The organism is Psychrobacter proteolyticus (assembly GCF_039762275.1).
GTDB classification, from domain to species: domain Bacteria; phylum Pseudomonadota; class Gammaproteobacteria; order Pseudomonadales; family Moraxellaceae; genus Psychrobacter; species Psychrobacter proteolyticus_C.
In genome coordinates this window covers 230,685-346,027 of sequence record NZ_JBDLOB010000002.1, presented here as the reverse complement: position 1 = coordinate 346,027, position 115,343 = coordinate 230,685, and the positions used below count along the sequence as shown (strand labels likewise).

Sequence of the window (115,343 nt, the reverse complement as noted above, 5' to 3'; positions counted from 1 at the left end):
AGATATTAGAGCCAATGATATTGCCGAGCGCCATATCATGCTCGCCTTTACGGGCGGCTGACAAGCTCGATACCAGTTCAGGTAATGAGGTCCCAACGGCGACAATCGTTAGACCAATGATAAGCTCACTAAGCCCCCATAGCGTTGCCAACTCGACAGCACCCCAAACGATAGCACGTGAGCTGGCTACTAGCATCAGCATACCGATAATTAAACTGACAAGACCACGTGTTACACTTGGTTCTAGCTTTTCTAAGCTCTCTGAGTTATTTAAGTTCTCTAAGTTATTTGAGTGCTCTGAGTCAGCACTAGCCACGACTATATCGTCTTCATGCTCATGATAGCCTTCGCGTATACTCATTATGATCTGTAGCCCTAAAACGGCGACCAACAAAATCAACAATACGATACCATCAGCTTGGCTCAATGTCCCATCACGTAGCTGCCAAGCGGCGATGACTGTAATCAGTAGCAGCAAGGGCAAGTCGCGCTTTACAATGCCTCTACGGATGATAATAGGGCTAATCAATACGGTTGCACCGAGTACCAATGCGATGTTGATGATATTTGAGCCATAAGCGTTACCTAGAGCCAGCTCAGGGCTGCCTTCTATCGCTGCTAGTACTGATACCACCATTTCAGGTGCTGACGTGCCTATACCCAATATTAAGACACCAATTAAGAAGCTAGGCACACTAAACTTCTTTGCTAGTGCTGTCGCCCCATCAATAAAGACATCGGCACTCCAAACTAAAATTGCTAACCCAATCAGTATTGCAAGCGCGGCCAACCACATCAGTATGTTTCCTTGTATATGATGAAAAATGTGAATTTGATAAATAAGAATGGCATAAAAAAAGCTGAATCGAAATGAAGATTCAGCTTTCATAGTAGCATGGTGGTTTTTGGTAATAATAACAATTAATTCAACGATTTAGTCTTAAAATTGTTCTTGATTTACCCAAAACTCCATTATCCTGTCATATTAAGCAACTTGTACAGGAATAATGTTTGCCGTGTCTTTTACGGTGTTGTCTTCGTTGCAATAGACCAGTTTTGGCTGATACGTTGACGCTTCAACTTCATCAAAATGTGCATATGCACAAATGATAACGATATCGCCCAAATCTGCCATATGTGCAGCAGCACCATTCAATGAGATAATACCAGAGCCTGCTTCAGCACGGATAGCATAGGTGCGAAAGCGCTTACCGTTGGTCACGTTGTAGATATCAATAGATTCATTTTCGCGTAGACCAGCAAGATCTAATAGATCGCCGTCGATACCGCAAGAGCCTTCGTAATGAAGCTCGGCATGGGTAACACGGGCACGGTGTAATTTGCATTTAAGCATATTAAGTAGCATAGGTTGGTTCCTTGGCGTAACTGATATTAATTAACTAAATCAAAAGGTTAATGGGGATGAAACTGCCAAAATAAAAGGTCATTATCATTGAACGACTATATTACTCTGGTAATTTAAAGCCATTAATTTGTGAACGTGCTTTTTCGACATCACCATTTAACAATAATGGGAGCGCTTCAAAAGCAGCTGTCAGCGCGCTATCAATCGCAATCTGCTCATCGGGAGATGCTTTAGAGAGAACGTGTCCACTAACTTTAGACTTGTGACCAGGATGGCCGATACCCACACGCAGGCGATGAAAATCATTGCCAATATGCGGCGTGATATCACGTAGGCCGTTGTGACCACCATGTCCACCGTCTGTTTTGAGTTTGATACTACCAGCTGGAATATCGAGCTCATCATGAGCAATCAACAATTCATCATTTTTGATGCCATAGAAATTTACCATAGGCACCACTGACTGACCAGATTTATTCATAAACGTCAGCGGCATAAGTAAACGCACATCAGACCCATGAATCTGCCCACGCCCTGTCACTCCATGGAATTTCTTATCAGGGGAGAGCGTGATATTAAACTGCTGAGCCAAATGATGGACAAACCAAAATCCTGCATTATGACGCGTAAACATATACTGCTGACCAGGATTACCAAGACCGACAATAAGCTTTATGGCCATAAAAACACCCTGCTTGAATTTGATAAATAGGGGTAAGGATTGAAGTACTGATAGCCAGTTTATTTTCAAACCTTACTTACAAAAACAGCAGGAGATTTTAATCACCTGCTGTCTTATTGACTAAACGAATGTATCACTAACCAGCACAAAATAATGTACTAGTTAGAAATAGTATATTACTCGCTGTCTTTGTTTTCTTCAGTACCGTCGTTTTGCTCAGTTGCTGGTACTTCATCAGCATCAACGTCAGCATCAGCATCAACTTCTTCTACTGTTGGTGGCTGCATGTTAACGATAGTACGGTCATGGCCGTCTTCTAGCTCAAGCTCATGAATAACAACGCCTTCAGGAAGTTTGATGTCTGATAGACGGAACAAATCACCGATTTCCATGCCAGACACATCTACTTCTAGGTATTCAGGAAGTTGTGATGGTAAGCAGATAACTTCGATATCAGATACTAGAGTAGATAGTACACCAGCAGCAGCAGTACCAGGCGCATCTTCACGACCAGTGAAATGAACAGGAACGTTCATGTGGATTTTCTGACCTTTTACAATGCGCTGGAAATCAGCATGCATTGGGAAGCCTTTAGCTGGATGGCGCTGCAAGTCTTTAATAACTGCTTGATGCTCTTCACCGTCAACGTTGATAGTCAAGATGTGTGAGAAAAACGCTTCGAATTCTAGTGATTTTACTAGTTCGTTAAGCTTGATAGAGATAGCTGTTGGCTCTTCGTTACCACCATAGATGATAGCAGGAACTAGGTTCTGCTTACGTAGGCGGCGGCTCGCACCTTTACCTTGTAGTTCAGCAGCACGATCAACGGCGTTTAGTTCAAAATGATTAATGCTCATGGATATAATCCTATAAAAAAAATGATGAAGTGTCTGGTCATAAAAAAGTGGATTTGCGACCAATCCACTAATACGTGATGATAGCTAATATTATCGTTACGAATAAAACTCGTAATGTCTAAGCTTAGCCATTTGCTTATAGCAGCGCTCGCTATGATAATTACCATAACGATGGTTGCTGTTAAGCATGATCAGCACTTTTGATAGTGCTAGCCTAATAAAAACAACGAAAAGGTCAGCACAGGCGCGCATTATACGTGATTCTGTAGCAATAATAAAGACCTACGCAAAACGCCTACACAAAACAAAGCGCCAAGTAAGGATACTTGACGCTCTGTTTTTTAACTATTTAAGATGTCTTACTACAATCATTGCTACTAAGAATTACTGCAATAGCTGTTTTAAAAATAACTGTATCAGATTAAGCGTCAAACATCGCGCTAATAGATTCTTCGTTATTAATACGGCGTAAGCTTTCAGCAAGCATCGGTGCGATGCTGACTTGACGGATTTTGCTACAAGCTTTGGCTTCAGCAGATAGTGGAATCGTATCGGTCACAACCACTTCATCCAATGCAGATTCGCTGATGTTTTTCAGTGCGTTACCTGATAGGACAGGGTGCGTGATATAAGCTAAAACGCGACGAGCACCATTTTCTTTCAATGCTTCGGCAGCTTTACACAATGTACCTGCAGTATCGACCATATCATCAACGATAACGCAATCACGGTCACGAACATCACCGATGATATGCATTACTTGTGACTCATTGGCACGAGCACGGCGCTTATCAATAATTGCCATGTCGGTATCGCCCAGCTGCTTGGCCATCGCACGTGCACGAACCACGCCGCCTACATCAGGTGAAACAACCATGATGTTGTCATAGTCTTGCTTTTGTAGATCGTTTAGCAATACAGGTGTGCCGTAAATGTTGTCTACAGGGATGTCAAAGAAACCCTGAATCTGATCTGAGTGCAAATCAACAGTCATTACGCGATCGATACTGACGATGTTTAGCATGTCAGCGACCACTTTAGCCGAGATAGGTACACGAGCTGAGCGTGGACGACGATCCTGACGAGCATAACCAAAATACGGCATGACAGCTGTGATACGGCCAGCACTAGAGCGACGCAAGGCGTCAGCCATCATCATGATTTCCATCAAGTTGTCGTTGGTCGGTGCACAAGTAGGCTGCATGATAAACACATCTTTACCACGTACGTGTTCTTTGATTTCCACGGCAATTTCGCCATCAGAAAAACGCGTGATGTCAGCTTTACCAAGAGGTATGTGAAGATGATCGGCTACGGTTTTTGCTAATTCTGGGTGGGCATTACCCGTAAAAATCGCCAAATAAGGCATGACAGAAGTCCTATTGATTGACTCAAGCAGCGACCGCTAAGCAGTGTCAAACTGCTCAAATTAAGAAAAGAGTGTTGAAGGTGTTGAAGTATACTATTACAGTAAAAAATGGCAGGGGTAGCTGGACTCGAACCAACGGATGTCAGGATCAAAACCTGATGCCTTACCAACTTGGCTATACCCCTGTAATGTCTAGGCTATGAACAACCGATATTTAATAGCGACTAAGTAGTCGTTCTTAATATGGTGTCATTACCTGTCAGTTATCTAAAAAACGGATAAACCGTTTAAAACATAACTTTTCCCTAGCGGTGTCCATTGCGAACTATACCGAAACTGGGATAACGTTGTCAATGGCAATAAGATAAGTGGCTGTCTATAAACCGCTTATACTCGATGTATCTCTAACGCTTCGTACTAAAAAATGGCAGGGGTAGCTGGACTCGAACCAACGGATGTCAGGATCAAAACCTGATGCCTTACCAACTTGGCTATACCCCTATTGTGGCGACCTATTATAAGTAAATTTTCAGATTTTGCAAGTCATTTGCGGCTTTTTCTGCTATTTATTCATCATAGGTTACTGCTGGCGCTATTTTAGCAAATTAAAATCAGCAATCCTACCGTTGTCATTATTTAGATGATAAGAAATCTAAAGGTTGTATGTGCTATTTTAAGTTTCCAACGATATATGCCGCACAAGGCGCATCTGCAATCCACTTCGCCACAAGTTTTTTGTTAGTAGCCACACTCGCATCTAGAGGTAAAAACACGGCACTACCAGAGCCAGTCATTCGTGCTGTGCTCAATGCTTGCGCTTCTAACCCCTGTAGATAACCTAAGGCATCTGCAACAGCAGGAGCAAGGCTTGTGACCACTGGAGTAAAGACATTGTGATAGGGCGCAGTGAGCGTTTGTACATAGTCAGCGTATTGGTTTTGGATAGTTGCAACCGATAGGGGCGCGATATCTCGCTGTAGTTTGGGATGTGCAAACAGTTTGGCAGTATTTACATGAGCGTTAGGCGTCAGTACTAAATATTGCTGGTCAGGCAACTCAATCGTAGTCAGTTCTTCACCAATACCCATCGCAATAGCGTCTTGGCCAAAGATAAATATAGGTACATCCGCACCCACAGTCGCGCCAATCTTTATGAGCTCATCACAAGTAAAATTAAGCTGCCAAATTTCATTGAGCACTAGTATAGTCGTTGCTGCGTTAGATGAGCCACCACCCAACCCTGCGCCCATTGGCAAATGCTTATCTAAAGTGATATGCACTTTTGCTAGTTGGTCAGGTAAAGTGTTTGACTGTATGGCAAATGCTAGCAGTGCGCGTGCTGCTTTGAAAATTAAATTGTCTTCTATATTAATAGTGATAGCCTCTGCACCATCCAATATCAGTAGCTGATGACAGAGTTGATTAGCACTTAATTCACTAGCTATAGTAGAAATAACAGCATCGTTGCTGACCGAAAAATGCAAATAATCGCCCCAGACGAGCAGGCGAAATACCGTTTGCAAATTATGATAGCCATCGGCTCGTTTACTCGTGATGTGCAAAAACAGATTGAGTTTTGCAGGTGACAAACGGGTAATCGTAGAAACAGATGGTTCGGCTATATTTTCAGTCATATTTTTTTATCATAAGGTGCAGTTATAAACAGCTATCTTAATTAGCAATGATAGTTTTTAACGTAGTTCATATCATCAACCAGTGATGGATTAATGATTGATCGTCATTACAACTTTGTTGCCTTGTGGCTGTACTGCACTAATTTTACTAGGTAGCTTATCCGTACCTTTATAAGTAAAGCTGGCTGTCCACTCACCATTGACTGAGCTAACTAAGCGGCTCTGATCATCCAGTTGTGGCGCACTATCTGAAGGTGCTGGGCGACCAGAAATCCAATAAGGCATTTGTGAAATTGGTGCTTGCCAACCAGTGGCTTTCTTTAGCAAGGTTTCGGGATCGTTAGCGGTCAATGTACCTGTCTTTTCGCTGACTAGAGTAGCGGTCTGACCATTGTATTCAATGTTGGTTTTACCAATACCAAGTGCGCCAATCAGCTCAATGGCAAATCGGTCGTTTTGCTGACCCCATGCATAAAATGCACTACCACCTTGAGTACCTGTAGAATCACTCGCAGGCGTCGTTACCCCAATTTTACCCGTGATATTAAAACTCTCTAGCTTTTTTGGTTGCTCAGCGTTTTGACCTTGTACAGTCGTCGTCGGTTGGTTGGTCGCGTTGGCCGTTTTTAATGACTGGCAACCAGAGGTAATGATCATCGCTGCAGTTATAGCAGTAAACAGAGCCAATTTATTTGGTTTATAAGAAGTAATTGATGCTGACATAATAGTTTCTCAAAATGGAAAGATGAACAAAGATATTAGCTTAAGCGTTATTTGTTGCTCGGTTATGCACGGCTGTTAGCTTCTTATAACGACCTTGTAATTTATAAATGCTTCGGTTTTATAAGAACTTTATCAATTATCATATCTCTATCATTGCAAAGCCCAAAAAACATATCCAAAATCAGCGCTATTAATACAGCTGTATGCGGTCATTGATATTGTGCTGTCCAAATGAGAAGCGCTGCTGCAAGTCGGCGAGTAATGCTTCAACTTTGTCATTGTTACCTAAGCCTTGATAGGCGCGCAATAACAGCGTGCCTGAGCGCAGAGTTGGCAGCACATCATAAGGTGTCTGTAGATAGTCGATGACCTGCTGATAGTTCTCTTTGGCCAATGCATTGCCTGCCAAGACATTTAAGGCTTGCAGATGTAGGTCGTTATCATAACGTGGATCATCATAGCGAATCTGGATAATTGCAGTAGCTAGTGCCAGACCTTGCTCTGAGCTGCGCTCATTTGCCAGTAGTAACTGTGCATAGCTCAACTGATAGGATAAGTTGCTAGGATCTAAAGCCTGCAAGTGATTCAGCAAAGTACGCTTAACGACATAGTCTTCTTTATCATCTAACAGCTGAGCCCGTGCAAAGAGTAGCATTTCATTATCAGGATATTTACGAGCGGCACGAGTTAGTAGACGCAGTGCTTCATCAGATTCGTTTTGTTGCCACAAGATATCGGCCTGCATGACAAAAGTATCAGGCGCGAATACTGTGAAGTCTTTGCGCAGCTTCTCTAACGTCGCGATTGCCCCATCGACGTCGTTATCGAGTAACTCAAACGCCACTACCTTTCTACGCGCTTCTAATACCAAATCCTCTTGCATGACACCATTGAGGTAGTATTTGGCTTGCTCAAACAACTGCTGACGCTCAGCACTGATACCCAGATAATAATAGGCTTGATCAAGATAAGCTGGACTCTTAGCAAGCATATTGAGTAGCTCATCGGCACTAGCGTACTCTTCAGTATCTAGGCTTACTAAAGCTGCGAGCAGAGTAATCTCAGAATCATCATTGAAACGGCTATGCGCCTCAAGCAGTAACTTCCACGCTTGTTCGCTTTTCTTTAAATCTAATAGATAGCGAATCTCATATAGATATAGGCTTTTGCTATCAGGATTGCGTAAACGAGCTTGACTGACATAATTGATGACAGTCTCTGCGGTCACGATCTTGCGCAATATATCCGCTTTTAACGTGATAAAAGGCACGTAGTCTGGCTGACGCTCTAGCGCTCGATTGATATGAACGATAGCCACTTCAGGTTCGTTAAACTGATAGAGTAAACCCGCTTTTAATACCGACAATGAGGCGTTTTGCTCACTATCCAGTGGTTGTAATGCAGCAAGAAGCTCACGTTTGTCATCATCATTATTTGGATAAATACCTATGAGAATTTCGCTTAAGTCTGCGCGTGGGTCATAGCGCAAGATGCGGTTTAAAGTTTCGCCCGCTAATATATAGTCGTGGGCACGTAAGGCCAAATGCGCGACATAAAACCAAGCAGGTACGTGGTCAGGATTTTGGTCCTGCCATGTCTTGGCAAACTGTAATGAGTCTTCAACCCTTTCGTTACGCAAAGACAGGCTAAGCGCTCTCTCAAACACCGCTGTCGCATCTTCTTTAAAAGACTGTTGCTTATAAATAGAGACCGCGCGTCGTTTGTCATCGCGATCGGCAGCAAACTCGGCATCCAGTAGAGCGTATAAGCTTGGTTCACTAAGCTCAGGCTGCCATAAGCTGGCTGGCGCTAGGCCATTAATGTTTTTTACGTTTTCTATGGTGAGCGTATCTTCATTATAAGGTGTATCAATCGCAGGACTATTATCATTTACTTTATTGCCATTTAGCTTATTGTTAGCTGCCTTATTATCGGTAGCAACGGTTACTTTAGGAATCTTTGCTTCTAGCAATACATCGGGATGGCTAGCATGGACAGGGGCTGCCAAACACAGGCACACAGCTAGAGACAACGCTAGCTTATACCGTTGACACAGGCGCTCAATAGCGACATGCAATAAAGCACGGAAGCTAGAGTATTCGCTATAGGGATGTGGTGACAGAAGTAATGACCCAAAAAAAATCATAGATAGCCGTATTCGCCCATGGTTTACCTACACAGATAAGGCAAGTTTGTTTTAATCATTTTAAGTTAGATATTGGCAATATGTACCCATGACAAGCATTATAAGAGTAGACCGATGAGATAAACAATAGCATCCGTGTTACTCAGATATTGGCAGATCTGGCTGTATGAGTATGCTACTAGTATCGAGTACGTTGCCAAAGAACGATACTGAAGATGATTAAATATAGATATGTCTGTCGAACTGAATATTATAGAAATATAACAAGTTAAGATAGAGTAGGCGAATGATTTAACATTATATTATTGACCATAAGTCAAAACCCAGCTATTGATTTTATAAATCGTATGAGTAGTTGATTTGTTACATTTGCGACCAGATACAGAGATATGGTTATCATAGATGGGTGAGTGTTAATTAAAGCCCGCAATAATGATATAATAGGCGGTTTTTAGGGTCTTCCTTTTTAGCGCTGTCGTCAAAAACTGTCTTTTAAAAATAATAAGATAGCGTAAGGGGCAACTGAGCGTCATGTTTATGGTCTATCGATAATGAGATTAGTGGTCATTGGGGTCAATCACAAAACTGCACCAGTCGCTCTGCGAGAGCGCTTGGCGCTTGTGGGTGACGATGTAAATGTCGCGCTCAAACAAATAGAAGCCTTTACTGATGGTAGCGTGATCGTCTCTACTTGTAACCGCACCGAAATCTATGCGCTAGTGCCGCACATTTCAACGTCGCAGCCCGCTAATAGCCAATTATCTGACTCACAATTATCTGATGTGCAGGATATCAAAGCTGCTGGCCAATCATCATCCAATAATACTTTTAGTAGTAGCATGAATATCTCGTCTGCTGCGATTAGTGCGCACATTACCAAAATCAAAACGTGGTTGGCTGACTTCAAGCAACTACCACTCGTTGATATTGATCCTTATCTCTATGTACATCGTGATACTCATGCATTGACTCATTGGTTAAGAGTGGCGGCTGGTCTCGACTCTATGATATTGGGTGAGCCGCAGATTCTCGGTCAAATTAAAAACTCTGTGCATCTGGCTCAAGACCAAAAAGTACTCAGTAATCAGCTCGGCTGGATCATCGATCAAGTATTCGCTGCCGCCAAACGAGTGCGTAACGAGACGCAGGTTGGCGCACAGGCCGTATCGCTTAGCTTTGCCGCCGCCAAATTGGTCACACAAATATTTGATGATTTACCAAGTCGTACTCTACTGGTCGTTGCGGCAGGCGAGATGAATCGCTTAGTTGCCACCCATATCGCAGGGCTAGGGGTCGGACGAGTCATTATCTGTAACCGTAATCCCGAACGTGCAGAAGCATTAGCGGCTGAACTACGTGGCCCTAATCGCCGCGTAGACGTTAGACCCTTACAAGAATTACCGCAAGTATTGGCAGAAGCCGATATCGTTAGCAGTTGTAGTGGTAGTATGGATTTGTTGATTGATAAGACAATGACTATACAAGCGTTAAAACGTCGCCGTTATCAGCCAATGCTTATGATAGATCTGGCCGTACCGCGCGATATCGATTCGACCATTAGCCGCATTGATGATGTTTATCTGTACTCTGTCGATGACTTGCAGCATGTGATTGCAGGTAATATCGAGCAGCGTCGCCAAGCCGCAGTGGATGCTGAACTGTTAGTCAGTCAATTGGTGGTCGAGATAGACCGTCGCTTTCAAGTTCGCCAAGTTGGCAAAGATATTCAGCAATACCGTGCGTGTACTCAAGGTCAAGTGGATAAGCTGCTGTATGAATCTATTGCTAAGCTGCAACAAGACGATGTTAGTCCAGAAGATATCATCACTGAGCTATCACGACGTCTGACTCAAACATTGACCCATGCACCATCGAAACTGATGCGCAAAGCCGCCCGCGAAGGCGATAGTGATTTGCTAGACTTCGTAGTGTCAGGACTACAAGATGCTCATCGAGGGCATTGATGCTTTCATCGTGGCTTTATAAATCAAAACTTATCAATCAATACCTATCAATAAATGCTCAATAGCGCAAGTCATATCGTTGCCTGAGCGTATCGTTGTCAACCTTCAGTATCAGTGCTAATATCAAGCTCTCATGGATGGCTTAGGTCAAGATATGTGCTGGTGTTTGCTCGTAATATGACTATAAATATATTAACTTCACGTTAGTAGATCTCATCAGTGTTCGTTGTTTTTTGTTCTTTTAAAGACAATTCATCTCTAGACAGCGCAAGACCTCACCATCAAATAATAGCACTTGATTATAATGCTATCTAATCCATGTCGCATATTATCTAACCATACACTAGGAGTGTTCAATGCCTGCATTACGTCAAGATATCGATCCAAACGGCTTATTAGAGTATTCAGTGGTTTACACCGATCGCGCGCTGAACCATATGTCAAAAGCCTTTCAGCAAGTGATGAACGACCTATCTAGTGACCTAAAATCTGTGTATAACGCTGACGCAGTGGTGATCGTTCCTGGTTCTGGTACTTATGGTATGGAAGCAGTCGCTCGCCAGTTGGCAAATGATGAGGACTGCCTAATCATTCGTAATGGCTGGTTCAGCTATCGTTGGACGCAAATCCTAGAAAAAGGCAAAATCGCCAAATCATCTACAGTCCTTACGGCCAATCGTGCCGATGATAGTGAGTCGCCAAAACCGTTTGCTCCAGTCGATATCGACGTTGCCGTAGCCAAAATCAAAGAAGAAAAACCAGCAGTTGTATTTGCCCCGCATGTCGAAACCTCTTCAGGCATCATCTTATCAGATGACTATATCAAAGCGTTGAGCGAGGCTGTGCATAGCGTTGGCGGATTATTAGTCATTGACTGCATCGCCTCAGGCTGCGTATGGTTAGATATGAAAGCATTGGGTATCGATGTACTGATTAGCGCACCGCAAAAAGGCTGGAGCAGTACGCCGGGCGCTGGCTTGGTCATGCTAAGCGATGCTGCTGTCAAAAAAGTGGACAGTACTGAGTCTGATAGTTTTAGTATCGACCTAAAGCAATGGCTAAACATCATGCGTGCTTACGAAAATGGCGGTCATGCTTACCATGCGACTATGCCGACAGACAGCTTACGTCAGTTCCGTGATGCTGTGAATGAAGCCAAAGCAATCGGTTTTGATAAATTGTGTGACGCGCAGTGGACACTTGGCAAACGTATCCGCGAAGTACTAGAATCCAAAGGCGTTGAGAGCGTTGCTGCTGAAGGTTTTAAAGCACCTGGCGTTGTCGTTTCTTATACTGATCGTGATGACATGCATAAAGGTAGTGCGTTTGCTGAAATCGGGGTACAAATCGCGGCTGGCGTACCATTAAAAGTAGGCGAGCCTGATAACTTTAAGACTTTCCGTTTGGGTCTATTTGGCTTGGACAAATTAACTGATATCGATGGCACAGTAGAGCGTTTTGAAACGGCACTTGATAAAGTGCTGAGCCTGTAAAAATTGTCATTATGAGGGCTGATAAAGATAGTAATGTGATAGCTTATTAAGTCTTTTTCATTGCCCTTTTTAAAGCCTTCGCAATACAATCTTTGCAGTTATAAAAAATACTGAACTATTAGCATTATGCTAGGTTCAGTATTTTTTTACCTTTTTATTATATTTTATAATATAATGTATTTTTATAAATTAATATTCAAGCACGCATTTAATAAACTTAATTAGGTAGTCCGTTATGAGCATACAAATAGACTGGCAAGCATTTACGCCGATCTCCTTAGTTGGAGGTCTGATGCTAGGCGTAGCGACGGTTATCTTACTGCTAGGTATCGGTCGTATAGCAGGTATTAGTGGTATTTTTTCAAGCCTACTAAGGCCCAAGCGTGTAGAGATGTGGCAGGTGCTATTTATACTGGGTTTGGTCATCTCACCACTGCTATATCAGTTGGCAGGACCATTACCTGAGGTAGCTATCAGTACTTCCGTGCCATTATTGATTGGTGCAGGATTACTGGTCGGTTTTGGCACGCGTTTAGGTTCAGGATGCACGAGTGGGCATGGTATCTGCGGTAATGCACGGCTGTCTCCAAGGTCATTGGCAGCGACCGTCACCTTTATGCTGTTTGGGATTGTGACCGTTTATATCGGTCGTCACGTACTAAGCCTGCTATAGCGAATTCATGGCAGATTGCCAGATGAAGACTGATGATCGGGCTCATACGCGAACGACATATGATGGTTAATAAAAAATAATAATAGCGAGATATGACGATGCTAAAAAATATAATCGGATTGCTAGCAGGACTGCTGTTTGGACTCGGACTACTGGTATCAGGTATGACCGATCCTGTGAAAGTACAAGGGTTTTTGGACGTATTTGGCGCATGGGATATCTCCCTTGCTCTGGTGATGGGCGGTGGCCTGATAGTGGCGTTTTTCGGTGTGCGATTAGCAAAGCGTCAACAGATCAGCTGGATTGGTACATCAATTGATATGCCGAGCAAAACCGTCATTAATAAAAAATTGCTTATCGGTGCGATGTTGTTCGGTATCGGCTGGGGGCTGGTTGGTATCTGTCCAGGACCAGGAATTGTATTGCTCGGTACTGGTCAATGGCAAGCCTATGTCTTTATTCCTGCCATGATTATAGGAATGCTGGTTTATCAGTGGCTTGAGCCTAAGCTTGGCTAATATCGTTAGTTCTCTATAAATTGGATACGGTGTCAGCCTCGCTTAGTCTACTATTTGTAGTACTTTCACTTGGCTTCCTTGTTTCCAAATTATATTGAACCAACTATAATATAAATAGGCTAGCACTCGAAAAAAGGTCAGTCACTTATACGTGATTGACCTTTTTTATGAATATTAATTTGTGACAGGATTTAATATATTGTCAGATCATTTAGCACTGGCAGTTACTTTCGGCGTTTCGTGTGCCAATGACTTAGCCGCTTGGCGTAGCTCAAATTTTTGCACTTTACCGGTACTGGTCTTTGGTATTTCGGCAAAGACAATATATTTTGGCACTTTAAAGCCTGCTAGATGCTGACTGCAATGCTCCATCACCGTATCACGTTGCAAGGTGCTACCGGCGTGAATCTCGATAAAGGCAACGGGTACTTCGCCCCATTTATCATGTGGCGCGGCGACGACGGCACAGCTCTCAATCGCAGGTAGTTTATACAAGACGTTTTCTACCTCGATACTAGAGATGTTCTCACCGCCTGAGATGATGATATCTTTTAGTCTGTCCATGATTTTGATATAACCATCAGGGTATTTAACGCCCAAATCGCCTGTGCGGAACCAGCCATCAGCGAATGCCTCTTCGGTAGCCTTGCGGCTTTTTAGATAGCCTTTCATCACCATATTGCCACGTAGCGCCAGCTCACCCATTTCTGCTCCATCAGCGGCCACTGGCTCAGTCGTGCCTTGTTTAAATACCTCAAACCCTGCCATCAAGTGAGAAGTCATACCTTGACGTGATTTCTTTTGAGCACGTGTCGCCACATCAAGCTCATCCCATTCTTCCTGCTCAGCACAAACCGTCACTGGCCCATATACTTCAGTGAGACCGTAGACATGCGAGATATGAAACCCCATTGCTTCCATCGCAGCCAGCATGGTTTCAGACGGCGGTGCACCAGCGACCCAGCCTTTGACCGTATGGGTAATAGCGTCTTTATACTCAGGTTTACCGCCAGCAATCATATTGTGCACGACTGGCGCAGAGCAATAATGGCTAACTTGATGCTTGGCAATCAGCTGCAATATCAAATCAGCATCAATTTTTCGCAAGCATACATTGACCCCAGCACGCTCGGCGATGGTCCACGGAAAGCACCAGCCGTTGCAGTGAAACAGCGGCAGCGTCCATAGATACATCGGGTGTTTGGGCATGTCCCAATCTAAAATATTAGAAATAGCATTGAGAGTTGCGCCGCGATGGTGATAGACCACGCCTTTGGGCTTGCCTGTCGTCCCAGAGGTATAATTGAGCGCAATGGCGTCCCACTCATCTTTCGGCATCTCCCAATTATCCAAACTGTCTGAACTGGCTACTAATGCTTCATAACTCATGTGGCCAAAGCGCTCGACATCGATAGCTTTGTCCGTTGAATGAATAACGATTAAGTCTGGAAAAGTCTCATCGATAATCTCAGCGTGCTCAGCAAATTCGCTATCTAAAATTAAAACCTTTGCTTCGGAATGCTGCAAACAAAAGGTAAGTGCATTGATATCAAGGCGCGTGTTCAAAGTACAGAGGACGCCGCCTGACATCGGCACACCAAAGGCGCATTCGACCGTCGCTGGCGTGTTCGGTAGCATCACGGCTACAGTGTCGTTTTTATCAATACCCAACTTGCGCAGGCCATCAGCCAGTTGGCGACAGCGAGTATAAGTCTGTTGCCATGTCTGAGTGAGATTGTTGTGTTCTAGGTCGTCATAAATGATGGCAGTCTTATTAGGATAAACTTGCGCGCTGCGAATGATGAAATCGATAGGGGTAAGTGGTTGATGGTTGGCGGCGTTCTTGCCGAGACCTGTATGGAAATCTGTCATGATGATAGTCCTTTATCGTATTTCTATAATGCGTCAGTACATTAACGTCAGTATATTATTTAGTACAGTAATCTAGCATAGAAGTTATAGGTATAAGTCGATATTTAGCGATTTATATCTTAGTCTAATCTCTAAGTGATATTAAGCTAACGGTATATAATCTACCTCAAAATTTGGCTGGGTTTTGTGGTGTTTGCTTAACCATATGCCACAGTACCGCCTGATACACCGTCCCGCTCGTTATAGCAATTAATATAGTGCTCACTCATCAGTCGCTTGTCTGCATAGCTGACAATAATCGCGGTGTGTTACGATATCGATGATGCTAAACCCCTTAGCCCGATTAATTCTAAAAAGCCGTTTTTAAGAAGTAGCCTCATAAACTATTCATAAGGAAAATGATATGTCTGCCAGCCATAGTGCCAATACGATCCAAACCGCTAGCACCAATGAACACTATCCGCATTTATTTGAGCCGCTAGATTTGGGCTTTACTACGCTAAAAAACCGTATGGTTATGGGCTCAATGCATACTGGGCTTGAAGACCGTTTTTATAATTATGGCAAGCTGGCGGCGTATTTTGCAGAACGTGCCAAGGGCGGCGTGGCAATGATGATTACTGGCGGTATCTCGCCTAACCGCGAAGGTTGGTTGTTGCCTGCTGGCGGAACGATGAATACTAAAGCTGACGTTATCAACCACCAGCGCGTCACCCGTGCTGTGCATAAGCATGACAGTAAAATCATCATGCAGATATTGCACAGTGGTCGCTATGGCTATCATCCATTTGCCGTATCATCTAGCCCGATTAAATCTCCAATCTCACCGTTTAAACCACGCAAGATGAGCATCAAAAATATCGAGCAGACGGTAAAAGACTATGCTCGCTCAGCCAAACTTGCCAAGCAAGCAGGCTATGATGGCGTCGAAATCATGGGCTCTGAAGGTTATCTACTCAACCAGTTTTTATCAAGCCATGTGAATAAGCGTAAAGACATTTATGGTGGCGATATTCATGGACGTATGAAGTTCGCTGTCGACGTGGTCAAAGCGGTACGTGAGGCGACTGGCGAAGACTTTATTATTCTATTCCGCTTATCAGTGATTGACTTGGTCAAAGACGGTAACGTCATGGATGAAGTCATTACCGTGGCAAAAGCGCTAGAAGAAGCGGGCGTAACCATTATGAACACTGGTATCGGCTGGCATGAAGCGCGTGTCCCGACTATCGTGACTAGCGTACCACGTGCCGCTTTTGTTGATTTCACCGCTGAAATCAAAAAGCATATTAGTATCCCGATGATGGCAGCCAACCGTATCAACATGCCAGAGACAGCAGAAGAAATCGTTGCGACTGGTCAAGCTGACATGATTCAGATGGCGCGTCCATTCTTGGCTGATGCGCATTGGGTCAATAAAGCCAAAAATGGTCAGACAGATCGCATTAATACCTGTATCGCTTGTAACCAAGCCTGCCTCGACCATACGTTTGAAAACAAACGCTCGACTTGTTTGGTCAATCCGCAAGCCTGTTATGAGACTGAACTGGTCTATAAGAAAACCAAAAAACCGAAAAAAGTCGCCGTAATCGGTGGCGGTGTTGCTGGTATGTCAGCGGCACATGTGGCGGCCTTACGTGGTCATGACGTGACTCTATTTGAAGCTAAAGACGTGCTTGGCGGACAGTTCAACTACGCTAAAGTCATCCCTGGTAAAGAAGAGTTCTTTGAGACTATCCGATACTATATCAATGAGCTTGAACATCTAGGTGTTGAGATTAAACTGAACACCAAAGTCGATAAAGACATGCTTGAAAAAGCTAAGTTCCATCATGTCATCGTGGCAACGGGTGTCGTACCGAGAAGTCTAGAAGGTAAGCTCGAAGGGGCTGAGCTGCCACAAGTCATGAGCTATGCTGAGCTGCTGTCTGGCGAAAAAGCAGTGGGTAACACAGTCGCGGTCATCGGTGCTGGTGGTATCGGCTTTGATGTCAGTGAATATCTGACGGCTAATCATGGTAAGTCGCTGGATGAAATTGGCCCTGATGGACTAAAAGATCCAAGCTATCGCCCTGAGCCACAGTCTATCAGCGAATGGCGTGAAGAGTGGGGCGTGACCAATGATACCGACTATCAAAGTGATGGTGGTCTGGTCAGACCAGCAGCGATTAAACCAATTCGCCAAGTTTATCTCATGCAGCGTAGCAAAGGCCGTCTGGGCAGTGGTCTAAACAAAACCTCAGGCTGGGTACATCGTGCGCATATCAAATCTCACGGCGTGATCCAAGTCGCAGGCGTGCAATATGACAAAATCACCAACGAAGGTATCTGGGTAACTAACCCACAAGGTCAAAGCCAGTTATTACGTGTCGATAGCGTCGTGGTCTGTGCTGGTCAAGAGTCTGTGGTAGAGCTGATGCCAAACGTTGGTGATGCACCAGACGCGCAATATCACCTAATCGGCGGTGCTAAACTAGCAGCTGAACTAGATGCCAAACGTGCGATTCGTGATGGCGCTGAAGTCGCCGCTCAGATCTAAAATCTTTAGCATGAATGTTAAATAATGGACGGCGAGGGGATATCTCTTGCCGTCTTTTTTTATTTAGAATGAAAGTTTGACTTATTAAATTGGATATTCAGTTCAGCTTATGTTTATTTTGAGAGAGTAGAGTGATTTTGTTCACTTACTCACGCTCTAATACTATACCGTCAAAATATCCTCGCATACCACAAAGCAGTCTTCTATATTGATCATCCATATCTCTTAATAGTAACTGAGTCTGGCCTTTATAAGTTGCTGGGTATAAACGCAGCTCAACAGTTTTATTTGGCTGATCATCATTGATGACCCAATGATTTTCTGACCATATGGCTTTACTCTCTCCCAAATCGCAGGTATGAGCATTGGTAAAAATCAAAGCGCCATCGATAATGGAAAGATAAGGTTTATTAGCGACACTATGAATCGATACCGTGTTTTTTGCCTCTCCTGTATCTTCCTAGCGCTGAGTACCTGAATTATATATTGAGATTTGAGAGGTTTGAGAAAACTTACCAAAGGCACTTTTACTCGGTAAATCAGAAGGACTCAACTCATTTGAAAAATTCCAAGCCACACCGTAACTGCTTTGTTCTTCGATATATTCTTTATACTCGCGTATCAGACATTCTTCACTTTTACAGGTATTACGCTGAAACCTAAGCCATGTGCGTTGATTAGCAATGAACCTATCTTTAAAAGCTTTGCTGTCTTCATAGTCAGGAGCAGCACTAAAATTGCTTCTATATTTTTTTGCCATTGAGTCATCAAGCTTAGAAAGATCAGGACTTTCGCAAACGGTTTTTTCTACCCACGTAGCAGCCTTATTGCAATCAAAACTTGCTGAATTTGCATAAGTGGAAAGTAGGCAAATGCCTAAAATACCGATTGTAGTGATGCATAACTTTTTCATATTACCCTCATTTTTTAGAGCTTGATTGTATTTTAAGAAAGCTATAACTGTGATATACGTGTCATCATCACTATCTGCAAAAAACGAATCAGTCCATCCATCCTAGCCCAACTAACCAGCCTCACTCACCTACCAACTGCCAATATTTTCCATCGAAATCCAAGGCTCAATAGGCTCTAAGGCTTCGCCATTTTGTAGCAGCTCAATTGAGATATTATTAGGGTCTTTAACAAAAGCCATATGGCCATCTCTAGGCGGTCTTAATATCTCGATCCCTGCCTGTATAAAGGTGTCGCACTGTGCGTATATGTTGTCGACTCTAAAGGCAAAGTGCCCAAAATTATCGCCATTGGTATATTCTCTTTCATCCCAGTTGTGTGTCACCTCAATTTCAGGTGCACCCTCATGCGTTGCTAAAAAATATAAGCTGAATCTGCCTGATTCAGAATCTCTCTTTCTTAGCAGTTGTAAGCCCATAAGGTCACAATAGAAAAATAACGTTTCTTCTAGTTTGTTGGTTCTGATCATTGCATGTAAGTACTTCATGAAAATACCTTAATATTGATTATTCATAAAAAATGAAGTAATGGCAGGGTGCTTTTTATGCATCATTAATATACAAAATCTAAAATGGCGTACGTGTGATATCAATACCATTAACTATATACAGCGCATTTGTGTCAGTAACTTTTTACCAAGCAGTGCAAGCGGCACACTTTGCAATACTTGCTATATTAAATCCGACGTCGCAAAATCTAACCTTCCATCTCACCAACTAACCACTGCTCAAAATCACTAACTTGCGCTGCCAATTCAGGTTGCGCTTTTGCTAGTTCATCGAGCTTGTTTTTAATCTCAGGCTTATTATATTTAACGCCAGTCAATGTGTCTTTCAGCAGATCAATAAGCTCAACATTTAGCGCGTCAGAGAAGATGACAACCTCGGTGATCATCGCCTGCTTCACATCCATATGCACATCCATCATGCCCCAATCAAATCGCGTCTCGATATGATGAGTGAACTCAGGCGTTTTACCAAAGCGCCAATCCCAGTCTGCCATCTGTTGATAGTAAGCGTTTAGAGTGGGCTGCTTAGCAAGGCTGGCTTCATCTAATTGCTCAACCTGTGCAGTCTCTCCATGATATTCACAAAACGCTTCGATAATCGCCTCAGACAGTATCTCGTGATTGATAGCCTCATTAAAATCTACCAAGTTTGCCACGCGAGCGCGCACAGATTTGATGCCTTTTGCTTTTAGCTTTAATGGATGCGGGTTTAGATAGTCGCCAAGCTTTTGCATATTGGCATTGACCAGCAATGTGCCATGATGAAAGCTGCGATCGGCTGCATGTCTAAATGCGCTGCCCGATATTTTGCGGTCACCGACCTGCATGTCATTACGGCCAGACAGCGTGGCGTCTATGCCGAGTTTCTTAAGCGCATTGATGATGACGGTGAAGTTTGCTTCTTGATCATAAGCATCACTGGGCGATAAAAAGGTAAAGTTGGTATTACCCAAATCGTGAAACACAGCGCCGCCGCCACTCTGACGCCGCGCTAAAAATACATCGTCTGCTTCCATCTTATCGGTTTTGCACTCTACCCATGGATTTTGTGAGCGTCCAATAACCACAGTCTCAGAGTTACGCCATAAAAATAGGGTATGAGAGTCGGGATTGAGCGTATTAAATATCCAATCTTCGGTGGCAAGATTAAACCAAGGATTGGTCACAGCAGATTTTAGGATGCGCAGTTTCATGTATTTGACTCGTTAATAAACTGGGTTGGTGAGCAGGTTTTATAAATAGGTAGCCCCATTCTTACCGATGCAGGGTTGTAATTCAATGGCTGTCTAACAGGGAGGTTGATTTTATCAGTGGCTTTGACAGTGGTGAAGACGTTGAGCATATAGAAACAACGGCGAGAAAATTTCATAGAGGATGGTGCTAAGGTTGATGCTTCAGTTTTTAGCAGGCGGCAATAAAGCCAAGCAAAACGCTCAGCTTTATTGCACTATAAATTGCCAGAGTATTTTGTTCTATTTAGCACAAATCTCCCACTGCGATTTTGTACTAAGATAACATTGCATAACCGCTTTACCAGACTGCGCATAGGCATCACTGACGATACGCTGATTGGTTGGCAGACGATATCTGATGATCGCTGGCTCGTCATTGACGGTGGTCGTCCATCCAGTCACTTCATTACGGTCATTATAGTTTGCACTGGTAGAGGTTGCCATTTTGCCAAATCCCGGCAGATTATAGGAGACCTGTCTAAAACTATAACTCATCGCTGCACCCTCAGCGCCCTCATACTGACAGTTTAGCTTTTTTTGCAGTTTATCTTGCTTATAAACATAGCAAGTGGTCTCATCTGAGAACTGACCAACCCCGCAAAAACCTGCCGTTGCAACTGATATCATACCGACAAATAAGGCTATCCTTTTCATAATCATTCCTCAATAATTTATAAATCCTACTAATGATGTTTGCCATATATTTTTTGTATTGCCAAATACTAACCAATACCTCGTAGATAGTAGAAAAATAGTAAACAAATATCAACTAATATATTTTAAGTAAAACTTGAACTGATGTATTGAAGCTACTTTTGACATCAGTATTATTAAGAGTAGCTGACGTAGAACAGGGTTATGAGAAGGATTTACTATGATCGTGAATCTGTTTCTATAGATATTGAACTGATCGTTTACTTAAGGATGACTTTGGAGTTCTTTAGTATGTGAATAGAAAGGCGCTGGAATAGGCTAAAGTATAAGAAATATAGGATAAGCGCTGCTTGCTATATGGTGCTTACTAAAAGGGATTTGTCCAAATTTACAGATTATTAAAAAGGTGAAAACCTTAAAACTGTGCTAAAAAAATTAATAAATAGATAAAAACTCACTATAAATTCTATAAAAAATTACCTATCAAACAATTAAAAAGTTATCATCATGAGTTTTCAATCACATGATAATTTTTACAACGCATCAGACGCTTATGACCGACACGAGTTGGTAAACGCAGTCTAAGCGCTTAATAGGATTACCCAATGACCAACCGTGACCTCATCATCTTTGTGACGCTCTCTTTTATGTGGTCACTCTCTTTCGTCTTTTATCGTATCGGCGTGCCTGAGTTTGGCTCATTGGCATTTGCCAGTTTGCGTGTGATATTCGCCGGATTGGTCATGTTGGTCTTTGTATTGCTCAATAAGAGAAACAGAGTAGGCATTAAGGAGCATTGGAAAATGCTAGCGCTCGTCGGCTTGTTTTCAGCAGCGCTACCTTTTGTGTTGTTCTCGTTTTCCGCGCAGTCAGTGAACGCAGGCGTGCTAGCCGTGCTAAATGCTTCTGTGCCGATGATGAGTGGTTTTATCGCTAGAGTCTTCTTTAAAGATAGGCTATCGAAAAAACAAGCACTTGGTTTGGTCATCGGAGTGATTGGGGTAATCATATTGATGAGCGAAAGCTTATTTGGTGGTGGGGAGTCGGGCAAAGGGTTGGTCGAAGGCATACTGCCGATGGGTTACGCGCTACTAGCCTGTGTAGGTTATGCGCTTGGGGCCAACATCACCAAAAACTATCTGTATGAAGTATCGCCAGTCGCTATCACCGCAGGCTCGCTCATTATTGGTAGTATTATTATGCTGCCTGTAGCTTTTAATGAGTTCCCATATGGTAAAGATATCAGCATAAAGGCGTGGGTATCAGTGATCTGTATCGGTGTATTTTCGACCGCCATTGCGCTTATCTTTATGAATCAGCTGATTAAAAATATTGGGCCGACGCGCGCCACCAGTATTACCTTGGTCATTCCGATTTTTGCTATTATTTTAGGGTATCTACTACTTGGTGAAGCCCTAAATATCCAAGCCATCATCGGTTCAGTAGTGATATTGTTTGGCACGTATTTGTCACTTGAGCTGTCTGTCAAAAAGATGCTACAACCAAAGAATTCCACGCGGGCGACGAGAGTTTAAGCTACGGTAAACTGTCTTCGTAGCCTTTAATTATAAAGATTCAAATATCTAAATATTGGTGTTTCTGTTTGTAAATATTGCTTGGAATAATGGCATTTGCCCCCTATAAAGAACTCGGCTTATGAGTAGTGTACTTCGCAAATTATAGAACGACAGCTAAGTGCTACCTACTAATATAAGTGCTATTTATTACCAATAATAGTAAACCTGATAGTAAGGTTTAAAACAATAAACAGGGCTTTTTATGGCACATGATAATTTATTTGAAACCGTCAAAATGGGTACCCAAACCCTAAAAAATCGCATCATTATGGCACCGTTGACGCGTCTGCGTTCGGTTGAGCCAAGTGACGTACCAACAGCACTTGCAAGCGAATATTATTCACAGCGCGCAGGTTCTGGCTTGGTCATCACTGAGGCAACGCAAGTATCTTTCCAAGCGAAAGGCTATGCTGGCGCGCCAGGCGTTCATACTAAAGACCAAATCACTGCGTGGAAAACCATCGTAGATAATGTCCATGCTAAAGGTGGCAAAATCGTCGTACAGCTATGGCACACAGGTCTAGTCTCTCATGAGAGCGTACAGCCAGACGGCAAAGCGCCTATCTCTGCTTCTAACGTTGATGTTGGTGTACGTACCTCACTACGTGACAGCGACAACCAAGCCATTCGTGTAGATGCAACGCCGCCACGTCCAGCCACGCTTGAAGAAATCAAACAAGTTATCGCTGACTTTGGTCAAGCAACTAAGAACGCTAAAGAAGCGGGCTTTGATGGGGTAGAGATTCATGGTGCCCACGGTTATCTATTGCATCAGTTCTGGGTTGAGCAAACTAACCAACGTGATGATGAATACGGCGGTAGCCGCGAAAACCGTGCGCGCTTGACGCTTGACGTTATCGATGCATGCGTAGATGCTTGGGATGCAGATCATGTTGGTATTCGTATTTCACCACTGGGTACGTTCAACAATGTAGAAGCTGGATATAACGAAGACGAAAATATCTGGATGATTGAGCAGATTAACAAACGCGGTATCATGTATCTGCATCTGTCAGAGCCAGATTGGGCAGGTGGCACGCCGTATAGCGAAGACTTCCGTAAGCGTGTGCGTGCTGCTTTTGATCAAATGATTATCGCAGCTGGTGGCTATACTGCCGAAAAAGCAGAGCAAAATGTAAAAGCAGGTTATATCGATGCAGTCGCCTTTGGCCGCGACTATATTGCCAACCCTGATTTGGCTGAGCGCATTCAAAAAGGCGCCCCGCTTAATGAGCAGCATCCAGAGTCTTTCTATGGTGGCGGTGCTGAAGGTTATACCGACTATCCATTTTTAGACCAAGCGTAATAGTTAGATTTTTAGCTAAATAACGCAGCATAAGAAGCCGCTTAACTAGCAATAGTTGAGCGGCTTTTTTTACGCTTAGACTTTAATTATTTGCCGAAAATGCCTATTTGATAATCACGAAAGGTCTGGCGTAGTTCTTCTTGAGTATTCATGACAAAAGGACCGTGACCTGCGACTGGTTCACCGATTGGCTCGCCGCTTAGCAGTAGCAATTTGATAGGTGTGTCTTCATCGGTAGTTGCAGGGTAGGTCAATTCAATAGTATCAGTGGCAGGTAATGATGAATGTTCAGATTTAGTGCTTACATGATTTCGAATAGGCGCTGAAAATTCTATCAAACTACCTGCGCTGACAGCTGTACCGTTGACCAGTACTTGACCTTCTTGTACCAGCAGTAGGGTGTTATGCGTTTTCGGTACTTGTAGCGTGGTTGTACCTGCTGTATGTAGCTCGATATCCCACATATTGACTGGCGTAAAGGTCGTTGCTGCTCCCGTTATTCCATGCCAGTCACCGGCAATAATGGCAGCTTGACCGATGACAGTTTGCTCATCGCTATTGTCTATCAGATCGACGATAGGCATATCAGCACGTTTGATAGACTGATATTTGGGGTCGGTCAGTTTGTGGGCGCTTGGCAGGTTGACCCATAACTGCACCATACTAAATATACCGCCACGTTGCCCAAAGGCTTCAGAGTGGAACTCTTCGTGCAGAATGCCGCGACCAGCAGTCATCCACTGTACATCACCTTCTAAGATATCGCCGCGCCCACCTGTCGAGTCTGCATGGCTAATCTCACCTGAATAAGCGATGGTTACGGTCTCAAAACCTTTGTGTGGGTGCAGTCCAACACCATGTGGTTGCAGCTTATAATCAGGATTGGGTGAAAAAGTCGTAGGTTTACCGTAGTCAAACAATAAAAAGGGATCGGTATGGCTGTAGTTAAAATCAGGATTATTATCGAGATGGTTGATTAGGGTTTTTACAAAAAAACCGTCGCCTACCCAATGCGGTTTTTTATCACCATGAATATGCTTGATTGGACGCATGGATTACCTCATAAGTCTAAATGGCATTGCTATCAATAGGATGAATGCCTTACGTTAATTCTACTATGAAAATAGACTTATGTTGTGTTTATTCTCATCACTCTCTAATACTACTGTCTAAAACCACTCAACTATCATCAAACATACTGTCAGCCATTATCTGAGTACTGATCAATTATCCACATGCTGACAGTCATTAAAGCTATCATTATCGCTATAAATAGTGAAGCCATTAAGGTGATTAAACGACTTCACCACTGACAAAACCACTGGCCCAAGCCCATTGGAAGTTATAACCGCCAAGCCAGCCTGTCACGTCGAGCACCTCACCGATAAAGTATAAGCCATCTTGTAAGTTACTTTGCATCGTTTTGGAAGATACCTCGTCGGTTGTAACGCCGCCGCGTGTGACTTCAGCGGTACGGTAGCCTTCTGTACCAGAGGGCTTGAGCTGCCAGCCATTGAGCGTAGCCCCAAGTTCTGTAAGGCGCTCGTCTCTGATGTTGGCAAGTTCTATATCTTTGATATCTTCCCACAGATGCGTCTGTAACGCTGCCAATAGCTTCTTGGGTAGCGCATTGTCCGTGTTTTCTGCCAATACGGTACGAATCAGTTGGCGTGGATGTGAACTTTTACGAGTTAGTAAAAGTTCAGTGACGTCTATCTCAGGCAACAGATTGATACTGATGGTTTCACCAGTCTGCCAATAGTTGGATAGCTGTAGCATGGCAGGGCCAGAGAGACCGCGATGGGTAAATAGGACGGGCAATTTAAAAGAGATACGCTCGTTACTGGCAATAACTGGCAGACTGATACCAGCCAAGGCGCGGATAAGCTCGCCTGTTTTATCAGTGAAGGTAAACGGCACAAGACTGGCGTCAGTAGGCACGAGAGTATGCCCAAACTGCTGCGCCAACTCATAGCCGATACCACTTGCCCCCATTGTCGGGATAGACAGGCCACCAGTAGCGACCACCAAAGATTCACAGCTATAGCGTGTTTGCGCGGACTGAGTGCCGCTCGCGATGTCTTTTTTACCAAGCTTTTTACTCGTCGTTAAATAAAAGCGTTCGCCGTTATCATGAGCAGCAGTTTTAACATGATCAATTTGAGCATTAAGCTTTACTTGTACGCCTACGGCTGTGCATTCATCTAGAAGCATAGACAAGATATCTTGTGCCGAGTCATCACAGAACAGCTGACCATGTTCGCGTTCATGGTAGGCAATTTTATGCGACTCTACCATGCCGATAAACTCCCAACTCGGGTAACGACTCAGCGCTGATTTGCAGAAGTGGGGATTGGCACCGATAAAATGCTCAGGCTCCACAAAGTAATTGGTAAAGTTACAGCGACCACCACCCGACATCAAAATCTTTTTGCCAGCTTTATTGGCATGATCCAATACCAATACGCGGCGGCCGCGGCGACCAGCAGTCAGTGCGCAATATAATCCTGAAGCACCAGCACCGATGATAATGACGTCATAGTGGTTATCAGTAGATTTTTTGGCTGACGATGGATTGCCTACTGACGAATTGCTTGGCTTAACTGACTTTGCTTGTTTTGGCATTTGACTCATGATGATGACTTATAGAATAGGTTTGGATAGACGATATAAAGTAGCTAATTATACCATGCCAATAATGGCGATGTTTTTAGGTGAGTAATATAAATAGCTTTTGTCGCTTGCTATAAATCATTGAATAACTTTGATTTTTCTATAGACAATAATTCGTAGTTGGTATAATGTGAATACATGAATATTATTCGCTACTACTGCTGCCATGTTGATTACTTACTAAAACGCTAGTCGTTTTGATATGAAGAAAATGAATTTCTTTACAAGTAGTTGATGAAAAAGTCAGTCGATTGAACCGCTTATTCAAACATTGTCACGGATGATAATGTTAAGACAAAAGGGACTTTATGGATATCCTACAACTGCTCATTAGCGGGATTGCTAATGGTTGTATATATGGGCTGTTAGCGCTGGGTTTTGTACTCATTTACAAAGCCTCAGAAGCGGTCAATTTCGCCCAAGGCGACATGCTTATGCTCGGTGCCTTTTTAGGCATATCTTTCATCAATGCCGATCAGGCAAATCTTCCTTTCTTATTAGGCATCACCTTTGCTTCTGTCATCATGGGTGCATTTGGCTACTTACTTGATCGCTTTATCCTACGTGGTATTTTTGGTCAGCCGCAATTTGCGATGGTTATCCTTACCATCTCGCTTGGTTTCCTAATGCGCTTCGTCGCTGGTGTCATCTGGGGACATAGCCCAGTCTCACTACAGACGCCGTTTTCAGGCAAGATGTTGGCATTAGGCTCGCTAAGTATCGCTTATGTTGACATCATTATCATCATATCTACTATCGCATTAACCTCTATTTTATACTTCTTTTTTGCCCACACACGGCTTGGTATTGCGATGCAAGCCAGTAGTCAAAACCAAATGGCAGCCTACTATATGGGTATTCCTGTCAAGCGGGTCAACGGTATCGTTTGGGCATTGTCAGGGGTGGTTGCCGCACTTGCCGGCATACTATTTGCGGCCAAAGGTGCTATCGAGCCCTCTGTCGGATTACTATTCGGTATCAAGGCCTTCGCCGCTGCGGTAATCGGTGGCTTAGGCTCCTTGCCCGGTGCGCTGGCAGGCGGGTTGCTAGTAGGGGTGATAGAGCCCTTTGCTGGGCGTTATCTACCGCTAGGTCTTAGTCAAATTGCGCCTTATGTGGTTATGCTAATCGTACTAATCGTACGTCCGGGCGGTATTTTTTCTCAGGTCAAACAGAAAAAAGTATAGAAGCTTTGATCCAAGGCAGCTTTGATTCAAGGATGACAAAGCGGCCTCCAAATCTTTTCAAGGATGAGTACTGCCCATGAAAGCTCAGTTTAAACACAGCTATGATCAAGATATCAATATCTTCGATGACAAAAGCCAACTCATAAAGTATGGCGTGCTTCTCTTGCTACTACTAATGGCGCCTTGGTTGTTGAGCAACTATTACATCAGTGAGCTTAGCGCCATATTGATTTGGTCTATCTCTGGATTGGGTCTGATGCTCTTGACCGGGCACACCGGACAGGTCAGCTTAGGTCATGCCGCCTTTATGGCGATAGGGGCATTTAGCCATATGGCACTGATGGCTCGAGGGTGGAATTTTTTCCCTGCTTTGATTGCCTGCGCACTCATCACTGGGGTTATCGGCGCTATCATTGCCAGACCTATCCTACGAACTAGTGGTATCTATTTAGCCATCGCAACCTTAGCGCTTAGTATTATCGTCGAGGACATCGCTATCGTGGCTGAGCCTATTACTGGCGGCATCTCTGGTACCTTTGCTTCTCCCATTAACCTCTTTGGCTACACCATCGATCGTTATATCACGCCAAAAGCATTTTATTACTTATGCCTCGCGCTCGTGGTGCTAGTTACCTTAGGGTATATCAACTTACTCAGAAGTGGCACAGGACGATCATTCTTAGCCATCAGAGACAGCGAAGTATCCGCCCGCGCGCTTGGCGTCAATGTACCGCAAGCCAAAACACTAGCGTTCAGCATATCTTGCGCGATTACCGCTGTTGGCGGCGCTATGTACGGACATTTTGTGCAAGCGGTCAATTATGAGAGTTTCACCGTTATCATCTCTATCACCATCCTGCTGCAAATCGTCATCGGCGGTTTGGGCTCCATACATGGTGCGTTTTTTGGTGCTGTCGTCGTTGTCTTATTGCCACAAGTGATTGCTATCTTAGGCGATATGGTTGGTCAAGGTGCGGGCTCTAGTATCACCAGTATTCCTGGTATTGATACGGCGCTGTTTGCCTTAGTCATTGTCATCATGATCATCTATGAGCCACGCGGTATATACGGTATTTGGATAAAGATACGGACTTGGTTTCAGATGTTTCCGTTATATCGAAAAGGACTGTTTCGCCGTTCTAAAACTTATCTTAAAACGGAGCGTATGCGATGAGCTTATTAAAAGTTGACTCTTTATCTATCGCATTTGGCGGTGTAAAAGCCGTTGATGATATTAGTTTTGAGGTAAACGAGGGCGAGGTATTTACTATCGTAGGACCTAATGGGGCTGGTAAATCAACGATTTTTAACTTAATCAGTCGCTTGTACGAGCCGCTTAGTGGTCGTATTACCTTTGATGGTACTGATATTACCAAGCTACCTGCTCACGATATCGCAAAATTGGGTATTGCCCGTACGTTTCAAAACATTGAGTTATTTGATCACTCAAGCGTGCTTCAAAACCTGCTTATCGGTCGACATTCACAGCGTAATACGTCATGGATACAGGACTTATTGTTTTTGCCAAAGGTCCGCCGTAGCGAGCGTGAGCATCGTTTGCAAGTTGAAAAAATTATAGATTTTTTAGAGTTAGCGCCTTATCGAGATAAGCTGATAGCAGGTCTGCCTTATGGTATTAGAAAAGTGGTCGAGATTGCTCGCGCATTAGCGGCTAACCCAAAGCTTATTTTGCTCGATGAGCCGGCCTCTGGTCTCAGCGTAGAGGAGACGTCCGAGATGGCATGGTGGATCGAAGATATGCAAAAAGATCTTGGCTTGACTATCTTGATGGTAGAGCATGACATGAGTCTTGTAAATCGGGTGTCAGATCGAGTATTGGCCGTCGCTGAAGGTAAGTTTTTGGCTCAGGGCACGGCAGCTGAGGTGCAAGCCAATCCACAGGTTATTGAAGCCTATCTTGGACAGGAGAGTGTGTAATGTCAGCTATTAAAAAATCACTATCCTCTGCCGCACCGGCTACTGAAATGAATTTGGTCGACTCTGAAGTAAAGAACAACGTACTTGAAGTGCGAAATCTAGAATCCGCTTATGGTCCAGTGATGGCATTGAGAGGCGTGAGTCTAGAGGTGCCCGAAGGTAAAGTGGTCACGATTTTGGGCGCGAATGGTGCGGGCAAGACGACGCTAATGAAAACCATCTCGGGAGTTATCAATCCTCGCAAGGGCGCAGTGTGGTTCCATGGTGAACGCATCGATGGCACTGAGCCTGATCGTTTGGTCAAAAAAGGACTGTCACACGTGCCCGAGGGACGCGAGGTGTTTCCCTTTTTGAATGTCGCCGAAAACTTAGCGATGGGCGCTTATACTCGGCGTGACAAGTCTGAGATACAGCGTGATGTCGAGATGATATATGAGTATTTTCCTATTCTAAAAGATCGCCGTACACAAGCAGCGGGCACGATGTCTGGTGGTCAGCAGCAAATGCTCGCTATCGGTCGCGGGCTAATGTCACGACCCTCTCTTATGCTACTCGATGAGCCGTCTCTTGGACTGTCTCCATTATTGGTACAAGAGATATTTGCCATTATTCGACGATTAAATAAAGAGCAAGGCGTGACGATTCTACTGGTTGAACAAAACGCAAGAGTTGCTTTGGCAGCAGCGGATTACGGTTATGTGTTAGAAACAGGGCGTATTGTCATGGCAGGCTCAGCGGACAAACTCATGCACTCTGATGATATTAAAGAGTTCTATTTGGGACAAACCAAAGATAACACTGCGGAAGCCACTCGGTGGAAACGCAAAAAGACTTGGCGATAATAATCATGACGACCTCCATTGATATTGATGTTAATACTGAAAACAATACTTCACTTTCTCCTGAGGATGCTATGGATACTACGATCACGGAGGTCACAGCTGCCGCGCCAGTATCGTCTAAAGACCATTCTGAAAATCATGCTGACAAGACTGGTCAACAGATACACAATGCGCCTTTCGATCATCCACCCCAAATCCTAGAAGGGTGCGATACGCTGAGCAAACTTTGGCGACAGGTTTGCTTGAGCCGAGGTGATAGGATTGCGCATCGCGAAAAGAGCTTTGGTATCTGGCAGAGTTATAGTTGGCTAGACTATTATCATCATAGCTGCGATATCAGCATGGCACTCGTCGAGCTTGGCCTGAGTAAAGGCGATACTGTCTCTATCTTGAGTGAAGACAATAAAGAATGGCTTTATTTTGATATGGGTGTCTGCGGCGTAGGCGGGATACCCAATGGTGTCTATACGACAGACAGTCCCGAGCAGCTTGCTTATATCCTAAATGACAGCCACTCAAAGTTTCTGATTGTAGAAAACGATGAGCAATTGCATAAGTTTTTAGAGATTCGTGAACAGACGCCTAATGTCAAAAAAGTCATTGTCCTTGACCGTAAAGGCTTGCGTAGCCTAGAGGATGATCAGGTTGTTTTCCTCGATGAGCTATATACGATTGGTCGAAGTGTTGATAACGCAAGAGAGCGTTTTAGCGATTATATTGATCAAGGTACGCCTAATGACATACGTACTTTAATCTATACCTCTGGCACGACAGGTAACCCAAAAGGTGCGATTTTAACGCACGCCAATGTCCTCTTTGAGCTAAAAACAAGTATAGATATCCTCCCTATATTGCCCACTGATGAGCAGCTGTGTTTTCTGCCTTTATGCCATGTACTCGAACGTTTAACGTCAGTAGATCTGCCTATCCATCGAGGCTGTATCGTTAACTTTGCCGAGAGTACAGAGACGGTATTTGAGAATATGAAAGAAGTCTCACCTGATACCTTTACCGCTGTGCCCAGACTGTGGGAAAAAATGTACGCCTCCATCAGTAATATGCGTAGCGACGCCAGTGCACTCAATGGCTGGGCATTTGATCAAGCCATAAAAGCAGGTCATGACTATGCTGATATCGTGATGGCAGGCAATACGCCCACGACAGGTCAACGACTGCGTTACGAGTTTTGGAACCAACTGGTGCTATATAAAATTCGTGACCTAATAGGTATGAGTAATATTCGCCGTGCCACTACTGGTGCCGCGCCCATCTCGCTAGATATTATCCGCTGGTTTCATGCGATAGGGGTGCCTATCTATGAAGGCTATGGCATGACCGAAAGTGCGGGCGTGATATCGGTCAATACGCCTGAAGCGCAGATGGCCGGCAGCGTAGGTAAGGCACTACCAGACTCTGAAGTCCGTATCGCCGACAATGGGGAGATACTCGTAAAAGGGGCTAACGTGTTTGCAGGCTACTGGAATAAGCCAGAAAAAACCGCTGAGGACTTACGTGATGGCTGGCTACATACGGGCGATGTCGGCGAGATAAGAGATGGTTATATATTTATCACAGGTCGTATCAAGGACATTATTATCACCGCAGGCGGCAAAAACGTCACACCAGCTGCGATTGAAAGCAAACTTAAATTTTCACCTTATATCTCAGACGCGGTCGTCATTGGCGATAAGCGGAAGTATTTGACTTGTCTGATCATGATAGATCAAGAAAACGTCGAAAAATATGCACAAGACAATCAAGTGATGTTTTCTGATTTTCGCTCGTTGTGTCACGCGCCAGAAGTCATCGCCTTGATAGATGAGGTCGTACAGTCTGCTAATGAGACCCTAGCTCAGGTAGAAACCATAAAGCAATTCAGGCTTATAGATGTGCTGCTCAGTCCTGAAGATGATGAATTGACCGCGACGATGAAACTGAAAAGAAACTTGGTTGAGAAAAAGCATCACGCTCTCATCGACTCCATGTACTGATCTAGCTCTTTATCACAGTTTAGCTTAGTACCGTTCAGCTTTTTTGAAATCGTCTCAACCTCGAAAGTATTAATCTCAAGAGCATCAAACTAACAGCGACTGAGTCGCAAGGAGAAAGGCAATGAAATGGACATTCAAGACCACGCTACTAGCACTCACGGTCGGTACGATGGGTTTAGTAGGGTGTAGTGATCCAGAAACGACCGCAGCGACGGGCACTGATACTGAGGCTGCTACATCTACTTCTACAAGTGATATGCCAGTACAAGGCGTGACCGATACTGAGATTATCTTAGGCGGTGCGAATGATTTATCTGGGCCGTTCGCTGGATTTGGTAATCCTGCCGTCGCCGCAGCCAATATGTATTTTGATGAGGTGAATGCGGCAGGCGGTGTCAATGGTCGAAAGATTCGTTACATTGTCGAGGACCATTCTTATCAAGTACCAAAGGCCGTACAGTCTGCGAACAAACTGGTCAGCCGCGATAAAGTGTTTGCCATGCTGATGTCGCTAGGCACACCGCACAACTTAGCGAGCTTCCCTATTATGGATCGTGCCAACGTTCCTAGTATCATGCCGCTCACTTTTGCTCGGGCGATGCAAGAGGAAGGGGATTTCAATCGTCGTTATACCGCTGGTAGTACCTATTATGATTCAATAAAGCTAGGTATGGAGTACCTTATTGCCGAAAACAAAGTTAGTAATTTATGTGTCATGTATATCCCATCAGATTATGGTGAAGAGACCAATGAGGCGGCTAAGGATATCAGCGATAACAATCCTAACGTCACTTTAGTTCAGTCCAGCTCACATCGTCCTGATGAAACAGACTTTGCTGGGGCAATGGCCAAGTTAAAAGACGCTAAATGTGAGCTTATTGCTTTATCTCTAACCATTCGCGGTGCTATTACAGCGGTTGGTACGGCAAATGCTATGGGCTGGAGTGATGTGAAGTTTATCGCTCCTGTAACTGGTTTCCATCCTGCAGTTGCAGCTGCACCAGGCGGCGCAAGTGAAGGCTTATATTCTGTGTCTTACTATAATGATTTGGCACTAAGAGCGAATGAACCTGAGACTAAAGCTTGGGTTGAGAAGTTCGAAAAAGCAACAGGAGAGGAAGTATCAGCAGGTGCTATTCTTGGTTATCTAGCCGCTAAAGTGACCGTTGATGGTCTAACCGCAGCAGGTCCTGACTTAAATGCCGACACTTTCAACAAGGGTCTAGAGACCGTCAGCTTTGTCGATGGCGTTACAGGATCTACGGTTGCCATCACGCCTGAGAGCCATGTCGCGATTAATGATATCTATTTGTCGCAAGTACAAAATGGTCAATGGAAAACAGTAACGCAGCTTAAATAATACATCCTAGATGTTTAGTGAATTTTCGATAGCAGCAAGCCATACATAAGTATGGCTTGTATCGTTTATACGCTTTGGGTTTAGTAATAATTTTATTTTATATTTTAATTGTTTTACGATTATTTATAAGTGCAAGCTCCTTCTTAATACAAAATAAGCCATAAGTCATAGATAATAAAAATTGACTGGAATAATGAGTCAATTTCCTTATAGCGACTAGATTATTTGTGCCTAAACATACAGATGTACAGTGAAATTGTTATGTTTGGCTTTTGATGTCTTGCAACCGTCACGCTTATTTGTCAAACTAACGATGAGTGTCACACATTATGGAAGATGACTCTTATCGCTTACATGGGGCGCGTCATAGACGTTTATCCGTGTAGGTCATAATAATTAAAAGGGACCCAATACTATGACTCAGAAATCATTTCCTATCTCAGCCGAGTTTATGGCTGCTGCCAATACCACACCTGATAAGTACCTTACAGACTACCAGCAATCTATCGAATCAGCCGAAGCAATTGATGCTTTTTGGGCGAAGCGTGCTGAGCTAATCGACTGGATAAAAAAACCAACCAAGGTCAGTAACGTCAATTATGACTTAGATGATTTTCGCATCAAATGGTTTGAAGATGGTGAGCTAAACATTTCAGTCAACTGTCTCGACCGTCACCTCGAAGAAAACCCATACAAGCCTGCTATCATTTGGGAGGGTGATCACCCTTCATTGCACAAAATCATTTCTTTTAAAGAGTTGCATGAAGCTGTCTGCCGCTTGGGTAATTCATTGCGCAAGCTTGGCGTTGTAAAAGGTGACCGCGTAACGCTATATATGCCGATGATACCGGAAGCTATGGTAGCGATGCTGGCATGTGCGCGTATCGGTGCGGTGCATTCAGTGGTGTTTGGTGGTTTTTCTGCCGAGAGTCTGGGCAATCGCTTGATAGACAGTCGCTCAAAAGTTGTTATTACCGCTGATGAGGGTTTACGTGGCGGCAAGCACACACCGCTCAAAGCCAATGTCGATCACGCACTCGACATGGATGGCACTGAGAGTGTCGAAAAAGTCATCGTCGTTCATCGTACGGGTAACTCTATACCGATGAGTGGCCGCCGTGATGTTTGGTATCATAATTTGGTCGATGGTCAATCAGAGATCTGCGAGCCTGAAGTCATGAACGCCGAAGACCCGCTATTCTTATTATATACGTCTGGCTCTACTGGTAAGCCAAAAGGTGTCGTGCATACTACAGGCGGCTATATTACCTATGCTATTTCAACGTTCCGTGATGTTTTTGATATCAAAGAAGATGACGTCTACTGGTGTACGGCAGATGTGGGCTGGATTACTGGGCACACGTATTCAACATATGCACCATTGGCCAATGGTACGACAACGGTAATGTTCGAAGGTGTGCCAGAGCATCCAACATGGGCGCGCATCGGTCATATTATCGATAAGCATGACGTGACTATTTTATACACTGCACCGACAGCCATTCGCGCGATGATGAAAGAGGGCGATGCTTTTGTTCGAGAATCGGATCGTTCTAGTTTGCGTCTGCTAGGGTCGGTCGGTGAGCCGATCAATCCAGAAGCGTGGGACTGGTACTACAATGTCGTCGGTGATGGTAAATGTCCTATCGTTGATACATGGTGGCAGACCGAGACAGGCGGCATCTTAATGGCACCAATACCAGGTACGGTCGATCTCAAACCGGGCGCGGCCATGACACCACTATATGGTGTCAAACCAGAAATTGTTGATGGCGATGGTGCGATTTTAGAAGGCCCTGCAGAAGGCAATTTGGTGATCAGTAGCGGCTGGCCAGGGCAGATGCGTACCATCTACAATGACCATCCACGTTTCTTAAAGACTTACTTTAGCGATTATCCAGGTCATTATTTCACAGGTGATGGTGCTCAGCGTGATGAAGATGGGCATTACTGGATTACTGGTCGTGTTGACGATGTACTCAACGTGGCAGGGCATCGCTTGGGCACAGCAGAGATTGAAAGCGCCGTGGTTGCGCATCCTGCAACTGCTGAAGCTGCGATTGTCGGTATGCCGCATGAGATACGCGGTACAGGTATCTGTGCATTTATCATTCTAAAGTCGGGTGAAGAAAAAACTGACGATCTAAAAGCAGAATTAAAACGCCATGTGCGTGCTGAGATTGGACCAATTGCGACTTTAGATGCCATCTATATGGTTGATGCATTGCCAAAAACGCGCTCAGGAAAAATCATGCGCCGTATCTTGCGTAATCTTGCAGCAGGTCAATATGTAGGACTAGGCGACCTGTCTACGCTTGCCGATAGCTCAGTGATTAATGACTTGGTTGAAGAAGTCAAAGCGGGCCGTGGAGAGTAAGTCAGCCTGATAACAAACCTGCAGTATTAAGGATAGTGATTCAATACTAGCCATTAATATTCATATATTAAAGCTAAATAAAAGCCATGTTATCGAGAATAGCATGGCTTTTTTACGTATACGATATTGATATTGGCGCATTTTGAAGGTTCAATAATGCTAATAAAACAATATTATTACTATATTAATTGGTGAGACACTCGGTACTTACTAGGTTAGATACTTAATATAGTAGCGACTCATAAATACTTTATAAGGTCTATTGTCATCATGACTGATCATGCTTCGTGCTCAACTGTTCTATCTGCCCCAAAAATCGCCATCATCGGTGGCGGCCTAACGGGATTGCTTATCGCAACACTATTAGAGCGTGCTTCAAACCAGACAGGATCGTCATCTAACACCCCGCAAATCACTATCTTTGAAAAATCACGCAGTGTAGGCCGTTTAGCGACCCGCTATCGCAGCGATAGTAAAACTGATAAAAACTGGCAATGGTCATTCGGTGCACAGTTTTTTACTGCGAAAACTGCTGATTTTCAACAGTTTATCGCGCCTTGGTTAGATACAGGGTTGCTGAAGCCGTGGTGTGCTGAAGTGATTGAGTTAACCCCGGCAGATGACAATGAGCAGTCGCCTAATATCCAAAGCAAAGAGCAATGGGACGCTGTGCATGCCCGTTACATCAGCACACCGAAAATGACCAGTTGGGGCCGTGAATTGGCCGCTGCGCTTAATCACACGACCATAGTATTTAAGACCCGTGTCGCACCGCTCACTCAGTATTTGCACCATCAAAACCCGCAGCAGTTTCAGCATCAAACTTTTAATCAAAACAGCAAGAAAACTGAGCTACTTGACGAAACTGGAGCCAGTCTCGGTTGTTTTGATTGGGTGATCTGCACAGCGCCAAATGGTCAGGCGGTAGAGCTGATGGCGGATAGCGGCTTTAGTCAACAAGACAAAATTACTAAGCCGCAAATGCAAGCCTGCTATACGCTAATGCTTGGCTGGGATGATGTACAAAAGCTACCTGAGACATTAAAGGGTCAGCTAGCACCGCAATGGGATGTTGCTTATTTAAATAGCGCTATTCTTGATAGGATATTTATTGAGCATCAAAAACCTGCTCATGGTGAACTACTACCAAGTGTCACCATTCATGCACGTAATGACTGGTCAGAAGCCCACGTCGATGATGATATAGAGATAGTCAAAGAACTATTATTACAGGTGGCAAAACAAGCATTAAATTGGAATGAAGACAGCGCACCTAGCCAGACAGATTGTCATCGTTGGCGCTATGCAGCTACTATCGTAAATCAGGATACTGAAGAGCTAGGCATCTTAATCGATGCAACCAAGCAATGGATCGTCAGTGGAGACTGGTGTGCAAAAGGTAATATTGAGAGCTGCTATCGGGTGGCGCAGCAAACCGTTAAGGCAATCATGCAAACGCAGTAAGCGTGATATCCATGCTCATTATTTTACATTGTTTAAAACTGAGGCTTATTTTAAAGCTAGTGTTTAAGCGATATTTGGGAAGTATAAAAACTCGATATTTAGCAAAATGTAAGCAAAAAAAGGCCCACAGAGGGGGTGCTTTCGGCATTATCAGACATTCTCTAATGTTATCAAAACCCTATGTATTATATGGGTTACATGCTAATATCTATTATCTAGTGTTATCACAACTGACCACCATTTAGTTACATTATTGGTGGTCAAAGTGGTGGTCAAGTTCTCATCTATATAGATAGTAAAGGCGTGTAATAATGGCAGCGTTAACAACTGATACTCAAATAAAGAAAGCTATCAAAGAAGCGCAAGGGCAAAAGCGTGTCTATCACACTATTGGTGGGTATCAAGGTTTAAGGCTACGTATGAGGGGTGGTTGTATCGAGTTTCAGCACCGCTACACGCACCCAATGACTGGCAAACGCAAGGAGATGACGCTCGGACAATACCCCGCATTGTCACTTGAGCAGGCAAGACGAATGCACAACGACAATATGAGCATGCTTGCCAATAGGATGGACCCAATCTCGCAGCGCGATAATGAACGAACCAAACAAGCCACTGCTATCAATAACACCTTCCAAGCCGTAGCTGATGACTGGCTATATGAGCAAACCAGCAACCCTGACCACCAACCAGCACCCAGTACCTTAACAAACATCAACAGCTACCTAAAACCGTTGGTAACAGCGTTCGGTAAATTCCCCGTTAGTGAGATCACAAGCCAGCAAGTGCTAGCCTTATGCCGCGACATACAGAAAACTCATGTGCATAAAGGTAACCGTGTTAAGCATATGGGGCAGCGTATCTTTGCCCATGCCGTACTAAAGGGCTTTATTGAGTATAACCCCGTGACCCAACTTTCAGGTGCCAAAGCATTGAAGGCCACACGCACCAAGCACCATGCGTCACTGACAGACCCCAAGGACTTTGCTGTCTTACTAAGAGATATCGATCAGCTGAGTGATAAGCATGCCTATAACAAAACAATACTCAAGTTATTAACGCTGACCTTTGCCCGTGTAGGTGATATATGCGCGATGCGATGGGCAGATATTGACCTGAACGCTAAGCAATGGGTTTTTACACCTCAAAAAGGACAGAGGCGTGAGGACATGGTGGAGAGTTTGGTTGTACCACTGGCGCCGCAAGCAATAGCAGTCATAGAGCAAATGCAGTCACTAACGGGTGGCTATGAGTATGTTTTCTATAACGGCAACCGTAAGAAAGGCCAATATCATGATCCGCAAGCAATCAATAAAGTATTAAACGATCCATCTATGAATAGCGGTGGCATTGGTGCCAACTACGAGGGTAGAGGTTACAAAGAAGTGCACACGCCCCATGGATTCCGTGCCAGCGCAAAAACCATGCTGATGGAAAGACTAGGTTATGACGAGCTACTGACAGAGATACAGCTAGGGCACCAAATGCTTAACAAGTACGGCAAAGCGTATAACCGTATGCAAGCCGTACCTGAACGAACGCGCATGATGACTGAATGGGCAAACTATTTAGATAATATTAAGGCTGGCAAGATTGACAACGTCATTCACACTAGCTTTAAACAACAAGCACAAAAGCTGGGTTAATGCTCAGCTAAACACTTTGCAAGGCTAGGACTAATTACCCGAACGGCAGCTATTCACACCCTTATGCTGTCACTGCCTTGCTCCTATTTTTGCTTAAGGGTGTAGGGGTGTGATATGAGCGTATTAGATGATGAAGTATTTCAAGGGAAAAAATATATTCTCGCAGTTGATTTTATAAATCTAGCTGCTAGCACTACAAAAGATTATATAGATGATATAGCTTCCTACCTTGTCTTAAATAATTTTGATAAAGAAGTATCGTCTTATTTAATGGATAAATATTCGCGTGTCACTCGAGTTGAACATAGCCAATCTCATGATTATGATGTTAATACTAGAAATTTTTTAGAGAATTGCCACTCAAAGGTAATTCTTAGTAAGAGTATTTCACTCCGCTTAATAAATGATTTAAAAGGGGACTTCTATTACTCCTATGAAGAGTTAGAGTCCATAGGGTGTATCAAAAAACTAAAGCTAGAACTGACTGCTGAAGCAGCTAGAGTAGTTAGGGACAAGGTAAGAAAATATGATGAGAATGAGATACATTTTATTTATCGAAAGCCTATAGATAAACCTGAAGAGCCTAATGCATGGCAGTTAAATTACTTCAAGTTAGAAAGGTTTGATATTAAAACCGCGGCTTGCTTACTTGCTGGTATAGAAGTGCGCCTTATAGATGAGCATGAAGGCGAAAGTTTATTCGCGGAAGTATTCGCTGATTATATTAGCTATAAACTGATGTTTGAGTTAGCTATAGATAACAACGAGGTCAGTTTCGATGATGATCTTATTACATCTGAAGATTTACAGAAATATCTCTTCAGGATTGGTTATGTTCTTAAGGGTTTCAATGACTGGTTAAGAATTGAGCCAGCAAAACCTTTGGTAGATGTTCAATTACCTGTTATAGATTCTAGCTTGCCAAAAACACCAAAAGTAGACCATGATGAGTTTACGGAAAAATATGAAGTGCTTAAGAAGAAGCATGAAAGCTTAAATAAGGAATTTGATAAAATCAAGAAGCAGCTTATGGATGCTACGGTTGAGCTGGATGACAATACTGCCGCAAGTTATCAGACAACTATAGGTATATTATTGGAGATAATGAAAGCGCCAAAAGGAACAGAAGACAAACCAGCATTTCCTAGCGAAGCTGCCATCATTGGGTTAGCTACTGAAGAAGCAATATTCCGTCAAGGTAAAACATCTTTAGAAAATCGCTTTGGGGTAGCAAAAGAGGCGCTGGCCAATGAAAGAAAAAAACCGCATAACCTCAAGAGAAGTTCGAACCCACGTTAGTGTGTCATGATTCTAGTTGCTGTACATACTGGAGCGACTCATCAGTTATTAAGATGTGAAGCAATGAGCAAACTAATTTTACATCCGTATTTTTTTGGATCTTTGTATGATTGATTTCGGCGTAGAAGTGCAGGAATTGCTGACAGCATGGGGTAACTGGGTGTTGGCAGAAGGCAACGGTTTAGGGTATTCAAGTCCGATGGCTAGTCTAATGCGTGGACATGTTGTAGAGAAAAGCAAAATACGTTCCGCTATGTTTCTCACTGATGACGAAGCACTAAAAGTAGAAAGACTAGTAACCATTCTATGCGAATGTAAACCCTTAGAAGGCAAGATTTTAAAGCTAAAATATATTGACCGTATGAGTACCAATGGCATAGCAGAGTATTACCTAACGCCGCTCAAGTATGGTAAGGATAGCGTTAACAAAGTAAGCTCGCATACCGCTGTACAACATATAGCACGTGCTGAGGGATTTATCGCAGGTTTAATAGTTGGACAAACAAGGTTAAGCCACTGACACTACACTGCCAACAATAAAGCGGCCATACTTTAATAAGTGTGGCTTTTTTAATGCCAAGTGAATAACTAGGCATAAACTTGCATCCCAATTAGGGCATAGCTTCACCCTAGTTAGGATGCCCATAATACAGGCTTGAGCCATACTGATAACCTCAATCAACGTTAGTTTCAATCTGAAAACTTGAGCTAACAACATTAAGAGAGGTTCAAACATGGCGGCGATCAAAAAAGAACTAGTCATAAATCTAATCAGAGCTTATGAGAAAAAAGGCATGGGTGGTCAAGAGATTATGATTAAGTTGCTAAAGCGCAAAGATGGCCTAGGTAAAAACATGCAAGCTCTTGTTGACAGTTATGTCGATGACGGCTCAGCCACACCACTAGAGGACGCGGGTAAATTCTTTGGCATCGATGCAGGTCGAGCACCTAACAGTCGTGAGGTTGGAACGTCAAGCCAAAACGCGTCAATAGGTGACAAACTAAGCTCGTATGGGACAAGTGCTGCAATGGGCTTGGCTGATGCTGGCGCAGGTATCGTGCAGATGAACAAACAGTTCGCAGACAAAGCTAACACAGTCGCTAATAGCGTACTTGGAACTAATCTAGATACCAATGCAGCAGGTCGTTACAACAAAGAGTATGAGCAAGCAAATTTAGCCACTGACGGTGCGCGTTCGGTCGCAGGTCGTAGCGGTGGTGATTGGGTGCGTGGCGGTACTGAGATTGCAGCGACATTGCCAATCTATGCAGCAGGTCGAGGCGCAACACTTGGCGCTCGAATGGCTGACCAAGGCGTGAGAGGTGCAGCAGTGGGTGCAGCTCAATACGCAGACGACACAGACGACAGACTGCTAAATATGGGCATAGGCGCAGCAGGTGGTGCAATCGGTCAAGGTGTTGGTGAGAAAGTCGGTAGCGCAATCGGCAAGGGCGTAACAAAAGCAGTTAATGCCAGACGCGGTAATCTTGCACCAGCTTACAAGGAGATTGACGACCTCGGCAAGCAGTTTGATGTAAAAACGTCGGTGGGTGATATCAAAGGCGGCGGCATTATTAAGAACACAGAAACCCATCTCGAGCGCATACCAATAGTAGGTATGGGCAAGTTTAGAGAAGGGCAACACAGTCAAGCGAAGGCCGCATCACGTAAAATCACTGGTAAACTTAAAGCTGTTATGGCCGACACTGATTACAAGGCATTGCCAACCATCAGACAAGCAGCAGACGCAGGTGATAGAAACGCAGCGCGTGTGCTGAACATCGTAGAAACAGCAGGTGATGACACAGGGCGCGTACTACAAGCCAGTGCAGAGGTTCGAGCGTTCCGTGAGGGTAAGATTGCATCAAGACTGTATGATAAGGTTGATGATGCAGTTGCAGCGAGTGGTAATGACATTGTTACCCCTACCAATACGCAGTCAGCACTAATAAAAACGCTTGATGAACAAGCGGCATCTTTATCGCCTGATGATGTTATTGTTCGAGAGCTCACAGGCATACAAGCCAATTTAGCGGATGCAGCCAAACCGAAAGACTTTGCTAATATGCGTCAGTTGCGATCAAGACTTGGTAATCTTGCAAGTGAGCTAGGGATAAGCGGAAAAGGTGCGGCATCAAAAGCTATCGGTGACTTGCGACAAGCGGTCGACGATGATATAGCAGCCTTTGCGCTTAACTCAGGTAACGCAGGTATCAAAAAAGCCTACCAACGTGCAGACAAGTTTTATAAGAATGCAATGAAGCGTGCGGACAAGGCTATTGCCAATGCAATGGATAGTAACAAGCCCGATGAAATTTACAAAGCATTTATTAAAACAGGTCAAGGCGATAGAGCTAACAACTTCTATCGAGCATTAGACCCAAAAGGGCAAGCGGCATTGCGTTATCAGATGGCAGATGAGGCTATCAATAAGGCCACTAATGAGAGTACAGGTAGTTTCAGTCCTGCCAATTTCGCAAAAGAATTTGAGCGATTGAGTGACCCATATAGCAATATCTTTAAGGGCGACGATAAAAAGCAAATGGACGGACTAGTTAAGCTCATGCGACACGTTGAGCGAGCAGGTCAGTACAAAGAGAACCCACCAACAGGAGTAAGACTTACTGATGTTGCTATGGTTGGTGGTGCTGTTTCCAACCCAATAGGGACCGCAAAAATTGCAGGGATGGCAGCATTGGCAAAAACGCTACTAACCACCAACGCAGGCAAAAATCTATTGCTAGCAGCTAACAAACTACCCGAACACAAACAAGCTGCATTGGATAATCTACTAAAGATGGCAGCTAAGCTGTCAGCAGCAGCAGGTGCCAAGACAGGTCAAGAAGTTAATAACAGCGTAGCAAGCACGAAGATTGCTAATAATGCGCCATTAACATCGTTCTAATCACTTGTTAGATATAGATTGCTTAAAGCACTTTAGTTTGGTTATAGTGCTTTTCAGGCACTATATTTTAACTACTACACTGGAGAATAGATTGAAGTCATTTTTAGTAAGACTACTTCAAGTCCTATGGGTTATTGGATTCGCAGTTGTATTAGGTGGTATTTTTGCCAATATTGCATTCTACAATGAATTACCTGCAGCGGTATTCGGTGCATGCGCATGGCTCATTTTTTTTGCAGTAATTCAATACTTACTTTTTGCTACTCTTGATCCTAGGGCTCTGTTCGATGGCAGCATAGTACCTAACAATAAAGGCGGTATTACTAGAAGGTCTTTTGCTATTGGTATTGCTACTAGCTTGGCATTGGTAGTAATAAGCGGCGTTATAACTAAGCTATATCTTACCTATCAAGATAATCAAAAACTTGAAGCTGGTAGTGATATTGATTTTTACAGCGAAATACTTACAGAAAGTACCTACCGCCATGACTTTACAGATTGCTACTACACTGAAGAGGACAAACCAAAGAAAGCTGATGTGCAGCAGATAGCTAGAAACTTAGAAGATCAAGGTGTTGTTGGATTGAATATACTCGTAGAAATAGCAGATCGTAACGACAAAATAGGCGAAGCCTTTCGGTGTGCAATTAGGGAAGATATGAGTATTGATGAAATGGCGACGATAGCCGGCATTGATTACTAATAAATCTACTGTACCTTCAAAACTAAAACCCACCCATTAATCGGTGGGTTTTTTCAATTATATGTTCTTCTAATCGATCAACTGGCACCCTACTTAGGATGCGAACTCACCCCAACTAGGATGGCAGCCCACTAAGCTTTTAGCATACTGATAACTCAAGTAAACGCCATTACATGGCATTAAATAGGAGTTAGCAAAATGCTAAACATATCAACCCCACCCACCAACGCCGAACATCCTGCTCCATTAAACCCTCAAGGTTATTCACGCATTCAGCCCACAGCTGAACTTATCGGACTTCATCACCAAACGCTAAGACGCTGGTGGAAAGCTAATAAATTCCCAAAACCAATCAACGTGAATGGTGTTCCAATGTTTAGGAATAGCGATATTTTGCGCTTTCTTGAAAATCAGCAATCAGCTAGCAAGGGGGCTTAATCATGAATACTACAGACACTGCGCCAGTGACAAACCAGCCAGCACCTAAAACACAGATTGACACTGTCAGAGCGCACCTGATGACAGGGGCAACAATCACTACTTGGGATGCTTACCGCCTTTATCAAATCACATGCCTAGCGCAGCGCATACATGACCTAAGAACCGCAGGGCTAACCATTCAAAGCGAAATAGTCACGCACAATGACAAGCGTTTTTCGGTCTATTGGCTTGATGAGCAAACCTTGCTTGAAAGTGAACTGTCTAGCAGCGAGGTGAACCCATGAGCCAATCAAACGAAGTATTAGAGCCGCGCCTAGTGGCAGTAGATAGTTATTATCTGTCTGTCATTAATGACCGCATACAAGACATATCAAACGATGCTGAGAGCCTAGCAATGGCACTTAGTGCGATCAGCACAGATGATGACGCTAGCCGTGGCGTAATAGTCGCTATACGGTCTGCTTTACTCGCTAACAGTGAACTGGCAACCATTCTAAGCGAGCAGATGGACGGGCTTATCTTACTGCCTGAGCTGGAGGTAACAGACCATGAGTGATAACGACCTAGTGAATGAAGTTATAGACAGGTTAAAAGGTGAAGGATTTTTGATGATAACTGATGAATTTATAGATCAGCTAATCATTACCCTACATGCCAACGTGACCGCCATTAATAGTCTGACTGAGATAGTAGAAGTAGAAAATAAAATGCTAGCTCTACGCGGTTCGCTACCGACAGGTAATAGACAAGTAAATTCGCTTAAAGGGTTATCGACTCGAATAGCAGAAATAGCTTTTAACGTGGAAGGGGTAAGAGATGAGCAAAGATAACAAAAGCGACCTAACATTCTGTGATGTGGAGCACGATAGCCAGAATGGCACGAATTTGAGCCTTTATCATAAGAATTTGAGTGTAAATAGCCAAAATTTGAGCCTAAATGCTGCAAATTTGAGTCTTATTTGTGATATTACAAACAAGATCACTAAATTAGTGAAAAACATAAAAAATCGCCTGTTTTTTGGCAGTGAAAAAAAAGGATGTAACAGGGGAGATTACCCATTTTTAGGTAGCTTTTTGACATCTAGTAATAACGAAAACGATAGCTTTACAAGTCATGATAACAAGCGTTACTATAGAGTCCTCTCAAAACTTATTAGCGACTTGCCAAGTCGTAAACCTTTGGCTTTTTTTGTGCCTGATAATAGCGCAGCCTCTCAAGCTGTTACTATCCATTCAAGCATAGCCCCACAAGCGCACCTAAGCGCCACAAGGGGGCAAACCATCATATCTAAGGTAAGCAATTTACTGACCGACTATGACGGGTTGACGCTGCAAAATACAATAGCCGAAAGGCGAATATGCGGGGCGGTTTCTAATAAGACCGAGAGTAAGACCCGTCACCCTATACTTTTACCGTATAGCGTGGCATTCACTCAAAACTTATTAGGAGTTATCCATCATGGGTAAATCAATCAGCACGACCTCAAACACTCAAACCACTACCAACAGCACACCAGCCACGTTTAAGGTAGGTGATAGCGTTCTGTGTCCATCTGTGGGCAATGGCACTTATACCCTAGTCCAAAAGTCAAAAGACTGCCTAACCATCAATATTGGCAATGTTGAGTGCCTATATCGCGCTGATGGTAGGGCTTATCATGATGACTGCTACGCACTGCCCCAGCTATTCCATGACACGCTAGCCAACCGCCAAGCTATAGCAACGCTATACAATGGCAGCCAATCAAGCCAGCGCACAGTAATAGACATAACCGAACCGAACGACAACGAAGTTATTGTTATGTCATCTTTTGAGTTATCAGATATTGCTTGTGACCTTGAAAGCGCAGCCGTTGTTATAAGTGACATTGGCAAGCTGTTAGCACTTATTCACTATGAGAAAATAAAACCTGATATTGCTATATCAATGGCACGCTTAACGCATGACACCACTGAAACATGGCATGAGCTACTGCAAAGCCAGTTATGTTCAATCAAGAAAACCCTAGCAATGACTCGTTACGGCAAGGAGGGTAAATAATGAAAACCTACCCACCAAAGCAAAGCCGTAAGCACGCCAAGCGCAAAAGCTACTACAAGAAGTACAGAGCCACGCGACAGCCTAAACAGTCACAAGCAAGGGGGAACAGATGACCACCACACCAACAGACACCCATAAAAAAGCCCGCGCATTTAGCGCAGGCTTTGAGATGATAAGTAGGTTTAATGCAGCTACACGGCAAGAGCTGGCAGATGACAATACATTATTAAACTTATATAACCTATGTGATCAGTTATGCTCGCAAGATAAGCTATTGCACCTTGATAGCAATATTACCATAACAACAGGCTTTGATACAGGTAAGACAGTGCCCACGGCTGGCACGATAGGGCTAGTACTGAGCAGTAACCAAGATCAACCCGTCACCCTTGCCAGCATTACCGCCAACGGCAAGCATGATCCGTTAATCATTGACCGTATGCAGCCGTCTGCCTTAATTATTGGCACGTTAGACAGTGGTAATGAGATTATAGCGATTGATGACGCATTAGAGGACGTTGTAAAGCTCGCTTACTACCTTATAGCTGATAACGTCACGCTACTGGTAAGCCTTGATAAGTTGCTATTCAACAGCATGGTTAGTCATTTTGCCGAAGTTTATCCCGTGACTATCTTTGCTACCCTAGATCAGAAAGACAAAGTTTGTAAGCCGTTCAAGGGCGAGAACGTCAAAGCCATTGTTACCAGTGATAGAAACGTACTAGAGCATTTAGAGTATGGCGAGCTAAGCTATAGAAATATATTAGCCCTTGATGATACAACCATATTCGATCTACAAGCTGAGATATGGGGCGAACCTGAACCATTAGCCAATGATCCTAGCAAACCCACACCATACCCAATAAATGCTTTCACAGGACTACTAAGGCGGGTTATTGAGTTAGTGGCGTACTACGCACAAGTGCCGCTTGCCATGGCAGGTCAGTGCGTTTTAGGGTCACTAGCACACATGGGACAGCGGTTTATTGATGCACCTTTTGGTCATAGTCATATGGCAGCTTGCTTGATATTAATCACGGAGGGTGAAAGCGGCAGCGGTAAAACACAAGCAATGGGCTTAACTCACTTCAAAATTAAAGAGTATGAGCGCCAGAAGTACGCTAGCTATCTAGATGACGTATCAACGTGGGAAAGTGACAAGGCTAGTTTAAAGGGTAAAGAGCTATCCACGTTCTTAGATGAAAACCCTAAACCGCAAAATCCTAAGACATTGTTTGATGATGCAACTATTGAGCCGATACTCGATAGGTTTATTAGTGGTGAAATGAGTAACGCATCGTGGACCACAGATGAAGCAGGGCAATTCTTCAATGGCCATACGATGACTGGTGACACTGCAGGTAGCGCATTGTCTGCAATTACTAAGCTATATAGTGATGGCGAAGTGTCTCGTTTACGCTCGCAAAAGTCTGCTTATGCCACGCCGCAAACAGATGCACATGGTGTACGCATGACACTACTGCTACAGGGTCAACGGGTAGTGTTAGAGCAGGCATTAACTGATCCTTTAATGAATGGACAAGGGTTTTTAGCAAGGGCCTTAATTGCTTGTCCTGAAGACTTGCGCGGTCAAAGAACTTGGGACGACGAGCAGCGCAGGAATGATAGCCCATATGATAATCCTGATTTGATCGCTTACTGGTCACGTTGTCATAGCTTGCTTGATCCGCTACCAGCTAGCCTACCCAATGACAGCACAGGCACACCGCAGCGTATCAAAATGCAGTGGGCAGATGGTGCAGAACAAGTCTTCTATAAACATATGCAGGCAATAGAGAATCGTCAAGCACAAGGGCAGACATTGGAGTATTTAAAAGCGTATGCATCACGGATGGCAGAAAATGCTAGTCGTATAGCATCATTGATGGCGTTCTTTGATGAGCGCAAGGTAGTAACTATTGATGATATAACGCGTGCTTTTATGCTAGTGGAATACTCAACAGCCGAACGCTTGCGCTATCTTGATGCAACGCCAGCAGGTGAGCAGAACGATAGTGAGAAACTAAGTAGCTGGCTAGTCGATAAAGTGCGGGGTAAAAACCCACCTATATTGAATAAGTCATTTGTTACCCAAAATGCACCCAATGCACTAAGAGGCAAGAAGCTTAACGGTTTACTTGAAGACTTACAAAGTGTGGGACATATCAGGTTAGAAAGTGACGGGCGCAGGCGTTTGGTATGTATCAACCCTAAGCTGATTAATTAACCTCAGTTATAACTTAGCTAACCTTAAAAAGCTGCTAAACTTGCTAAACTTTATATAGCCCTTGCCAGTCAAGGGCTTAACTTTAGGTAGTGCGCTGCTAAGCGTTGCTAAACTTGCTAATCTATCGCTAAACTTGGCTAACTTTAGCGGAACTATAGCAAGTTTAGCAGAACCTTAGCAGGTACAATCTAAGCTACAGGCTATAAGTAATAAGGCTTAGCGGAACTTTAGCAACTTTAGCGACTTTTTCTAGGTATAAAACTATATTGGTAGGCGTTTATCGTCTGCCTTTTTTTGTGCCTAATGTTTATAAATGTTTATCGTGAGATCAGTTTGAGCACTGCCAGCATGTTAATAAATGTTAAGGTTTATCTAGGTTTTCGGACACGCTAGGCGATCACTACCAAGCCCTTTTTATAGTGTAAAGAAACTAAGGTTTCCCCTAGGTTTTTGGACATCGTAAAACCCAACAAAACCCAATATTCAAAATGAAAATATGAAGTAGTGAACCTGTCAAAACTTGTGGTCTATAACATGTCAAAACCGTACATTCAAAACCAATTTGCATGTTGTCATTTGTTAACATTGGCAGACAGTACCGACTTAATAAAACTTAACATTGAGAACCTGAGAAAACCTGAACCCTCACATAGTAGAACCTCACAAAACCTCACATTGAAACGTTAGAAAACTACATATCGCAAACCTTATAAAACCTTACATTGAAAACCAAATCACACACCGCGCAATATTGGCTTGAACCTTGCCTCTACCTAGTTTTCGGAGTCCATAACAAGGGGCAATTTTCGGACATTGCAAGCAGGGTTAAAAATGAGTTGTTGGACACGTTAGGGGGAGTTTATGGAACAGTACGCGCACGCGCGAGGCGATCACTAATGACGGGGTTTTCATACATGATAAAAAGGAGTTTTTGGAGTCCATAAAAAGAGCGACTTTTGCGAACAGTACGCACACGGGTGCAGCTTATACCATTGCTGGCGAGTTTTCAGACATCTTAGGGGGCAATTAAAATAATACTTTGAGTCCATAAAAAAGAGTGGTTTTTCGGACTACTATAAAAGGGCTGGGGGACTTTTGCGACAAGTATCGTAAGAGTAGGGCTTACAGCGATTAGTAGTAGGTTAAAGCCGTGTTAAAAGTTAAAGCGCACCGTTTGTCAGTCATGCTAAGGTATAGTGTATTGAATGGACACCAGTGGACGAATAGATGAACAAGTTAATCCCTATAATCTTATTATCACTGACAGCTTGCCAGCCCAGTAAAAATACGATTGATAATGTTGATGATGCTATAACTGTTCATGATTTATATTGGTCAGGTTATGGCAATGTTGAGCCATACCCATTTACTACTGAGTATGGTCATATTGCTTGCAGCTTAAACGAAGTAACATATTACCCTGATGATACGATCAATGATGAGTCGCAAGTAGGCCTACCATTAAACAAGCTGGCTCAACTCAGACAAAATGAAAGCAACATGAAGCCAACAGTAAAAAATGCTATCAAGCCTAATGCTGATTTGTCCGAAGCTATTAGAATGGGGCTAGATAGGTGCAAGCAGGTACAACAGCAATTAGATAAACTTAGATCAGAAAGCGGTATGTAAAAAGTCAATGAGCTAAACTTTTAATTTCGCTTACGTAAAAATATGCATATGGCAGCGGTCACCGCCTGCGAAATCCTGAACAATGATACCGCCCTACCGTGTTGAGAAATGTTGAAACTCAGAACCCAATCAAGTGAATGACAGGAATATCCATATTTTTGGTGGTCAAACTATTAAAATTTTGAGCAGATGGTGGTCAAATTGGTGGTCAGATTGATGTATAAAAATATTAAAACTATATAAATCAATGGTTTAACGGACAAAAAAAGGCCCACAGAGGAGGTACTGTGGGCTGAGGAAAACGGGTCATGTATTAGCTACACAGGCCGTGGTCAAGAGTTGTTGTAATTATTGGTGCTCTCTACTGTTATTCATAAGGGTAATAGTTATCAATACAATAGGTGGAGATATTTAACTATTAACATTTACTGATTTAAGTGTACAAGTGTTCTGGTACAGTCGCTATGATAGCGCAATTGAGTGCCGTCTGGCGGTTTTGGTTACAGTATATTACGTTGTAAAAATCCAAAAGACGCCAAGACTGGTATGAAGTACTGATATTTAGAGTAAGTAGCGGAGCTTTATGATGAAATCATTGATAAAGGCTTTCAATAATTTCAATAGCTTATGTCGATAGAAGGTCATTTAGTCAACCTTGATACCTTTGATAACTCAATCGCTGCAGAGATGGCATGACGCCTTGTCCGAAAAATGCTAAGCTATCTGCCATTATTATGTTCATATTAAACTGGGTTTGCCATGACTGACAGCACGCATTTGCATACGCAGGAAGAACCGCCAAGTTCGCAAAATACCAAGAGTATTTTTAACTTGCCTAACAACCTTACGATTGCGCGTATCTTGATGATTCCGCTATTTGTCGCGATTGCTTATTGGCCGCCAGCCATGGGTATTGGTATGCCCGCGATTTCAGACAATGTCATTGCGCGCGTTGGGATGAGTGAATTTAGCGATAGCTTGTTGCGCCATTTATTATTGACCGGCGTCTTTATTATTGCCGCGATTACTGATTGGCTCGATGGGTATTTTGCTCGTAAACTTAATGTCATGTCAGCCTTTGGTCGATTTTTAGACCCTGTTGCTGATAAGTTAATGGTAGCTGTAGCGCTCATCGTTCTGGTACAGTGGCATCCCAATATCATTATGGCGATAGCGGCTATCGTCATCATTTCGCGTGAAATCGCAGTATCAGCATTACGCGAATGGATGGCGGAACTAGGTAAAAGCACTAGCGTCGCAGTATCTTATGTTGGCAAACTAAAGACCACGTTTCAGATGGTAGCGATTACCGTACTACTACTTAATTGGCAGTCGCTTGAAACCATCGGTTACGTATTAATGGTCGCTGCTGTGATACTTACCTTATGGTCGATGATGATTTATCTAAAAGCAGCTTGGCCTTATTTAAAGCAAAGCGGGTAGTTTCATAAGACAAAAGTAATCAGCTCAAAACTTAGACAATAAAAAACGCCAGTCGCATTAGCCACTGGCGTTTTTGTTTTTACTGCTTATAAATCAGACGACTTATAGTGTCACTGAGTTGTTTTCACCTAAGTTGGTCGCTTTCTTACCGTCCATTACTGCAGCAGTGGTCATCTTAAACATATTGACTACTGAGCTACCGCTTAGCCAGTATTCTGCACCATGTGGGACGACTTTGATTAATTGGACGTTTGGATCTTCTTTACCTTGCTCATAAAACGCATTGTAAATTGGCGACCATAGCTCATCTAGCTTTTCTTGGTCTTCGACCAGTTCTGCTTTACCGTTAATTGAGACATAATCTTTTGAATCTTGACTGACATAGGCCAAGTTCACTTGTGGGTCTTTTTCGATATCTTTAATAGTTTCAGTAGTTTTATCACCAATAAACCAAATCTCTTTTGCGCCAATGCTTGTCTCGCTAGTGGTCATCGGGCAGGCATGTAAATGGCCTTCATGAGTACGAGTGGTCATCATGGCAAACTTTACTTCTTTTACCAGTTCTTGTACTTTATCGATATGGTCTTGTCTACTCATAATAAATTTCCTTTTTTATGATGTTTTAATTGGGCTTGTATAGCGTTGTTTTAATTAGCCGAGTTGAACAGTTGATTATTTATAGTAATTTTTCTTTAGGCTAGATATGTCTAACTATTAAATAAATCTAAAAGTTAAACGTCATCGTCGCCTTAACAACTGAGACTAGAATACCGAGTTGTCACCATACATTTATATAGGTTCCCAGTAATGCGATGTGAGTGTTTGTAAGGAATATGAAGGTTAGGTAAAAATTGTGACAGCATAGATTTGAGCGTTCTATTTTTCGATAGATAATTAAAAAACGACTTAAAAAGATACTTTTTTGAATTATCGATTCGCAAATAACAAGTGGTGATAGAGTGCAACTTATCGGCAATTTATCTTGGTTTAGACCTGCTTATTACAGGTCTTCTTGTTATAATACCCATACCATTTACTTAGCATGGCAGAGATGCCTTGATCTTACGGATTATGCCTTTATGATGACCATCGCCGGACAACCGTTTCTTACCGATTTTCAGACGCAGCAACTCATCAGTCAGTTTCAGCAAAAAACCGAGCTAAATGTCAGTCAAATAAGTACACAGCAAGTGTATGTGCTATCACGAGAGCTATCTGGTGATGAACATAAAAAAGCGCTAGATTTACTAGCGGTTGACCAGTCAGCAACGCTAAATGCGCCGCAAGACAACCAACTACAAGTCATCGTTGGGCCACGTTTTGGTACGATATCGCCATGGGCAAGTAAAGCGACAGATATCTTTAATAACTGTGAAATCGAGATCAATCGTGTTGAGCGTGTCGTCGTTTATACGTTAACCCTCGATGAAAAAATAGACGGTGACGCAGGCGAAAAACTACCAGTAGACGCCGAGCAGTTATTGTTTGACCGTATGACTCAGAGCTTGGTCTATGACTTGAGCGATGTCAGCAAATTGTTCGATGATCAAGCGCCAGCATCATTGAATCATATCGACGTGATCGGACAAGGTCAGTCAGCGCTAGAATCAGCCAATACAGAGTTCGGCTTTGCGTTATCAAGTGAAGATATTGATTATCTGATGAATGCCTATGTCAATGAGTTGAAGCGCAACCCAACTGACGTTGAACTGATGATGTTTGCACAGGCAAACTCAGAGCATTGCCGTCATAAGATTTTTAATGCCCAGTGGACAGTTGATGGTGCAGTGCAGCCAAAATCACTGTTTCAAATGATTAAAAATACCTATCAGTCTAATCCTCAAGGTATCTTGTCAGCGTATAAAGACAACGCTGCTGTGATGGCAGGGTCTGATGGCATGCGTTTTTATCCTATTCCAACTGACGCGATGGATGCCAACTCAATCCATCCTTACGACTTTCATCAAGAAAACATCGATATCTTAATGAAAGTTGAGACGCACAACCACCCAACAGCGATTGCCCCTTATTCTGGTGCGGCAACAGGTGCGGGCGGTGAGATTCGTGACGAAGGTGCGACTGGTCGTGGCGGTAAGCCAAAAGCGGGTCTAACAGGATTCCACGTATCACATCTGCATATCCCAGAGCTTAGCGAAAAATGGGAGCAGTCAGGTCAATTGAGCACGCAGGATTATGGCACGCCAGATCGTATGGCAACCAGCCTTGAGATCATGACCGAAGCGCCATTAGGTTCAGCCAATTTCTCAAACGAGTTTGGTCGTCCAAATCTATGCGGTTACTTCCGTAGTTTCCAGTTGGACACCTCAGCGGCAAAAGACGGCAGCGAGATGCGCGGCTATCACAAGCCAATCATGCTGGCAGGTGGTTACGGCAATATCAAACGCAACCTTATTGAAAAAAATGCAATCACAAAAGGCGATTTGCTAATCGTCCTTGGTGGCCCTGCGATGCAAATCGGTCTGGGCGGCGGTGCCGCATCGTCAGTCGATAGTGGTGACCTTGATGAAGGTTTAGACTTTGCCTCAGTTCAGCGCGATAACGCTGAGATGGAGCGTCGTTGCCAAGAAGTCCTTGATCGCTGCTGGGCACTCGCGGGCGATGATGTCGATGTAAGCAATAACAGTAAAGACGGCAACCCAATCGTCTCACTACATGACGTAGGGGCAGGTGGTCTGTCTAACGCGATGCCAGAACTGGTCAATGACCATGAAATGGGCGCGCATCTGAACTTGCGTAAGATTCCATCGTTAGAAGCTGGCATGTCGCCAATGGCCATCTGGTCAAACGAAGCGCAAGAGCGTTATGTGCTAGCGATTCGCCCAGAGAGCAAAGATCAGTTCGATGCGATCTGTGCCCGTGAGCGCTGCCCATATGCTATCTTGGGCGAGGCGACAGATATCCGTCAGCTAATCGTTGATGATGAGCTGTTGGACGAGCAACCAGTCGATATGCCGATGCAAGTACTGCTCGGCGGTACACCGAAAATGCAACGCAGCTTTGAGCGTACTGATAGCACGCTACCAGCATTAGAGCTTGGTGATGTGAATCTAGCTGAATCAATCACCGATGTATTGCGTCACCCAACGGTGGCTAGCAAATCATTCTTGATTAGCATTGGTGACCGTTCTATCACAGGTATGGTCGTGCGTGATCAGTATGTGGGTCGCTATCAAGTGCCTGTATCAGATTGCGCGGTGACGGCTTCTGGCTTAGTGGCATTAGATGGTCAGCCAATGACTGGCGAAGCAATGAGTGTCGGCGAGCGTACGCCTGTTGCGCTTATCAGTCCAAAAGCCTCTGCGCGTCTAGCAGTCGGTGAAGCGATTACCAACATCGCTGGTGCGCGTATCGCTCAGTTGTCTGATATCACCATGTCGGCGAACTGGATGGCTGCATGTGGTGATGACGTAGAAGATGCGGCATTGTTCGACGCTGTCCATGCCGTTGGTGAAGAGCTATGCCCAGCACTGGGTATCGCTATCCCAGTCGGTAAAGACTCGTTATCGATGCGTGCTAACTGGACTGACAATGCTAACGAGAATGGTGAAAATCAAGACAAGTCCGTTGTATCGCCAATGAGTTTGGTCGTGACGGCGTTTGCGCCTGTTGTTGACGTCGCAAAAACGCTAACTCCTGAGCTAATTAATGGCGATAGCGCGTTCTACCGCATTGACTTGTCAAAAGGTAAATTGCGTCTAGGCGGTTCAATCCTTGCGCAAACGCTTAGCCAATTGGGTAACGATTGCCCAGATTTAGCGCAACCAAGCGACTTGATCGACTTCTTTAACTTTATCCAAGCAGGTAATGCACAAGGCATCATCAGCGCCTATCACGATATTGGTGATGGTGGACTACTAGCAACCATCGCTGAGATGCAGTTCACTAGTCGTCAAGGTATCAAGCTGTCATTGACGGATGATAACTTGCTCGGTCAGTTGTTCAGTGAAGAGTTGGGTGCGGTCATTCAAGTATTACCAGAAAACGTCGCTGCTCTAATGCAATTGGCAGAAGAGTTTAACGTTGCTGATATGCTGAGCCTCGTTGGTCAAAGCTCTGAAGAAGACAGTCTGCTTATCCAAACGCCAACGCTCATGGGTGATGATACTTTACGCTTTAGCCGTACTGAATTACAGCAAGCGTGGACTCAGGTCAGCTATCAAATCGCGCGTCGCCGTGATAATCCAGCGTGTGTACAGCAAGAGTATGACTTGATTAGCGACGCTAGCCATAAAGGCCTAATCGCTGCGCCAAACTTTGATCTCAATCAAAAAGTCGAAGAGCCATACTTAGCCAGTCGTGAAAACAAGCCAAGAGTCGCTATCTTGCGTGAGCAAGGCGTCAATGGTCAGACAGAGATGGCAGCAGGCTTTACCCAAGCGGGCTTTGAAGCGGTCGATGTACACATGAGCGATCTACTCAGTGGTCGCATCAATCTACGTGACTTCGATGGTTTGGTCGCTTGTGGTGGCTTTAGCTATGGTGATGTACTCGGCGCAGGTTCTGGCTGGGCGAACTCTATTTTGTTCCATGACGAGCTACGTATGCAGTTTGTCCGCTTCTTCGCCCGTCCTGATACCTTCTCACTAGGTGTCTGTAACGGTTGTCAGATGATGGCTCAGTTAAAAGACCTCATCCCAGGTGCAGAAAACTTCCCACGTTTCATCGCTAATAAATCAGCTCGATTTGAAGCGCGTACGGTCAACGTAAAAGTCGAGCGTACCAAGTCGATCTTGTTCAAAGGCATGCAAGACAGCATCCTGCCAATCGCTGTAGCGCATGGTGAAGGTTACGCCACGCTAGACAACACAGAAATCGACGGTATGGCAAAACACGGTCAGCTTGCGATGCGTTATGTCGACAGCCAAGGTCATCCAACTGAGACGTATCCGCTCAATCCAAACGGTTCGCTCGACGGTGTCACGGGTCTATGTAGCACTGATGGTCGCGTCACTATCATGATGCCGCATCCTGAGCGTAACCTAAAAGCCTATAACCACAGCTGGAAACCAGAAGAGTGGGATGAGGACGGCGCGTGGATGCGTATGTTCCGTAACGCTCGCGCTTGGTTGCGCTAGTCGCTACTCAGACCTCTAATAATTGCTTATAGTTTGAGATAGCTGTTGTTTAAAATAAAAAGGTGGGCTTAGGCTCACCTTTTTTGTGTTTAAGAGTTAAGTGTTTGGAAATGAGGGTTAGTGTTTATAGCGTGTTTTCACGAGTATAGGTAATGACACCCATGCTAAGATTACAGTGAACAAAGACTGAAAATAAGCAAAATAAGGAAGAATAAAATGTCAGGAATCACAGATGTCAATGAGCTATTGAGTTCGATGCAGCCAGCACTGGTTGATGAATTATTTGTGTTTTGTACCGTCACAGGGCAGCTAGCAGAATACGTAAACCTAGCGCCAATAGCGACGTTTGTAGAGCCAGAAGGGTTGACTTTGGTGCTAACAAAAGACAAAGCTGATGAGGCGGATTTACAGTATGAGGGCGTGTTTCGGCAAATCACTTTAACGGTTCATTCAAGTTTAGAAGCGGTAGGTCTAACCGCAGCAATAGCAACCAAACTGACTTCAAAAGGGATCAGCGCCAATGTGATCGCTGCCTATTATCATGACCATATATTTGTGCCGGATGATAAGGCGGAGCAGGCGCTATCTGCGTTAAAAGAGCTGAGTAATATATGACGTTTTTAAGAATGATCAGGCAAATAGTAAAAGAGAAAGTATGAGCTAATACATAGCTTTCATAACTAAAATAGTTAAAAAATTCCTCTAAAAATGAAAGCTAATATGTTTTTACCGAACTATGTATATTTCAAAATTTTTTAGCCTCAGCAATCAACTCATGAATCTCATCACTTTTTAATACCCAAAAAAAACGGCACTGAAATCAGTGCCGTTTTATAAGTCGTGACAATGTAAAAGCTAATCACGACTCGTCAAATACTAAATCGCCAAAATTAATCCCAGCTTAAAATCACCTTACCGCATTGCCCACTTTCCATAATATCAAAGCCTTCTTGGAAGTCATCAATGTGCATGCGATGGGTAATGATTGGAGACAGATCAATACCGCTAATCAGCATTTGCTCCATCTGATACCACGTCTCCCACATTTCACGCCCATAAATACCTTTTAGCGTTAACGCCTTAAAGATAATCTTGCTCCAATCCACCGTGGTGGTGTTAGGCAAAATACCCAAGAGCGCAATTTTAGAGCCGTTATACATATTACTAATCATCGAATCAAAAGCTTGAGGTGAGCCTGACATCTCAAGTCCAATATCAAAGCCGTGCATTTTTAGATCCTCGATAGCACCTTCGATGGTTTCGCCTTTGGCTGGGTTGATGGTCATCGTCGCGCCCATTTTTTTGGCAAGCTCTAAGCGATAATCACTAATATCGCTGACCACGATATTACGTGCTCCTGCGAAGCGGCAAATCGCCGTTGCCATTGACCCAATCAGTCCTGCACCCGTAATCAGCACATCCTCACCAAGTACCGGGAATGAAAGGGCAGTATGAGTAGCATTGCCAAAGGGGTCCATAATGGCGGCCATCTCATCGCTGATACGCTCATCGAGTTTGATGACATTATCGGCAGGTATCACCAAATATTCGGCAAACGCGCCATCGCGGTCGACGCCCACACCGATGGTGTTTTCGCACACATGCAGCTTACCACGGCGGCAGTTACGGCAATGCCCGCAAGCGATATGGCCTTCGCCTGTGACGCGATCACCCACTTCAAGATGCTTGACGCCATCGCCCATTTCACTAATCACACCAACGTATTCATGTCCGATAATCATCGGCGTGTTTATGGTCTTTTGTGACCACTCATCCCACTTATAAATGTGCAAATCTGTCCCGCAAATGGCGGTTTTCTTAATTTTTATTTTAACGTCATTGATGCCGACCGTAGGTTCTGGCATGTCTTGCATCCAGATGCCTTTTTCGGCATGAGCTTTAACCAGTGCTTTCATACTTTTCTCTTATTTAGCTGTGTTGTACTTAATGATTGAATTTAGATAAGTTCTGAATGACGCTTAATCGATCACCTTCATTTGTTTGGCGACTTTGATAAAGGCGGCGATACACTGGTCGAGCTGCTCGCGAGTATGAGCAGCAGAGAGCTGCACACGAATGCGAGCCTCATTTTTTGGCACGACAGGATAGAAGAAGCCAATCACATAAATGCCTTCTTCAAGCAGTGCGTCTGCCATTTGCTGCGAGACATTGGCGTCATAGAGCATCACCGCACAAATGGCCGATTCGGTAGGCTTGATATCGAAGCCCGCGTCTTGCATTTGCTTCACAAAATAGGCGGTATTTTCATGCAATTGGTCTTGTAGGGTATTGTCTTGCGACAGCATCTCAAACGCTTTTACCCCAGCGGCAGCCACCATAGGAGGAATAGAGTTTGAAAACAGATACGGGCGTGAGCGTTGACGCAGCATCTCAATCATTTCTTTTTTACCCGTGGTAAAGCCGCCAATAGCACCGCCAAATGCCTTGCCTAACGTACCCGTGATCAGCTCAATATCGCCACGCAGATCAAACAATTCAGTCACGCCGCCACCAGTGCGACCGACCACGCCTGCTGAATGCGATTCGTCAATCATCACCATGGCATCATATTTTTGTGCCAACGCATAAATCTCATCCATTGGCGCTACGTTACCATCCATTGAAAACACACCATCAGTGACAATCAAACGAAAACGCTGTGCTTGCGCCGCTTGCAATTGCGTTTCTAAATCTTGCATATCTGCATTGGCGTAGCGATAACGAGCAGCTTTACACAGGCGCACACCGTCGATGATTGAGGCATGATTTAGCGAATCAGAAATAATCGCATCTTCACTGGTTAGCAGTGGCTCAAAGGCACCACCATTGGCATCGAAACAGGCCGCATAAAGAATCGTATCTTCGGTATTAAAAAACTTAGAAATCGACGCCTCTAATTGCTTATGCAAATCTTGCGTACCACAAATAAAACGCACTGATGACATGCCATAACCTGAGCCTTCGATAGCCTCGATAGCTGCCTTTTTAATCTCAGGATGGTCAGACAGTCCAAGGTAATTATTGGCGCAGAAGTTAAGCATCTCACGACCATCGGCGATCTTGATGAGCGCATCTTGCGGAGAGGTGATAACGCGCTCGGTTTTATACAGTCCTGCCGCGCGTATGTCGCTGATTTCTTGTTGTAGATGCTTCTGAAAGTCTTGATACATAAAGATTCCTTTTTTAGTATTATTGGTGTTCGTTTGATAATAAAAATATTGAGACTGGTCATAGAACTAGGCTATCAAATCTGCGCATCATTAAAACCAATGATAAAACCAACAATGCGGGAAGCCAATGAGATGGTGCGAGCAGTGATACTATCTATAACCCTGTGAGCGGTGATTTTATCATTAGCCTATCGCAATAAATAGCCTAAATAGTTGGTAGATAGGCCTTCTTTTATAAAGTGATATAGCGTTGTTTGGTTATAGTATTGGTTTCATAGTGGCTTAGCTACGTCTCAAAACATAAGACATCAACTTGCGCATTTATTTCATCTTGAGTGGTAAGCATTGATAAGTACTGTCTATCCAGTTATTCATCTTTGGGGCGCTTCTGAGCTTCAGCGATCAATTCATGAATCTTGGCGCTTTCCTTTAGCACACAAGCATCATAGGCAGAAAGCGGCTCAGGTTCTTGCTCCTCTTTCTTTTCCTGCTCTTGCTTGGCTTTTTCTTCTAGATACTTTTGTAGATCGTCTTGTTCATCTTGCTGAGAGTTATCCATGGCTTATGTCTCCTGATAGTCTGTATTCTTTAATAAAAATCATCCCGACCAGCATACTTCTTATTTAGTGCCTGCAATATCGCATAGGTCTCGCTATCCATATTACCCGTTGGCTGCTGCGCTCTGAAGTGTAGCTGAAACGCATAGACGACATCACGACTGGCCTTGTCCCACGTATCGGTATCATTAATTTGATAGCCATATTTGCGAAACGCTTGCTTGATCTCAGGTATCGTGGCCGACGCAAAGGTGTCTTGATTCATAAAGAACTGCTTAGCAAACTCATCGTACCAAGCGCCGATACCGTAATCGAAATACAGTCGCTCCCATGGGAACTTTGCACCGGGGTCTATCTTGCGCGAGGGTGCCATATCCGAGTGACCGATGATATTCTTTGGTGAGATGTCGTAGCGCGTGGCGATATCCTGCACCAGTTGTGCGACTTTTTTAATCTGCAACTCATCAAATGCCACATAGTGCTCATAAGGATGATAGTCGAGCATGCCATTTTTTAGTGCGTCTCGATATTCAGGCTTGATGCCATTATTGACGATCTCGATACCGATAGAGGTATCGTTTAATATCGTCCGTCCTGCAAAGCCGCCATCACCTGCATGCCATGCGCGCTCGCTCTCTGGTACTAAGTTGTAGATTTTATTGTCATCATTGTCTAATACTAGATAGTGCGCGCTCACATTGCCCGTGGTCAATGTCTTTATCGAGCGCTCATTATCTGAAACCGTATAGTGCAAGACGATGGTTTTGATGCGCTCGCTTTTGCCAGTAGCTTGGTAGCTATCGCTGTCGATGACATAACGCGGCGCTGTCGTTGATACGCAGCCAACGAGCGATAGCATAGAGGATGATATTAATACTGATGCCAATGCCATCGAGAAAATATTTTTTGCCATGAAATGCTCTGTATGGGAATAGTTGCGGTTATAGCTTCGTTTGCGCTTGATGTTTATTGTGCCCAACTAGCAAATGCTATTTATGTTTAATTAACGTTAGGATTGACTGCGATTTTTTTATAACCAATTGCCCCGAGCAAAATAAAGAATCCTAGTAATACATAAGCATTGAACGACAACGCTGCTGGTGAAAATGGTAGCAGCAATAGCGATATAAAGACCATACTGATGAATACAGAGAGATAATTTAGCAGACCCGCTTGTTTCTTTTTTCGCTCATTGATGAGGTCGGCGGTTGTGACATAAGCGAAGCCAACGGTGATGCCCAAGGATGCCATTGTCACGATATCGAGTAGGTAGTTTCTACCCAGCCAAGGAGAGAGTAGGCAGACCAAGCATATCAATATAACGGTTTTTTGCTTACTGAATTGGTTGTGTTTATCTGTAAATATACTGGGCAATAACGACGTGTCGCCCATAGATTCTAAGAGCTTAACCGATGACAATATAAAGCCGTTAATACCGCTCATTATCGAGCCAATCATAGCGATCGACAGTAGCCAAATGCCAACGCTACCAATACGATTGTCTATGCCTTCACCTGTCGCCCAATGGCTGTCTTTGATCGCTTGATAGTCAAAGCTCATGTTTAGCGCGGTAAAGTAGTTGATTAAAAAGTAAAACAACACACCGGCGATAAGTGAAATTAGGATAATACTTTTGGTCTTGGTTTTTGAATCACTAATCGCCTTTGAAATTTGCGGTGTGGTCTCAAAACCAACATACGCCCACGGCATAACGGCCAAGATAGGTAACCATGCCAGACTGGTGATAGAGCCGCTAGACATATCAGTTGGCAAAAATGCTTGGGTGGTTGGTGTCATCCAAAGCGAGGCAAAAAACAGCGCGGTCACTGATAGAATCATAAAGAGGGCAATATAGAGTTGGATTTTTGCGCCGACTCGTACACCTTTTAGATTGATATAACTGAATAAAATAATAGCCGCGCTGCATAGAGACACTTCACTGGCGTAGACTTCCCAACCAGCAATCGTATATAGATAGCCTAATTGTAAGCCACTAGGTAACAGATAGCGCAGCAGCAAAGCGACGGCTGATATATTAAGCGCGATAATAGAGATATAGCCTATCGTGACGCCCCAACCATAAATATAGGCATGCTTGCGATTGATGTATTTTTCAATCCAATAGATACCGCCTGACTCATTCTCTGGCGTTTGGGTCAGCAAATTAATATAGGCACGCGCAACCATATAGATGGCTAAAGTACCAATAATAATAGCGACAGAAGAGCCTAATAGCTGTGACTGTGGCAAAAATAAATCGCCTGGCATGACATAAGCACCCCAGCCGATAATTGCACCAACACTAATCGCTATCGCTTGTAGGTAGCTGATACTTTCTGTCTTTTCACTCATGGAGTGCTCCTTCACGATCAAAGATGGAGAAGGAGAGAGTGTTTATTATGGAGCTGACATAGAACATGAAAAACCTTGTGACGCCATTACGCAGGGTAGTGGCTATCTTTTATAAATAGAAAAGTCATATTAAAGGTTTTTGTTGAGTGTTACCTTTTCAATCCTGTTGGATTTTTTTAGCCAGAACCTTTTTCCAACTGTCCTCTAAACAGTCAATCGCGAGCCAAGGTTCAATCACATTAGCATCAAACTTTTCTTTTGAGTTGGATAGTTGCCATAGCGTCTCTAGTGTCGCAAACGGATAAGGGCGCTCAACCAAATATACGGGCAAATCAGCGTCTATAATGCCATCGCGTACAACTTGGAAGTACCAGCCAGAGATGCCTTGCTTGCTGACCCATGCCGCAATATTTGGTACTTTGGTAAATTGGCCGATTTGGTCGTTAATTTTGTAGCAGGGGCGGCGCGGCTGGACGATACGTAATTGAACGCTAGCATCATCATTACTAGTGTCTTGACCGTTTTCAAAATGTCCACCGTATTGAAAAATATCACCAATGCAAATCGTAGATTCGGTCATTTCAGGCAAACCATCGATAGCTTCAGTCGTAAGGTTTTCTCCTAGCGTACCGACACGAACCTTTAAACTGAATTCTGCATTGATTTTTTCATATGTTGCAGGCGCTAGCTGATGCACGGCTTTTAATGGGCCACCATGATGCTTACGGTCAGCCTGTTCATCAGTGGTTAAGCCCATAAAGTTGACGGCGACAGGAGATTTGATAGGTGCTTTATCAATGGCACTCATTTCTTCACGAGCGAATGGCATAGACTTGCCAGCGCGGACACAAGTGAGGGTAGCGATATGTAGGGGCAAGTCTTGGTTAAAATCTGTTAAGGTTTGCTCAGGTGATGACGTGTTCGATTCTGCGCTCATACGGTTTCCTAATAGGTAGAATGAATAGGCTAAGGCGGCTTAATTTTGGCGGTTTAATGTTAGCGGCTAATAAATATTAATATGAAATGAGCTTATCTGTACTCAATGATGTATCTGATTATACTGGTTCATCACCATAAAATTTACATAAAAAAAGACCAGAATAAGTATTCTGGTCTTTTTAGTGGAGCGTTTCTTAATTTTGAACGAATATCATCACTGATAAACTTATTTGTTTTTGTTACGACGACCCGCAGTTTTCTTTTCGCGCGGGGTAGCAACCAGCTCAGCCAACTGTTCAGGTGATGACCATAGGCCTTCTAAGTCATAAAACTCACGTGCTTGCGGCGTCATCATGTGGACGACAACTGCGCCCAAATCAATCAACGTCCAGTCAGAATCGATGCCGCCTTCACGGCCAAGTGGCATAAAACCAGCTTGCTTAGCTTCAGCGCCGACGCTATCAGCCATCGCACGTACATGACGCTTTGAGGTACCATCAGCGATGATGATGCGCTCTGTTACGTCAGTCAACTCTTCTACATTCATTACAGTGATGTTCTTTGCTTTCATATCATCTAGAGCGCTTTGTACTAGGGTCAAGCATTCTGTTAGGCGTTCTGCAGTCATGGTGTTGGTCATAAATTTTAATCTCTTGAATCGTAAATATGTAAAATAAAGGGGTAAAACGTCAATTTGTCTTATCCGACTGATCATATGTTGTCAGTCACGCATAGAGACAGGATAGGCAAAATGACATAGATAAGGCGATTTTAACGGAATTGAGCAGCAGAATATAGCTGATGGGCGATAATATATTGATAAACAGCAGGATTTAGCCATTTAGCTAATGGATTAGATTCAGTATTGCTAATGATACCATTTATTGATGCTATAGATGCGATTTGCCGTTGAGCGACTGGCATTTTATTTGTTTGATCGTCTAGTTTCTGTAGTTGTTCACGTATTTGTGTGCTTGATACCGCAGTAATAGGTCGCGAATCTATATAAATGCGTCCTTGATTGGCGTTTTTCAAGTCAGTGCTTTTTAAGTCAGTGCTAGACGGATCAGTGTTATTTGGATTAGTGCTGTTTGAGCTTAAACTACCTGACGAGCGTTGAATAGTTGGTGTTAACAGCTCGATAGGTGAGTCTATTATATGGGGCTGCAATGACAATGGTAATTGCGTTTTTAAGAAAGCAATATCTTGTACGGTTGCTGTATTATTTTGAGAAAATATAATACTGTCAGAAAATTTTTCGCTAACACCATCACTCACATCGGTAATGCTCTGACGATTAAACACCCATAGATTGACATGGTCGGTGAGACGTAAGCCATCTCTCCATTTATCCAAACTATGGGCGCTGTCCATACCCATAATAAATATCAAACTATCATTAGGATATTGCTGCCTCAATGTGCGTACACTGTCGATCGTATAGACAGGCGGCGCTTGCCACAGTTCCAGCTCATTGATCTGTATCGGTGTATTCTCTGTCGCCAGCTTTAACATCGCTAAACGATGATTAGCATCTGTACTTTGTGTCTTAAATGGCGAGCGTGCATTGGGTAATAAGGACACGTGCAGTGTGCGCTGTAGCCGCGTTACGATTGGTAGTAGGTGCTGATAGACAAACATCGCGACTTCTAAATGACCATTATGTACTGGATCGAACGAGCCACCAAGGTAGGCACGAATGGCAGGTGCAGGTGTTTTCTCTTGAGGGCTGTTGCTCGTATTTGGCATAAATAAATGTATAAAAGTAGATAGGGCGCACGTGGTCGTTGATGCACCTTGCTCTTTTACTGTCTGGCCTTTTTAGGGTAAATAATTTGATGATAGCGCTATTGTAGAGGGCAGATGAGCATCTGTCACCACTGTCTGTCATAGAGCACCAATAAAAAACCGACCATCATAATGATAGTCGGCTTTGTATAGGAATTTAACGGTTAAGTCTTACAGCGATTAAATCAAATCGCTATACGCTTGGATAGCGGTTAACGCGATGGTATAGACGATATCATCGACCAAGGCACCACGTGATAAATCATTCACGGGTTTATTCAAGCCCTGTAGCATAGGACCGACACTGACGACGTTGGCACTACGCTGTACTGCTTTATAAGTAGTGTTACCAGTGTTGAGATCAGGGAAGATAAAGACGTTGGCTTGTCCAGCGACAGGTGAGTCAGGCGCTTTTTGCTTACCGACGCTCATGACAGACGCCGCATCATACTGTAGCGGGCCGTCGACTTTGAGGTCTGGTGCGCGCTCACGAACGATTTGGGTTGCACGGGCGACTTTTTCGACATCCGCGCCTGCGCCTGATGAGCCAGTAGAATAGCTGATCATCGCCACTTTTGGATCGATACCAAAGGCAGCAGCAGACTGTGCTGATTGAATGGCAATCTCTGCCAGCTCTTCTGCGTTAGGATCTGGGTTGATCGCACAGTCACCATAGACGACCACTTGCTCAGGCAACAGCATAAAGAATACTGACGACACGAGCGAATATTGCGGCGCGGTCTTAATCAACTGGAATGCTGGGCGTACCGTGTTGGCAGTGGTATGAATCGCACCTGAGACCAGACCGTCGACTTCGTCTAGTTGGAGCATGATAGTACCTAGATAGACCGTGTCTTTTAGGTACTCAGCAGCGACTTCCGCAGTGGTTTTGCCTTTACGGCGCTCTACGACAGCGGCGATATATTTGCTCATATCGAGGTTGTCAGGGTCGATGATTTCCAACCCTTCAGGCAGCGTTAGATCACGGTTTTTGGCCACTTGCTCAACGTCACTACGTTTAGCAAGTAATACGCAGTTGGCAATACCGCGACTCTGACAGATACAGGCAGCTTCAACCGTACGTGGTTCCGCGCCTTCTGGCAGCACAATACGTTTCTTAGCGTGCTGTGATTTCTTGACCAATTGATGGCGAAACGCTGATGGTGACAGACGCGGTTCATGATTGCGGCTGAAGTATTCTTTAATCCAGCTTAGATCCAAATGCGCAGCCACATAACGAGCCACTTCATCAGCACGTTCTGTATCATCACTCGGAATCTCAGAGCTCATGTGCATCAGACTCTGTACTGTCTCGTAGCTGTCGCTTTCGACACTCATGACTGGTATACCAGTTTTGAGCGCTGATTGCCAAAGCTCAGCAACTGTCTCGCTTGGGGTGATACCACCTGTCAATACTAGACCTGCCAATGGAATCCCATTGATACAGGCCAATCCAGCGGCTAACAGTAAGTCATCACGATCGCCGGGCACGACCATTAACGTACCACGTTTGAAAACTTCGTTGACGCGGGCCACTGAACGAGCGGTTAGGCTGATACGATTGATACGACGTGTCTTTGCTTCACCAACATTTAACCAAGTCGCATCAAGCTCTGTTGCGATATCCCATGTACGAGGCACAGACAACGAGTCACTAAAAGGGACAACACCGATAAGGCGGAACACTTCGGTATTGAACGAAGGCGATAGACGCTGAACCTCTTGCAGGAAGTTCGGATCTAAGCTAACAACGGCCTCACCAGGCGCGACAGGCTGATTGTCAAAGGTGTTCGGCACGTCTTGTACCCGCATCAATATCACACCGAGCGTCCGTGAATCGATGACCCCGCCAAACTCACGAGCATGGACATCCAGTTTGTCTGCTAAATAGGCAGGTTTACTGATATCAGCGGTACTGACAAATATAATCTTGGCATCGAGCGCGTGAGCAAGTGCACGGTTGATTTGTGAAGCATAAGAGGTTTCAGTGGTTGGCACCAGACCTTCACAGATAATCACGTCATGACCATCATCGATCGTATGAAAATTGGCAATCACTTCTTCCATCAAGTCATCAAGATTGTCATCGCCTAGCATACGCTCGACGTGTTGACGGCTGATAGAGTCAGGCGGATTTAAGCCAAATGCGTGCATGGTCAATGCGCTTGAGCTGTCTAAGCTGTGTTGTTTGTCTAGCGTATCATCTTGCAAAAACGGCTTCATAAAGCCCGCTTTGATACCGTTATAATCAAAGGCACGGATTAGCCCTAGCGCGGCTGATGTCACACCGATACCGCGACTAATGGGAACAAGTAAAATGGTTTGCATAATGTGTCCTACAATTTATTTTATTTTAGACGTCGAGTCATTTTGAGTAGCATAAGAAATGCAGTATAAAAACACCAAGCGCTTTATCTTATTTGTTTTCAGCTTTTTAAAAGCATCTAGAACGATAAGCGCTAGGCATTATAATCAATCGTCTTATACTAATTTCAATGCTTGACGAGTCTCTTGAGCGATACGGTATTCTTCATCTGTAGGAATAACCCACAGCTCGACACTGCTACCTTCTGCTTGGAAGCTGCCTTCTTGGCCACCGTACAATCCGGCGTTCTTTTCAGCGTCCATCTTGATACCGAAATGACGCATGACGGCTAAAATACTTGCGCGCGTGGTGACAGAGTTTTCACCGATACCACCTGTGAAAACAATACCGGTAAACTCAGGCAGTGCACAGCTTAAGCTGGCGAGGTATTTACCAGCGCGGTAGCAGAACATCTCAATGGCGAGCTGCGCATCTTTATGGCCTTCGCTCGCAGCTTGCTCAATAGTACGCAAATCGTTTGATAGGCCAGAAATACCAAGCAGACCGCTTTCACTATTTAGCATCTTATCCGTTTCTTCTAGACTAATACCGAGCTGACGCTTTAGATGCATATGTAAGCTTGGGTCGACATCGCCGCTACGTGTGCCCATCATCAGTCCCTCAAGCGGGGTCAGACCCATACTGGTATCGAGACTTTTGCCATCATATACGGCGGTTGCTGAGCAACCATTGCCTAGATGCGCGGTTATCCAGCCATGAGGACCTTTTGCTGCAGTGATTTGGCTAGCACGTTCTGAGACATAAGCATGAGACGTACCATGGAAGCCATAACGACGGATTTTGTGCTCTTCGTATAGATATTTTGGCAACGCATAGCGGAAAGCGACAGGCGGCATGGTTTGGTGAAAGGCGGTATCAAATACCACAACTTGTGGGATATCAGGATAAATAGCTTGAACCGCTTCAATACCCAAAGCATTTGCAGGATTATGGAGTGGAGCTAGTATCTTTAGACGTTTTACTTCCTCTAACGCATGCTGATCAACACGAACAGCTTGAGAGTATTCACGGCCGCCATGTACCACGCGGTGCCCGACTGCGATAAAGTGATATTGCTCTAATAGCTCTAGGATTTTTTGCAGGGCAAGTTTGTGACTACCACCAGGGATAGAGATCTCTAACTTATCGCCATTTAGCGTGGTATGTTTGATACGGGCTGTATCGAGACCTAAGTTTTCGGCAAGACCGGTGATACGAGTAGAATTGTCATCGCTAATCAACGCGTATTTGATAGAAGACGAACCGCAGTTGAGGACTAAAGTGGGGCTGGTTAGGGTTGATGTTTCGCTGTTCTTATCATCAAAAGTGGTACTTAGGTTGGCGCTCATACTCTATCCTTAGATTGGTTTTTATAAAGGGCAAATCAATTATATCGTTGGTTCGATACAAAAAAGACGTCTATTGCCACGTCCTGTTTTATTATCATCAAATGCTACATCGCTGATATCTCAAGTGCTGTAGTAAAGGTCACTGAGACATGATGTCATTATTATATGGAATTGATGAAGTTGATAACCGCCGAGTAAATAAAAATAAGCTATATCTATGCTGATAATATCAAGCAAGTATATTGGCTATTTTGTTTATACTTGGGCTACTATTTCTGACAGTGCTATGCATCCATGCTTATGAGGTAATGCGTCTGCATCTCAGGCTAGCATCCTATTGCCACCGCAAACTGGGAATATAATGTAACACATTTTTGTTTCTACACCACGACAGGGGTAAGGTTTAAAATGTGTGATTAATAAATGGCTAAATACGAAATAAATCAATTATATTCAATGAGTTATAGATATATAGATGAATAACTTGTATGGGCTACATAGTAGGGCTATGACTCACAAAATTGTAAGAAATATTGTCGAGATACCCATATGTCATACATTCATATCTAAGCTCGCAGACGATATTACTATAAAAATTCGACTAATGTTTTAGAAAATATCCGACATCACGCAAATTTATTCACCAATCATATTCAGTATCCGTACAGCTTTATGTAATAATGCTATGATGAAAATGGTCATAACGACAGTGCTTTAACTGCTGGTTTGGCTGTCCGTTTGTTTTTTATTTATCACGATTTACTAACGCCATTATGCCGTCGTAAGCTCACAGGTTATCTATTATATGTCTATTATACACAGCCCCTCAGCAGCCAAGCATGCTAGCTCGTTCGCTCGTACCAGTCGTCAGGCTGTTGCCACTTTATTTATTGGCAGTGTGGTTATGGTAGGATTGTCAGGCTGCGGGCAAAAAGGCGATCTATATCTGGCAGACTCTAGTAGTCAAACGATAGAGAGCAGTGCGTCTGTGCTTGATAGTACTAGCCATCCACAAGATGCAGCCTTTGCAGGTATCGACGATGATAACTATCAAAAAAACCGCTACCTAGAAGAGCAAATGGTACTGCCTGAGCCTAGTACTGATCCCAACGACTATTAATTGCTTAAGCTAACAATTACTAGGCTAATAATCGTTAAGCTGAGCCAATAGTTAGCGGTTAGGTGCTTGTTAATTAACAGTTTAATTGACTGCTTAACTAACCATCGATTCTGTTATGGCTAAATAGCTTTGCTACCTAAATTTAATTTTCACCCTTGATAATCTGATTATATTAGAGATGTTTATATGAGTCATTCTGAACTACCTGTTGACTTGACCGATTCTGCTACTGGCGAATCCGTTACTATCCAAACTGAGCAAGGTCTATATGTTGACCCGAAAGCGTTGAGTGCTCACTTGCCAGCGCTAAGTTATCGCGACGATGCATTGTATATGGAGCAGGTCAGTATCGATGAGTTGGCAAAACAATATGGTACCCCTTGCTACGTGTATTCAAAGCAAGCAATACTGGACGTTTATCAAGCTTATACTGATAGCTTTACCAGTCTGAATCATCAAGTGTGCTATGCCGTAAAAGCAAACTCTAACCTTGCCGTGCTTGGTGTCTTGGCACAGGCGGGCGCTGGGTTTGACATTGTCTCTCGCGGTGAGCTTATGCGTGTGTTGGCGGCAGGTGGCGCAGCATCACGGGTGGTATTCTCAGGCGTTGGCAAAACGTATAGTGATATCGAATACGCGCTGACTCAAGGTATTGGCTGCTTCAATGTTGAGTCTATCAGCGAGCTGACTTTAATCAATGACGTCGCAAAGTCACTTGATAAGCCTGCGCCAATCTCGTTACGCGTCAACCCTAACGTCGATGCCAAAACTCATCCATATATCTCAACAGGTCTTAAAGACAACAAGTTCGGTATCACTCACGAAGACGCACTAGCGGTCTATCAGCAAGCAGCCGATTTATCACATATCGACATCGTTGGTATTGATTGTCATATTGGCTCGCAGTTGACTGAGGTAGAACCATTTGTTGCAGCGTTAGATAAAGTGATTGAACTGATACATAGCCTGCGTGACGCAGGTATTGAGTTACAGCATATCGATTTGGGCGGTGGTTTGGGTGTGCGCTATATTGATGAGACACCTGTGTCTATCGCTGAGTTTGCCCAAGCTTTATTACCAAAACTTAGCGAGCTTGGTTTGACTGTGTTCTTTGAGCCAGGTCGTAGTATCGTTGCCAATGCTGGCGTGCTTTTGACCCAAGTTGACGTACTCAAGCCGACTGAGCATAAAAATTTTGCCATCGTTGATGCCGCTATGAATGACTTGATTCGTCCTGCTTTATATCAAGCTGAGATGGCCGTGATTCCAAGTGTGTTACCTAATGCCGGTATCGATACGGATGGTACGCAGCCGTGGGATATCGTTGGCGCGATTTGTGAGACGGGTGATTTCTTGGCAAAAGACCGCCTATTATCACTGGCAACAGGTGATGTGTTGGCCATCACTGGCGCAGGGGCTTACGGTTTTACCATGAGTAGTAACTATAACTCACGCCCACGTGCTAGCGAAGTGATGGTGTCTGGCGATAGTCATCAGCTTATTCGCAAGCGCGAAACGATTGAGGCGTTATATGCAGATGAAACATTGTGGCAGGCGCAGTAAGGTTATTAAAGACGAGCCAAAACTATCGCCGTATTTGATGATTGAAGAGAACCCATTGTGATAATGACAATGGGTTTTTTTATGACTGGATTTTGAGGAAAGTGTTTTTTAATTAAAGCTGATTTTTAATTGAAGGCATGCCTTTAGTTGAAGGCAACACCATTCACAAAAATTAGAGTAGCAAGGAAAACGAGTGCAAGTACTACTCACTGTAGACTAAACAAGTTTGACACCGCTAATCGTATTTTTTGGGATTGGTATTATTATGATTGTATCTGACAGCGTGCTAAGATAAGGCATACATAAAAATAGGATAGGACATCAAAGATATGCTAATAGAGTTTACTAAAATGCATGGGTTGGGTAATGATTTCATGGTCATTGATTTAGTGACCCAACGCTTAGATTTGACCAAGGATTTGGTGCAGTTATTGGGCGATCGCCATCTAGGTATTGGCTTTGATCAGCTGCTCGTGGTTGAGCCACCGATGCGCCCTGATGTCGATTTCAGTTATCGTATCTTTAATACTGATGGCACCGAGGTCGAACAGTGTGGCAATGGCGCGCGTTGTTTCGCGCGTTTTGTGCAGGCACGTAAACTGTCATTTAAGCAGCGTCTACGCGTTGAGACGGCCAGCGGTATTATTTCCCTGACTACTGATCGTTACGGTTGGGTAGATGTCGATATGGGCAAGCCTAAATTTGAGCCAGATGAGATTCCATTTAGCCCAAGAGCGACGACCAAAATCCAAAACACTTATCATCTTGATGTAAATGGTACGCCTGTACAGCTGTACGTTGCCAATATGGGTAACCCGCACGCTGTGATAAAAGTCGATGACGTACTCGATGCTGAGGTTGAGACTCTAGGTAAAGCAATTGAGTCGCATCCTGCATTTCCAGACCGCGTCAATGTGGGCTTTATGCAAGTGATGAATCAGCGCCATATTCGTCTACGTGTGTACGAGCGAGGAGTGGGTGAGACGCAAGCTTGTGGTACGGGCGCGTGTGCAGCAGTAGCCGTTGGTATACGTGAGGGTTGGCTCGATGAAGGTGAAGAAGTTCGCGCGCAGCTATATGGTGGCAGCATGATTATCAAGTGGCAGCCAGGTTATTCAGTTACGATGACGGGTCCGACCGCTTTCGTCTACGAAGGCGTATTTAGTCCAGATGGCCTGATGGCACAAGCGGGTCTTAAACCCAATGCTGAAGGCTGATAACTGTTGTTAGGCCAATCGTATAAATGCCAAGGATGGTTTTAGTATGGTTATGTCTACTAATAATGACATTCAGGCGGCGAGCTCAGCACCTTGGCTATCTACTGAGCTGGCCGCCACTATAGAGTCAGACGCTGCCTTACAAGAGCTACTCGCACCTGTGCATCGTTGGCTCAATACGTTGTCTGTGCGCAACCATTCGCCGCATACTCTAACCGCTTATTTCGCTGGTTTAAATCAACTGGCGTTATTTTTACGTGGGAAGCGTCTAACGTGGACACGCTGTGATAAACGGCAACTGGCCCAGCACATCAGTCAACGTCTTGATGAAGATAAGTTGGCGCTTGCCAGTGTTCAGCAAGAGTTGTCTGCGATTCGGCATTTTTATGGTTGGATGATTGAAGAAGCGCTAGCACGTATCAACCCAACCACTGGCTATCAGCTGAAGCGTAGTCCTAGACCGCTGCCTTCTATCGCTGATGTCGATTTACTGACTCAGCTACTCGATCAAGAGATGCCTGATACACCAGAGCAAGCGCGCTTATGGTTGCGTGACAAGGCTATGTTTGAATTGCTCTATAGTAGTGGCTTGCGTGTTGGCGAGTTGGTTGCACTCGATATGGCAGATGTGGACTTGTCTGAGTTACGGGTACGAGTCACGGGTAAGGGTAATAAAACACGCCTAGTGCCATTAGGGATAAAGGCTGCAGAAGCAATTAGTCGCTACCTGCCGCATCGTAATCTATGGGTAGAGCAGATGGATAGCGCATTGTTCATCAGTGAAAAGCTCGGTACCAGATTGTCAACACGGGCAGTGCAACAGCGCTTAAAAGTTGCTGCCACCCGCGCAGGTATCGCACAGAATATGTATCCACATCTATTGCGGCATTGCTTTGCATCACATATGCTGTCAGGCAGTGGTGACTTGCGCGCCGTACAAGAGATGCTCGGGCATAGTGATATTAGCACCACGCAAATTTATACCCACGTTGATTTTGCAAAATTAACGCAAGTTTATGATCGCGCCCATCCACGAGCAACTCATGCTCAAAATGAAGAATTGCCTTAGCAATTAGGCACGAAATCCATTGAATTTCACAATCTACGCCAAACGATGGCAATCAAAGATAGGCAGTTTTTGGCGGCCTTGCTCTTGCGCTTGTTTGTCTAATGACGCCATGACGATGGCATATTGTTTATCCAGTTCGCTATCGTCATAGCTTGCGATAACACTACTATCAAACGCTGTAATGGCTGCATGTCCCCATGTCTGACGCGTACTACCATCTTTGTAGAGATGATCACCACCTTGTGCTGCGCCAATGATCATACATTGACTATCTAGAGCACGCGCTCGTAACAGCAGCGACCAGTGTGCTTGCCCAGTTAAGTATGTAAACGCAGAGGGTGCACTCAACAGTTCAGCACCTGCTTGTCGCAGACGCTGCGCCAATGCTGGGAAGCGCAAATCAAAACATACCATCATGCCGAGCTGATAGACGGTATTGCCTACTGCTAGTGGCGCAATTACGGTCTGCGTACCCGGCTCAAAGGTCGCCGCTTCGTTATAGCTGCCATGCTTATCGGCTACAGTTGCGGTAAACAGATGAATCTTGTCGTAGCGTGCGACACGTGTGCCATCTGGTGCAAACAGCTGGCTCACTTGTCGTAATCTACCATCAGGAACGACAGTGCCATCAGGGCGATAATGGCAGGGTAATGAGCCTGCTAGTACATGGATACCAGCAGTGCGTGCGTAATCTGCTATCGTCGCTGATAAGTCGTCAAAACGCTCGGCAGTAGCAGATTGCTGTCCCATACTACAGCAGTTCTCAGGCAATACAACGAGCTCAGCCCCTTGGCCTTGTGCATCGATAATGGCAGCTTTGATATCTGCTAAGTTATCCTCAACATTCTGCTGACTGTTCATTTGAATAGCAGCGACGTTAAGTTGATGGTTACTTAAATTCATGACAATATTCCTATTGGGTGTGAGCTATATTGGTCATTTACCGTAATTTATTTATTATAATATTTTCGCGGTAATGAGCAGACTGCTCGTATTTATGGATTGCTCATCCTTGCCGAGATGATAGTCTGCTATTGATAGCAAACCAAACGTATCCGGACAAAACATAAATTATCATAGCAAAATTGTGGCAAAAAATGCTATCGTCATGTCCTGATAAGATTTATGTCGTTACTTTTACTGACAGAATAAACACAATATCACTAAGATCGGAGTGCAAAAAGCCGCCCATGAGTATGTCGTTCGGATTGGCGACCACGCTGAGCAACTCACAAAAGCTAACCCCGCAAATGCAGCAAGCCATAAAATTGCTGCAGCTCTCTAGTCTTGAGCTCGCACAAGAGGTTCAGGCAAAGCTAGATAGTAATCCATTACTTGAACGTATCGAAAACGATGACGAATACGACAGTGGTGACGATGAAATAGAGGAGTGGAGCGAGCCGTTGACGCTTGATAGCTGGAATCAAAGTAGCAGTGACTCATTCGACTCAGTACCTACTAGCGGTACAGAGTACAACGGCGATAGTAGTGATAGCTTCAGTGATAGTTTGGATAAGCTTCAACAGCCTAATATCGATGATAGTGCAATAGATGTAGATAGCTATAGCAGTTCAGATGCCGATAGCTTTGATATAGGTAGCTTTGACACGGGTAACTATGCTTCTACCGCAACAGGCTCTGGCAATAGTAGGGGTGATGAAGATTTCGATAGTTATCAAGGCGGTACATCGTCTACCATTCAAGATCATGTGCGCTGGCAGCTGAACTTTAAGCGTTTATCAGAGGCCGATACGCTGATTGCAGAGTATTTAATAGACTCCATGGATGACATGGGCTTTATTCGAATTGATATAGATGAGCTGCTACAGAGCTTTGATACGATGGCAAGTTTCTATCAATGGGATGAGCGCGTTGAAAAAGAAGAAGTCTTGACGGTATTACGTATCATCCAGTCCTGTGATCCAGTTGGCGTAGGGGCGCGTCATTTAAGCGAATGCTTATCGATTCAGCTATCTAAGCTAGATGCCCACACCGAATACCTACAAGAAGCTCAAGCGCTCCTATCAGCGAGCGAGCATTTAGTCAGTAATAATATTAAAGCACTGACTGAACGCACAGGACTTGCACCAGAATATATCACACCTGCGCTTACGCTACTACGTACCTTAAACGCTTCGCCAGGGCTGCTGTTTCAGTCTAGCCAGCCTGACTATGCCCAGCCGCCTGAAAGCTACGATATTCCAGATGTGTTGGTCACACCTGTTAGAAACAATAAGGCGACAAGTAACTCTGAAGTAGAAGAGGATGGCTGGTATGTACGCCTCAATCCAGACACCTTACCAAAACTACGCGTAAACCAAGAATATGCCAACCTAGTCAAGCGCGGCGATGACAGCCCTGACAATCAATATCTACGCGAAAACCTCACCGATGCTCGATTGTTTATTCGTAGTATCGAAGAGCGCAATCAAAACCTACTCAAAGTAGCGACCAGTATTGTACGCTATCAACAAGAGTTCCTGCAGCATGGTGCAACCGCCATGCAACCCTTGATACTAAAGGCAATTGCTGAAGAAGTTGACTTGCATGAGTCTACGGTCTCACGACTTACCACCAGCAAAACTATCTTGACACCGCAAGGGTTGTTTTCTTTGAAACACTTCTTCTCCTCTCACGTAAGTAGTGCTGATGGAGATATTTCATCGACCGCTATCAGTGCCATGATTAAAAAGCTCATCGCTGACGAAGACCCCAAAAAGCCATTATCAGACAGTCGTATCAAAGATGAGCTGTTAGCAGATGGTATCGATATAGCCAGAAGAACCGTCGCCAAATATCGTGAAGCAATGAATATTGGCTCGTCTACTCAGCGCAAACAGAAATACTAATTATCTAAGCTCACCTTTCTATAAGGTTAATGGCTACCTGTCTGCATAGTGCAATACAGATATAAAAAATAAAATTTTTTGATTATATAGAAACCAAGTAGAAATAATAGGTATTGTTACACTTAATTACAATTTAACGGCTTGCTACTGAGCGATTTTCATGACAAATTAGAGTCATACCAACGACGAAAACCAAGTGCCGATTTATAGTATTTATTTACAACTAATAAAGGAGACGATAAAAGGATACGTCGACACATTACTAGAGGCTTTGGTGTAGTTAGTGGTAAGGCAGGATGATAAGAGCAAGAATGCTATCTCATCTGTTGATTGTAAGTTACAAATAAAAGGACAACAATATGAATGTTTCTATCAGTGGTCATCATATCAGCGTTACAGAAGCTATGGACACAGCAGTACGCGAGAAGCTTGAAAAAGTAGAGCGTCACTTTGATCAGATACAAAGTATTCAAGTGATTTTATCGTTAGACAATAGCGGTGCTAGCGACGGCGGTAAAAAGAGCCATAAAGCTGAAGCGATTATGCGTGTCTCGGGTCAAGAAATGTTTGTCCAAGCTTATGAAGATGATATGTATAAAGCCATTAACGAGATGGCAGACAAGCTAGATAGACAAGTACGTAAGTACAAAACCCGTCAAGAGCGCAAAAAGACTCAGGGTGCAGGACGCGATAGTCGCTATCAGGATCTAACCCCTGCAGAAGCAGTACCAGCAGCATAGTTCGAGTTTAAAATTTTGAACACTATCGTTACAAGCTAGTGAAAGTAGACTAAGAGAATAAAAAATTTATAAGTGGCTGCTACATTAGCTTGTAATTGACATAAAAAAAGACCTCTAACGTGTAATACGTTGAGGTCTTTTTTATCATTAGTAAACTTAGCTAGTAAACTTAGAACGAGAATGAATTAGCTGTCAGCTCAAGCTTATCTGTCTAAATACTATCAACCACCGCCGACGGCCTGTACTACTTCGATATTCATACCTTCTACGATACGTAGTTGAGCAAGCTCGCTCTTTGGCATTAGCTCGCCGTCGACTTCTACAGCGTAACGACCCTGACTAAGACCAAGCTCATTGATAACCAGTTGTACAGTCTGATGAGTGGTTTGCAAGCTTTTACCATTGACACTAATGGTGCTCATAATAAATACTCCTTAATATTTTAAAATTCCTGTGTATCCGCTATTCACTATGTATCTTTTATTTTGTTATTGATGATTCGTTGCAGTTGATGCAAAGAGCTAAAAATTACAATGACTATTGAACAGCTCAGTTAACTGAGTCTTTCAATCGAAAGGCAGAAGTGGCCAGCCATAGCCAACCTGCAATCATAAGAACGCCGCCAATAGGCGTAATCGCACCGAACCAGCGCGGTGCACCAAGCGTCATGGCATACAAACTACCAGCAAAAATGATAATACCAATTTGTAGTAACCAAGCGGTCGTCTGAGTAATATATTTCAAACGAATTAGCAGACCGACAAGCAATAATCCTAGCGCATGTACGAACAAATACAGCGTTGCCGTATGCCACCATTCAAGCTGTTGAATGCTGACACGACCTTCTAGACCATGCGCACCAAATGCACCCAGAGCAACAGCAATAGCCATATTAACTGCAGCAATACCAATCCAATTTAACATTGAACAACTCGTATCATCTTAAGGCTACTGAATATCATCTGGCAAAATCACACTATCAATGGTCATCGCATCACGAATCTTGTCCATGGCATTTTTCTCGATCTGACGGACTCGCTCAGCTGAGATAGAGTAAACCGCAGCTAACTCATGCAAGGTGGATTTTTGCTCAGACAACCAGCGCTGCTCAACGATATCACGCGAACGATCATCTAAGGTACCCATAGCCGCGATGAGTGCTGATGAGTTATTTTCTTCCCAATCCGCTTCCTCTAACTGCTCAGCTGGATCGATACCATCTTCCAAAAATAGCTGAGGGGCATAGCGACCATCATCATCGTCGCTTGATTGCGCCTCAAACGAAGCGTCATAAGAGGTTAGACGTGATTCCATCTCTAACACTTGCTTGCGCGTGACATTCAGGTCATTAGCAATAGCGTCCGCTTCTTCTAGTGTCAACTGATTATTGGTCTTCTTAAGGCTACGGAGGTTAAAGAACAGTTTACGATGAGCCTTGGTGGTCGCAACTTTCACAATACGCCAGTTGCGAATCACAAACTCATGAATCTCAGCTTTAATCCAATGCACAGCAAACGATACCAAACGTACGCCTTTATTTGGGTCAAAACGTTTGACTGCTTTCATCAATCCTAAGTTACCTTCTTGGATTAAATCTGCTTGTGGCAATCCGTAACCTGAGTAACTACGTGCGATATGAATTACAAAACGTAGATGCGACATCACCAGTAGACGAGCGGCTTCAACATCACCTTCATCATAATAGCGATGTGCTAGCTCTTGCTCTTGTACCGGTGTCAAAATAGGAATTTGATGGACAGTATTGATATATGCACCCAAGTTGACCCCTGGCGCTGACAGGTGAGTTGGCATAGCTGGTACTAAGTCACGCGTACTGGTATTGCCCAATGCACTCGCGTCATAAGGTGGTCGCTGAGCAGCGGCCTTTAATGCAGCATCGCGTGCATCGTTTTTTATAGGAGCTGAGCCATCTTTTTTATTTGTATTTACAGCATCAGTAGAAGTATTAGCCATATTCTTGACCTTGGTTAAATAGTTAAGCAAATAGTCAGATAAAAATCTTTATGATTTAATTGTAAAGGATAGCAGCGCTTAGTTGCTATCAGTTTTGGTAATGATGAAGTGATATATTGTAGCGAAACACTGTAATGATGTGCCATCAACTGACGAGTGGTCAGTAACTTCATTGACCACTAGCTTTAAATAATCTGTCGATTGTGATTGCTGACTTTGTCTACAAAACGCTGTGATATCAGCTTGCGAGTTAGGGTCAGTTGCAACCACATACAGTGATTCGCCAACTGTTACGTCACGTAATGCGACCTTAGTTTTTAACAATGGCATCGGGCATGCAAGACCGCGTCCATCAACAAAACCTTTTATATTTAGTTCAGATTGCGCTGTAGCTACATCATCTGAATTATGACTTTCAGTCGGTAGCAGCTCTAGTAAACTCACAATGTCGTTCTGCTGTGCATCAGTCAAACTCGCTGATAACTGTATAGAATGCGACACACGTTTGATGACTGGTTTACTATCAGCGGGCATAACTTAAACCTTGTAGATATCTATATTTTAATTTGTTTTATTAATAATAAGCTTTGATATTGATTACGAACATAATCCATCAATCATAAATTATGAGGTCGCCATCACAGTCATCTAAACCTACTATCATTGTTACTTATTATACCAAATAGACAATGTATAGTTGCAGTTGAATATAATCAACGCTGTGTTCGGTTCACTAGAATCATATAACCAAGAGTTGCACGATTAGCAACTGCCCGATTAATAGTTATACGATTGAGATTTATTGCATAATTAGTAGCCCAATGAATAATTACACAGCCATGTTGCACAATCGTGACGGGTGGCTAAGTTATTGGTAGTTAAGTTCATTGTAGAATTGACCTTGGATAAACAAGCTCGTATAGTCGAAAAGATGTCGTTAATTATCTTATAGGATATGCACTTGTACCATGCTAATAGAACGAAGCGACCTGACAGTAACCACAAACCTTTAATAGCCAAAAAATCTGTAGGCTTGCCACTCATGCTGTCTAAGCAAAAAGGTAAACGTGATTTTATGATTTTAGCTTTGCCAAATGGTATCAAGGTAGGACTGTCAATGATGCTGCTAGTCATGGCCAGCGGTGCACATAGTCGTGAGAGCCAAACGCTGCCATTGGCTGATAGCTCGTGGCAAGTCACAGATTCGCAAACGCTAGATCTACCAAACCTGCGTGGACAAGGCTTGAGCTTTGCTGAGCAATATCAAAACAAAATGCTTGGTGAATGGTCATTACAGAATATCAATGGCCGTGTCAGAATGGAACATGATCCTTGGGTACAAGAAACGATAAAAGACATGACATGGCGTCTCAATGCCCAAGCTCGTCAGCAAGCACCGCTTGGCGTCGTTATCATCGATAACCCTAGTATTAATGCCTTTGCAGCGCCTGGCGGCGTAATCGGTATCAACACTGGGACGATCCTGTCAGCTAGTAGCATGGATGAGCTGGCAAGCGTCGTCGCGCATGAAGTTGCGCATATCAGTCAACGGCACTACGAAAGCAGCGCTGACGAACGTAAAAAAGCCTTGCTAATGCAGCTAGGCGGTATGCTAGCCGCGATTGCTGCCTCAGCTGTCGATGGTGATGCCGCTGCGGCTGTGATGATGGGCAGTCAGACAGCCTCTATGAATAGCAGTATGGCGTTTAGCCGTAGTAACGAGCGTGAGGCTGACCGAGTAGGGATGCAGATTATGACCCAAGCGGGTTATGATCCTCGGGCGATGCCACGGTTCTTTGCCACGATGAATCAGCAGAGTCAGTTAAACCAAGTTGAGAATCAATTTTTACCGAGCTTTGTACGCTCACACCCTCTGAGTAACGAGCGGTTGAGCGAGTCACAAAGTCGCGCTCAGCAGTATCCAGCGCTCTCATTGAGCCAGCAGCAGCGCCATCAAGCACTGTTTGATTTACTGTATTGGCGTGTTCAAGTGACTGGTAAACATGCCTCTGAAGTCACACTGACAACGGCCGCCAAAAACAGTCTCGGGGCCAAACTTGCGCTAATTCATTGGTATGGAGAGCAACAGCGCTTTACAGATGCTAATAAGGTATTGGCCGAGATAAATGCGTTATCAAGCACGCAGCGTCAGAGTTTAGAGCCTCTATTGTCGATTACCCACAGTCAGTTATTGAGTGAACAAGGCAAATGGCAACAAACCGTAGATGTTTTAGAGAGCCAACAGCGCCTATATCCTGAGCGTCGCGACTTACGTCTTTATCTGGCCGAAGCGCTGACTAATAGCAATCAGCCGATAAAAGCCCAAGTGCTGTTGAAGCCACTAACAGAACAGCAGCCAAGCGATCGTTATGCATGGCAAAGCTTACAACTTGCCAATGAAAAACTTGCTAAGACCACCACCTCACCACAGTTAGCCAATATCGCGACGATTAATGCATTGCGCTATCGCAGTTATGATCAGCTATGGAATGGACGCTATGAGAGTGCGCTGACCTCTTTGACACAGGCCAAACAGTTGACGGAAAATCTACAAACCACAGATCAGGCTAATAGTGCGCGTCCGTTATTGGCCAATATTAATGCAGAACTCAAAGCGATAAAAACCGCCAAAGACTTTAAGCCCTAGGCGGTTATTTGTACAGATTAGCCTGCCAATCAATAGCAAGTGCTAGCCTTGTAGCGCGTCTTTGACCATTTTAGAAATCAAAGCAGGATCAGCACGGCCAGCTGTTTTATTCTTCAACACACCCATGACGCTACCCATATCGCGCATAGACGTCGCACCTTGCTCAGCGATTTCAGCATTTACCAATGCCATGATCTCGTCTTGATTCATTTGCTGCGGCATAAACTCGTTGATGATATCAATCTCAAACTGCTCTTTTGTGGCTAAGTCATCACGGCCATTTTCTGTAAAGATAGTTAGTGACTCTTGACGCTGCTTTAGCTGTTTTTGCAAAACTTCTAATACTTGGGCATCATCAAGTTCTGTCTGACGGTCAATCTCGATTTGTTTCACTACTGACTGTACATTGCGCAGTACTTTGACGCGCTCAAGCTCACGAGCTTTCATTGAAACTTTGATATTATCTGATAACGTCTGTTTAAGTTGGCTCACTGCTATTATCCTTATCGATCTGTTAAATGCTATTCGTTAGAGGTTGTTTGTTAAATTTTTAGAACAAAACCTGCTGATAGTGGTTTTAATAAAAAATTATGTCAGCAGTAATAACAAAAATTGTAGCATAAAAAACGCCACTGATATCGATTGATAACAGTGGCGTTAGTGTAGCGCTTGTACTTAACTAATCAGATTACTGATTAGTACATACGAGTGGTACGAATAGTTTCGCGTTGTAACTTCTTCTTATAACGCTTTACGGCAGCAGCTTTTTTACGCTTACGTACTTGCGTTGGCTTTTCATAAAACTCACGCTTACGTACGTCTGATAATACACCAGCTTTTTCACAAGCACGTTTGAAACGACGGATAGCGATATCAACTGGTTCGTTTTCTTTAACCTTAACTGCAGGCATGAAGACTCCTCGATTAGGATGAGATATAAGGGCATTAGTTTGGCTGTGTATTAGTATTTAGCCGTAATATCTCAAGATTACAGGCATCAGCTCAAACTAGGACAATTCTCACGCATTAGCGTAAGGGCAGGTATTTTAATAAAAAATACCAACAAAGTCAATGATTTTAAGCATTTATTGCCGATAGGTTATTCAATTAGATGGCTATTTGAATTTGGCTCTCAAACTATGAATTCGACATATATACAACGCTTTATCAATAAAAAACCCCTACCGTCTATAACGGTTTGATTGGAGTTTATGCTATGATAATTCCCATATTATAGTAAGCCTATGAACCGTTTTGTGTGTATTTTATTGAGGATGTTGGAATGAAAAAAACAGTATTTAACACGGCATTAAGCACCGCACTTATCGTAGCTTTAGGTATGAGCATGAGCGCTTGTAGTGGCGGCGAAGAGCATGAAGAAGTAATGGCAATCGATCGCGTTGACGAAGCTGCTGAACTTGCCATCAAAAATGCGCCACCAGCTGAAGAAATGGAATTCCCAGAGACAGCACCAATGCCAGCAGCTGATGCAGCTGGTACAGAAGCTGACGGTACAGCTACTGCTGAAGCAGGAACGGCTGACGCTGATACTGCAGAAGCAGCAGCTACCGATAGTACGGATACAGCCGCTGCTCCTACTGACAGCGCTGATATGGCGGCTACTGATGATACAGCTGCAGCCACTGCTGAGTAATTTAGTGCTGAATTGACCATTAGCTCAACTGAATATTAAACAGTTATTAGTCGTATATGTAAGTACTTTAAGCTAATATAACGCACCACTAATTGATTGCAGACTGCCTAAGTAAGGGTAAAACCATGATTGATATACAACCGTATATGAACAAGCTGAAATTGTCTGTAATCAGCATAAGTGTGGTATTTGCCGTGAGTGCTTGTAGCGGTGATAACACAGCTACGGAAGAGTCTGCAGCAACCGATGAGCCTGCTACCACTGTGGCAGAAGCAGCTGTAGCCGAGGGCACGACGCCTGAGTCTGTGGTTGATCCAGAAACAGATACCCAACCAAAAGCAGCAACAGAATCTGCTGACATAGTAGATGAAGAAGTGGCAACACCTGCAACTGATTCTGAGCCTGAAGTGTTGGCCGCAGATACAGGTGCTAAACTGTATGAATCAAACTGTCAGGTTTGTCATGCTGCAGGTTTGCTCGATGCGCCAAAGTATGGTGATACAGCGGCTTGGTCAGCTCGTCTGACCAAAGATAAAGAAACGCTGTATATGCACTCGGCTAAAGGCTTTAATAAAATGCCAGCGCAAGCGGTGAATGGTGTGACCGAAGCACAAGTTAAAGCGGCTGTTGATTATATGCTAGCGTCGGTAAGCTGATACGGTATATATAGAGTATGTAAGCTATTGAAATTTGCTAAACTGGCCGTCATTGTGACTGACAATGACGGTTTTTTTTATGCACGTTTTTTGTCATGCCAGTCTGAGAATATACAGCTGTATCAAGCGAATTCGAGATAGTGTGTGGCTGATTGTATTATAGTCGGTGAACTACTAAACCGCTACGGCGTTACCCTCCTTAGATGTACTACTTGTACAATCTGCAGTCGGCTGCCTTGTACTCATTTTAGAGTTCTTTGACTATAGTTATCCAGTTTCTCAAAATGATGTAAGATAAACGTGCGATAAAAATAGCACGAAAACGAAAGTATAAAGGCAAAAGTATGAAAGTATTGGGCTTAGAAACCTCTTGTGATGAGACGGGGCTAGCGATTTTTGATAGTGAGCAAATAAATAGCGACAACCAAGGTTTGGTCGGGCAAGTACTGTATTCTCAGATTGAGCTGCACGCACTTTATGGCGGCGTTGTGCCTGAGCTTGCTAGCCGTGATCATATTCGTAAGCTCGTGCCGTTACTTAATGAGCTGCTAGAGCAGTGCGATATGAAAAAAAGCGAGATTGATGCGATTGCCTATACCAAAGGGCCGGGACTCATTGGCGCATTGATGACAGGCGCACTATTTGGTCGTAGCTTAGCATATGGTTTGGATATTCCAGCGATTGGTATTCATCATATGGAAGGGCACCTTTTGGCACCGCTTATGGGCGCAAACCCTCCGGCGTTTCCTTTTGTCTCCCTACTGGTATCTGGTGGTCATACCTTACTTATTGCTGCTCATGGTGTGGGGCAGTATGAAATCTTGGGTGAGTCGATCGATGATGCAGCAGGAGAGTGCTTTGATAAAGCCGCCAAAATGCTCGGTCTACCTTATCCGGGTGGTCCTAATATTGCCAAACTGGCAGAAACAGGTAACCCTGATGCTTACGCACTACCAAGACCAATGCTACATCGAGGTCTAGACTTTTCGTTTAGTGGCATGAAAACGGCTGTGCATAATCTGATTAAAGATACGCCACATTCAGGAGGGTCGGGCAATGGTGCTGATAGCGATCCACAGATTCGTGCTGATATTGCTGCAAGTTTTCAGCATGCAGTGGTCGATACGCTAGTGAAAAAATGTGTCAAAGCACTTAAGCAAGCAGATATGAGCCGTCTGGTCATTGCAGGCGGGGTCAGTGCCAATACTCATCTGCGTGAGACGCTAGAGCGCGAACTGGCTAAAATCAATGCGACGGTTCATTATGCACCGCCTGCGCTATGTACGGATAATGGGGCGATGATTGCTTATGCAGGTTTTGAGCGCTTGCAAGCAGGACAGTCTGATGATTTGGCCGTTAGCTGTATTCCGCGTTGGCCGATGACAGAATTGCCAGCCGTATAAATGAGCATTTGGTCCAACACGTTTATATGAATTAAGGATAGTCTATGCAGTGGCTTGCTATTGGTTTGGGGGCAGCATTTGGTGCTTGTCTGCGAGCTTGGCTATCGCGTTTTAATGCTTTGCACGGTTGGGTGCCACTCGGTACCCTGAGCGCCAATATTTTAGGCGGACTACTGATAGGGCTGGCACTAGTGTGGTTTGAGCGCATGGGAAGCAACTTATCTGATCATGTACGCGTGTTTGTGATAACTGGTTTTTTAGGTGGGTTGACTACCTTTAGTACGTTTAGTGCAGAGGTATTTGGCTTTATCCATGACGGGCGGCTGCTGGCAGGCTTAGCGCTCATCGGTTTGCATGTTGGACTGACATTATTAGCAACCGCGCTTGGCTTTTATTTCTTTAAGCTAATTTTGTAGCCGTTGATAAATATTAATTGTTTAATAGTCTATTATAAGTGGTCTGTTAATAGGTTTGCAGGGTGAGATAGTTGGTTCCTTTGGGGGATACCTTATTTAATCTCACTAATTAAAGCTTTAGTCGTACTTTTGAGTAAGTAGTATAGTTAAGTATTTCTGATTACTTTCTTAAGATCATTCAACATACCTATTTCAGTATTTGGATATAATATTCTTATAGCCTTATCAAACTGATCATAATCCATCTTAATATCATTAAAAAAATTATTTTCTTCAAAATTGAAATGTTTATAATCACCATTGTGATAGAGAAAACGAATTTCTAAATAAACATCGTTCATTCTTTTAAACATGATTTCACTAATTTCTGGGTGGTGAAGAGTTGTGCTTGAGCATATTTTATTTGACAGCACCCAAGACATTTCACTCATCTCCTCTCTAGCAATTTCGGCTGAATAAAATAATGAGAAAAACTCATATATAAAAGGAATGATATCAGTCGTATCTCCCCTACTAATATATACCTCTGCTTTCTCATTAATGACCTCAATACTCCCTTGCAAATAATACCAATCTTTTTCTAAATTATTGAAATTACTTATCTTAACATCCGAAATATCAGTCAAGTTACCATCTAATTCTATAAATAATTTAAATTGCATTTTGCAAAGCCTTTATTAAATAGTTCTAGTTCTAGAACAGAAAGGTTAGAGTTCGAAGCCTGTATAGCGCACCGAACATATAATAATGACTCATTGATTGAATATACTACTCTGGAAATGAGTTTAGAGACTAAATTATGTTTAAAGAAGAGTTAATGAAATTCTTATTGTCTACCGAGAGCTTTAATGAGCTTGACGAATCGTATATGTCTGACTTTGATTTTAAGCATGTCCAGGGTATTAGTTATGAGCAGGGCTATCCTATGCTGATTGACTGTTGCGAGGTCTGGATACAATATCCGGAGTATACTTGGGAGTTAATAGATATTATGGGTAGTATAAAAAATATGATATCAACTAATACATTCCCAGATATTTTTATTGAGAACAAGCAAAATATCTTAGCTATCTATTTTGATACTGAAAATAGAGTTCGAACCCTAATTAGTAGAGTTCACGAAAGTGATAATGTTGATGAAAAGATAATTGAAAGCTCTATAGAGTCAGGAATTAAGGATGAGAAACTTATGTTTGCTGGGCTTTTCTACCGTTCTAATATTAACTGGTCTGTTTAAACAGTGAGATGCTTGCAAATATATCCCTAAAATCCTTTTTGTACCCGTAACAATGCTTATGATGAACAAAGATGATGTTAGCTATTATCGAAGGCTTATTGCATGTATACAACGAAGTACACTGCGACTACATAAATAACTCAAGATACTCATACCATTAGCCTACAGCCAAAGATTCAAGTCCTCACTAGGGAACCATCATTTTCCCCAACGCCTATCATAACGTAAGAAAGCGAACGATATTTTATAACCGAAAAATGTAATCAACAGTGGAGTATTAAACTGGCTTTACAATCCCTGCTAATAAACTGGCAAATCCCTGCATATAAGCAATATCTTGACTAGAAGTACGCGTCGCGGCGTATAGCTGACAATGTACGCCATCACCTAATGGTCGTGAGACGACCCACCCTTTTTTCTCATACTCAGCAACGACCCAGTCGGGCAGTGCTGCCACACCGCGTTCGCTTGCAACCAACTGAATCAGCATCGCGGTCAGCTCTGTTGTACGAACACTCTCAAAGCTTACTTGTGCTGGCGTCATAAAATTAGCAATGATATCGAGCCGTTTGGCTTCTACGGGATAGGCAATCAATGTCTCATTAATCAAATCATCTGGTTCAATAAATTTTTGAGCAGCTAAATCATGCGTTGGTGAAAGTACCAAACGACTCTCATATTCAAACAATGGCTGATAGCTGATACCGTCGAGCGGTAAATCACTGGTAGTGATAAGCAGATCAATATCACCTTCCATGAGTAGATGATGCGGCTCAGGCTCAAACCCTGTGGCAAAGTCTAGCTCGACATCCGACCATTCACGGCGATAGTGGTTCAGTATTGGCATGAGCCAATCAAAGCAACTATGGCACTCTGATGCTAGACGTAATCTACCTGCTTGGCCGTGAGCTAAGCGTTTAAGGTTAGATTTGGTACGAGTAACTTGCGGTAGGATGTTGTCTGCCAATGCCAATACTGCTTTACCTGCTGGCGTAAAACTAAGCGGGCGCGTCCGACGATTGACCAAGCTGATATCGTAATAGTTCTCAAGCTCTTTTAATTGATGCGAAACAGCTGAGGCAGTAACGTGTAGCTCATCCGCCGCTGCTGCAAGTGAACCATGCGCCCGTAGCGCGGTTAATGTATTAAGATGACGTAGCTCAAGCATAATATAACCTAACCGCTAAGGTGAGAAAAATTCATTATAGTCAATATAGCGCTGACTTTCACTCATAGTCCATTATTAATAAGCAGTTCATAAGCAATTAGTCAGCAATCAATATCTAGCGCTTGCGTAACAATAATTGTGAGATAACGACCAATACTAGTGAAGCGACCAGCAATAACGTACCAATGGCGTTAACTTCTGGTTTGAGTCCTACGCGCACCATAGAATAAATGCGCAGCGGTAAAATCTCATAGCTAGGCCCTGTGACAAAGGTCGAAACCACCACATCATCTAGCGACAAGGTAAAGGCCAGTAACCAACCCGCCATGACTGCTGGCAAGATAACGGGAATCAATACGGTGCGCACCATGATTGATTCGTTAGCACCCAAGTCGCGTGCCGCTTCCATCAAGCGCTCATCTAAACTACTTAACCGCGCAAAAACAGTAATTACAACAAAGGGCAGGCAGAAGGTAATGTGCGCCAATAGCAGTGAGACAAAGCCCAATTGCAAACCAATCAGTAAGAACAATGCTAATAATGAGATAGCCAATACAATTTCAGGCGACATCATCAGGACAAACAGTAGCCCATTTAGTAAGCCTTTACCGCGAAAATTATAACGGTGTAACGCCAACGCTGTAAGCGTCCCTATCAACGTTGAGACAGTGGCTGCCACCAATCCTAAGACAATCGAGTGCCAAAATGCATCTAGCATCGCTTGGTTGTTAAACAGTGATTCGTACCACTTTAAGCTAAAGCCGCCCCAGTTATAGCCGATTTTTGACTTGTTAAATGACATCACCACCAGAACAATGATGGGTAGATATAACAAAGTATAAATAAGACCGAGATATCCTTTGGCAGCGATACTGCCAATTTTGAGCGTACGAGTTTTTTTGTTCGGTGAGCTGTAAGACATTAGGCCACCTCGTTAAAGTCAGTCTTGCCAATGCGGCGACTACTGGCACGGTAGGCAAGTAATAATACTGCCATCGCCAGTGTTAGTAATACGCTGGCTGCTGCGCCAAAGGGCCAGTCACGCGCATCCAGAAATTGGTTTTTGATGATATTACCGACCAATAAGTTACGAGAACCACCCAAGATATCTGCCACATAAAACATACCCATCGCAGGCAATAGTACGAGCAGTACACCAGAGATAATCCCTGGCGTCGTTAAAGGCAGTACCACATGCCAAAAGGTCTGTGTTTTAGTTGCACCCAAATCCTGCGAAGCCAATAGCATGTCATTACGCAAGTCAGTGAATACCGCATATAGCGGCAGCACCATAAACGGGAATAACAAATAAGTTAGTCCTGCGATCACTGCGCCTTGGGTATATAAAATATCGATAGGCGTATCAATCACACCGATGGCTAATAGCAATTTGTTAATCAAGCCATTGTTAGCAAATAGTAATTTGAGCGCATAAGTCCGTACCAAAGAGTTGGTCCAAAATGGCAGGATCAGTAACATCATGAGTAGCGGTTGCCAACGTACTTTTGCTTTGGAAACCAGCCATGCAAAAGGATAGCCAAGCAGTAGGCAGATAACCGTTGTGATACCTGCCATCCATAATGAGTGGACAAATACCTCAAAATACAACGGGTCAATCATCCGCACATAACTGTCGATGCTGACAGGTAAGCTAATAAAGGCACTGCTATCACGGGTCAAAAAACTGACAGCGATGACTAGAATATTTGGCAATAGTGCGAATATCAGTAGCCAACCCCAGATTAGCCAAAGCGTGGCGGTACGAAATGGACTTTTACTGCCTAAGTGGTTGCGAGCCATCAGCTACCATCCTTTTGTGCAGTTATGTCTGGCACAGTTTCAGAGTCTTCTGGTAATACCCATTCCCAGCCATCTACCCATGAGACTTTGACGCCCTCGTTTAGTTTGTAATCAAAGCTTGGATCATCCTCATCAAAAAATTCAGAGGCTTTAATGATATGACCATTTGCCAGTTCGATAATCGAGTCTAAGGTGCTACCTTTATAGTTACTCTCGATGACACGGCCTAACAGTCCGCTATGCTCATTGTCTTTTGGATCGTAGATACGCAGGTCTTCAGGACGCAGCAATAAATTGACGATATCGCCCACTTGTACATCATTGGCAAAATTGGGACGACGTAAGTTGCGTAAGGTGGTCGGCCCTTCTTGCGCCTGTGCTTCACAGACTTCGACCTCGATACGTCCGTTGGTCACTTTGCCATCGCGATCTGGCTGGTCTGGATGGACACCTTTGACCTCAGCTCTAAACAGATTGGTCTCACCGATAAATTTGGCAGTAAACAGATTGGCAGGGGTTTCGTAAATCTCGATAGGCGTACCGATTTGCTGGAACGTGCCGTCTTTCATCACGGCAATACGGTCTGACATCGACAGCGCCTCTTCTTGGTCATGAGTCACGAAGACAAAGGTAATGCCTAGCTCACGTTGAAGACGCTTTAGCTCAGATTGCATTTGCAGGCGCAGTTTGTGATCGAGCGCGGATAATGGCTCATCAAGCAATAGCAGTTTAGGGCGGTTAATCACCGCGCGTGCAATGGCAACTCGCTGCTGCTGACCACCAGACAAATCTTGCGGCTTGCGGTTGGCCAAATGCTCTAGCTGTACCATCGCTAGCATCTCGCTGACACGTCTTTGGATTTCATCTTTTGGGACTTTTTTCAGCTTTAGGCCATATGCTACGTTTTGGGCAACGCTCATGTGAGGGAACAGCGCATACTGCTGAAATACGGTATTGACCGGACGTTTATCAGCGGACAATCCCGCCATCTGTATGCCATCCAAATATATCGCTCCAGCGTTCGGCTGCTCAAAGCCTGCAATCAAGCGTAGTAATGTCGTCTTACCACAGCCTGATGGGCCAAGCAGCGTCAAAAACTCACCATGCTTGATATCAAGGTTGATGTCTTTTAGGACTTCGGTTTGATCATAAGTCTTTTTTAGACCAGTCAGTTGCAGCAGCACCTGATCATCATGAGGTAACGCAGAGGTGTTATGCGTATTTTGAGATAAATCGGTCATAATATCTGTTCCTGAGCGTCCAATAGCTATATGCAGCTGGCTGTCATTATAGGGATTGGCATGAGCGTAAGCACGATTTGATTACTGTCTAAATGCTGCCTGAGTGCTGCGTATTATAACAAACCCTTGATATAATTCAGTGCAAGTTCGTTATAAGTTACGCGAGTCATACTATCGTAGCAGCGATATATACAGCTGTATTTTTACATGTGACTACATTTACCTAGCGATATTTAGACAAATTTTTTTACCGTTTTTTGGTTTTTATTGCTATACAATCACGTTATGGCTGACAAACATGATTAGCCTGATAGTTTGGCGATAATTAGCCAATCTGTGTTTGAATATATGTATGCAAAACAGCTTATAACTCTAATATTATTGATGATAAAGGATCTCTCATGCCTACCGATATACGCCCAACCACAGGTCAAGAAGCGCTTGAGCTTTTAAAAGCAGGTAATGCACGCTACGTTGATAGCCTCACCAGTACCGATGAGTATATGCAGCGCCGTCCAGAGTTGGTCAAGGATCAAAATCCATTGGCCATTATTTTGGGTTGTTCCGATGCAAGAGTACCAGTTGAGATTGTTTTTGATCAAGGTTTGGGAGATTTGTTTGTTATACGAGTCGCGGGTAACGTGGTTGCACCATCACAGATTGGTTCAATCGAGTTTGCAGCCGAAGCCTTTGGTACGCAATTGGTAGTGGTACTTGGACACTCAAAATGTGGCGCTGTCACGGCTTGCGTTGAGACATTGATTAACCCTGAGCAGAACTATTCACCTAACTTGCAATCTATCGTTGATCGTATTCGCCCAAGCGTTTATAACTTGCACGAATTGGCAACTGCCAATGGTCAGGACGTCGATGCAGACGAGCTGGTCGATCGCTCTATCCGCGCTAACGTACGTATGTCAGTCAGTCAGCTCAAGCATGGCTCACGTGCATTAGAGGACTTAACCAATAGTGGGCAGCTATTGGTAGTCGGTGCTGAGTATGACCTTGAGACAGGAAAAGTGCGCTTTTTAGATAGCTAGTCAGTCTTGGATAGCTTCAGACAATTAGCTAGTTAGGGGATAAAGACGAACATACCTTGTTCATATTCTTACAAAACCCTATCAGTTATTTTGCCATTTTTTATTATGATAAGAGAACGATGCAAATCACGACCATCGTGATTTGCGTGTTTATGCCTTTATTTTTTGAATTATATTAGGATAATTATGTCTACTTCATCTAACAACAATAACGACGCAATAGACCAGCCTGCTAGCAGCGTTAGCACAGATGGTGTTCAGCCAATTTCATCACAGACGACCGGTTTTACTTTTAACCACACCATGTTACGTGTCAAAGACCCTGTCAAATCGCTAGCGTTTTACACTGGTGTCTTGGGCATGACCTTGCTTGCCGTGAAGAAGTTCCCTGACATGGGATTTGATTTATATTTCTTGGCTAAGTTGACCGAAAGCGAGCGCGAAAACTTGCCAACTGGCGATGATCTAGAAATCTTTGCTTTCCGCCAGCGTGGTATTTTAGAGTTGACGCATAACTATGGTACCGAGACAAAAGCTGACTTTAGTTATCATGACGGCAATCAGGATCCACAGGGTTTTGGTCATATTTGTTTTAGTGTTCCAAGCTTGGATGAAGCGGTTGCTTGGTTTGATAAAAACAACGTCGAATTCAAAAAGCGTCCAGAAGACGGCAGCATGAAAAACATTGCCTTTATCAAAGATGTAGATGGCTACTGGATCGAAATCGTACAGGCCGATTTGATGGGCTAATTGTCAGAACGATAGCACCTATTAAGATAAGTGCGTTAATAAAAATAGATAGAATAAAGGAGTATCACCCAGATGCCTACCTCTGAGGCAGAAACGACACTGAGTGCTGAGACGGCTGCGCAGTCTACGACAACGGATGGATTGACTTATCAAAGCATCCTTGGTTCGGCAAATGAGATATGGGTTGGCTTTGTTGAGCGCATCCCATATTTTGTCGCATCAATTATCGTTATCCTGATTTTTTGGTTCTTATCGATTGTCTTCAAAAAAATCGTTCACAAATTATTAGGCAGTCGTAGTCGTCATCAGAACTTGGTCAAGGTGTTTCAGCGGGTAGGTGGGGCACTCATTTTCTTTATTGGTTTTATGATAGCGATGGTTATTGCAGTACCAGGATTTACCCCTGCTAAGCTGATTGGCGCACTAGGTATTGGTTCTGTGGCTATCGGTTTTGCTTTTAAAGATATCTTCCAAAACTTGCTTTCTGGTATCTTGCTGCTAATTTCAGAGCCGTTTCGTATCGGTGATCAAATCGTTTCAGGCGACTATGAAGGAACGGTCGAAGATATTAAAATCCGTGCAACCACCATCAGGACTTATGATGGTCGTCAAGTGGTGATTCCAAACTCAGATCTCTATACTTCAGCATTGACCGTCAATACCGCCTATAAGCAGCGTCGTCTGCAAGTCGCAGTTGGTATCGGCTATGAAGATGATATTGAAGCGGCCAAAGCTGAGATTATAAAAGCATTAGATAAGATAGAGAGCGTCTCAAAGAAAGCAACACCAAGCGTAATTGCCACTGGTTTCGGTGGTTCGTCCATTGATCTAATGGTACGCTGGTTTATCGAAGATGGTACGCAAGCCAATAAGGTTGCTTCGATTCATCAAGTAATTGTAGGTATCAAAAACTCGTTGGATGCAGCGGGCGTAAATATTCCCTTCCCAATACGTACAATCGATTTGAGTGATCCTTCAGTAAGTGCAATCGTTAATAAAATGAACGAGCAGCAAGACGTTGTGGATGTGAATAAAACAGTGGCAGAGTAGTGCGCTTGGTGAAATATTTAATTAGTATCAAAAATATGATATCTAATAATACTTAGAAAACTAAAAAACCGCCACATCAATTGATATGGCGGTTTTTTTTACGTGTCTACCGGCTATAAATACAAAGCTTTATTCGTCTTTTGCTCTAAAGTCGGTATGGCATGATTTACAGCTTGCACCAACTTGTCCAAAGGCAGGTTTAACATCGTCCATGCTAGTGGCGTTTTGGGCGGCGGCGTTTAGCTCAGCAGTAACTTTTTGAAAGTTTTCCGCTTCAGCACTGAAGCCATCAGCATTAGACCAAACCGCTTCAGTAGCATTGCCTACCGCTTCTGGATCTTCAAAATGACTCCAAGGCTTGGCGGCATCTTCTGCCAAGAACGCAGCTTGCTCTTTAAATACATCGGCATCAAATGTGTCAGGTGCTTTTGCCATATCACCCATGACGCCCATTGCATCGCCCCAGTTTTTCATGGTGTCTTGACGCGCTTGCACGTCAGGGTTAGATCCTGTTGAAGTGTTACAGGCCGTTAGACCCAGTGCAGCCGCCATCAAGGTAACGCTAAACAGAGACTTGAAAGATTTGTTGGTATGAACCTGTGCCATATGACTTACTCCTTTAAACTTGGCTAATAGTAAGCGCGATTACAAACGCTCGCTTTGACTTAAAATATAGTTATACAAAATACTGCCTAAAATTCTTCTGAGCACAGTTGCTAATAAAGAACGTCTTCTATTGTAACGGTTATCTGCGCGTTGGGAATTATATAGTTGTTATATCCTCGTAATATTTTAAATAAGCACACCTTAACTTGGTTGTGTCTGCTTACGGTTGGTTGCGGTGATTTTATGGTAGTTATACAACATATTTCTGTACGATAACGACGTGAGAGTTGCTCGTTTGGATGGTACTGACAATAAAAAAGGCCAGCGATAGTAGCTGACCTTTTTAATATTTTCCAAAAATATGAATGCCATGATATTTACGAAAACTACAGTGCTAACCAATCACGCGGTTTTAGATAATAATCGGTCAACTCAAACTCAGGTGTTCCTTCAGCAGGCTCAAAACGATAATGCCAGCTGGCAAGCGGCGGCATACTGACTAAAATTGACTCGATACGTCCGTTGCTCTGTAGCCCAAATAGTGTGCCACGATCGTAGACCAGATTGTACTCGACATAGCGACCACGGCGATAGAGCTGAAACTCACGCTGCGCTTTAGTATAAGGCGTATTTTTACGCTGTTCAAAAATCGGCATGATACCGTCAAGATAACCGTTGCCAACGGCTTTCATAAAGTTAAAGCAGGTCTCGAAGTCCCAGCCACGACTTTCAGTACTGACGTCATCATAAAACAGACCGCCAATGCCGCGCTGTTCATCACGATGGCGTAGATGGAAATACTCATCACACCACTGTTTAAAATCAGCGTAGATATTGTCTCCAAAAGGCGCACATAGATCATGACAAACTTGATGCCAATGCACACAATCAGCGAGTACTGGATAGAATGGTGTTAAGTCAAAACCACCGCCAAACCACCAAATAGGTGCTTCGCCTTCCGCTTCTGCTACGAATAAACGCACATTGGCATGGCTCGTAGGTACGTTTGGATTTCTGGGATGGACAACCAGTGACACGCCCATTGCTTGAGCTTTGCGTCCAGCGATATTAGGGTGACGTGCGGTCGCAGAGGCAGGTAGGTTATGTACATGAATATGGCTAAACATGACGCCCGCTTTTTCGATGACTTCACCATCTGCCAATACGCACGATCGACCGCCGCCGCCTTCAGGACGTTCCCAGTCATCAGGGACAAAGGTCGCATACTCATTGTCATTAGTGCTGCCGTCACGCTCTTGTGCTTCTAGCGATTCACAGATACGTGCCTGTAAATCAACCAAAAATTTGCGCACTCGCATGATGTCGTTATTGGTTGGCGTCGTCACGGACGCCACCGTTGATAAGTCTGTTTCGTTATTTGTATTTGTAATACTCATAAGATATCTATTTATTCAGGTGTATGGCGGTATTGAGGTCTGTATCGAGAGAAGCGTCTATATCAAGATTGATATTTTTATCAAATAAGTGGCCCATGCGATCACGTTTGGTTGCTAGATATTCAGCATTCATATCATTGACACCGACCAACAATGGCACTCGTTCGACAACATCAATACCATGCTCAGTCAGATAAGCGACTTTGTTTGGATTGTTGGTGATGAGCCTGACAGCGTCGACACCGACATGGGCCAGCATCGGACCACACATATCATAGATACGCGCATCGGCAGGCAAGCCTAACATGAGATTGGCATCCAGCGTATCATGCCCTTGATCTTGGAGGGCATACGCACGAATCTTATTGGTCAAACCAATACCGCGGCCTTCTTGACGCAAATACAAAATCGCACCGCAACCTGACTCTTGGATGGCTTGCATGGCAGTATTGAGCTGCGGACCGCAGTCACATTTCAATGAGCTAAACGCGTCGCCTGTCAGACATTCAGAATGAATGCGAATGAGCGGTACTTGCTTCGCTATCGATTCGTTCTTTTGGTTCAATATCATGTCGTCTAAAGGTTGGTTAGCGATATCATCTGTCTGTTGCTCGACCACAGCTAGACCAACGGTCAGCATGACATGCTCTTGACCTTCGCTATTTTCAAAGATATGAATATCAAACTCGCCGTGACGAGTGGGTAATTTGGCACTAGTGATAAATTGATATGACATTGCTGTCCTACATAAGCCTAAAGTCGTGGCGGTGAAAAGTGTGTTATTGCTGTTCGAGATGAGCGCTGTTTGAGCCGGTTACTATTCGAGATCACTACTGTTTTCGAAATAACTATTAGTTGAGATGAGCATATCATCTCAACTTTACTGCTAAGATTAAGATGATACTAGTATAACCTGTTCATAAAGACAGCGTGCTCATTGTATTTTTTATAAAAACACACAAAGTTCACAGACGACGCACGATGATTAAAGCGACAATTAAAAAAAAATGCTATTATGCCATACTATTTTGACGGATACAGTGACAAGTCTTTACCCTTACATTACTATGTCGTCATTAACATCCGCTATTGATGCAAAATAATAGGGCATAATGTCACCCCTCAGTTGTCAATAGTATGAAAGCATCAATATTTTGATATCAAAACGTTGGTATTGGCGCGCAGTCTATTGTGCTAGCGTGTCTACTTTCGTAAGTAGCGCAGCTATACAAATACGAAAGTTGCATGAATAATTATATGGTCGATTACATCAATAATGATGTAGGTATTATTGACGTCTTTTGATTATAGTCACCGCTATATTTTAAAGACACGTCTTGTCAGCAGATTGGTAGGTATCGTACGGTTTATGCAGCAGTCACCTCATTCTCCAAAGTCTCAGTCCCTATCTACATCAGTGCTGGATTCTGCTGCTCAGCTATCGAGCTTACAGCAGACCTATACTGTGATTCCACGTGTGCGTCCTCATACGCCATTGCTTGATGCAATTGATACACCCACTGACCTTAGCACGCTTTCGGCTGCCAAGCTTATTACGCTGGCTGATGAATTACGCCTTTTTCTATTGTATTCAGCTGGTCAGAGCGGTGGGCATTTTGGTGCCAACTTGGGCGTGGTTGAGCTGACCATAGTATTGCATTATTTGTTAGATACGCCGCAAGACCAAATCGTCTGGGACGTGGGTCATCAAGCTTATGCTCATAAAGTACTGACAGGTCGCCGTGAGCAGTTAGGTACTATCAGGTCTAAAGATGGTCTGACGGCATTTCCTGAGCGCGCAGAGTCTGTCTACGATACATTTGGCGTAGGGCATTCATCGACCTCTATTTCAGCTGGTCTGGGTATGAGTCTCGCCCTGCGTTATCAAGGCCGCGAGCAAACGGTTGCTTGCATCATTGGTGATGGTGCGATGACAGGTGGGATGGCATTTGAGGCCATGAATGACGCAGTACAGCAAGATGCTGATTTACTGGTCATTCTAAACGACAATGATATGTCGATATCTTGCTCTATTGGCGGATTTTCACGACATTTAGCGATGCTTTGGGAGTCAGGTTATCAAGTTGATATCTCTGAGTCAGGTGAGCCAGTACTCTGTCACCGTCCTGATATGCAGGCGTTCGATCGCCGCAAGCGTCATAAAGAGATGCGTGATGTTCCGCAGCTAGAAGATAACTTATTCAAAGCCATTGGTTTTACCTATTTTGGTCCGTTTGATGGGCATAATATTCCTGAGCTACTGCGCGTATTGTCACTGGCAAAGCAAGTAAAAGGCCCAGTACTAGTGCATATCTATACCACTAAGGGTAAAGGGTTTGCACCAGCAGAACTAGATCCAGTGGGCTATCATGCAATCAGTAAATTGCCAGTCGAAAATCATAAAGAGCATGAAGCGTCTAAAGCTAACTCTATAGAGCAGCTAAAAAAACAACCAAGTACAAAGCCAGCGTTAAAATATTCGCAAGTGTTTGGCCAGTTCTTATGTGATAAAGCGGCCGAAGACGATAAGCTACTAGCTGTCACCCCTGCTATGGAAGAAGGCTCAGGGATGACGGACTTTGCTCGTCACTTTCCAGAGCGTTTCTTTGATGTGGCCATTGCTGAGCAACACGCTGTCACGCTAGCGGCTGGGATGGCAACTCAAGGCGTCAAACCTATTGTCGCGATTTATTCAACGTTCTTACAGCGTGGATATGATCAGCTGATTCATGACGTGGCTCTACAGAACCTCGATGTTATGTTTGCCATAGATCGAGCGGGCCTAGTCGGTGAAGACGGTGCCACGCATGCCGGCGTGTTTGATTTTGGATTTTTACGTTGTGTACCTAATATGGTGATTGCAGCGCCAAAAGATGAGAACGAATGCTACCATTTGCTCAATACTTGCTATGAGTATCCAGGCTGCACGGCGGTACGTTATCCGCGTGGTACAGGCACAGGTGCTGATATTGAGCAGCCAGCCCAAACTTATAAAGTTGGTGAAGCGGTTGTCGAGTCAGTATTAGGTAAAACTGATGCGCCTTACAAATTGGCACTATTGGCCTTTGGTACGATGGTGGCAACTACTCAGCAAGCCGCAGAAAGCTTAATAAATAACGATGCTGCATTAGATTGCCAGATACAGGTGGTCAATATGCGCTGGGTAAAACCGTTAGATACGGTAATGCTTGAGACGTTATTAGCGCAAGGGGTCACTCATATAGCAACCCTAGAGGAGCACATGATTATGGGCGGCGCGGGTAGTGCAGTGAATGAGTATTTACTCAACGAGTCGGCAGCCTTTAAGCAAAGTCGTCCAGCTATTGCTAATATCGGTATTCCTGATCGTTTTGTTGCTCATGGTTCTCAAGCAGAGCAATTGGCTGACTGTGGTTTAGATGTCGAGGGCGTAATCAAACAGCTTAGAACGCTCTTATCTTAAGCAATGTTTTTAACATTACAATATTATTTTAAAAAATTAATGCGCTAAAAATGTATTAATTAAAACCGATATAAGCTCCTTAAACAGAGCAAACGCCTGCTAGCCGTAGGTGCTAACTTTTTTACAACTTGCGCAGTTTAGATGATCGCCAAAGTACTGGCTTGGTCAGCGTAACGGTTTTTTCGTTTTTATCGAACAATTTTAGTATAATGCGGGTGTCTTTTATAAGTTTTCGTTTATAAAAGACACGTTTTTAATCGCATAGATGTGGTGTGATGCGGCGGCTGTTTGGCATGTTGTGGGCACAAAGTTAGTCTTATTTTTTATATTCATTCATCAAGCAAATAGGTTATTTATGGAACCCATGGTCGTCATCGCAGCGCGTACTGCTGAAAAAGTTGGTAAAGAGATTTTATATGCGCATCAAAACCGCCACAAAATCGAGTTAGATATTGAGTCTAAAGGACTTGATGGTCTGGTTACCCGCATTGATCGTTTTAGCGAAGAGCTCACGATTGAGACGCTAAAAGCCAGTTATCCTAATCATTCATTTTTGGGTGAAGAGTTCGGTATGCAAGAAGGCCGCGGCGAAGATGCTGACTGGTGTTGGATTATCGATCCACTAGATGGCACTAAGAACTTTGTCCACGGTGTACCGCAGTTCTGCGTATCTATCGCAGTACAGCATAAAGGTGTTACCCAACACGGTGTGGTCTATGATCCTGTTCGTGATGAGATGTTCTCAGCGAGCCGCGGTAAAGGCGCGCGCTTGAACAATCGCCGTATGCAAGTGAGCGAGCGCAAAACCATTGATGGCGGTTTCTTTACGACCGGTCATCCGCTTGAGCGTAAGCGCAATGGCGAAGTTATCTCTTATGCTAAACAGCACTTTGAGAGCTTGCAGAAGATATCTGAAGCAGGTGGTCAGGTACGTCGTATGGGCTCAGCTGCGCTTGACTTGTGCTATGTTGCCGCTGGTCGTTTTGACGGTTATTTTGAGATGTCTATCAAGCCTTGGGACATCGCTGCGGGCGAGCTTATCGTAACTGAAGCACGTGGTGTGGTGGTTGATCATACTGGCGCGCACAACTCTATGACATCAGGCTCTATCTTTGCTTGTAATGTGAAATTGCTCAAGCCATTGATGCAGACAGTTGTACCAATTTGGGGTGATGCAATCTAAACGTTAACCTCGTTGGTATTAATGTTTAGCGCTTGCAGGATTTAAATTCAAGTAATATCTAGATTGAGTATGAATGAAAAAAGCTGGTTCCATTATGGAGCCAGCTTTTTTGTTTTATTATTACCCTTATTGCTGCCTTTATCTTCAACGGTAATACCTTTGAATGCTAACTCCTTACTGGTAGTTTCTAGCAGCTGCAACTCTTCTTCTATCAGCATTAGCATATCTTGTACGCGAGGCAGCGCCTTGCTACAAGCGGTGATACCAAACTCAATCTTATCTAAATAACTGGCTAAAGTGATATTCATCGCTTGACCATTAAAGACGATAGAAGCGGGGTACAGTGATTGCAAACGAGCACCATTCCAGTACAGCGGTTTTTCAGAGCCAGGTACGTTAGAGATAATCAGGTTAAATGCCTGCTTTCTAGGAAACAGTCCTGTCGCCAAATTAATGCCTTGCCACGCGTATGAGACGATACTGTAGTTAATGACCTGCGCTTGGTTCATACGGCGAAAGCGACGTTTGCCGTTATTCATACTACGGTGAATGAGTTCTATCCTGCGCAATGGATTGTCCAAATGCGTACCCAAGTTTGCTAATACAAACGACAACTGATTGCCCGAGATACTGTTGTCTGTACGCAGGGACATCGGTACAAAGGCAATCAACGGTTTGCTTGGTAACGCATCCATTGATATTAGATAACGACGAATAGCACCTGCACAGACCGCCAGTACCACATCATTCCTGCTAATTTTGAGCCTTTCAGCAATATCGTTAAACCGTTTTATATCATAAGACTGTGCAGCTATACGCCGTGAGGCTGATATACGTTTATTCAAGATGCTCATTGGGGCGTCAAAAGTACCGACGTACCCTTCATCACCGTAGTTTTTTACATTATCTAGCAGTTCTGTAAATACAGGTTTGATGGTAGATATCTGCTCTTTTATGATGCCTCTGATGGATCGTTCGGCAGGCAAGATAGCGTTTACTTGGTTGCGATGGCGCGCCATCAATGACCAGACAGGGAGAGTAACTGGCTCGGTTGGCGATTGTGATAAGGATTTTTGAACCAAACGCATCGCTGCGATGCCATCAACCAAAGAGTGATGAATCTTAAAATACCACGCAAAACGTTCAGGTCCACCCTCGACTTCTGGCTGTATACCTTCGATAACATGACATTCCCACAAAGGCATGGCACGATCTAATAAACGCCCATGTTCTCTTGAAACGTACATTAATAGTTCACGTACGCGTCCAGGACTTGGTAGCGCGACATGATGCAAGTGATGCTCGACATCAAAGTCTTTGTCTTTTTTCCAAAAGGCTAAATGCTCAAGTACCTGATTAAAAGGAAAGCTGGGCGGCACATCAGACTCTTGCATTTGTTTTACCAATTGATAGACAAAATCGCTATCCGCATTGTCTGGTAATTCAAATACAAATAGTCCACCAACGTGCATGGGCTGTTTACGCGACTCAAGAAGTAGAAACAACTGGTCGACTGCTGTGAGAAGTCGCATAATAAATCCTTTTATGACGATAAGTGTTATGTGAAAATTATAATTAGTAGATATTCAATCAAATAACATTTTTTATTATTTTATAGAGCGTGTTAAGCCATCAACCATAGCACTGACAGCACTATACGTAAATACTCAACACGCTCTATTATGATATGTCATTTATACTTCAATTTATTGAAAGAAATACCCAGTTTGTGGTGAGCTGGCAGTAGCCATCTTACGCATTGGCATACGACCTGCCAAAAACGCAGCGCGACCTGCCCACATAGCATGTTTCATTGCGTGTGCCATCATTACCGGGTTTTGTGCATTGGCAATGGCTGAGTTCATCAGTACGCCATCACAGCCAAGCTCCATCGCAAGTGCAGCATCAGACGCAGTGCCGACACCAGCGTCAACCAATACGGGTACTTTAGCATTTTCGATTATTAAGCTAAGCGTATGACGATTGAGTAGACCAAGCCCAGACCCAATCAAGCTGCCAAGCGGCATAATAGCGACACAGCCCATGCTTTCTAGTTCTTGTGCGACGATAGGGTCATCTGACGTATAAACCATCACTTCAAAACCATCATCGATCAATACTTTGGCGGCTTTTAAGGTTTCTATAACGTTTGGATATAAGGTTTTCTCATCACCCAATACCTCAAGCTTAACCAAATTATGCCCACCCAATAACTCGCGAGCAAGCTTACAAGTGCGAATGGCTGTTTCGGCGTCAAAGCAGCCAGCAGTATTCGGTAATATCGTATATTTATCAGGTGAAATCACATCTAATAAGTTAGGCTCATCACTGTTTTGTCCAATATTGACACGGCGAATAGCAACGGTCACGATTTCGGCTGCTGAAGCGGCAATGGCTTCTCCAGTCTCTGTCATGTCTTTATACTTGCCAGTACCAACCAGCAGACGTGAAGAAAAGGTACGGCTACCGACAGTAAAGGTATCTTGTAAAAGTGGTGTTGGGTGAGTAGTGCTAACGTTCTCTGACATAACGGAAAATCCTAATATCGAGCGGGAGAAGGGACAGACAAAATATGATGGGTAATCTAAGCAATCTAAAAGGTGTAATAGACAATGGCAAGCGGTCTGCAAAAAAACCGCATGATATGCTAACTCTGATAGCAATAATATGTGCTAGGCGATAGGTATAAAGCGCCAGTCACATAAAATAATACCCGTCTAAAACAAAATGCTATTATAACAAACTCATGCAACCTTACTGGCAGTCTTTTTTGATTCGAACTGTTAAGGACAAGGCATCCATCATGTCTTGGCGTGCGTACTTCTTATCCTCTCCTCACTTATTGGGCCGTCTTTATGATGCAGTTGCCATACAGCTTTGCGAAACGCCATCAGATTTTGGCCATACTTGCGATAGATCCGGAATTGCCGCCAACATTGGTACTCACCAAAGCTACTCCGTTGTCAGCGATCAATGAAGCGGTACGGTTTTTACAGCAGCAAGGCATTCGCGGTGTACCCACTTACGAAAGCGTCAGCGCGGACGATTTTGAAAAACGTATGAACGCCGCTTATGCTGGCAATACAGGAGAGTCGCAGCACATTGCTGCTGGACTTGAAGACCATCCTGATCTCGATAGCTTGGCTGATAGCGTCCCTGAAACTGAAGACTTGATGGATCAACAAGACGATGCGCCTATCATTCGTCTGATCAACGCCTTGTTGTCCGAAGCCATCCGTTTAAGTGCCTCAGACATTCATATTGAGACCTTTGAAAAGCGCTTGGTCGTCCGTTTCCGAGTTGATGGTGAGCTAAAAGAAATCATCACACCAAAACGCCAACTGGCTCCATTGTTGGTCTCGCGTATTAAAGTAATGGCTAAGTTGGATATCGCTGAAAAGCGAGTGCCGCAAGATGGTCGTATCAGTTTAAGACTGGCAGGGCGAGAGGTCGATGTGCGTGTATCGACTTTGCCATCGAGCTTTGGTGAGCGTGTGGTAATGCGTCTATTAGACAAGCAAGCTGGTCGTTTGAATATGACGTATTTGGGGCTTTCTGATAGTGACTACACTGAGCTAAAGCGCTTAATCCATCGTCCGCATGGCATTATTTTGGTGACAGGGCCGACTGGCTCGGGTAAAACCACGACGCTATATTCTGCATTGACCGATTTAAATGATCAAACTCGCAATATCTTGACTGCCGAAGATCCGATTGAGTTTCAGCTTGATGGTATCGGGCAGACGCAGGTCAACAATAAAGTAGATATGACATTTGCTAAAAGTTTGCGTGCAATGCTTCGTCAAGATCCTGATGTGGTGATGGTTGGTGAAATTCGTGATTTAGAGACAGCTGAGATTGCCGTACAGGCCTCTTTAACAGGGCATTTGGTATTATCGACACTGCATACCAACACCGCTATTGGCGCGGTCACTCGCTTACAGGACATGGGTGTTGAGCCATTTCTGTTGTCGTCATCGCTTATTGGCGTAGTAGCGCAGCGTTTGATACGTACTTTATGTTCACATTGTCAAAGCTGGCAGGCCGCTGATACCGAGCAAGTCAAGCTGTTTACCGAAATTGGCATTGGGTCAACGTTGAAAAGTGATACCAAAGATATAGCAAGTGAGTCGATTCGTTTGCCCAAGCCAGTTGGCTGCGATAAATGTAATCAGTCAGGGTTTAAAGGACGTACTGCTATCTATGAAGTCGTGCCAATCGACGATACATTGCGCCGTATGATTCATAGCAATACGGCTGAGTATGAGCTAGAAGAATATGCGCGCCAGCAGACTCCATCGATACGTGCAGATGGCTTACGTAAGGTTATAGAAGGGCGCACGACATTGGAGGAAGTGCTACGAGTGACAAAAGAGAGTGCATTAACGGACGAGACAATACTGGTATAAGTTTGTAGACTCGATATTGGGATAGCAAATAAAAAACAACTGGCGTAAATAGCCAGTTGTTTTAATATTTTTCTAATTGTGGAGCTTTAGAGTTTTTAGCCGCTATTATTTGGCAGCCATACACTCAATCTCAACGCTTGCTCCAGCAGCCAGTTCTGATACGCCAAAAGCTGAGCGTACAGGGTAGGGCTTTATCATCTCAGCCTTGTAGACTTTGTTAAAGTCATCAAAGTCATCCATATCAGTCAGCATGACCATACATTTAACGATATCAGACTTTCGGTAGCCATATTTTAATAGCGTGCTATGGATATTATCTAGCACTTGCTTGGTTTCAGCTTTGATACCGCCTTTGACCAGTTTGCCATCTTTAAAGCCAATTTGTCCCGACATATACAATGTATTGCCCACGCGTACAGCCTCTGAAAAAGGATAAGTACCGCCATCGCCCAAGAAAGTAGGGCTAGATTTAGCAATGCTGACAGCTGTCGTTGTGTTGGCATTAGCGCTATGAACAAAACCCAATGAGCACATAGCGGCTAGCGCTAGCGTAGATAGGCAAGTACTAAGTTTGAACATACTGTTTCCTCATTGGGTTTGTTATCAATTTTTATTAACTATTTATCAGTACTATTATCTTGAGTAGGTGATGCGTCGCTTTCTTCGATTGGTGCCTCGGTTCCAGTATCATCTTCTGCAACTTTTTCAGACGCTTTACCTTGGCGGCGTGCCTCTAGCTCCGCTTTTGGTATCCATGCCCATGTCATCTCAACCACAATTGGATCGCGGTCACTATCAGATTCACGATCTTTGATGACACAAGGAATAATCATCTCGCCTTTAGGCGTGTTTAGGATATCCAAACGCTGTTCATCAGACAAGCTTGCAATAGCAGCAATTTGACCTTTTTTGATTGGACGATGGAAATTTACCGAGTAAGATTTAATCAGTAGGATACGATCAGAGGGCAAGTTTAAACCCAAAATAAATCCCGTTGCTGTCTCTGCCAGTAATGTGATGGCGACTGCATGAATAGAGCCGATATGGTTTTGGACGGCTTTGTTGTTGTTTAAACTAACAACGACTTGGTTTGGTTCTACCGTCTCATAATAAATGCCGGTCGTGCCGACATAGGGGACGACCTTGCCAAAGGCTTTAGATAAAATACTTGAGCGTGCTCCAGCAGGCAGATATTTGGTGACTGATAACAGTTTAGTAAACTGATTACTAATTGGTTTTAGCGTGCTACTAGGTTTCTCAACTGAAGATTTTGTGCTGTCAGATACTTTGGCTGGCAGTTTATTGGTCAACTTGGCGGGTAGTTTTTTTAATAATCCTGACATACAAAATTCCTTAACGTAAATAAGTTGAATGACATTCTTAGCATGGCTTTTTATGATAGCGACAAAAATATAGGTTATAAAAGTCACTACAAATACTATGGTACATCAACCATTGCCTTCCTACTATTATTAGCATGAACTGCTGCGCTTACAAAACTATAGTAGCGTGGCTATGTTGCTAGGTTATGTCATCAATTTAGATCGCCACTTAAAGCAACCTAGTCATCTTATATGTCAGCATCGTTTGGACAAAGGAAGCCGAGGGACAGTGCTACAAATAGCAGACTAAGCGAGACTGACACTGCATCTAATTTATAGAGGGTTGACTATAGTTACCATGCCAATAGACAGCCACGTTATAATGACAAAATGTTAGCATGTCTATTTCAAACCTGTTTTTAATGCCGCTGGATAACGTTATGCCTGATATATCTGCTCATGAACCGACCAATATTATTTATACGGGCGTTGCTGGTACAGGTAAAACCTATAGATTACTGCAAATCGCGAAGCAATATACCGACTATCTACCCAAGACTGAAAATGAAGATTTATTAGAACAACTGCTGCAAGGTCTAAGCTGGCGCGAAGTATTATGTTTGGTATTTTTAGATTTACGTGCTGAACAACAGGATTTGTTAAAGGTTCGAGAAATTATTGATCATCCTTTTTTTATGACCAAAGCTGCTCAGAACTCACGTGATAAAAATCTAGATAGTACAGCTTGGTTAGAGTTACGTAGACATAGCCCTACAAACTCTCAAACAGTCAGTTTTGATAACCGTGCTAGCCAAGCTTATTTTGATAAAGACAATAGTGGATCATGGTATTTATTACCAGAGAGTATGGTGCTACTAGAAGATTTATCGCAGCAATTAGCAGAGTTTCAGCAGGCACAGAGTGACAACCAACCCCATCAAAATCAAAACATCGGTCAGCAACGTTTTAGTATGGTGAGCTTCCATCAAGCCTACGGTTATGAAGAGTTTGTAGAAGGTATACGCCCTGTCATGAATGGCGCTGCACAAGCAAATAACAGCCCTTCTAATCAAAATCAAATGAGTTACGCGGTGCAAGATGGGGCGTTTTTAAAGCTATGCCAACGCGCCGCCCGTGACCCTCAGCAGCGTTATGCCATGCTGATTGATGAGATTAACCGTGCTAACGTGTCACGGGTGTTTGGTGAGCTTCTCAGTTTGATAGAGCCTGATAAACGAGCGGGCAAGCCGAATGCGATGACAGTGAATTTGGCGTATTCTGGGCGTGCTTTTAGTGTTCCTGCCAATGTCGATATTTATGCCACTATGAATACCCAAGACCATTCTTTAGCACCACTTGATATGGCATTACGCCGACGTTTTCGTTTCATTGACTGTCCACCGCAGCCTGATTTACTATCGACAATTTATGACAGCAATGACATTGATACCGGACTGTCTGACGGTTCAGAAGCAAGCGCGATAGATTTGAGTAAATTACTAACAGGCTTGAATAGACGTATCGTGCAGACACTGGGAATAGAAGCACAGTTGGGGCATGCGTTTTTGTTCACCGTCACTCAGTTAGAGCAATTACAAACAGCTCTCGTTGAACAAATTATTCCTCAATTGGCTCAAGCAGCTGGTGGCCAAATTACGGTGCTGCAGTATATCTTTGGAGATGAGCAGCAACCGACGAGTAAGCAGTTCGTACAGGACAGTCAAGCATTGATGAATGACGAATTGTATAATCCGCTGGGCAACCAAAATAATGCTTCCGCTGAACACCAAATGTTTGCAGGGCAGGGTTCTTTTCTTGGTCAGTCTATGAATGTGAATAGTTATACTATCAATGCCGATTTGATTGCTAGGGATGGTGAGTTTAATAATGCTGCTATCTATCAGCGTTTGTACTAGCAGGATGACTGTTCAGTGATAACGAATAATCCATATTACGCCAAAGAGCACGCTATTAGGGCAAACAGTCGTCAGACTCGTATCCCTAACAGTAGTGTCGCTACCATGAATGTTATCACCGTGTTTGAGCATCAACGTTTGACCGTGCATGATTTTTTGCACGCGTCTGACTTCGACTGGCTAATAGCGCAAGAGTTTGCAGTATTTACTATCAAGCGTAAGCAAGGCCAATGGCAGCTTAAGGTTGGGCACTACATTGGGATTATTCTACTGCCCAGTGGCATAACGCTTGAGATATTGCCAAAGCTAAATCAGTCTACTCAGAGCAATGATATCGTCCAGACCCGTCATTGGGTACAGGGTATGCTATCGGATTTAATTCATCTTGATGCGCATAACAATCGTAAGCTACCCAATACGAAAAACTTCGGTCAGTTTAGTTCCCAGTCTACTCCTTTACCGTTAAAAGTATTGCCTATATCAGATTGGCTGATTGAGCAGTTTTTGCAGCTTTTAATGGATTATCAACCCACCAAGCATTATCAGGCTCAGATTGAAAATCAGGCATCCCTGCAAGGTCGACTGCTCATCAAAGAACAACTGCGTCATAATAGTATGCAACCGCATAAGTTCATCTGTGAAAGTAGCGTATTAAGTTACGACATGTTGGCCAATCGATTGATTAAAAGTGCATTGGTTTACTTGATGCCTTTATTGCCCCAGTTTATTTCTTCAAAACTGTTGCAGCCATGGCAGCAGGTATCTACGCTCAACAACCGCGAAATTCAGCAGATAGCGTTAATATATGCTCAAGCGAAGCGTCAGCTAGACGTTCAACCACTCCAAAAGCAAAAACTGCACGCCGCGCAGCAGTTAGTAGACCTAGCATATTGGCTATTGAAACAGACGACAGCTGCGACAGGTAATGGTATTGATCCAAATAGACAAAATAGCTCTCAGCTAAGATTGTGTCTATTGATTGATATGAATCAAGCTTTTGAGCAATGGGCAAGTCAGCGTATCGCATCGATGTTTCAACAGCTTAGTAGTAGTTACCGTCCTTTTTACCAAACCCAAAGTGTCTGGCTAAACGATGCTGAAGGACTAGCGTGCTTATCTATACGGCCTGATTTGTTAATATTTAAAACCGTCTATGATGATTGTCAAAATCAGAACGATACAGCAGCTCATCAAACCGAAGCCAAAGGTTGCTACAGTCATGTCATCGATATTAAGTGGAAGTACTTACCGCATGCTGCTGCGATTAGTGCGAGCGACGCTTATCAATTGACTAGCTATGCACAAACTTACTTGGCGGGGCAGGTCTGGTTGGTTTATCCGGTGCTAGGTAGTGATAGACAGCCAGTAGCGCTCAAGCAACAAACTCATTATGGTAGTAATGACAGTGACAGTGACAGTGACAGTGACAGTGACAGTGACAGTAACGATGATATTAAAAAAAATGAATCAATTGATGCCCATTTATGGTTAATGCCGTTTGATGTTTTGACAGGCACACTCAACGGCGAAGTACTGCCACATTTGGACAAAGTTTAATACGGTCATCAATGACTGATAGATAAAGGGTCTTGCTGTCACTATTTTGGTGAAATTGACGTAATTTTAAAAAAATTAGCGATTATTTGAAATTAATCGAAAATAGGTGTTGACACAATCGCCTTTACCCCTTAATATGTGCACCTCGATAGCGAGGAACATTAACAAGTTAGCGGCATTGCCAACAACGAGTTGATTAACAAACTATCGTGATAATAGAGAATTTCGGAGTGTGGCGCAGTTTGGTAGCGCATCTGGTTTGGGACCAGAGGGTCGTAGGTTCGAATCCTATCACTCCGACCATCTATTTTAAGAGCCTTACAGGCTTTTTTTTATGTATAACGGTTTAGTTTCTGATATAGTAAAATATATCGTAAAGTAAGCTTAGTATATAAAAGTCCTCTAAGAGCGCCTGTAGCTCAGCTGGATAGAGCATCTCCCTTCTAAGGAGGTGGCCGCAGGTTCGAATCCTGCCAGGCGCACCATTTAGCCTGCAAATCTTGCCTATTCTTTGGCAATAGTTATGGCGGTTGTAGCTCAGTTGGTAGAGCCCCGGGTTGTGATCTCGGTTGTCGTGGGTTCGAGTCCCATCAGTCGCCCCATATTTTATTCTGTATGTATCTACATACAAATCATATCTCAATCTAAAAATATATCAGTAATAGCACTCGCCCTTGATGGCGATTTTTTTATGCCTATTCGATTTTATCTATGCATTGTCTTTCTAAGATTAAACAGATAGAGTTTGATAGCACCTTCAATACTAGATAATCTCCCAAATTCTTATCAACATTGCCTGTAGGTTTTCCTTAAGGCCTAGCGTGACTGTGTCTCCTCTATTATTGTTTAGTAGTTCTAATAAGTAAATAGACATGACGTTTTAAATGATGCATTATGCTTAAGTGTTATCACACCCATATTATTTAATAAAAATTATTTATTGGAGTAAGCATTCGCATAGAGCAAACCGACAGAACTTGTTATTAAGAATACTATTATTTTTCAAGATGAATCGTTATTAATCTGCATTATTGAGGAATTGATTGATGGACGCACTGAGTGTATTGCTGCAAAACGTGCATTTATTTGAGACTAAGTATTACCGTCTAAATGGCACTGGCAATTGGTCTTATTCTATTACTAGAAAAGACACCATTTTATTTTACTTAGTAATGTCTGGCGGCTTTTGCATTGATGTTGGTAATGGTCTACGGGAAGCTCGCGCTGGCGACATGATTATGATTCCGAATGCGCACAAGCATGTGAGTTACGCACTTAATCACCATGGCGATGTTGCTGAGTCGCTTGATGAACTATTGAGTAATTGCACCGAGCGTACACTTGATATCGATGGCGATGGAGACCCCAAATCATCTTTGATACTGATCGAATGCAAATACGACAAAGAGATGATTAATCCTCTGTTGTCGGTACTGCCACCGATATTACCTGAGCTCAATGATGCTGCTGACGGTCGGTTTGAAGTGATTGATGTAGAGATAAAGCTGCTAACACTAGAAGCTGAGCGTGAGCGTATGGGCAAAACGGCTGTAATCAATCATTGGGCAAGCATCATGATGATTGAGTGTTTGCGCGTCTATATTGAAAGCTTGCCTGAAGCCACAGAAAACTGGCTTAAAGCCATGAAGGATCCGTTTTTGACCAAGGCACTAGCCGCAATGCATGGGGCACCGAGTGAAAGCTGGACTATTCATCAGCTTGCCGAAGTCGCAGGGATGTCGCGTTCTAGCTTTGCACAGCGTTTCAAGGACACCGTTGGTATGCCGCCACTAACTTATCTGATCGATTACCGCTTACGATTGGCGGCTCGATATTTACGCTTACAGCAAAACAGTATTAGCCGTATCAGCGAGATGGTGGGCTACGCCTCAGATTCGACTTTTAGTCAGGCGTTTAAACGTGTGTATGGTGTCTCGCCAAAAGCATACCGTCAGCAGTATCGACAGAACAACCTTGCATAGCTTCAGTTGCTGTTTATTTAAGTTATTTAAGTAGAATCTCGACGATAAGCGCTAAGGTCATTTACATGTCCTTGGCGCTTTTTTAATTTGTGAATACTTGTTATTTGTAGATGTTGAGTCACTCATATCTATAAGGCCCTTGGTAACTTGCTATGGCTATTTTAGTTAAGGGCAGCTGACATTGAGTCTGTGTTCAGGTACTATGGGTTGATGAGTCGTCGAGACAAAAGCGTTGGCGCTATAACGCGTTATATGTCCTTATACGATAGGTATCTAAAAGGTTCGAGACGATGTTTATTTTCGCTGCTGATGGTATGTTATGACTGAACCGACCGCAAAGCTAAATGCAGGAAGCAATGGCCAACAAGAGGCTGGTGCAACTGCTAAAATAGAAAGTAATGTTGATAAAAACACTGCTGTAGAGAACCCGCATGTCGGCAAAGATGCGCCGAAAAATGAGCCAGTAGAGACACCTGATAAGGCGGCGTTATTGACGATGTTTACTTTGTCAGATATCGAGGCGGTAGCAACTGAAGCAGTAATATCTGAGTCATCCGATAGTCTTACAGTATCTGCAAAACCTGCGGCTCAAGAAACCAATGTCGCTACGCAACGTGTTGCGCTTTATCGTGCTCAGCATGAGCGTACTCGACTGTTATATATGGCATCTGCCAATACGCGTCCTACTTACTTAGTACAAACCCTGAAGCCGCAATTCGTAGAATACCAGCAATATTTACTTGCGCAGCAGCTTGATAAACGTGGGTTGATGGATACGGATACGCTCGAAAGACTCTGGCAGCAGCTGCATGTAGTTGATGACATTATTGCAGATATCGTGCGTCATATGCCTGCACAGCAGCCCGCCGGTTGGCAGCTGACGACTCAAGATGGTCGCAATCCATTGTGTTTTGCTACAGTCGGTAAGTTAAAGCACGGCAAGCCAATTCGCGACCAAGGTAGCCTCAACAGTTATGTACTTGGACATTTTGGTGTGAGTAGCTTTACCTATGATCGAGGCTATTATATTGGTCATGTGGTTGGTTATTTATTCAGCTGTTATTATTGTGCTCACTTGTCGATTACTTATGGCGTCACAGCCCTTGGACAGCAAGTCGTGGCTGACTATGATTACGCCAGTCTTGAAACCCCGCATATGGTCAGATTATTACAAGGTCTCGACGGTTATTGCAAAAAACGCATTTATCAGTTGGCCGTTATTTGTGCGCGCTTGAGCGTTTTTGCGAGTGATAAACGTATTGAAAGAATGCTAATTGCTGAGGTTAATGACTTTGATAAAAAGCTACAGCAGCAGCATTTGGATGTCTTATTATTACAAGGTTTAATGCCTGATAGTAATGACTCAACGCCACTTTTTTAAGCGTAGAATGTCAAATTAATAAATTTCTATTAAGTCATAAATCATAACTATTTACCTGTAAGCCTCTTAGGATATCTGCTGCCATGCCTGCCTATCATTTCAAAGCGCTTGATGACCATGGCGTTGTCCAAAAAGGCTTGCTAGAGGGGGATTCTGCGCGGCAAATTCGCCAGCAGTTGCGCGATAAGCAATGGACACCTGTTGAAGTCAATCCGGTCAATGACAGACAGAGTCAGAGCAAGAACCGCTACAAAAAACCGTCTGCATACGAGTTGGCATTGCTGACACGTCAGCTATCTGTATTATTGGCAGCGGGTATTCCACTCGAAGAAACCTTGGCAGCGGTTGCTAAGCAATCTCCAAAGACTCACATCAAATCTCTGATGCTTGCAGTGCGCTCACATGTCTTGGAAGGGCTCAGCTTAGCACGTGCCCTGCAACAAGCTGCTAGCTTTCCGCCGTTATACATCGCTACGATTGCCGCAGGCGAAAAATCTGGCCATCTTGACCTTATCCTCAATCAGCTAGCAGACTACACCGAAAACCGCTTTGCCCTCCAAAAGAAAATCCAAGGAGCCATGGTCTATCCGATTGTCTTGATGGTAATGGCAATTGCGGTAATTATGGGACTGATGAGCTTCGTCGTGCCCAAAATTGTCAAAGTCTTTGAGCAGTCTGAGCAAGCG

At 43.7% G+C, this 115,343-nt stretch carries 101 protein-coding genes and 5 tRNA genes (2 of these 106 cut by a window edge); 57 read left to right on the top strand and 49 right to left on the bottom strand.

Going from position 1 to position 115,343, the window contains the following annotated elements; all coding sequences use genetic code 11:
- The 10 genes from ABFV72_RS04505 to ABFV72_RS04460 form a co-directional block, all read right to left on the bottom strand.
- Nucleotides 1–796 carry the 5' portion of a calcium/sodium antiporter gene (locus ABFV72_RS04505; RefSeq protein WP_347162598.1) on the bottom strand. 230 nt of this gene lie to the left of the window's left edge, so the window shows 796 of its 1,026 coding nt (coding positions 1–796); it begins with the start codon at nucleotides 794–796; the stop codon falls past the left edge of the window.
- 189 nt (nucleotides 797–985) lie between these two features.
- Nucleotides 986–1,366: an aspartate 1-decarboxylase gene (panD, locus tag ABFV72_RS04500; RefSeq protein ID WP_010196068.1), complete on the bottom strand. Its 381-nt coding sequence runs from the start codon at nucleotides 1,364–1,366 to the stop codon at nucleotides 986–988.
- A gap of 100 nt (nucleotides 1,367–1,466) precedes the next feature.
- Complete coding sequence (gene pth, locus ABFV72_RS04495; RefSeq protein ID WP_347162597.1) at nucleotides 1,467–2,048, bottom strand: aminoacyl-tRNA hydrolase; 582 nt, start codon at nucleotides 2,046–2,048, stop codon at nucleotides 1,467–1,469.
- Nucleotides 2,049–2,224: 176 nt separating this feature from the next.
- On the bottom strand, nucleotides 2,225–2,905 hold the full coding sequence (locus ABFV72_RS04490; RefSeq protein ID WP_057758040.1) for a 50S ribosomal protein L25/general stress protein Ctc: 681 nt from the start codon (nucleotides 2,903–2,905) through the stop codon (nucleotides 2,225–2,227).
- Between the two features lie 421 nt (nucleotides 2,906–3,326).
- Nucleotides 3,327–4,274, bottom strand: a complete 948-nt coding sequence (locus tag ABFV72_RS04485; protein ID WP_057758042.1) for a ribose-phosphate pyrophosphokinase — start codon at nucleotides 4,272–4,274, stop codon at nucleotides 3,327–3,329.
- A 109-nt stretch (nucleotides 4,275–4,383) separates the two neighbouring features.
- Nucleotides 4,384–4,459, bottom strand: a tRNA-Gln gene (locus tag ABFV72_RS04480).
- 240 nt (nucleotides 4,460–4,699) lie between these two features.
- Nucleotides 4,700–4,775 (bottom strand) — tRNA-Gln (locus ABFV72_RS04475).
- A 167-nt stretch (nucleotides 4,776–4,942) separates the two neighbouring features.
- Nucleotides 4,943–5,908 (bottom strand): 4-(cytidine 5'-diphospho)-2-C-methyl-D-erythritol kinase, encoded by a 966-nt coding sequence (gene ispE / locus ABFV72_RS04470; protein WP_347162596.1) that lies wholly within the window; start codon nucleotides 5,906–5,908, stop codon nucleotides 4,943–4,945.
- A gap of 90 nt (nucleotides 5,909–5,998) precedes the next feature.
- A complete protein-coding gene (gene lolB, locus ABFV72_RS04465) occupies nucleotides 5,999–6,631 on the bottom strand; it encodes a lipoprotein insertase outer membrane protein LolB (protein ID WP_347162595.1) in 633 nt (210 codons plus the stop codon).
- 190 nt (nucleotides 6,632–6,821) lie between these two features.
- Complete coding sequence (locus tag ABFV72_RS04460; RefSeq protein WP_347162594.1) at nucleotides 6,822–8,777, bottom strand: hypothetical protein; 1,956 nt, start codon at nucleotides 8,775–8,777, stop codon at nucleotides 6,822–6,824.
- Between the two features lie 551 nt (nucleotides 8,778–9,328).
- Between ABFV72_RS04460 and hemA the strand changes: the two genes are divergently transcribed.
- From hemA to ABFV72_RS04440, 4 genes are all read left to right on the top strand, one after another.
- Nucleotides 9,329–10,741: a glutamyl-tRNA reductase gene (gene hemA, locus ABFV72_RS04455; RefSeq protein ID WP_347162593.1), complete on the top strand. Its 1,413-nt coding sequence runs from the start codon at nucleotides 9,329–9,331 to the stop codon at nucleotides 10,739–10,741.
- 356 nt (nucleotides 10,742–11,097) lie between these two features.
- Nucleotides 11,098–12,234, top strand: coding sequence for an aminotransferase class V-fold PLP-dependent enzyme (locus ABFV72_RS04450; RefSeq protein ID WP_347162592.1), 1,137 nt, complete (start codon nucleotides 11,098–11,100; stop codon nucleotides 12,232–12,234).
- 235 nt (nucleotides 12,235–12,469) lie between these two features.
- A complete protein-coding gene (locus tag ABFV72_RS04445; RefSeq protein ID WP_347162591.1) occupies nucleotides 12,470–12,907 on the top strand; it encodes a YeeE/YedE family protein in 438 nt (145 codons plus the stop codon).
- Nucleotides 12,908–13,005: 98 nt separating this feature from the next.
- Nucleotides 13,006–13,425, top strand: a complete 420-nt coding sequence (locus tag ABFV72_RS04440) for a DUF6691 family protein (RefSeq protein ID WP_347162590.1) — start codon at nucleotides 13,006–13,008, stop codon at nucleotides 13,423–13,425.
- 207 nt (nucleotides 13,426–13,632) lie between these two features.
- On the opposite strand, the gene ABFV72_RS04435 is transcribed toward ABFV72_RS04440, so the two are convergent.
- Entirely contained in the window at nucleotides 13,633–15,297 is a 1,665-nt protein-coding gene (locus ABFV72_RS04435; protein ID WP_347162589.1) for an AMP-binding protein, read from the bottom strand.
- Between the two features lie 403 nt (nucleotides 15,298–15,700).
- Here ABFV72_RS04435 and ABFV72_RS04430 point away from each other — a divergent pair, with 403 nt between their 5' ends.
- Complete coding sequence (locus ABFV72_RS04430) at nucleotides 15,701–17,836, top strand: FAD-dependent oxidoreductase (RefSeq protein ID WP_347162588.1); 2,136 nt, start codon at nucleotides 15,701–15,703, stop codon at nucleotides 17,834–17,836.
- A gap of 145 nt (nucleotides 17,837–17,981) precedes the next feature.
- Here ABFV72_RS04430 and ABFV72_RS04425 read toward each other — a convergent pair whose 3' ends face one another.
- The 6 genes from ABFV72_RS04425 to ABFV72_RS04400 all read right to left on the bottom strand — a co-directional run bounded on the left by ABFV72_RS04425 (nucleotide 17,982) and on the right by ABFV72_RS04400 (nucleotide 21,202).
- Nucleotides 17,982–18,215 (bottom strand): hypothetical protein, encoded by a 234-nt coding sequence (locus tag ABFV72_RS04425; RefSeq protein WP_347162587.1) that lies wholly within the window; start codon nucleotides 18,213–18,215, stop codon nucleotides 17,982–17,984.
- Between the two features lie 81 nt (nucleotides 18,216–18,296).
- On the bottom strand, nucleotides 18,297–18,749 hold the full coding sequence (locus ABFV72_RS04420) for a lysozyme inhibitor LprI family protein (protein ID WP_347162586.1): 453 nt from the start codon (nucleotides 18,747–18,749) through the stop codon (nucleotides 18,297–18,299).
- A gap of 129 nt (nucleotides 18,750–18,878) precedes the next feature.
- On the bottom strand, nucleotides 18,879–19,295 hold the full coding sequence (locus ABFV72_RS04415) for a VOC family protein (protein ID WP_347162585.1): 417 nt from the start codon (nucleotides 19,293–19,295) through the stop codon (nucleotides 18,879–18,881).
- 209 nt (nucleotides 19,296–19,504) lie between these two features.
- On the bottom strand, nucleotides 19,505–20,509 hold the full coding sequence (locus ABFV72_RS04410; protein ID WP_347162584.1) for a lipoate--protein ligase: 1,005 nt from the start codon (nucleotides 20,507–20,509) through the stop codon (nucleotides 19,505–19,507).
- On the bottom strand, nucleotides 20,506–20,685 hold the full coding sequence (locus tag ABFV72_RS04405; RefSeq protein WP_347162583.1) for a hypothetical protein: 180 nt from the start codon (nucleotides 20,683–20,685) through the stop codon (nucleotides 20,506–20,508). The genes ABFV72_RS04410 and ABFV72_RS04405 overlap by 4 nt, the downstream gene beginning before the upstream one ends.
- Before the next feature lie 103 nt (nucleotides 20,686–20,788).
- A complete protein-coding gene (locus tag ABFV72_RS04400) occupies nucleotides 20,789–21,202 on the bottom strand; it encodes a hypothetical protein (RefSeq protein ID WP_238051353.1) in 414 nt (137 codons plus the stop codon).
- A 605-nt stretch (nucleotides 21,203–21,807) separates the two neighbouring features.
- Here ABFV72_RS04400 and ABFV72_RS04395 point away from each other — a divergent pair.
- Both ABFV72_RS04395 and ABFV72_RS04390 read left to right on the top strand, forming a co-directional pair.
- Complete coding sequence (locus ABFV72_RS04395; protein WP_347162582.1) at nucleotides 21,808–22,737, top strand: DMT family transporter; 930 nt, start codon at nucleotides 21,808–21,810, stop codon at nucleotides 22,735–22,737.
- Nucleotides 22,738–22,981: 244 nt separating this feature from the next.
- Nucleotides 22,982–24,085 (top strand): alkene reductase, encoded by a 1,104-nt coding sequence (locus ABFV72_RS04390; RefSeq protein ID WP_201568238.1) that lies wholly within the window; start codon nucleotides 22,982–22,984, stop codon nucleotides 24,083–24,085.
- 86 nt (nucleotides 24,086–24,171) lie between these two features.
- Here the strand turns inward: ABFV72_RS04390 and ABFV72_RS04385 are convergent, their stop codons facing one another.
- Together ABFV72_RS04385 and ABFV72_RS04380 are read right to left on the bottom strand one after the other, a co-directional pair.
- Nucleotides 24,172–25,137 (bottom strand): pirin family protein, encoded by a 966-nt coding sequence (locus tag ABFV72_RS04385; RefSeq protein WP_347162581.1) that lies wholly within the window; start codon nucleotides 25,135–25,137, stop codon nucleotides 24,172–24,174.
- 241 nt (nucleotides 25,138–25,378) lie between these two features.
- Nucleotides 25,379–26,719, bottom strand: coding sequence for an NAD(P)/FAD-dependent oxidoreductase (locus tag ABFV72_RS04380; RefSeq protein ID WP_347162580.1), 1,341 nt, complete (start codon nucleotides 26,717–26,719; stop codon nucleotides 25,379–25,381).
- 347 nt (nucleotides 26,720–27,066) lie between these two features.
- On the opposite strand from ABFV72_RS04380, the gene ABFV72_RS04375 reads away from it, so the two are divergent.
- From ABFV72_RS04375 to pgsA, 22 genes are all read left to right on the top strand, one after another.
- Nucleotides 27,067–27,945, top strand: coding sequence for a branched-chain amino acid ABC transporter permease (locus tag ABFV72_RS04375; protein WP_347162579.1), 879 nt, complete (start codon nucleotides 27,067–27,069; stop codon nucleotides 27,943–27,945).
- Nucleotides 27,946–28,021: 76 nt separating this feature from the next.
- Nucleotides 28,022–29,119 (top strand): branched-chain amino acid ABC transporter permease, encoded by a 1,098-nt coding sequence (locus tag ABFV72_RS04370; RefSeq protein ID WP_201548966.1) that lies wholly within the window; start codon nucleotides 28,022–28,024, stop codon nucleotides 29,117–29,119.
- Entirely contained in the window at nucleotides 29,116–29,883 is a 768-nt protein-coding gene (locus ABFV72_RS04365) for an ABC transporter ATP-binding protein (RefSeq protein WP_296209273.1), read from the top strand. The genes ABFV72_RS04370 and ABFV72_RS04365 overlap by 4 nt, the downstream gene beginning before the upstream one ends.
- Entirely contained in the window at nucleotides 29,883–30,725 is an 843-nt protein-coding gene (locus ABFV72_RS04360; RefSeq protein ID WP_010196012.1) for an ABC transporter ATP-binding protein, read from the top strand. Before ABFV72_RS04365 ends, ABFV72_RS04360 begins: the two co-directional genes overlap by 1 nt.
- A 5-nt stretch (nucleotides 30,726–30,730) precedes the next feature.
- Entirely contained in the window at nucleotides 30,731–32,716 is a 1,986-nt protein-coding gene (locus tag ABFV72_RS04355; protein ID WP_347162578.1) for an AMP-dependent synthetase/ligase, read from the top strand.
- 121 nt (nucleotides 32,717–32,837) lie between these two features.
- Nucleotides 32,838–34,076, top strand: coding sequence for an ABC transporter substrate-binding protein (locus ABFV72_RS04350; RefSeq protein WP_057758082.1), 1,239 nt, complete (start codon nucleotides 32,838–32,840; stop codon nucleotides 34,074–34,076).
- A 415-nt stretch (nucleotides 34,077–34,491) separates the two neighbouring features.
- Complete coding sequence (gene acs, locus ABFV72_RS04345) at nucleotides 34,492–36,453, top strand: acetate--CoA ligase (RefSeq protein WP_347162577.1); 1,962 nt, start codon at nucleotides 34,492–34,494, stop codon at nucleotides 36,451–36,453.
- A 270-nt stretch (nucleotides 36,454–36,723) separates the two neighbouring features.
- Nucleotides 36,724–37,917: an NAD(P)/FAD-dependent oxidoreductase gene (locus ABFV72_RS04340; RefSeq protein ID WP_347162576.1), complete on the top strand. Its 1,194-nt coding sequence runs from the start codon at nucleotides 36,724–36,726 to the stop codon at nucleotides 37,915–37,917.
- Between the two features lie 311 nt (nucleotides 37,918–38,228).
- The gene (locus ABFV72_RS04335) at nucleotides 38,229–39,563 is read left to right on the top strand and encodes a tyrosine-type recombinase/integrase (RefSeq protein ID WP_347162575.1); all 1,335 of its coding nucleotides are present in this window, start codon (nucleotides 38,229–38,231) and stop codon (nucleotides 39,561–39,563) included.
- 114 nt (nucleotides 39,564–39,677) lie between these two features.
- Nucleotides 39,678–40,862, top strand: coding sequence for a hypothetical protein (locus ABFV72_RS04330; RefSeq protein WP_347162574.1), 1,185 nt, complete (start codon nucleotides 39,678–39,680; stop codon nucleotides 40,860–40,862).
- A 106-nt stretch (nucleotides 40,863–40,968) separates the two neighbouring features.
- Entirely contained in the window at nucleotides 40,969–41,382 is a 414-nt protein-coding gene (locus ABFV72_RS04325; protein WP_347162573.1) for an antiterminator Q family protein, read from the top strand.
- 214 nt (nucleotides 41,383–41,596) lie between these two features.
- Nucleotides 41,597–43,768, top strand: coding sequence for a hypothetical protein (locus tag ABFV72_RS04320; protein ID WP_347162572.1), 2,172 nt, complete (start codon nucleotides 41,597–41,599; stop codon nucleotides 43,766–43,768).
- A 91-nt stretch (nucleotides 43,769–43,859) separates the two neighbouring features.
- Nucleotides 43,860–44,471: a hypothetical protein gene (locus ABFV72_RS04315; RefSeq protein ID WP_347162571.1), complete on the top strand. Its 612-nt coding sequence runs from the start codon at nucleotides 43,860–43,862 to the stop codon at nucleotides 44,469–44,471.
- A 198-nt stretch (nucleotides 44,472–44,669) separates the two neighbouring features.
- On the top strand, nucleotides 44,670–44,909 hold the full coding sequence (locus ABFV72_RS04310) for a helix-turn-helix transcriptional regulator (protein ID WP_347162570.1): 240 nt from the start codon (nucleotides 44,670–44,672) through the stop codon (nucleotides 44,907–44,909).
- Nucleotides 44,910–44,911: 2 nt separating this feature from the next.
- Nucleotides 44,912–45,196, top strand: a complete 285-nt coding sequence (locus ABFV72_RS04305) for a helix-turn-helix domain-containing protein (RefSeq protein WP_347162569.1) — start codon at nucleotides 44,912–44,914, stop codon at nucleotides 45,194–45,196.
- Nucleotides 45,193–45,468 (top strand): hypothetical protein, encoded by a 276-nt coding sequence (locus ABFV72_RS04300; RefSeq protein ID WP_347162568.1) that lies wholly within the window; start codon nucleotides 45,193–45,195, stop codon nucleotides 45,466–45,468. The genes ABFV72_RS04305 and ABFV72_RS04300 overlap by 4 nt, the downstream gene beginning before the upstream one ends.
- A complete protein-coding gene (locus ABFV72_RS04295; protein ID WP_347162567.1) occupies nucleotides 45,461–45,742 on the top strand; it encodes a hypothetical protein in 282 nt (93 codons plus the stop codon). The genes ABFV72_RS04300 and ABFV72_RS04295 overlap by 8 nt, the downstream gene beginning before the upstream one ends.
- On the top strand, nucleotides 45,729–46,379 hold the full coding sequence (locus tag ABFV72_RS04290; RefSeq protein WP_347162566.1) for a hypothetical protein: 651 nt from the start codon (nucleotides 45,729–45,731) through the stop codon (nucleotides 46,377–46,379). The genes ABFV72_RS04295 and ABFV72_RS04290 overlap by 14 nt, the downstream gene beginning before the upstream one ends.
- Nucleotides 46,372–46,953, top strand: coding sequence for a hypothetical protein (locus tag ABFV72_RS04285; protein WP_347162565.1), 582 nt, complete (start codon nucleotides 46,372–46,374; stop codon nucleotides 46,951–46,953). The genes ABFV72_RS04290 and ABFV72_RS04285 overlap by 8 nt, the downstream gene beginning before the upstream one ends.
- A 109-nt stretch (nucleotides 46,954–47,062) precedes the next feature.
- The gene (locus tag ABFV72_RS04280) at nucleotides 47,063–49,180 is read left to right on the top strand and encodes a DUF3987 domain-containing protein (RefSeq protein WP_347162564.1); all 2,118 of its coding nucleotides are present in this window, start codon (nucleotides 47,063–47,065) and stop codon (nucleotides 49,178–49,180) included.
- Nucleotides 49,181–50,407: 1,227 nt separating this feature from the next.
- Nucleotides 50,408–50,809 carry a hypothetical protein gene (locus ABFV72_RS04275; protein WP_347162563.1) on the top strand — a complete coding sequence of 134 codons (402 nt, stop codon included), beginning with the start codon at nucleotides 50,408–50,410 and terminating at the stop codon, nucleotides 50,807–50,809.
- Nucleotides 50,810–51,568: 759 nt separating this feature from the next.
- Nucleotides 51,569–52,252 (top strand): CDP-diacylglycerol--glycerol-3-phosphate 3-phosphatidyltransferase, encoded by a 684-nt coding sequence (gene pgsA / locus ABFV72_RS04270; RefSeq protein ID WP_057758088.1) that lies wholly within the window; start codon nucleotides 51,569–51,571, stop codon nucleotides 52,250–52,252.
- A gap of 102 nt (nucleotides 52,253–52,354) precedes the next feature.
- Here the strand turns inward: pgsA and ABFV72_RS04265 are convergent, their stop codons facing one another.
- A complete protein-coding gene (locus ABFV72_RS04265) occupies nucleotides 52,355–52,849 on the bottom strand; it encodes a pyridoxamine 5'-phosphate oxidase family protein (RefSeq protein ID WP_057758090.1) in 495 nt (164 codons plus the stop codon).
- Between the two features lie 482 nt (nucleotides 52,850–53,331).
- Here ABFV72_RS04265 and purL point away from each other — a divergent pair, with 482 nt between their 5' ends.
- Nucleotides 53,332–57,348, top strand: a complete 4,017-nt coding sequence (purL, locus tag ABFV72_RS04260) for a phosphoribosylformylglycinamidine synthase (protein WP_347162562.1) — start codon at nucleotides 53,332–53,334, stop codon at nucleotides 57,346–57,348.
- 216 nt (nucleotides 57,349–57,564) lie between these two features.
- Nucleotides 57,565–57,963 carry an ACT domain-containing protein gene (locus ABFV72_RS04255; RefSeq protein WP_347162561.1) on the top strand — a complete coding sequence of 133 codons (399 nt, stop codon included), beginning with the start codon at nucleotides 57,565–57,567 and terminating at the stop codon, nucleotides 57,961–57,963.
- Nucleotides 57,964–58,238: 275 nt separating this feature from the next.
- Here the strand turns inward: ABFV72_RS04255 and tdh are convergent, their stop codons facing one another.
- The 10 genes from tdh to ABFV72_RS04205 form a co-directional block, all read right to left on the bottom strand.
- Complete coding sequence (gene tdh, locus ABFV72_RS04250) at nucleotides 58,239–59,264, bottom strand: L-threonine 3-dehydrogenase (protein WP_347162560.1); 1,026 nt, start codon at nucleotides 59,262–59,264, stop codon at nucleotides 58,239–58,241.
- Between the two features lie 63 nt (nucleotides 59,265–59,327).
- Nucleotides 59,328–60,518: a glycine C-acetyltransferase gene (kbl, locus tag ABFV72_RS04245; protein WP_347162559.1), complete on the bottom strand. Its 1,191-nt coding sequence runs from the start codon at nucleotides 60,516–60,518 to the stop codon at nucleotides 59,328–59,330.
- Nucleotides 60,519–60,885: 367 nt separating this feature from the next.
- Nucleotides 60,886–61,077, bottom strand: a complete 192-nt coding sequence (locus ABFV72_RS04240) for a hypothetical protein (protein ID WP_347162558.1) — start codon at nucleotides 61,075–61,077, stop codon at nucleotides 60,886–60,888.
- Between the two features lie 29 nt (nucleotides 61,078–61,106).
- Nucleotides 61,107–61,988, bottom strand: coding sequence for an N-acetylmuramoyl-L-alanine amidase (locus ABFV72_RS04235; protein WP_347162557.1), 882 nt, complete (start codon nucleotides 61,986–61,988; stop codon nucleotides 61,107–61,109).
- An 86-nt stretch (nucleotides 61,989–62,074) separates the two neighbouring features.
- Nucleotides 62,075–63,427: an APC family permease gene (locus ABFV72_RS04230; RefSeq protein ID WP_347162556.1), complete on the bottom strand. Its 1,353-nt coding sequence runs from the start codon at nucleotides 63,425–63,427 to the stop codon at nucleotides 62,075–62,077.
- A 157-nt stretch (nucleotides 63,428–63,584) separates the two neighbouring features.
- The gene (locus ABFV72_RS04225) at nucleotides 63,585–64,364 is read right to left on the bottom strand and encodes an MOSC domain-containing protein (RefSeq protein WP_347162555.1); all 780 of its coding nucleotides are present in this window, start codon (nucleotides 64,362–64,364) and stop codon (nucleotides 63,585–63,587) included.
- 228 nt (nucleotides 64,365–64,592) lie between these two features.
- Nucleotides 64,593–65,006 carry a ribosome silencing factor gene (gene rsfS, locus ABFV72_RS04220; RefSeq protein ID WP_057758112.1) on the bottom strand — a complete coding sequence of 138 codons (414 nt, stop codon included), beginning with the start codon at nucleotides 65,004–65,006 and terminating at the stop codon, nucleotides 64,593–64,595.
- A 131-nt stretch (nucleotides 65,007–65,137) separates the two neighbouring features.
- Nucleotides 65,138–66,115, bottom strand: coding sequence for a nicotinate-nicotinamide nucleotide adenylyltransferase (locus ABFV72_RS04215; RefSeq protein WP_347162554.1), 978 nt, complete (start codon nucleotides 66,113–66,115; stop codon nucleotides 65,138–65,140).
- A gap of 219 nt (nucleotides 66,116–66,334) precedes the next feature.
- Entirely contained in the window at nucleotides 66,335–68,482 is a 2,148-nt protein-coding gene (gene pta / locus ABFV72_RS04210) for a phosphate acetyltransferase (RefSeq protein ID WP_165597570.1), read from the bottom strand.
- 153 nt (nucleotides 68,483–68,635) lie between these two features.
- Nucleotides 68,636–69,868: an acetate/propionate family kinase gene (locus ABFV72_RS04205; protein WP_347162553.1), complete on the bottom strand. Its 1,233-nt coding sequence runs from the start codon at nucleotides 69,866–69,868 to the stop codon at nucleotides 68,636–68,638.
- A gap of 805 nt (nucleotides 69,869–70,673) precedes the next feature.
- On the opposite strand from ABFV72_RS04205, the gene lptM reads away from it, so the two are divergent.
- The 4 genes from lptM (at nucleotide 70,674) to ABFV72_RS04185 (ending at nucleotide 74,837) form a co-directional block, all read left to right on the top strand.
- The gene (gene lptM / locus ABFV72_RS04200) at nucleotides 70,674–70,988 is read left to right on the top strand and encodes an LPS translocon maturation chaperone LptM (protein WP_347162552.1); all 315 of its coding nucleotides are present in this window, start codon (nucleotides 70,674–70,676) and stop codon (nucleotides 70,986–70,988) included.
- A 186-nt stretch (nucleotides 70,989–71,174) separates the two neighbouring features.
- Nucleotides 71,175–72,551, top strand: a complete 1,377-nt coding sequence (gene lysA / locus ABFV72_RS04195) for a diaminopimelate decarboxylase (RefSeq protein ID WP_347162551.1) — start codon at nucleotides 71,175–71,177, stop codon at nucleotides 72,549–72,551.
- Between the two features lie 329 nt (nucleotides 72,552–72,880).
- A complete protein-coding gene (gene dapF / locus ABFV72_RS04190) occupies nucleotides 72,881–73,768 on the top strand; it encodes a diaminopimelate epimerase (protein WP_057758121.1) in 888 nt (295 codons plus the stop codon).
- Nucleotides 73,769–73,814: 46 nt separating this feature from the next.
- The gene (locus ABFV72_RS04185) at nucleotides 73,815–74,837 is read left to right on the top strand and encodes a tyrosine recombinase XerC (protein ID WP_347162550.1); all 1,023 of its coding nucleotides are present in this window, start codon (nucleotides 73,815–73,817) and stop codon (nucleotides 74,835–74,837) included.
- A gap of 33 nt (nucleotides 74,838–74,870) precedes the next feature.
- On the opposite strand, the gene ABFV72_RS04180 is transcribed toward ABFV72_RS04185, so the two are convergent.
- The gene (locus tag ABFV72_RS04180) at nucleotides 74,871–75,740 is read right to left on the bottom strand and encodes a nitrilase-related carbon-nitrogen hydrolase (RefSeq protein ID WP_347162549.1); all 870 of its coding nucleotides are present in this window, start codon (nucleotides 75,738–75,740) and stop codon (nucleotides 74,871–74,873) included.
- A gap of 287 nt (nucleotides 75,741–76,027) precedes the next feature.
- On the opposite strand from ABFV72_RS04180, the gene rpoN reads away from it, so the two are divergent.
- Nucleotides 76,028–77,686 carry an RNA polymerase factor sigma-54 gene (gene rpoN / locus ABFV72_RS04175; RefSeq protein ID WP_347162548.1) on the top strand — a complete coding sequence of 553 codons (1,659 nt, stop codon included), beginning with the start codon at nucleotides 76,028–76,030 and terminating at the stop codon, nucleotides 77,684–77,686.
- A 359-nt stretch (nucleotides 77,687–78,045) separates the two neighbouring features.
- The gene (hpf, locus tag ABFV72_RS04170) at nucleotides 78,046–78,426 is read left to right on the top strand and encodes a ribosome hibernation-promoting factor, HPF/YfiA family (protein ID WP_057758130.1); all 381 of its coding nucleotides are present in this window, start codon (nucleotides 78,046–78,048) and stop codon (nucleotides 78,424–78,426) included.
- 221 nt (nucleotides 78,427–78,647) lie between these two features.
- Here the strand turns inward: hpf and thiS are convergent, their stop codons facing one another.
- The 4 genes from thiS to ABFV72_RS04150 all read right to left on the bottom strand — a co-directional run bounded on the left by thiS (nucleotide 78,648) and on the right by ABFV72_RS04150 (nucleotide 80,934).
- The gene (gene thiS / locus ABFV72_RS04165) at nucleotides 78,648–78,848 is read right to left on the bottom strand and encodes a sulfur carrier protein ThiS (protein ID WP_057758131.1); all 201 of its coding nucleotides are present in this window, start codon (nucleotides 78,846–78,848) and stop codon (nucleotides 78,648–78,650) included.
- Between the two features lie 127 nt (nucleotides 78,849–78,975).
- Complete coding sequence (locus ABFV72_RS04160; RefSeq protein WP_347162547.1) at nucleotides 78,976–79,350, bottom strand: DUF423 domain-containing protein; 375 nt, start codon at nucleotides 79,348–79,350, stop codon at nucleotides 78,976–78,978.
- 24 nt (nucleotides 79,351–79,374) lie between these two features.
- Nucleotides 79,375–80,238, bottom strand: a complete 864-nt coding sequence (gene rpoH / locus ABFV72_RS04155; RefSeq protein ID WP_197099889.1) for an RNA polymerase sigma factor RpoH — start codon at nucleotides 80,236–80,238, stop codon at nucleotides 79,375–79,377.
- 240 nt (nucleotides 80,239–80,478) lie between these two features.
- Nucleotides 80,479–80,934, bottom strand: coding sequence for a sulfurtransferase TusA family protein (locus ABFV72_RS04150; RefSeq protein WP_347162546.1), 456 nt, complete (start codon nucleotides 80,932–80,934; stop codon nucleotides 80,479–80,481).
- Between the two features lie 427 nt (nucleotides 80,935–81,361).
- Between ABFV72_RS04150 and ABFV72_RS04145 the strand changes: the two genes are divergently transcribed.
- Nucleotides 81,362–83,047, top strand: a complete 1,686-nt coding sequence (locus ABFV72_RS04145; RefSeq protein WP_347162545.1) for a M48 family metalloprotease — start codon at nucleotides 81,362–81,364, stop codon at nucleotides 83,045–83,047.
- Nucleotides 83,048–83,089: 42 nt separating this feature from the next.
- Here ABFV72_RS04145 and ABFV72_RS04140 read toward each other — a convergent pair whose 3' ends face one another.
- The gene (locus ABFV72_RS04140; RefSeq protein ID WP_057758141.1) at nucleotides 83,090–83,539 is read right to left on the bottom strand and encodes a GatB/YqeY domain-containing protein; all 450 of its coding nucleotides are present in this window, start codon (nucleotides 83,537–83,539) and stop codon (nucleotides 83,090–83,092) included.
- Between the two features lie 203 nt (nucleotides 83,540–83,742).
- Nucleotides 83,743–83,958 carry a 30S ribosomal protein S21 gene (rpsU, locus tag ABFV72_RS04135; protein ID WP_010195908.1) on the bottom strand — a complete coding sequence of 72 codons (216 nt, stop codon included), beginning with the start codon at nucleotides 83,956–83,958 and terminating at the stop codon, nucleotides 83,743–83,745.
- A 371-nt stretch (nucleotides 83,959–84,329) separates the two neighbouring features.
- Here rpsU and ABFV72_RS04130 point away from each other — a divergent pair, with 371 nt between their 5' ends.
- From ABFV72_RS04130 to crcB, 4 genes are all read left to right on the top strand, one after another.
- Nucleotides 84,330–84,701, top strand: a complete 372-nt coding sequence (locus ABFV72_RS04130; RefSeq protein WP_347162544.1) for a hypothetical protein — start codon at nucleotides 84,330–84,332, stop codon at nucleotides 84,699–84,701.
- A gap of 125 nt (nucleotides 84,702–84,826) precedes the next feature.
- Nucleotides 84,827–85,357, top strand: coding sequence for a c-type cytochrome (locus tag ABFV72_RS04125; protein ID WP_347162543.1), 531 nt, complete (start codon nucleotides 84,827–84,829; stop codon nucleotides 85,355–85,357).
- A 344-nt stretch (nucleotides 85,358–85,701) separates the two neighbouring features.
- The gene (gene tsaD, locus ABFV72_RS04120; RefSeq protein WP_347162542.1) at nucleotides 85,702–86,760 is read left to right on the top strand and encodes a tRNA (adenosine(37)-N6)-threonylcarbamoyltransferase complex transferase subunit TsaD; all 1,059 of its coding nucleotides are present in this window, start codon (nucleotides 85,702–85,704) and stop codon (nucleotides 86,758–86,760) included.
- A gap of 44 nt (nucleotides 86,761–86,804) precedes the next feature.
- Nucleotides 86,805–87,176 carry a fluoride efflux transporter CrcB gene (crcB, locus tag ABFV72_RS04115; RefSeq protein WP_160021062.1) on the top strand — a complete coding sequence of 124 codons (372 nt, stop codon included), beginning with the start codon at nucleotides 86,805–86,807 and terminating at the stop codon, nucleotides 87,174–87,176.
- 146 nt (nucleotides 87,177–87,322) lie between these two features.
- Here crcB and ABFV72_RS04110 read toward each other — a convergent pair whose 3' ends face one another.
- Nucleotides 87,323–87,838: a hypothetical protein gene (locus tag ABFV72_RS04110; protein WP_347162541.1), complete on the bottom strand. Its 516-nt coding sequence runs from the start codon at nucleotides 87,836–87,838 to the stop codon at nucleotides 87,323–87,325.
- Between the two features lie 137 nt (nucleotides 87,839–87,975).
- Here ABFV72_RS04110 and ABFV72_RS04105 point away from each other — a divergent pair, with 137 nt between their 5' ends.
- Entirely contained in the window at nucleotides 87,976–88,413 is a 438-nt protein-coding gene (locus ABFV72_RS04105) for a hypothetical protein (protein ID WP_347162540.1), read from the top strand.
- Nucleotides 88,414–88,690: 277 nt separating this feature from the next.
- On the opposite strand, the gene ABFV72_RS04100 is transcribed toward ABFV72_RS04105, so the two are convergent.
- The 4 genes from ABFV72_RS04100 to potA all read right to left on the bottom strand — a co-directional run bounded on the left by ABFV72_RS04100 (nucleotide 88,691) and on the right by potA (nucleotide 92,622).
- A complete protein-coding gene (locus ABFV72_RS04100) occupies nucleotides 88,691–89,581 on the bottom strand; it encodes a LysR family transcriptional regulator (protein WP_347162539.1) in 891 nt (296 codons plus the stop codon).
- Between the two features lie 115 nt (nucleotides 89,582–89,696).
- A complete protein-coding gene (gene potC / locus ABFV72_RS04095) occupies nucleotides 89,697–90,503 on the bottom strand; it encodes a spermidine/putrescine ABC transporter permease PotC (protein ID WP_347162538.1) in 807 nt (268 codons plus the stop codon).
- Nucleotides 90,503–91,381, bottom strand: a complete 879-nt coding sequence (potB, locus tag ABFV72_RS04090; protein ID WP_347162537.1) for a spermidine/putrescine ABC transporter permease PotB — start codon at nucleotides 91,379–91,381, stop codon at nucleotides 90,503–90,505. Before potB ends, potC begins: the two co-directional genes overlap by 1 nt.
- Nucleotides 91,381–92,622 (bottom strand): spermidine/putrescine ABC transporter ATP-binding protein PotA, encoded by a 1,242-nt coding sequence (potA, locus tag ABFV72_RS04085; protein WP_347162536.1) that lies wholly within the window; start codon nucleotides 92,620–92,622, stop codon nucleotides 91,381–91,383. The genes potB and potA overlap by 1 nt, the downstream gene beginning before the upstream one ends.
- Before the next feature lie 401 nt (nucleotides 92,623–93,023).
- Here potA and ABFV72_RS04080 point away from each other — a divergent pair, with 401 nt between their 5' ends.
- The 3 genes from ABFV72_RS04080 (at nucleotide 93,024) to ABFV72_RS04070 (ending at nucleotide 95,462) form a co-directional block, all read left to right on the top strand.
- Complete coding sequence (locus ABFV72_RS04080) at nucleotides 93,024–93,662, top strand: carbonic anhydrase (RefSeq protein ID WP_057758161.1); 639 nt, start codon at nucleotides 93,024–93,026, stop codon at nucleotides 93,660–93,662.
- A 186-nt stretch (nucleotides 93,663–93,848) separates the two neighbouring features.
- Nucleotides 93,849–94,412, top strand: coding sequence for a lactoylglutathione lyase (gloA, locus tag ABFV72_RS04075; RefSeq protein ID WP_201570448.1), 564 nt, complete (start codon nucleotides 93,849–93,851; stop codon nucleotides 94,410–94,412).
- A gap of 72 nt (nucleotides 94,413–94,484) precedes the next feature.
- Nucleotides 94,485–95,462, top strand: a complete 978-nt coding sequence (locus ABFV72_RS04070) for a mechanosensitive ion channel family protein (RefSeq protein ID WP_102094685.1) — start codon at nucleotides 94,485–94,487, stop codon at nucleotides 95,460–95,462.
- Between the two features lie 129 nt (nucleotides 95,463–95,591).
- Here the strand turns inward: ABFV72_RS04070 and ABFV72_RS04065 are convergent, their stop codons facing one another.
- From ABFV72_RS04065 to ribA, 3 genes are all read right to left on the bottom strand, one after another.
- Nucleotides 95,592–96,068 carry a c-type cytochrome gene (locus ABFV72_RS04065; RefSeq protein ID WP_347162535.1) on the bottom strand — a complete coding sequence of 159 codons (477 nt, stop codon included), beginning with the start codon at nucleotides 96,066–96,068 and terminating at the stop codon, nucleotides 95,592–95,594.
- Between the two features lie 386 nt (nucleotides 96,069–96,454).
- Entirely contained in the window at nucleotides 96,455–97,465 is a 1,011-nt protein-coding gene (hemF, locus tag ABFV72_RS04060) for an oxygen-dependent coproporphyrinogen oxidase (RefSeq protein ID WP_431192073.1), read from the bottom strand.
- A gap of 7 nt (nucleotides 97,466–97,472) precedes the next feature.
- A complete protein-coding gene (gene ribA / locus ABFV72_RS04055; RefSeq protein WP_347162534.1) occupies nucleotides 97,473–98,201 on the bottom strand; it encodes a GTP cyclohydrolase II in 729 nt (242 codons plus the stop codon).
- Between the two features lie 633 nt (nucleotides 98,202–98,834).
- On the opposite strand from ribA, the gene dxs reads away from it, so the two are divergent.
- Both dxs and ABFV72_RS04045 read left to right on the top strand, forming a co-directional pair.
- Nucleotides 98,835–100,907 (top strand): 1-deoxy-D-xylulose-5-phosphate synthase, encoded by a 2,073-nt coding sequence (gene dxs / locus ABFV72_RS04050; protein WP_347162533.1) that lies wholly within the window; start codon nucleotides 98,835–98,837, stop codon nucleotides 100,905–100,907.
- A 355-nt stretch (nucleotides 100,908–101,262) separates the two neighbouring features.
- Nucleotides 101,263–102,090, top strand: a complete 828-nt coding sequence (locus ABFV72_RS04045; protein ID WP_057758174.1) for an inositol monophosphatase family protein — start codon at nucleotides 101,263–101,265, stop codon at nucleotides 102,088–102,090.
- A gap of 92 nt (nucleotides 102,091–102,182) precedes the next feature.
- Here ABFV72_RS04045 and ABFV72_RS04040 read toward each other — a convergent pair whose 3' ends face one another.
- Both ABFV72_RS04040 and ABFV72_RS04035 read right to left on the bottom strand, forming a co-directional pair.
- Nucleotides 102,183–103,622, bottom strand: a complete 1,440-nt coding sequence (locus ABFV72_RS04040) for a WS/DGAT/MGAT family O-acyltransferase (RefSeq protein WP_347162532.1) — start codon at nucleotides 103,620–103,622, stop codon at nucleotides 102,183–102,185.
- 174 nt (nucleotides 103,623–103,796) lie between these two features.
- The gene (locus ABFV72_RS04035; protein WP_347162531.1) at nucleotides 103,797–104,618 is read right to left on the bottom strand and encodes a thiazole synthase; all 822 of its coding nucleotides are present in this window, start codon (nucleotides 104,616–104,618) and stop codon (nucleotides 103,797–103,799) included.
- Nucleotides 104,619–104,945: 327 nt separating this feature from the next.
- Between ABFV72_RS04035 and gspE the strand changes: the two genes are divergently transcribed.
- On the top strand, nucleotides 104,946–106,499 hold the full coding sequence (gene gspE / locus ABFV72_RS04030; protein ID WP_347162530.1) for a type II secretion system ATPase GspE: 1,554 nt from the start codon (nucleotides 104,946–104,948) through the stop codon (nucleotides 106,497–106,499).
- 105 nt (nucleotides 106,500–106,604) lie between these two features.
- On the opposite strand, the gene ABFV72_RS04025 is transcribed toward gspE, so the two are convergent.
- Both ABFV72_RS04025 and ABFV72_RS04020 read right to left on the bottom strand, forming a co-directional pair.
- Complete coding sequence (locus ABFV72_RS04025) at nucleotides 106,605–107,078, bottom strand: RidA family protein (RefSeq protein WP_347162529.1); 474 nt, start codon at nucleotides 107,076–107,078, stop codon at nucleotides 106,605–106,607.
- A gap of 38 nt (nucleotides 107,079–107,116) precedes the next feature.
- On the bottom strand, nucleotides 107,117–107,842 hold the full coding sequence (locus ABFV72_RS04020; protein ID WP_347162528.1) for a DUF4442 domain-containing protein: 726 nt from the start codon (nucleotides 107,840–107,842) through the stop codon (nucleotides 107,117–107,119).
- A gap of 419 nt (nucleotides 107,843–108,261) precedes the next feature.
- Between ABFV72_RS04020 and ABFV72_RS04015 the strand changes: the two genes are divergently transcribed.
- From ABFV72_RS04015 to gspF, 8 genes are all read left to right on the top strand, one after another.
- The gene (locus ABFV72_RS04015; protein ID WP_347162527.1) at nucleotides 108,262–109,737 is read left to right on the top strand and encodes an McrB family protein; all 1,476 of its coding nucleotides are present in this window, start codon (nucleotides 108,262–108,264) and stop codon (nucleotides 109,735–109,737) included.
- A 15-nt stretch (nucleotides 109,738–109,752) separates the two neighbouring features.
- Complete coding sequence (locus ABFV72_RS04010) at nucleotides 109,753–111,294, top strand: McrC family protein (RefSeq protein ID WP_347162526.1); 1,542 nt, start codon at nucleotides 109,753–109,755, stop codon at nucleotides 111,292–111,294.
- Nucleotides 111,295–111,520: 226 nt separating this feature from the next.
- A tRNA-Pro gene (locus ABFV72_RS04005) sits at nucleotides 111,521–111,597 on the top strand.
- A gap of 105 nt (nucleotides 111,598–111,702) precedes the next feature.
- Nucleotides 111,703–111,779: transfer RNA gene (locus ABFV72_RS04000), tRNA-Arg, on the top strand.
- Nucleotides 111,780–111,820: 41 nt separating this feature from the next.
- A tRNA-His gene (locus ABFV72_RS03995) sits at nucleotides 111,821–111,896 on the top strand.
- Nucleotides 111,897–112,340: 444 nt separating this feature from the next.
- Nucleotides 112,341–113,276 (top strand): AraC family transcriptional regulator, encoded by a 936-nt coding sequence (locus tag ABFV72_RS03990; protein WP_347162525.1) that lies wholly within the window; start codon nucleotides 112,341–112,343, stop codon nucleotides 113,274–113,276.
- Nucleotides 113,277–113,595: 319 nt separating this feature from the next.
- The gene (locus ABFV72_RS03985) at nucleotides 113,596–114,657 is read left to right on the top strand and encodes a hypothetical protein (RefSeq protein ID WP_347162524.1); all 1,062 of its coding nucleotides are present in this window, start codon (nucleotides 113,596–113,598) and stop codon (nucleotides 114,655–114,657) included.
- Between the two features lie 83 nt (nucleotides 114,658–114,740).
- Nucleotides 114,741–115,343 carry the 5' portion of a type II secretion system inner membrane protein GspF gene (gene gspF / locus ABFV72_RS03980; protein WP_347162523.1) on the top strand. The gene runs 600 nt beyond the window's last position, so only the first 603 of its 1,203 coding nucleotides appear in the window; its start codon is at nucleotides 114,741–114,743; the stop codon falls past the right edge of the window.

Coding starts and splice junctions, on each gene's coding strand:
- ABFV72_RS04460 (WP_347162594.1), bottom strand. CDS start 8,777: ATGATTTTTTTTGGGTCATTACTTCTGTCACCACATCCCTATAGCGAA.
- ABFV72_RS04235 (WP_347162557.1), bottom strand. CDS start 61,988: ATGGCAAAAAATATTTTCTCGATGGCATTGGCATCAGTATTAATATCA.
- ABFV72_RS04240 (WP_347162558.1), bottom strand. CDS start 61,077: ATGGATAACTCTCAGCAAGATGAACAAGACGATCTACAAAAGTATCTA.
- tsaD (WP_347162542.1), top strand. CDS start 85,702: ATGAAAGTATTGGGCTTAGAAACCTCTTGTGATGAGACGGGGCTAGCG.
- ispE (WP_347162596.1), bottom strand. CDS start 5,908: ATGACTGAAAATATAGCCGAACCATCTGTTTCTACGATTACCCGTTTG.
- ABFV72_RS04130 (WP_347162544.1), top strand. CDS start 84,330: ATGAAAAAAACAGTATTTAACACGGCATTAAGCACCGCACTTATCGTA.
- ABFV72_RS04375 (WP_347162579.1), top strand. CDS start 27,067: ATGGATATCCTACAACTGCTCATTAGCGGGATTGCTAATGGTTGTATA.
- pta (WP_165597570.1), bottom strand. CDS start 68,482: ATGCAAACCATTTTACTTGTTCCCATTAGTCGCGGTATCGGTGTGACA.
- ABFV72_RS04035 (WP_347162531.1), bottom strand. CDS start 104,618: ATGTCAGAGAACGTTAGCACTACTCACCCAACACCACTTTTACAAGAT.
- hemA (WP_347162593.1), top strand. CDS start 9,329: ATGAGATTAGTGGTCATTGGGGTCAATCACAAAACTGCACCAGTCGCT.
- potC (WP_347162538.1), bottom strand. CDS start 90,503: ATGTCTTACAGCTCACCGAACAAAAAAACTCGTACGCTCAAAATTGGC.
- lptM (WP_347162552.1), top strand. CDS start 70,674: ATGTCTATTATACACAGCCCCTCAGCAGCCAAGCATGCTAGCTCGTTC.
- ABFV72_RS04360 (WP_010196012.1), top strand. CDS start 29,883: ATGTCAGCTATTAAAAAATCACTATCCTCTGCCGCACCGGCTACTGAA.
- ABFV72_RS04125 (WP_347162543.1), top strand. CDS start 84,827: ATGATTGATATACAACCGTATATGAACAAGCTGAAATTGTCTGTAATC.
- ABFV72_RS04110 (WP_347162541.1), bottom strand. CDS start 87,838: ATGCAATTTAAATTATTTATAGAATTAGATGGTAACTTGACTGATATT.
- ABFV72_RS04490 (WP_057758040.1), bottom strand. CDS start 2,905: ATGAGCATTAATCATTTTGAACTAAACGCCGTTGATCGTGCTGCTGAA.
- gspE (WP_347162530.1), top strand. CDS start 104,946: ATGATGCAGTTGCCATACAGCTTTGCGAAACGCCATCAGATTTTGGCC.
- ABFV72_RS04230 (WP_347162556.1), bottom strand. CDS start 63,427: ATGAGTGAAAAGACAGAAAGTATCAGCTACCTACAAGCGATAGCGATT.
- ABFV72_RS04420 (WP_347162586.1), bottom strand. CDS start 18,749: ATGAAAAAGTTATGCATCACTACAATCGGTATTTTAGGCATTTGCCTA.
- ABFV72_RS04180 (WP_347162549.1), bottom strand. CDS start 75,740: ATGAATTTAAGTAACCATCAACTTAACGTCGCTGCTATTCAAATGAAC.
- rsfS (WP_057758112.1), bottom strand. CDS start 65,006: ATGACCAACACCATGACTGCAGAACGCCTAACAGAATGCTTGACCCTA.
- purL (WP_347162562.1), top strand. CDS start 53,332: ATGATGACCATCGCCGGACAACCGTTTCTTACCGATTTTCAGACGCAG.
- panD (WP_010196068.1), bottom strand. CDS start 1,366: ATGCTACTTAATATGCTTAAATGCAAATTACACCGTGCCCGTGTTACC.
- potB (WP_347162537.1), bottom strand. CDS start 91,381: ATGGCTCGCAACCACTTAGGCAGTAAAAGTCCATTTCGTACCGCCACG.
- ABFV72_RS04435 (WP_347162589.1), bottom strand. CDS start 15,297: ATGACAGATTTCCATACAGGTCTCGGCAAGAACGCCGCCAACCATCAA.
- ABFV72_RS04275 (WP_347162563.1), top strand. CDS start 50,408: ATGAACAAGTTAATCCCTATAATCTTATTATCACTGACAGCTTGCCAG.
- crcB (WP_160021062.1), top strand. CDS start 86,805: ATGCAGTGGCTTGCTATTGGTTTGGGGGCAGCATTTGGTGCTTGTCTG.
- tdh (WP_347162560.1), bottom strand. CDS start 59,264: ATGAAAGCACTGGTTAAAGCTCATGCCGAAAAAGGCATCTGGATGCAA.
- ABFV72_RS04265 (WP_057758090.1), bottom strand. CDS start 52,849: ATGAGTAGACAAGACCATATCGATAAAGTACAAGAACTGGTAAAAGAA.
- ABFV72_RS04325 (WP_347162573.1), top strand. CDS start 40,969: ATGATTGATTTCGGCGTAGAAGTGCAGGAATTGCTGACAGCATGGGGT.
- ABFV72_RS04415 (WP_347162585.1), bottom strand. CDS start 19,295: ATGAAGTACTTACATGCAATGATCAGAACCAACAAACTAGAAGAAACG.
- ABFV72_RS04025 (WP_347162529.1), bottom strand. CDS start 107,078: ATGTTCAAACTTAGTACTTGCCTATCTACGCTAGCGCTAGCCGCTATG.
- ABFV72_RS04410 (WP_347162584.1), bottom strand. CDS start 20,509: ATGAAACTGCGCATCCTAAAATCTGCTGTGACCAATCCTTGGTTTAAT.
- ABFV72_RS04080 (WP_057758161.1), top strand. CDS start 93,024: ATGCCTACCGATATACGCCCAACCACAGGTCAAGAAGCGCTTGAGCTT.
- ABFV72_RS04430 (WP_347162588.1), top strand. CDS start 15,701: ATGTCTGCCAGCCATAGTGCCAATACGATCCAAACCGCTAGCACCAAT.
- rpoN (WP_347162548.1), top strand. CDS start 76,028: ATGAGTATGTCGTTCGGATTGGCGACCACGCTGAGCAACTCACAAAAG.
- ABFV72_RS04350 (WP_057758082.1), top strand. CDS start 32,838: ATGAAATGGACATTCAAGACCACGCTACTAGCACTCACGGTCGGTACG.
- acs (WP_347162577.1), top strand. CDS start 34,492: ATGACTCAGAAATCATTTCCTATCTCAGCCGAGTTTATGGCTGCTGCC.
- ABFV72_RS04405 (WP_347162583.1), bottom strand. CDS start 20,685: ATGAAATTTTCTCGCCGTTGTTTCTATATGCTCAACGTCTTCACCACT.
- lysA (WP_347162551.1), top strand. CDS start 71,175: ATGAGTCATTCTGAACTACCTGTTGACTTGACCGATTCTGCTACTGGC.
- rpsU (WP_010195908.1), bottom strand. CDS start 83,958: ATGCCTGCAGTTAAGGTTAAAGAAAACGAACCAGTTGATATCGCTATC.
- dapF (WP_057758121.1), top strand. CDS start 72,881: ATGCTAATAGAGTTTACTAAAATGCATGGGTTGGGTAATGATTTCATG.
- ABFV72_RS04400 (WP_238051353.1), bottom strand. CDS start 21,202: ATGAAAAGGATAGCCTTATTTGTCGGTATGATATCAGTTGCAACGGCA.
- pgsA (WP_057758088.1), top strand. CDS start 51,569: ATGACTGACAGCACGCATTTGCATACGCAGGAAGAACCGCCAAGTTCG.
- ABFV72_RS04340 (WP_347162576.1), top strand. CDS start 36,724: ATGACTGATCATGCTTCGTGCTCAACTGTTCTATCTGCCCCAAAAATC.
- ribA (WP_347162534.1), bottom strand. CDS start 98,201: ATGTCATATCAATTTATCACTAGTGCCAAATTACCCACTCGTCACGGC.
- ABFV72_RS04450 (WP_347162592.1), top strand. CDS start 11,098: ATGCCTGCATTACGTCAAGATATCGATCCAAACGGCTTATTAGAGTAT.
- ABFV72_RS04150 (WP_347162546.1), bottom strand. CDS start 80,934: ATGCCCGCTGATAGTAAACCAGTCATCAAACGTGTGTCGCATTCTATA.
- rpoH (WP_197099889.1), bottom strand. CDS start 80,238: ATGCCAACTCACCTGTCAGCGCCAGGGGTCAACTTGGGTGCATATATC.
- pth (WP_347162597.1), bottom strand. CDS start 2,048: ATGGCCATAAAGCTTATTGTCGGTCTTGGTAATCCTGGTCAGCAGTAT.
- ABFV72_RS04045 (WP_057758174.1), top strand. CDS start 101,263: ATGGAACCCATGGTCGTCATCGCAGCGCGTACTGCTGAAAAAGTTGGT.
- ABFV72_RS03985 (WP_347162524.1), top strand. CDS start 113,596: ATGACTGAACCGACCGCAAAGCTAAATGCAGGAAGCAATGGCCAACAA.
- ABFV72_RS04485 (WP_057758042.1), bottom strand. CDS start 4,274: ATGCCTTATTTGGCGATTTTTACGGGTAATGCCCACCCAGAATTAGCA.
- ABFV72_RS04310 (WP_347162570.1), top strand. CDS start 44,670: ATGCTAAACATATCAACCCCACCCACCAACGCCGAACATCCTGCTCCA.
- ABFV72_RS04295 (WP_347162567.1), top strand. CDS start 45,461: ATGAGTGATAACGACCTAGTGAATGAAGTTATAGACAGGTTAAAAGGT.
- ABFV72_RS04290 (WP_347162566.1), top strand. CDS start 45,729: ATGAGCAAAGATAACAAAAGCGACCTAACATTCTGTGATGTGGAGCAC.
- ABFV72_RS04215 (WP_347162554.1), bottom strand. CDS start 66,115: ATGCCAAATACGAGCAACAGCCCTCAAGAGAAAACACCTGCACCTGCC.
- ABFV72_RS04285 (WP_347162565.1), top strand. CDS start 46,372: ATGGGTAAATCAATCAGCACGACCTCAAACACTCAAACCACTACCAAC.
- ABFV72_RS04305 (WP_347162569.1), top strand. CDS start 44,912: ATGAATACTACAGACACTGCGCCAGTGACAAACCAGCCAGCACCTAAA.
- lolB (WP_347162595.1), bottom strand. CDS start 6,631: ATGTCAGCATCAATTACTTCTTATAAACCAAATAAATTGGCTCTGTTT.
- thiS (WP_057758131.1), bottom strand. CDS start 78,848: ATGAGCACCATTAGTGTCAATGGTAAAAGCTTGCAAACCACTCATCAG.
- ABFV72_RS04185 (WP_347162550.1), top strand. CDS start 73,815: ATGGTTATGTCTACTAATAATGACATTCAGGCGGCGAGCTCAGCACCT.
- ABFV72_RS04225 (WP_347162555.1), bottom strand. CDS start 64,364: ATGAGCGCAGAATCGAACACGTCATCACCTGAGCAAACCTTAACAGAT.
- ABFV72_RS04040 (WP_347162532.1), bottom strand. CDS start 103,622: ATGCGACTTCTCACAGCAGTCGACCAGTTGTTTCTACTTCTTGAGTCG.
- ABFV72_RS04255 (WP_347162561.1), top strand. CDS start 57,565: ATGTCAGGAATCACAGATGTCAATGAGCTATTGAGTTCGATGCAGCCA.
- ABFV72_RS04160 (WP_347162547.1), bottom strand. CDS start 79,350: ATGTTAAATTGGATTGGTATTGCTGCAGTTAATATGGCTATTGCTGTT.
- ABFV72_RS03990 (WP_347162525.1), top strand. CDS start 112,341: ATGGACGCACTGAGTGTATTGCTGCAAAACGTGCATTTATTTGAGACT.
- ABFV72_RS04020 (WP_347162528.1), bottom strand. CDS start 107,842: ATGTCAGGATTATTAAAAAAACTACCCGCCAAGTTGACCAATAAACTG.
- potA (WP_347162536.1), bottom strand. CDS start 92,622: ATGACCGATTTATCTCAAAATACGCATAACACCTCTGCGTTACCTCAT.
- hpf (WP_057758130.1), top strand. CDS start 78,046: ATGAATGTTTCTATCAGTGGTCATCATATCAGCGTTACAGAAGCTATG.
- dxs (WP_347162533.1), top strand. CDS start 98,835: ATGCAGCAGTCACCTCATTCTCCAAAGTCTCAGTCCCTATCTACATCA.
- ABFV72_RS04330 (WP_347162574.1), top strand. CDS start 39,678: ATGAGCGTATTAGATGATGAAGTATTTCAAGGGAAAAAATATATTCTC.
- ABFV72_RS04105 (WP_347162540.1), top strand. CDS start 87,976: ATGTTTAAAGAAGAGTTAATGAAATTCTTATTGTCTACCGAGAGCTTT.
- ABFV72_RS04390 (WP_201568238.1), top strand. CDS start 22,982: ATGGCACATGATAATTTATTTGAAACCGTCAAAATGGGTACCCAAACC.
- ABFV72_RS04015 (WP_347162527.1), top strand. CDS start 108,262: ATGCCTGATATATCTGCTCATGAACCGACCAATATTATTTATACGGGC.
- ABFV72_RS04205 (WP_347162553.1), bottom strand. CDS start 69,868: ATGAGCGCCAACCTAAGTACCACTTTTGATGATAAGAACAGCGAAACA.
- ABFV72_RS04380 (WP_347162580.1), bottom strand. CDS start 26,719: ATGAGTCAAATGCCAAAACAAGCAAAGTCAGTTAAGCCAAGCAATTCG.
- ABFV72_RS04370 (WP_201548966.1), top strand. CDS start 28,022: ATGAAAGCTCAGTTTAAACACAGCTATGATCAAGATATCAATATCTTC.
- kbl (WP_347162559.1), bottom strand. CDS start 60,518: ATGTATCAAGACTTTCAGAAGCATCTACAACAAGAAATCAGCGACATA.
- ABFV72_RS04365 (WP_296209273.1), top strand. CDS start 29,116: ATGAGCTTATTAAAAGTTGACTCTTTATCTATCGCATTTGGCGGTGTA.
- ABFV72_RS04445 (WP_347162591.1), top strand. CDS start 12,470: ATGAGCATACAAATAGACTGGCAAGCATTTACGCCGATCTCCTTAGTT.
- ABFV72_RS04300 (WP_347162568.1), top strand. CDS start 45,193: ATGAGCCAATCAAACGAAGTATTAGAGCCGCGCCTAGTGGCAGTAGAT.
- ABFV72_RS04320 (WP_347162572.1), top strand. CDS start 41,597: ATGGCGGCGATCAAAAAAGAACTAGTCATAAATCTAATCAGAGCTTAT.
- gloA (WP_201570448.1), top strand. CDS start 93,849: ATGTCTACTTCATCTAACAACAATAACGACGCAATAGACCAGCCTGCT.
- ABFV72_RS04355 (WP_347162578.1), top strand. CDS start 30,731: ATGACGACCTCCATTGATATTGATGTTAATACTGAAAACAATACTTCA.
- ABFV72_RS04070 (WP_102094685.1), top strand. CDS start 94,485: ATGCCTACCTCTGAGGCAGAAACGACACTGAGTGCTGAGACGGCTGCG.
- hemF (WP_431192073.1), bottom strand. CDS start 97,465: ATGAGTATTACAAATACAAATAACGAAACAGACTTATCAACGGTGGCG.
- ABFV72_RS04335 (WP_347162575.1), top strand. CDS start 38,229: ATGGCAGCGTTAACAACTGATACTCAAATAAAGAAAGCTATCAAAGAA.
- ABFV72_RS04440 (WP_347162590.1), top strand. CDS start 13,006: ATGCTAAAAAATATAATCGGATTGCTAGCAGGACTGCTGTTTGGACTC.
- ABFV72_RS04280 (WP_347162564.1), top strand. CDS start 47,063: ATGACCACCACACCAACAGACACCCATAAAAAAGCCCGCGCATTTAGC.
- ABFV72_RS04395 (WP_347162582.1), top strand. CDS start 21,808: ATGACCAACCGTGACCTCATCATCTTTGTGACGCTCTCTTTTATGTGG.
- ABFV72_RS04100 (WP_347162539.1), bottom strand. CDS start 89,581: ATGCTTGAGCTACGTCATCTTAATACATTAACCGCGCTACGGGCGCAT.
- ABFV72_RS04385 (WP_347162581.1), bottom strand. CDS start 25,137: ATGCGTCCAATCAAGCATATTCATGGTGATAAAAAACCGCATTGGGTA.
- ABFV72_RS04065 (WP_347162535.1), bottom strand. CDS start 96,068: ATGGCACAGGTTCATACCAACAAATCTTTCAAGTCTCTGTTTAGCGTT.